A 114,530-nucleotide genomic window follows, 5' to 3' on the forward strand; every position below is an offset into this window, starting at 1 on the left:
CACCGCATCCGGGCGCAGATGGGCCAGGAAGCGGTACATCAGCTCGCGCCAGCTCCAGAAGCTGTCGCCGTCACCGCCGCCGATCTCGGTCAGGCCGGCCATGCCGCGCTGGAAGGCGTGGCTGTGCAGGTTGGGCAGGCCCGGCACCAGGATGCCGACGCGGGTGTCACCGCCCTGCGCGGCCTGCCCCTTGCTGATTGCCGTGATGCGGCCGTCCCGCACCTGCAGGCGGACATCGCGGGCCCAGCCCTCGGCCAGCAGGGCGTGGGTAGCATGGAAACTGAGCAGGGAACGCGAATCGGACATGGCTGGACAACCCGAAATGGACGCCTATATTGTATAGACATATAAGCACAGCCGCGTTGTGGATGCCATGCACGTCGATACCCTCTGGTCCAACGTCCACCTGATCACCCTCGATGGCGAGGGCCTGGGTGTCATCCGCGATGGCGTACTGGCCTGCGCCGAGGGCCGCATCGTCCACGTCGGCGCTGCCGGCAGCGATGCGCACCTGCAGCCGACCACCCGCATCGACGGTGAAGGCCGCTGGATCTCGCCGGGCCTGATCGACTGCCACACCCACCTGGTCTACGCCGGCAACCGCGCCAACGAATTCGAGCAGCGCCTGCAGGGCGTCAGCTATGCCGAGATCGCCCGTGCCGGCGGCGGCATCGTCTCCACCGTGCGCGCCACCCGCGCTGCCACCCCGGAACAGCTGGCCGCCGAAAGCCGGCCGCGCCTGCTGGCGATGCGCGCCGAAGGCGTGACCACGATCGAAATCAAGTCCGGCTACGGCCTCACCCTGCCCGACGAGCGCAAGCAGCTGCAGGTGGCGAGTGCACTGGGCGAGGAATGCCGGGTCAACGTGGTGACCACCTTCCTCGGCGCACACGCGACTCCGCCGGGCCGCGAGGCACAGGAATACGTCGACGAGGTGTGCGAGGTAATGATTCCGGCCATTGCTGCCGAAGGCCTGGCCGAAGCGGTGGACGTGTTCTGCGAGAACATCGCGTTCTCGCCCGCGCAGGCGCGGCAGGTGTTCGAGGCCGCCCGCGCGAACGGGCTGGCGGTGAAGATCCACGCCGAGCAGCTGAGCAACCAGCACGGTGCCGAACTGGCGGCCAGCTTCGGTGCACTGTCGGCCGACCATATCGAACATCTGGACGATGCCGGCATCGCCGCGATGGCCGCCGCCGGTACCGTCGCCGTGCTGCTGCCTGGTGCTTTCTATTTCACCCGCGATACCACCCTGCCGCCGATCGCCGCGCTGCGTGCGGCCGGCGTGCCACTGGCGCTGGCCACCGACAGCAACCCGGGCACCTCGCCGCTGACCAGCCCACTGCTGGCGATGAACATGGGCGCCACCCTGTTCCGCCTGACCGTGGATGAGTGCATCGCCGGCTTCACCCGTGAAGCGGCGCGCGCACTGGGCCACGGCGAGCGCATCGGTCGCCTGGCCGCGGGCATGGACTGCGACCTGGCGATCTGGGACATCGATGCGCCCGCTGACCTGGTCTATCGCATTGGATTCAACCCGCTGCACGCGCGCGTGGTGCGCGGGCAGCCCGACCTGCCTGCCTCCTGGAGCAACACATGAGCAACACCCTGGTTCTTCGCCCCGGCCATGTCACTCTCGCCCAGTGGCGGCAGGTCTATCGCGGTGCGCCGCTCGCACTGGACCCGGCCGCCCTGCCGGTGGTACGCGCCAGCGCTGCGGCGGTGGCCGCCATCGTCGCCAAGGGCGCACCGGTGTATGGCATCAACACCGGCTTCGGCAAGCTGGCCAGCGTGCGCATCGAGCGCGAAGACCTGGCCACCCTGCAGCGGAACATCGTGCTCTCGCATGCCGCCGGCGTGGGCGAGCCGATGCCGGCCAGCGTGGTGCGGTTGATGATGGCGCTGAAGCTGGTCAGCCTGGCGCAGGGTGCATCGGGCATCCGCGAGGAAACCCTGCTGCTGCTCGAAGGGATGCTGGTCAAGGGCGTATTGCCCGTGGTGCCGGCACAAGGCTCGGTGGGTGCCTCGGGTGACCTGGCGCCGCTCTCGCACCTGGCCAGCGTGATGCTGGGCGTCGGTGAAGCCTTCATCGGTGACGAGCGCCTGCCGGCGGTCGATGCACTGGCACGTGCCGGCCTGCAGCCGATCGAACTGGGAGCGAAGGAAGGCCTGGCGCTGCTCAACGGCACCCAGTTCTCCACCGCCTACGCGCTGGCCGGCCTGTTCGAGATCGAGACCGTGTTCCAGGCGGCACTGGTCGCCGGCGCGCTGTCGGTGGAAGCGGCCAAGGGCTCGGACACGCCGTTCGACCCGCGCATCCACGCCATCCGCGGCCAGCGCGGACAGATCGCCACCGCCGCGACGCTGCGCGCGCTGATGCACGGCTCGGAGATCCGCGAATCGCACCGTGACAACGACGTGCGCGTGCAGGACCCGTACTGCCTGCGCTGCCAGCCGCAGGTGATGGGCGCGGCGCTGGACATCCTGCGCCAGGCTGCGACCACGCTGGAAATCGAAGCCAATGGGGTGTCCGACAATCCGCTGGTGTTCACGGATACCGGCGAAGCGTTGTCCGGTGGCAACTTCCACGCCGAGCCGGTGGCCTTCGCGGCCGACATGCTGGCGATGGCGGTGTGCGAGATCGGCTCGATCAGCGAGCGCCGCCTGGCGATGCTGGTCGACCCTGCGCTGTCCGGCCTGCCTGCATTCCTGACCCCGCGCCCCGGCCTGAATTCCGGCTTCATGATTCCGCAGGTGACCGCCGCCGCGCTGGTCTCGGAGAACAAGCAGCGCGCCTACCCCGCCAGCGTTGATTCGATCCCGACCTCGGCCAACCAGGAAGACCATGTGTCGATGGCCGCGCATGGCGCGCGCCGGCTGATGCAGATGGCCGAGAACGCCGCCAACGTGATCGGCATCGAGCTGCTGGCCGCTGCGCAGGGCTGCGACTTCCACGCCCCGCTGCGCTCCAGCGCCGCGCTGGAAACCGTGCGCGCCACCCTGCGTGCGCAGGTGCCGACGCTGGAAGAAGACCGCTACTTCCATCCGGACATGGTGACCGCCACGAATCTGGTGCGCAGTGGCGCGCTGGCGCAGGGCCTGACCGACCTGCTGCCAACCGTGGAGCCGCAGGCATGAATACCCATCCCGAATGGCTGACCGTGCACGAGGGCGACGCCCCCCTCATCGTCAGCTTCCCGCATACCGGCAGCGAGCTGCCGCACGATCTGATCGGCGACTACCACTCGCCGTGGCTGGCCCGTCGCGATGCCGACTGGTGGGTGCACGAGCTGTACGACTTTGTGCGTGGCATGGGCGCGACCACGGTGCGCTCGGCGATCTCGCGCTCGGTGATCGACCTCAACCGAGACCCCAGCGGGGTCTCGCTGTACCCGGGCCAGAACACCACCGGCCTGTGCCCGCTGACCACCTTCGACAACCAGCCGCTGTACCACGCCGGACACGAACCGGATGATGCAGAAATCGCCCGTCGCCGCGACACCTATTTCCTGCCTTACCACGATGCGCTGGCTGCGCAGATCACTCGCCTGCGCGCGAAGTTCGGCACGGTGGTGGTGTACGACGCACATTCGATCCGCTCACATATTCCGCACCTGTTCGACGGCGAACTGCCGCAGTTCAACCTGGGTACCGCTGGCCCGTCCGGCGCGCCGGACACGTCCTGCGACAACGCGTTGAGCGACGTGGTGGAGAACCTGCTGAAGATCAGTGGCATGAGCCAGGTGCGCAACGGCCGCTTCAAAGGTGGCTGGATCACCCGCCACTACAGCAACATCGCCGGCGGTGTGCACAGCCTGCAGATGGAGCTGGCCTGCCGCGGCTACATGCACGAACCCCTGCCAGATCAGGTGGACGAGCACAGCTGGCCCACCCCGCTCGACCCCGACCACGCCGCACCGCTGCGCCACACCCTGGCGCAGGTGCTCAACGCCTGCCTCGAATTCGCTACGAACCGGAGCGCCGCATGACCCGCAACGACCCGTCCCGCACCCTCGCCGCGCCGACCGGCACCACGCTGAACGCCAAGAGCTGGCTGACCGAAGCGCCGCTGCGCATGCTGATGAACAACCTGCACCCCGATGTGGCCGAGCGCCCGCAGGAACTGGTGGTGTACGGCGGCATCGGCCGCGCCGCACGCGACTGGGAGAGCTTCGATGCCATCGTCGAAACGCTCAAGCGCCTGGACGATGACCAGACCCTGCTGGTGCAGTCGGGCAAGCCGGTGGGCGTGTTCCGCACCCACGCTGATGCGCCGCGCGTGCTGATCGCCAATTCCAACCTGGTACCGCGCTGGGCCAACTGGGACCACTTCAACGAGCTGGATAGGAAGGGCCTGGCCATGTACGGCCAGATGACCGCAGGCAGCTGGATCTACATCGGCGCGCAGGGCATCGTGCAGGGCACCTACGAAACCTTCGTGGAAATGGGCCGCCAGCATTTCGGTGGTGACCTGACCGGCAAGTGGCTGTTCACCGGTGGCCTCGGCGGCATGGGCGGCGCACAGCCGCTGGCCGCGGTGATGGCGGGCGCCTCCTGCCTGGCCGTGGAGTGCCGCAAGAGCAGCATCGACATGCGCCTGCGCACCGGCTACCTGGACACCTGGACCGACAATCTGGATGAAGCGCTGCGCCTGATCGACGAATCGTGCAAGGCCGGTACGCCGAAGTCCGTGGGCCTGCTCGGCAACGTCGCCGACGTGCTGGCCGAACTGCTCAAGCGCGGCGTGAAGCCGGACCTGCTGACCGACCAGACCTCCGCGCACGACCCGGTAAACGGCTACCTGCCGCAGGGCTGGACCGTCGAGCAGTGGGACGAAAAGCGTGTTTCCGCCCCCAAGGAAGTGGAAAAGGCTGCGCGCGCGTCGATGGCCAACCATATCCGCGCCATGCTCGGCTTCCACGCACTCGGCGTACCGACCGTGGACTACGGCAACAACCTGCGGCAGATGGCGCTGGAAGAAGGCGTGGGGAACGCGTTCGACTTCCCCGGGTTCGTGCCGGCCTACATCCGCCCGCTGTTCTGCCGCGGCATCGGCCCGTTCCGTTGGGCCGCACTGAGCGGCGATCCGGAAGACATCGCCAAGACCGATGCCAAGGTGAAGGAACTGATTCCGGACAACCCGCACCTGCACCGCTGGCTGGACATGGCTGCCGAGAAGATCAAGTTCCAGGGCCTGCCGGCGCGCATCTGCTGGGTCGGCCTGGGTGATCGTGATCGACTCGGCCTGGCGTTCAACGAGATGGTCGCCAACGGCGAACTGAAGGCGCCGGTGGTGATCGGACGTGACCACCTGGACAGCGGCAGCGTGGCCTCGCCGAACCGCGAAACCGAAGCAATGGCCGATGGCTCCGACGCGGTGTCCGACTGGCCGCTGCTGAACGCCCTGCTCAACACCGCCAGCGGCGCGACCTGGGTCTCGCTGCACCACGGCGGCGGCGTCGGCATGGGCTTCTCGCAGCACGCCGGCATGGTGATCGTCTGCGACGGTACCGAGGCAGCGGCGAAGCGGATTGCCCGCGTGCTGTGGAACGACCCGGCGACCGGCGTCATGCGCCACGCCGATGCGGGGTATGACATCGCGATCGACTGTGCGAAGGAAAAGGGACTGGATCTGCCTGCGATCCTGGGCTGATCGCAGGGGTGCCGGCCCGCGGCCGGCTCTCCCTGATGCGGGAATCGGTGCCCTTGACCCGCTCTTCCGTCGTGACCACCATGCGCCATCACCGCTGATGGATCACCGCGATGTACCGCACCTTTGCTGCTGCATTGCTCTGCGTCCTGTTCGCTGCTCCGCCCGCATCAGCGAATGATCTCTCCGCCGGCCTCTCTACCCAGCTCGACGCCCAACTGCAGGTCAACCGCGAGCGCTACGGCATTGCCGGCCAGGCGGTACTGGTCGCCCACAACGGCCAGGTGCTGTACCAGGGCGCCAGCGGCGAATGTGATCGCGCTACGCACACACCTGCCACCGTCGATTCCATCTTCGCCGCACAGTCGATGGCCAAGCTGCTGACCAGCACACTGGTGATGCAACTGGTCGATCAGAGCAAGGTGGATCTGGATACACCGGCCAGCCGCTATGTGCCGGACCTGCCTGCAGCATGGCAGGCAATCCACGTGCGTGATTTCCTCAACCACAGCTCCGGCATCGGCGAGTACTACGACCGGGTGGATAACCGCTGGGTGAGCACGGGCTACCCCGGTGTAGCGCCTGACCTTGGCACTGCGCTGAAGGTGGCCGGCGCTGCACCGATGCAGTTCGCCACCGGCAGCCGCGTGCAGTACACCCAGGCCAACTACCTGGTGCTGACGGCGTTGCTGGAAGCGCACTACCGCAAGCCCTACCCGGCCATCGCGCGCGAACGCATCCTGCAGCCATTGAAGATGGCCAGCACCTCGTGGGGCGTTGCCAGCGTGCCGGCCCGGCGCGCGGCGGTGCCGTACATCGGCAAGGATGGCCAACTGCAGCCTGCCAATGAAGATCCCTGGCCGGACTACGGCTGGGGCCATGCCGATCTGCAGACCACCGTGGGCGACATGAACCGCTTCCTGCAGGCGCTGGCGACCAGCAAGCTGGTGCGCACGGCGACCCTGGAAAAGTTCTGGCAGCCGCAGAAACTGAGCGGTGGCGGCAGCAATTTCTTCTCCACTGGCTGGGACACCACCCGCAGCGACGGCTATACCCAGGTCGGCCATGATGGCGGCACCCGTGTACGTGCGCGGCTGGCCTACAAGGGCACGCTGGCCGACGGCTACTGGGTGTTCGTGTACCTGACCAGCGGCAGCGCCCGCAATGTCTGGTCCAGTACCTTGGTGGAGAGCACGATGGCGATGGCCGCGCCGCAGGAGTTTCCGCACGCGGTGCTGTCCGAGCGGCTGGTTGCGTATGCGCTGGATGATGATGCAGGCGCCGCCCAGGCGATACGCAGCTGGTTGCGCGATAACAACCGGGTGACGGGCAGCGAGCTGGAACGTGCGATCAACGCCAGCGGCTATGCCATCCGCCAGAGCCTGGGTGCACGCAGGGCGTTGAAGGTATTCGCCCTCAACACCGAGCTGTATCCGGATTCGGCCAATGTGTGGGACAGCCTGGCCGAGTGTCATGCGGCATTGGGCGAGAAGGAAGCAGCTGATCAGCTCTACGCAAAGTTGAAGACGCTGGCGAAACCCTCGCCATAAACCCTGCTGTAGAGGCAAGCCCATGCTCGGCTGCTCTTCTCCGCGATGGCAGACAACCCGCGCTGCACGCGATTAGCCGAGCGTGGGCTCGGCTCTACAGGAACACCGCGGGCGGCCATACGCCGCCGGTGGGTGACGTGGCGCCACCGACCTGTTAACTTTCGCGCCACCTTACCGGTTTACAGCATTTCCGCATGTCGCTTTCGTCGTACCGCCCCACCCCGTCGCTGTTGTTCCTGGCCGTTTCCCTCGGCCTCGCCTCCACCGCCGCTGCAGCCCCGCAGGCCACCACGCTGGATGCGGTGCAGGTCACCGCTGCTGGCGATGCCAGCGCGCAGGCGCGCGAGACGCTGAAGCGGGTGCCCGGCGCCAGCAACGTCATCGACGTGGCCAATGCCGACAGCCGACTGTCCTCCAGTGCGGATGTGCTGGCCTATCAGCCGGGCATCAGCGCGCAATCGCCGGGCAACGAGGGCACCAGGATCTCGATCCGTGGCTCGGGCATCAACCGCGGGCCGGGCGCGCATGCCTCAGGCATTGCGGTATCGATCGACGGCCTGCCACTGACCGGCCCGGGTGGCACGCCTTACGAACTGCTGGAACCCCTGTGGCTGTCGCGCGTGGAAGTCCTGCGCGGCGCCAACGGCTTCGAGCGCGGCGCGCTCGCGCTGGGCGGTGCCATCGACTACGTCAGCCGCAGCGGCCGTGATTCGGCGGGCGTGCAGCTGCACTACGAAGCCGGCAGCCGTGGCTACCAGAAGCGCGGCCTCAGCTGGGGCGGCGTCAACGGCGATGTTGACTACTTCCTGGCCTACACCGATACCGAGTTCGACGGTTACCAGCGCCATGCGCACGGCGACGGCAAGGGCGCGATGGCCAACATCGGCTGGCAGATCACGCCCGATCTGCAGACGCGCTTCTTCGTGCGCTACCGCGAAACCAATCACGAAACACCCGGTCGCTTGACCCGCGACCAGATCCGCAACGATCCACATGCCGCGAATGCGGCCAACCTGGCCATCGATGCGCGCCGCCCGCAGCCGGGCAGCACCTGGGTGGGCAATGTCACCACGCTGCAGATCGATGAGGACTCGTCGCTGCAGGCCGGGCTGGTCTACCACACCTACCCGATGGACTTGAACGAGAGCCTGTATCGCCAGCAGCTGGACTACGCCAACCTCAACGCCACACTGGACTACCGCCGCCGCCACCGGCTGTTCGGCCTGGACAGCGAGACCACGGTCGGCCTGCGCGTCACCCATGACCTGGACGCCGATGTGCGCGAGTCGCTGCGCTTTGCCAGCAACGGCTATGCCGCCGGCACGCGCACGCGTGACTTCCGCCACCACGGCACCGACAGCACGCTGCACGTCAGCAACACCCTCGCCTTCAATGATCGCCTGCGCATGCAGGCTGGGCTGGCACTGATCAACACCCGCCGCGATGTGCAGGTGACCTGGCCGAGCAGCGGCGGCCGCCTGCGCGAGCAGGACTGGGACTACGCACCGCGACTGGGCTTCACCTGGCAGCACAGCGCGCAGACCCAGTGGTTCGGCAACCTCAGCCGTTCAGTGGAGGCACCGCATCCGTGGTCGATGATCTGGGGCTCGAACCAGTACTTCGGGCCGGGCAATGGCCCGTCTACCGGCCGCCAGCGCGCGCCGGTGCCGATGCAGAACCAGACCGCCACCACGCTGGAACTGGGCGCGCGCGGTGACGCGGCGCTGGGCCGCTGGGAACTGACCGGCTACTACGCCCACGTGAACCACGAACTGCTGAGCGTCGAACTGCAACCGCTGCCGAACCTGTTCATCGCCGAGAACAATGCCAGCCCCACCGTGCACCGCGGTATCGAGGCCGGATTGGACAGCACGCTGTGGCAGGCTGCACCGGGCCGCCTGTCGCTGCGCCAGGCGTATACCTTCAGCGACTTCCGCTACCGCCACGATGCACGTTTCGGCAGCAACCGCCTGCCCGGCCTGCCGCGCCACGCCTACCAGGCCGAGCTGCGCTTCGATCATGCATCCGGCCTGTACGCGGCACTGAACACCGAATACGCCTCGCGCATCGCGGTGGACTATGCCAACAGCTACTGGGCCGACAGCCATGTGATCTTCGGCAGCCGCATCGGCTACGACGCCCCCGGCGGTCGCTGGCAGGCCTGGGCGGAGATGCGCAACATCGGCAACCGCCACTATGCCGCCACGGTCACACCGGGCTACGACGATGCCGGCAGGGATGTCGCCCGCTCGACACCGGGCGAAGGTCGTGGCGTCTACGCAGGTGTGCGCTGGCGCTTTGATTGATGGCAGAAGGCGGCGCCGGGCGTGATCCGGCGCCGCCGTTCCTGGGTCAGCCGATACGCCACGCTGGCAGGCGCTCACTGCGTTTCCAGATGGAAGGCGCGAAGCCGACCAGCACCAGTGCCGCCAGCCACTTCGGCGACGTACTCAGCAGCGTCGAACCGAGCGAGCCGCCGCCGGGTGCGAGCGGCTCCTGCCACGGGTTGTAGCCCAGGTAGACGACGCTGCCAGCCCACCACAACAACGCCAGGCCGATGCCCACCAACAGCAGGGCCAGGGTGCGGCAGGTCCAGCGCTGCGAGGTGGTTCCCCACTCGCGGGACACCGCTACCAGCAGACCCACCACCAACAGCGACACCAGTGCCACCAGGCCGATATCGACCTTCGGTCCAATGCGCTCATAGGCGCAGGCACGGCATTGCGTCTCTTCCGCGGCAGTGGCGGCTTCAGCGCCATCGCCCTGCCCGGCTGCCGGCTGCGCCAGTGCTGCAAACGGCAACAACACCGCCAGCAGCGTCACCATGATCCAACGAAACAACGTCCTGTTCCTGCGTGCAGCGACATCCATGCGCTCTTCCTCGTCAGTGGTTGTGTGTCTCAGTGGGCGTTCGGCCATCCAGCGCCCCGGTTCCCGAAGCAGTATGACAAGCTCCCGATAGGTGAAACCGCCAGGACACGAATCCTCGGCGACCGCGATCATAGCCCACTGTTCATTGCGGCTGAAAACCGGTCGGGACCGGGCCATATGAAGGGAGCAACCGCATTACAGCCCCTGGATGACCTGCAGCAGATGGCTTGCACCTGGCACGAGTTCCTGAGCAAGCCAGCCCAGCACCGCGAAGAACAGCAACAGGCCGATCAGCGGCCAGACCGTGTGCGACACGCATACCCGCCACCATCCCTGCTCGTGCATGCCCTGCATGCGTCGGTACAGGCCGCCGGCGATGGCCGCGTCCACCAGCAGTTCGGCCATCAGCACCGGCGCCGACCACACCACCCATACGCTGGCCAGCAGGACGGTCGCCACCAGCGCGACGATGCCGAGGATGGCCAGCAGCGGCAGGCCCGCTTCGTCTTCAGCCAGCCCGGTCAACGGCAGCTCTCCGGCATCGCCACTGCTCACCGATGCCGGCCCGTTCCACGAGGCCGACGCACCGCCACCGCCGGAACGGCCGCCGGCGCCGCTCCACGGTGATTCCACGGCACTGCCGCGAGGGGTTGGGCTGCCACCGCCCACATCCGGCGACAGGCCATCCAGCACGTTGTCCCAACGCCAGCGGATCCAGATCCACATCAGCAGCAGGAACACGCCGTAGGCCAGCACTACGGCCATCGGGTAGCGAAACCACATCGCGTCGATACCGGCCAGGCGCAGCAGGTGCGAGGCAAGAAAACCTGCAGCGCCGGTCAGGGCGACGATCAGCGCCATCTGCAGGCGTGGCCAACCGCGCTGCTGCAAGTGCCTGCGCGCACGCACGACTTCGCTGCCGCGGTTCATCGGCAATGTCAGTGGGCTGCGTGAAAAATGGCGCGAGCGCTTCATGCCGCCGCCAGGGGGCGGGAGGCATCGCGGCCAGGGACCTCGGGAACCTGATGCTGCATGCGGACATCCTTGCCGGGCACGCGTAGGCGGTGTTGGGCGGATTCTACCGCGGGCAGCTCCGCTGTCCAGACGGCGGTTCCAAGCGGCCGATCCTCAGCTGCGATCAATGATCCGTTCGATGCGGCCTCACGCGAACACGAACTCGCTCTGGCCCTGCAGTTCCAGCTCGGTGCCCGCACGCGGTCCATCGGGAACATCCTGCGCGAACACGCCGCGCCAGCCAATCGTCGCCGTCGCCCGATCACCATCGAACACCAGCGCCAGCAAGCGCTGTTCGCGCTCCCGGAACAGGCGCGCAGACTGGCGTGCCAGCTCGCCAAAGGCATCGACGCCTTCGGTGGCCATCGTCAGCTGGCCGCCACTGTGATTCTCGAAGCGTACGTTGTGCGCCAGCACGGCCAGCATGGCGTCGATATCGAAGCGGTTGTAGGCCTGCAGGTAGTGCTCGATCAACTGACGATGGTGCAATTCGTCCATGGCGGCATCCAGTCGCGGGCTGCTGGCGAGTCTGGCCTGCCCGCACCGGCCGATCAAGGCCGCGTGGCCGCCTTCAGCAGCTGCACTGCCACCTGGTCGAACGGGGCGATGTCCTGCAGCGCACGGCACATCGCTACCGCGCCCTCCACGCTGGCGATCACCAGGCTGGCCAGCTCAGCCGCTGCTGGCGGGGCGTGTCCTTCGGCGACGAATGCCGAGGCGAGGTGGCCGTGCCAGCGTGCGAACACCTCGGCGGCCGCCGCGCGGGGTTGGCTGGGTGTCGCCTCCACCGGCTCCTCCACGGCAGCGGCCAGCACCGGGCAGCCAGCGCGGAGCCCGGAGCGCAGCAGACGCTCGCGCCACATCGCCAGGAACTGCTGCAGGCCCTGCACCGCCCCATCCTTCAGCAGCTCCATCAGCAGCACCTCCACCTTGTCGCCGGCCATGTGGGTAGCGCGCGCCAGCAGCTCCTGCTTGCCGCCGGGAAAGTGATGGTAGGTGGAGCCCAATGGCGCCTCGGCCAGCTTGGTCACTTCGCGGATGCTGGTGGCATTGAGGCCCACCCGCGCCAGCATCTGCGCCGCGGCATCGATCACGCGCTGTGGGGCATCGGACGGTCGCGGGCTCACGGCGGTCTCCTTGCTAAGACAGTCGTCATAGATTAGCGTACCGGCGATTCTATAACAGTCGTCATAGCCATGAATCTCTGGTTCCGCCTGCTCCACCTGCTGCTGTGCAGCCTGTTCCGGCCGAAGCTGGAGGCCCCGTTCGGGGTCTCGCGGCTGCAGTTCCGGGTGCTGCCCAACGACCTGGACAGCAACCTGCACATGACCAACGGCCGCTACTGGAACATCTTCGACCTGGGCCGGCTGGACCTGATCCTGCGCATGGGTCTGGGCCGGGTGGCGCTGCGCGAGAAATGGGCGCCGATCGTCGGCGCCGGCACCATCCAGTTCCGCCGCGAATTGAAGCCGTTCCAGCGCTTCACCCTGGAAACACGACTGGTGGGCTGGGTCGGCTCGCGCGGCATCATGGAGCAGCGCGTGCTGATCGGTGCCGAGCAGAAGATCGCCACGCGCGCGCTGCTGGTCACCGGCATCTACGACCGTCGCGCGCGCCAGTTCCTGGGCATGCCGAAGATGATGGAAGCGATCGGTGTGGTTGCCCCGCCCTCGCCGCCGCTCGGTGCGGCCGCCGAAGCGTTGCTGGCGGCCGATGCAGCGTTGAAGCAGGACGATGCCTGAGCTTCAGGGGGCGGCCAGCGGCACCGCGTGCAGTTTGCGCGATACGACCTGGGTGCGCCCTCCCACATGCAGCACGTACTCGAAGGACTGCCGCATGCGGCTGTACGCGCCACCCTCCGGCACGCCGTAGTTGGCGCCCACGCTGAGGGTATGCCGGCCTGGCGGCAACGGCTTGAGCATCACCCAGTAGCCGTCGGCGGCGGCCAGCCGTGAGTCTGCGTCATCGTCATCCATGCGGAAGCAGCCTTCACTGCGCACCCGATGCATGCGCATGTCGCCCAGGGGTTGGCCATCCAGCAGCACTACTGCACTGATCAGATAATCGTTGTTGACCGCCGCCCCCGCCTGCAGCTCCTTGCAGGACACAGACTCATCCACCTGGTAGTGCGCCATGTTGATGATCGGCAGCAACAGGTACTTGCCCGCCGGCACCACGCATTCGCGATGTGGCCGGAAACGGCCATTGGTGCCGGCCAGGTTCCAGACCGGGCCTTCCTGGCCCACATCGCATACACGGCCATCCGGGTCGAGATAGGGCGCGCCGCCCTGGGCGTCGGCCCAGCGCCACCAGCGGGCGGTCCATTCGGCCAGTGAAACTCCGGCCACCGGCTCACGCGTCAGCGGCGAAGGCGCCGCCGTGTCTGCACTGAACGCCGGTACGGCCGCCAGCAGCAGTGCCATCGTTGCGCCGCTGCGGCGCAGCCATCCCTGGATTCCCTTCCGCATCACCCACCCCATCGTCCCTGGCGGCCACGCTGCGTGGCCAGCTCCAGGGCCATTTTACCTCGACGGGCTGGACGCTGTGCATTGCGGGTGCTGTGCCTAGTCCGGCGCCATTGCGCGCCTGATTGCAGCCTCCGCCAGCGGCGCCATCACCGCATAGCCCTTCGCCGTGGGATGCACGCCATCCTCGGCCAGCTGCGGATCCAGCCCTCCGGCGGCATTGGTCATCGGCGTGTAGTAGTCCAGATAGACCAGCTGCTTCGCATCGGCATAGCGCTTCAATGCCGCGTTCAATGCGCGCACCTTGGGAGCAGGTGCCGTGCCCGGCAACCACGGGTAATCGCTGACCGGCAGCACCGATGCCAGTACCACGGCGATGCCATGTGCGCGTGCCAGGTCCACCATCGCGTGCAGGTTGTCTTCAATCATCGCCTGCGTGGACGGACCGGTGTTGCCGGCAATGTCGTTGGTGCCGGCCAGGATCACCACCACCTGCGGCTTCAGTGCCAGCACGTCCTGCGGGAACCGCACCAGCATCTGCGCGGTGGTCTGGCCACTGATGCCGCGGTTGAGCCAGCCCTTGCCGGGAAAGAACGATGCACTGCCTTCCCTGCCCCAGCCTTCGGTGATGGAGTCGCCGAAGAAGACCACGCGTGGCTGGCCCAGCACCGCCGCAGGCAGTCGCGCGTTGGCATCACGATAGTGCTGCAGCTGCGGCCAATCAGCCAGGCGCTGCTGCATGAAGCGCACTTCGTCCGCGCGCAGGCTTTCGACAGGCTCCAGCAGTAACGGGTTGATTGCGGGCATCTCGGCCGCCCCCCCGTGGGCGCTCAGCGCGATACCGAGGGCAACTGCGGCCAGGCCGCCGGACAAGGAACGCATGGGGTCTCTCCCTTGAATGTCCGGGCCAGTCTAGCGCGCGGCCTCGCGCTTACCGCGCCGCAGACCGCGCGGCCACGCCGGTCACCTTGGCCGGCATCCACATGCCGGGCGTCCAGCCGCTGGCGGCCAGGATCGCCTTCGGGTTGTCTTGCTGGATCAGCGCACGCACCGCATCGCGCTTGTCCCTGGCTTGCAGGTAATAGGCCTTGGCGATGCGGTAGCCCACCCAGTACCCGAGGTCATAGGGCTCCTGCGAACCGGGCTTGTAGTTGTACAGCCACGGCGACAGATCGGTACTGTCCACATCCAGCGCAAAGGCGCTTTCAATGTGGACCTCGCGGCCGCGCGTCCACGCCGCATGGCGACTGTTGCCGACGTTGCCGGAAATCAATTCGGCGATGAATTCGGCGATACCTTCGCCCAGCGAAACACGCAGCACCGTCGCATGCGGGTCGCCGGGCTCGAAATCGTTCAGGCCGGTCTGCTGGATGTGCACGTACTCGTGCGCGATCACGTGCACGAAGCGGTCCTGCACGTTGGGATTCATGAAATCGGCTGCACACAGCGCTTCCAGGCCGATGATCACCCCACTCTTCGAGGTCAACCCGACCGGCCGACCACGGCCGACCGCGAGGGTCACCGGAGGAAACGCGGCCTGCGGATAGATCGCCTGCAGCTTGCCGAACACCTGCACCAGGCGCTGCTTCACCGCCGGCAGCTCCGCCAGGCAGCTGCGGCCCTGCGCATACACCCCGGGCTGGCTGGCAATGGCTTCGGCCATGCGTTCGGGCGTGACCCGGCGCGCCTTCGCCAGTTCACCCAGGCCCGTACTGCCTTCGGCCAGGTAACCGGCCAGCTGGGCGACGCTGGGCTTGCCGCCGGTGCTGTCGTAGAGCGCGTAGAAGCGGCTGGCATCGGTGGTGAGGATCTGCGGCCCCGGCGGGGTACCCGCCTGTGCCACGCCGACCGCCCCGGCACAGGCAAGGGCAAGCAGGCAACGCAGGAAACTGGACATCGCTCCGTCCTTGGTGGAGTGCATGCGAAGCGCGCAATCTATCACTCCGCCCCGGCCACCGCAGCGGGCACATGCAGGCCCTTCGGGGCTGTGCCAGACTCACTCAGGCACCTGCCATGGATGATGGAGCACCGCACGATGATGATCGTTCCCGCGTACTGGGCCGAAGCCCGCCTGCAGGCCCGTTTCCGTGGCCGGCCGGTGGTCGTGCGCCGCTTCGGCTGGTCCGATGAGGGACCTGCCGAGGCCCAGGCCCACGCCGACCGCCGCGCCAACGAAGCCCTCAATGCCATCCTCGCCGGGCAGGTGCTGCCGCGTCGCGAAGTGCGCAGCAACTATGGCGTGGAGGGTGTGCCAATCCGCGAGCAGATCGTGCAGCGCGACGGCGATGTCATCATCACCCGCAACAGCTATGGCGCATTGTGTCTCAACAGCCCCGACGTGCTGTTTGCCGACATCGATCATGCGCAGCCACCGGCCGGATGCGTGATACCGGCCATCGTCGCTGCGATCGTGCTGCTTGCCGGCGCCATCATCGGCACCCTGCTCTGGCACTGGCTGGTGGGCCTGGTACTGGGCGTGGCGGCAGTGCTGCTGGTCAACGCGGCACTGCTGATGCGGCGGAAGCAGCGCCTGGCCGCCGCCGGCGGTGCTGAAGGGCTTGCGCTGAAACGCGTGGACGCCTTCAGCGAACAGCATCCCGATTGGCACCTGCGTGCCTACCGCACACCCGCCGGGCTGCGCGTGCTGGCGATGCATGCCACGTTCTCACCGGAGGACGAGCAGCTCCAGGCATTCTTCAAGGCACTGGGCACCGACACCCTGTACGCGCGCATGTGCCGGCTGCAGCATTGTTTCCGTGCGCGACTGACACCGAAGCCATGGCGCGTCGGCCTGAAGTACCGCATCCGGCCGCCTGTGGCCGCGTGGTCAGCCGAACAGGCCAACAATCCGGATCGACTGGCCTGGATTGCCGAGTACGAAAAGAAGAGTGCCGGCTTTGCCGCGTGCACCTACCTGCGCAGCTTCGGCGACACCTCCCGGGTGCATGCCAAGGCCGAGCATGTGCGCGAGCTGCACGATCGGCTGTCGCACGCTCAGGACCGGTTACCGCTGGCCTGAACGCAGTGAGCGCTCAGTCCACGCCCTGCACGAACGGCTGCCCTGCCAGGGTAACGCCCAGCCGCACCGCGATCTGCTGACCTTCCTTTTCGAAGGTCGTGGCGCATTGCTTGGCGCCCTTCTGGCATCCAACTTCCGGAAAGCCCTCGAGTGACTCAGGCGCGCGCTGGACCGGACTCGCCTGCCACCCTGCCGCATCCATGAGGCGCTTGGCCTTGGCATAAGGCATGCCGGCGACAATGCCCAGCTGCGCCAGTTCGGAGGGGAGTGATTGGCCATGCAGGCTCGGCGTCATCACCAGCGCCAACACTGCGACAACACGTTTGGACTTCATAGGTGAAACCCGTGGCAGACAGCAACAGGCCTGCAGCGTATCGCAGCGTCCGCACGCCATGGCACCCGCATCACATATGGTTACGCAATCGCAACGGCCAATGACACGAGGTCACCCTCCGGATCCATCCGGTACTGTTGAGAACCGCCACGGGCGCCTCGCGCGCCGCCCGCCGCGCCGGTACCCAGGCAGCCAGCTGCCCCAGGGTGAACACCAGCCCGACGCCCAGCACCAGGTACCCGGGATCGATGCGAGGTACCTCGTAGTAGCGCGAAACCCAGACATTCAACGCCAATGCCAGCACACTGCCAGCGAGCGCGCCGACGAAGGTCAGCATCAGATGGCTTCACTGACCTCGTAGAGACCGGCGTAATCCTGCAGCGCCTGCATGTCCGCCTTCACCGCAGCTGCGGCGTTGGCAGCTGCGCTGCTGACAAACTCGGTTTCGATGATGCCGAGCCCCTGCTCCTGCAGTCCGGTGTCGTAGGCGAGTGTTCCAATTGCTGCGCAAGCAGGAAGGTATATCAGTGATGCAGGCGGTCGCGGTGAGCACCTGCAGCAACAGGATGCCGGCCACCAGCCGGTTCTTGTTCATCGCAGGGGCAAAACGCAGACGCATCGCCGCCTGCGAGGCCTGCGTTCCCCGTTGCCTGTTCAGCGACTGCGCTGGCGCTCGATTTCCGCGTGCAGTCCCTGCAGCTGCGCCAGGTACTGCTGGAAAACGTCCAGATCCTCCTCGACCAGGCGTGACCAGTCGGGCTTCACATTCAGCAACTGCTCGACCTGCCGCTGCGGCGGGCGATCAAACCCCTCGCCCAGGACGGCCAGGTAGCGCTCCCTGAATCCCTCCGGATCCTGCCGGTCCTGTGCGAAGAGCTGCACCGCAATCAGTCCTGCATACAGGTAATTGGCCAGGTAAAGCGGATCCTCATACATCAGCCGCTTGGATACCCAGGTGCTGCGCAGCTCGGGATACTGCTCCGATGCGCCCCCATACCTGCCCAGTACCTTCATCGTCAGCGTATCAAGCGCGTCTGCGTTGCCAACCTCATCGGCGGCCACCTCCTGATAGATGGACTGCTCCAGATCGGCCTCTTCAGACGATACGAACAGCTGCAGGATGATGTCATCGAGCAACGACTTCAGGTAATACGCCTTGGCACGTGGATCACTGGCCTGCCGGTAGAGCTGATCGCGGAACTTCAGTTCGTTGTAGATGGCGAAGGCCTCGGTCAACCACTTGTTGCCGTTGCGCTGGAATGATGATGCGCCGCCGCGCTGCATCCACTGGCCATGCATGGCATGGCCGGCTTCGTGAGCGATCTGGACATCCCCCTCCAGATCGCCCTGGCGATGGCCAACGAACAGCAACGAAGGCACACCGGGGGCGCTGATCGAAAACGCATCCATCGCGCGCCGCCCTGCCGATCCGCCCAGATCCATGCGTCCGCCCGCAGGATCGAGCAGCCCGCGCAGCCCTGTCACGTAATCCGGCCCCAGCACCTGCATTGATGCCGCCGCCGCATCACGCAACTGCGCCAGGTCAAGCGGCGGAGGAATATAGCCCGCATCAGGCAGGTCCATGTCCCAGATCTGTGGAGACGCCTGGCCCATGCGCTCAAGATGGGTCAACTGCATCTGCTGGTAGTTCCGCCGCAGCAGCGCGTGGCGCGCTACCGCCGCCAGTGTCGCGGCGACGGCGGCCTGATCCAGGCCCATGTGCCGGTAGCTGCGGTCAGGCGCAGTTCCATCGCCCTGCAGTTCCGACGCATGCTCGTTGAGGCGGACCAGGCCCAGCAGCACCGTTGCCATTTCGCTGCGCCGCGACGCCATTCCCTGCCAGTAGGCACGCCATGCCGCTTCGCGTAGTGAACGGTCCGGCAGGCGGGAAAGGGCTCGCGCGTCGGTGCGGCTGTCGAGTGTGCGGCCTTCATGTTCGAAACGCGCAAAGGGGGCCGACTGCAGCAGCTGCCGGTGCAGGCGCCCGAAGCTATCCAGCGCCGGGTCAGCCAACGTGTCGACCGCATCCACCAGCGCTGCATTGGCCGGCTGCACATCCTCCCGCAACGCCCGTTCACGCAGGTCGGCATGCGGCCCGATCCAGGCAGCGTGCGCGGGCGCATCACGCAATGCCTGCTTGGCAATCGCCGCGATGCGTCCACATGTGCTGGCGACTTCGCCCTGGGTGTTGGCCAGCCGGGCATCGTCGGCATTGCGCGCTGCCTGAAGATGCAGGTAGCCATGGTGCCGGAGGCACTCGCCATACAGCTGTTCGGCCCGCTGGAACCTCACGTCTGGCGGCGCATGAAGTGCCTTGAGGGCATGGGTCCTCCGCTCGAGGTTCTGCCACGCCTCACGTTCCTGGGAGGCGCTGCCAAAGTAGCTGCGGTCATCTGCCCGCAAAGCCTGCGCTTTCACTCCGTGTGTCATCCCGGCCAACAGCGTCGCGATGACAAAAGTGATGGCGCGCATCCCATTGCGATGCATCGCTGTCTCCTGGTTTGTTTCCACTCCCAGCTTAGCAGCCCGGGTGGACCCGGATGCCGCATGGCAGGTGGCTTCCCGATTCCCGATTGCGCATCCGGATCCAGGCCGTCTACCCACTCACATCCCGATACAGCAAGGCCGCCCTGGGGCGGCCTTCCCGTCTCATTACTTGGCGTTCTTCACGTAGGTGTCGAACCAGCTCAGCATTTCCGCTACCAGCTGCTCGTTCGATTCCAGCGCGGTGTACCAGTGCGGTTCGTTCGGCAGCATCACCAGCCGCGTGATGCCGCCGTTGCCTCGGATCGCCTGGTAGAGCTTGCGCGACTGGAACGGCTCAGTGCCCGGGTTGGCGTCGTCCTCGCCGTGGACCAGCAGCAGCGGCAGCTTGATCTTGTCGGCATAGAAGAACGGAGAGGCCTTCAGGTACACGTCCTGCGCCTGCCACACCGAGCGACGCTCGTTCTGGAAGCCGAACGGGGTAAAGGTCTTGTTATACGAACCGCTGGTCGCCACGCCAGCCTTGAACAGGTTGGTATGGGCGATCAGGTTGGCGGTCATCAGGCCGCCATGGCTGTGGCCGGTCACGCCGATGCGGTTGCGATCGACCACGCCCATGTCCACCGCCTTGTCCACCGCCGCCCTGGCGTCAGCTTCCAGCTGCTCCAGGTAGGTGTCGTAGGCGTTCTTCGGGTCACCCACGATCGGGAACGAGGCGTTGTCGATGATCGCGTAGCCGGCCAGCAGCATCAGGCGGTACGGCTGCAGGCGGGTGAAGGTCTGCTGCGAACCGGACACCTGCCCCGCCTGCGCGGCGTTGGCGAAGTCGGCCGGGTAGGCGTACAGGATCGCCGGCACGCGCTGGCCTTCCTTGTAGCCCGGCGGCGTGTACAGGGTGAACGACAGGTCCACGCCATCGGCACGCTTGTAGGTCACCAGCTGCTTCTTGATCTGGCGCACTTCCGGAGTCGGGTCGACCAGCTTGGTCAGCGCGGTCGCGGTGGACGCGAACTGCGCCTCGCCGGTCTTCGCATCGGCCACCGCCTCACCCTGCTGACGGATGAAGGCGTTCGGCGGATCGATCACCGACTGGTGCCAGGTCAGGTAGCGCCCAGGCGTATTGCTGAAACCAAGGAACTGCTCGTAGGCATCGGCGCTGCTGCGGAACAGGCGCTCGCTCTTCAGCGTGCCGAGGTCGAGGCGGTCGAGGAACGGACGGTCGCCCTGCGGCGAGGCACCACGGCCGCTGAGGAAAACATGGTTGCCCTCCCGGCGCACGACCTGCGCACCATTCGGCAGGCGGGTGAAGACCAGGTTGCCGGGGTTGCCGTACAGCTCATCGCTGGACATGTCCCACAGCAGGCGGCCTTCCTTCTTCGGCTGGTCCACATCGACGATGCGGGTCTGCATCCAGTGGCGGTTCTCGTCGTTCTCGAACTGGAACGCCACGGCCGGATCGGCAGTCCATGCGAAGCCTTCGAAGCGCTGTGCGGTGCGGGTGATCTCGACCGGCTTGCCGTTGAACGGCGCCTTCAGCATCAGTACCCGATCGCGATGCGGCACGGTGACCTTCCAGTCGCCCTTGTCCAGCGCTTCGGCATAGACCAGGGTAGCCGGATCGGTGGCACGCCAGTCGAAACCACGCGGGCCTTCCGGTACGCCGTGCACCGGCACGCGGTCGGCCAGCGGCAGGCTGGCGATCGGCGTGGACTTGCCGCTGGCGATATCCAGCACGGCCACGTCGTTGGCGAAGCGCTGGTAGGTCACCGCATGCGAGTACGGCGCCTTGATCGACTCGGTCAGCACGTGCACGCCATCGGGCGCGGCGCTGACTTCGTTGAACAGCGCCGGCTGCCCGACCGGACGCACGCTGTTGGCGGCAGTATCGACCACGGCCAGCTGCGAGGCGCCGTAATAAGCGAACAGCTTCTCGTCATGCACGCTGGTCAGCGTATCGCGGGCTTCGTAGGTGCTGCTCTCGCCACTGCTGCCCAGCGACTCCTGTGCATCCGGGCCGGTCGGTACGCCACCGTTGGACGGTGCTGGGCCCTGGTTGGCCGGCACCAGCTTCACCAGCAGGTTCTGGCTGCCGCCCAGCCACTGCAAGGTGTAGCCGAAAATCGGGTTCAGCTGAACGTTCGGCACCTGCTTCACCTGGCCGGTAGCGGCATCGCCCACCCACAGCTGCACGCTGGTATCGACCGCGTTCTGGAACGCAAAGTGGCTGCCATCGGCCGACCACAGCGCGCCGGTGGCACAGCCCTGCGGCAGGTTGACCTTGGTCTGCTGGCCACTGCCGATGTCGACCAGGGTGAAGTCGGCCACGCAGGCCGGGATGCCATAGCCACCGGGGGTGTCATGGCGGCTGCGGTTCTTCGGTTCCAGGCGCACGCCAGCCAGCTTCAGGTACGGCTGGGCGACACGGCTGATCGACGGGTAGGTCTGCGCAGTGGTCAGCAGCAGGCGCTGGCCACCCGGGGCCACGTTCGGCGCCGGCGGCGGCGGTGCCTTCAACACCTTGAGCAGGTGCTCCGGCGGCTTCGCGTAGTCTGCAAGCGCCGGGCCAGCGGCCAGCAGGCCGAGGGTGGCAACGGCAACGGCCGCCGCCAGAGAGGTTCGACGGATGAGCATCCTTATCCCCTGGGTGTGAATGGGTACCCGGAATCGGGCAAGGTCCCGAATCTAGCACCGCAGGGGCTGTCGTGAATGGGCCGGAAGGGCTAGTGGCCGGATGGGGCAAAGTGGAACACGCCCGGAGAGGCCGGCAATGGACCGGCATCTGCCAGGCGTGGTCTGTCGTCACTGCTGGGCGTGCAGGTCCCAGGCAGTCAGGTAATCGGGGTCGACCACGATCATGCCACTGTTCCGCATGCGGTACTCGCCGGGCTCGGCGGGCAGGTACTGGTCGAGCATCGGCGGCAGATAGCGCTCATGGCCGTCATTCTCGTCCGCCAGCACCACGCCTTCGTCGGCGCTGATGCGCAGCACCGTACCGGCGTATTGTTCCAGCCCCTGCACCTGGCCGTCACCGCCATAGCGGGTGACGCCCACCAGCACCACCTTGCCGATCATTTCCTCGACCTTGGCATCGTCCAAGGGCGGCAGCATGGGAGTGAATTCATCGCTCATCGGTGCACCTCCGTAGCCTGCTGGACATCGTGGATGAGGTTTCCGCTTCGCAGTGCGCGTCGCTGGCAGCCGAGCAGGTGCCCAGCCCGAAGCCTCGGCATCGAGAGTGCCAGTGCGCCCATGAACCCAAGGGTTCCTGGAGCACGATGCTGCCATCGCAGGCGGAAGGGACAGGTGAAGGCCGAAATCGGTCCTCGCCGATCAGAGGGTTGTACCTGCACCCACGCTAGAATGCGCCCATGCGCACCGTACATGCCCTCCGCTACATCACCCCGTTACGGGAAGGCGGCTCCCTGCCCGCCGTGGTCGAGACCGACGACGACGGCATGGCCGTGCTGAAGTTCCGCGGCGCCGGCCAAGGCCCGAAGGCGTTGATCGCCGAGCTGATTGCCGGTGAGATGGCACGCACGCTGGGCCTGCCGATTCCGGAAATCCTGTTCGTCGAGCTGGATCGCGAGTTCGCCCGAACCGAGCCCGACCCGGAGATCCAGGAGCTGATCCGCGCCAGCGAGGGCCTGAACCTGGGCCTGGACTACCTGCCGGGTGCGATCAATTACGATCCGGCGGCGATGCCGGTGGACGCCGACCTGGCCTCGCGCATCGTCTGGTTCGATGCGTTCACCAGCAATGTCGATCGCACCACCCGCAACCCCAACCTGATGGTGTGGCACCGCAAGCTGTACCTGATCGACCACGGCGCGGCGATGTACTTCCACCACGACTGGGCCAATGCCGGCGATGCCTGCGAAAAGCCGTTCGTGCTGATCCGCGACCATGTGCTGCTGTCGTTCGCCAGCCGCATCGCCGAGGTGGATACCGAACTGGCCGCGCGCCTGAGCGATGCCGAGATCGAGCGCATCGTCGGCCTGGTGCCGGACAGCTGGCTGGTCAAGGAGCCGGCATTCGACAGTCCGCAGGCCTATCGCCAAGGCTACATCGACTATCTCAAGCACCGCCTGAAAGTGCGTGCGGTGTTCGTGCAGGAGGCCGTCCGTGCCCACGCTGCACACGTATGACTATGCGGTCATCCGCGTGGTACCGCGGGTGGAACGCGAGGAGTTCATCAACGTCGGAGTGATCGTCTCCTGCCCCGGCGCGCGCCATCTGGAAGCGGCCATCGAGATCGATCCGGCACGCCTGCACGCGTTCGCTCCAGCGCTTGATCAGGAGGCGTTGCAACCGTGGTTGGATGCGATCGTGGCCATTTGCCGTGGCGACGCCAGCGCCGGACCGATCGCACAGCTGCCCGCGCGTGCGCGCTTCCACTTCCTCACCGCCAAGCGCAGCTCGGTTGTGCAGATGTCGAGCACGCATGTCGGCCGCACTGCGGACCCGGCGGGTGTGGTGGAACACTTAATGACGAAGATGGTGCGGGTACCGGCACCAACCGAGCAACGTTGATTGGGTAGAGTCGACCGCTGGTCGACTGCCGTTCGCGGCAAGCAGGCGCACCGTCTTCGTGGCCGTACCGGTGCTCCCTACCCTCGCCCTGCACCACGAAACCAAGCCATACCAGCCCTTGTGGTTCTGCGTCGTGGTGGCCTGCTGCAGCAATGCAGGTGAGACCAGCGCTCCGCTTTGCAGGCCTGGGCGAGCTTCATCTTGTCCGGCGTTTCAGCGCCCACGATCTGGAACCGCTTCACCTGCTGCAGATTGGCCAGGTCCATGACGGTCGTCACCCCAGCTGCATCCACGCTAGGGACGCTGCCGCAACACCTCGACCGTGACGGCGAACGCCTCGATGCGATGCCATTCGCTCCGCTCCTGCGGCAGCGATTCCACGCCCATGCCGATCTGGTACCGCACCGCTTCCTCGGGCGCGGCGAAATCACGCGATTCGTGCTGCGCTGTGGCCAGCACATAGGCAATCTGCCGATGGACAGTAATGCCGTTGTCGATGCAGCTACGCACGATCATCTCGACCGACTGGTCCCGGGTCAGGCCGAAGCCCACCCCACCTTTTCCATAGCCTTCGCTCATCCTTCAGCTCTCCAGTTCCGGAACGCATCCGTTCGTCGGGGAAAGACCTACTTCAGCAGGTCCGATTCGGTAGGGGCCTCGCCCCTGCAGGTGTCATAGCGGCGCTGCAGCAGCGTGCGCGGCCCGGTTCCGCGCAGCTGGATGACCTTGTCCTCGTGCGCGCACGGGCTGACCTTCGCGCGCAGCACGAACCGCCCATTGTCGATACGGTCGATGTCGCGCCCGCCGATGGCCGCTTCCAATGCCTTGGCACGCACATAGCGGTTGACCTTGGCGTCGAACAGGTAGAACGCATGCACCGGAACGTTGTAGACACCGTTGTTGTCCTGCCACACCTGCAGGTCCGGCACGCCATCGCCATTGAAATCCGAAACGGTCAGCAGCACGGCCACCGCACCCTGGGCATCGGCGCCAGCGCGGGTCAGGCGCGGCTGCACGTCCGTGACCGCCACGTTGCGCCCGCCACGGGTCACGCCCATGCTCCTCACCCGGCAGGTCGTCACGTTGTCGGCGCCGCCGCAGTCGGCCACCTGGAAGACCACCTGCAATGCAGGCGTGATCCTGCCCTCGCCGGGCCGCAGGACGATCCAGCCCTGTTTGTCAGGCGCGGCACATGTGCGTGCGGCACTGCTGTGAATCCAGCTGGGCAACGGCCGTGCCGCCTTCCGGGCAACGACTGTCGCGCTGGCGCAGCCATTGCCGCTGCAGATCGCGCAGCACCTGCTGATCACTGACGGTCAGCGTGGAGCGCGCCGCACTGTAGGCGGCGTTGAGCGCATCGTCGCGCACCTTGAATTCAGCGTCGACACAACGACGACGGGCCTCCAGTGCGGTGCCCGCGGCCCCCATGCAGGGCGCATACGCAGGGCTCAGAAAGCGTGCATCGCCGGCAATCAGTTCGGCACCACTGGGCAGCGACATCGGTCACGGCCCCCGTCGCCCATGTTCAGGCCGGCAACCGCTATTTCGGCAGCGCAAACGCCATCACGTAATCGCCGTTCGGGGTTTCCATGAAATGATGGCCGCCGGCCATGATCACCACGAACTGGCGTCCGTCCTGTTCATACACCATCGGCGTAGCCTGCCCGCCCGCGGGCAGCTTGGCATGCCAAAGCTCCTTGCCGGTCTTCAGGTCGATGGCGCGCAGCAGGTCATCGGTGGCGGCCGCGATGAAGATCAGCCCGCTGGCGGTCACCACCGAACCGCCGTTGTTCGGCGTGCCGATCTCGATCGGCAGGCCGGAACGGATGCCGAACGGCCCATTGCCGCGCGCACTGCCAAACGGACGATCCCACAACAGCTTGCCGGTGCGCAGGTCGATGGCGCGGATGCCGCCGTAGGGAGGCTGCTTGCACAGCAGACCCGTGAACGGCAGCCGCCAGCCAGCGTTGACCTGGATGCCATACGGCGTTCCCACCTGCGGATCGCCGGCGCCCTCGCCACCGCCCCTGTCGGCACGGATCTTTTCGCGCGGCAGCCAGCCCAGGCGGTCGGCTTCGGCACGTGGCACCAGCCGGTTGTAGTTGGGCATGTCGTTGTAGTTGGCCACGATCACGCCGCGGCGCGTGTCGATGGACACACTGCCCCAATCCGAACCGCCGTTGTAGCCGGGGTATTCGATGGAATGGCGATCACTGCTCGGCGGCGTGTAGAAGCCTTCGTAATAGGCCTTGCGGAACTGGATGCGGCAGATCAGCTGGTCGATCGGGGTGATGCCCCACATGTCGCGCTCGGTCAGATCATGCTCGCGGCGCAGCGTGTGGTACAGCGAGAACAGCTGGGTGGGTGAACGCTGTTCCGGTTCGACACCGCCGACCGGCACCTTGCGCTCTTCGGCAGCGGTCAGCAGCTGGCCGTTGCGGCGGTCGAGAATGTAGATGTCACCCTGCTTGGTCGGCAGCAGGATCGCCGGCACCTTGCCTGCCGCCGTCGGGTAGTCGATCAGGCTGGCCTGCGAACCGAGGTCGTAGTCCCACACATCCTTGCGCACGGCCTGGAAATGCCAGGCCGGCTTGCCAGTGGCCACATCGATCGCCACCAGCGACGTCGCATAGCGGTTCTGGTTTTCCGTACGCGAGCCACTCCAGTAGTCGCCCGCAGAATTGCCCAGCGGCAGATAGACCAGCCCCAGCGCCTCATCACCGGTCGCGGTGGTCCACATGTTCGGCGTGCCGCGGGTGTAGGTCTGCCCATGCGGCGGCAGGCCGCTGCGCTCGGGCTGGTCCATGTCCCACGCCCAGCGCAGCTTGCCGGTGATCGCGTCGTACGCCTGGATCACGCCCGATGGCGCGTCGCGGCGCTGACCATCCAGCACCTGGTGGCCGGTGACGATCACGCCGCGCACGATGGCCGGGGGCGAGGTGATCGACACGTAGCCGGGTGGCACCTCACCCATCCCGAGGGTGATGTCGACCTGGCCGTTGTTGCCGAAATTCGCGCAGGGACGGCCGCTATCTGCATCCACTGCAATGATGCGCCCGTCCAGCGTGCCTTCGATGATGCGCGCCCAGCACGCCGGACGACTGCCCGGTGCAGCGCTGCGGCTCACGCTGGGCGGCGGTTCGGGCAACGCCAGATCGGCCGCGGCATCGGCCAGGGTGGCATCGGCCAGGATCGGCGTTGCCGGTTGCTCGTAGTAGCTCACACCACGGCAGGCGGCGGTGTACGGGATCGAGGCGTCCTTCACCTTCGGATCGAAGCGCCACACTTCCTTGCCACTGGCGGCGTCGAGCGCGATCAGGCGGTTACGGGCAGTGCACAGGTACAGGCGGTCGCCGATCTTCAGCGGCGTGGTTTCCGCACCCCAGCGCTTCTTCGGCATATCGCCGGTGCGGAACTGCCAGGCGGGCTGCAGCGTGGCCACGTTGGCCGGGGTGATCTGCTGCAGTGGCGAATAGCGGGTGCCTGCATTGCTGCGCCCCCACGCCGGCCAGTCTCCCTCGGCAGGCTGGTCGGCCGGTTGCAGGCCGGTGGTATCCCGCGTGGGTTCCAGTCCGGCGCTGGCCGCGCCTTCCGGGAACGGCTGGTGCCCGTCCACTTCACCATGCGGTGCGAACGCCAACCCGAAGGCAGCGACGAACACCAGCATCAGGACGCCCGCCACGCTGCGCGACAGGCGCTTTGAAACCGGTTCGCGAAGGGTCGGCGCGAGCAGCGCCAGCACGATGCCGAGCGCGGTCACCAGGCCCAGCCGCGGCACCCAGCGCCAGTAGTCGTTGCCCGACTCCCACCAGGTCCACAGCAGCGTGCCGACGAACACCAGCGCGTACAGCAGCGCGCCGCTGCGGCGATTGCCGAACAACAACAGGCCACTGGCCAGAAGGCCGGCCCCGGCGATGGCGTAGTACGCCGACCCGCCCAGGCTGAGCAGCCACGCGCCGAGCCCGCCGATGACCAGGCCGAGTACGACCAGCAGTAGCGACAGCACGGTAACGAGAGGGTGCCGTGAGGCGCGGACGGGAGCAGGAACGGACTGCGGCGTGGCGGACATCGTCGATCTCCGGGGGCAGCATGCGCCGTTATCCCACCGCCTGTGTGAAGCGCGCGCGTATGCGTGGCATCCGGATACGACGACGCCGGCACAGGGCCGGCGTCGTCGGGTACCCAGGCTCGCGGCAGGATCACTCCTGCGCGGCGTCCTCGCTGCTGGCAGCAGCCGGTGCGCCGTCGGTCGTGGCCGGGGCGGCGACTGCCACCTCGTCCTCGTCCTCGTCGATCGAGGCATCCATGCGCTCCACCGCCTGCAGCTTCTCGTCCTTGGACAGGCGGATCAGGGTCACGCCCTGGGTGTTGCGGCCGACGCGGCTGATTTCCGAGCCACGCGTACGCACCAGCGTACCGCCGTCGGAGATCAGCAGGACTTCGTCGCGGGAGCCCATCAGCACTGCGGCGACCAGCTTGCCGTTGCGCTCGGTGGTCTGGATGCCGATCACGCCCTGCGTGCCACGGCCCTTGCGCGGGTAGTCCGGCAGCGGGGTGCGCTTGCCGTAGCCGTTCTCAGTGGCGGTGAGGATGTACTGCACGCTGGCATCGTCGGCACTATCGATCACCGCATCGCCATTGGCGGTGGCTTCCTCGACACCGTTGTCGTCCTCGTTCTCGTCCTCGATGCCACCGGCACTTTCGGCCACGATCAGGCTGACCACCTCCTCGCCGGCCGGCATCCTGATGCCACGCACGCCGGTGGCGGTACGGCCCATCGAGCGGACTTTGTCCTCGCCGAAGCGCACGGTCTTGCCATTGGAGGCGAACAGCAGGATGTCGCGCTGGCCGTCGGTCAGGCCGACGCCGACCAGGGCATCACCCTCATCGAGGTTGATCGCGATCTTGCCGCGGGCCAGGCGGAAGGCGAACTCGCCCAGCGGGGTCTTCTTGACCGTACCGTTCTTCGTGGCGAAGAACACGAACTGGCCATCGGCGTACTCGCGCACCGGCAGCACGGCCTGCACGCGTTCGCCGGGTTCCAGCGGAATCCAGTTGATGATCGGACGGCCGCGGGCGTTGGAGCCCGCTTCCGGCAGCTGGTAGACCGGCAACCAGAACACCTTGCCCGAACTGGTGAACGTCAGCAGCGTATCGTGCGTGTTGACCAGCCACAGCTGTTCGATGAAATCCTCTTCCTTGGTCGCCGCCGCACTGCGACCACGGCCGCCGCGGCGCTGCGCGCGGTACACGCTGACCGGCTGGCGCTTCACGTAGCCGGCATGCGACACGGTGACTACCACGTCTTCCGGTGCGATCAGGTCGAGGATGTCCAGGTCTTCTTCGCTGTGGCGGATTTCGGTGCGACGTTCGTCACCGAACTCGGCCTTGACGTTGACCAGCTCCTCGCGGATCACCTGCAGCAGGCGGTCGGGATCTTCCAGGATGTGGATCAGCCCGGCGATCACTTCCAGCAGCTGCTTGTACTCGTCAGTCAGGCGGTCCTGCTCCAGCCCGGTCAGGCGGTGCAGGCGCATTTCCAGGATCTGGGTGGCCTGGATCTCGGTCAGCTGGTAGCCGCCCTCGATCAGGCCCACGCCCTTGGGCAGGTCTTCCGGGCGCGAGGCTTCGGCACCGGCGGCACCCAGCATCGCACCGACCAGGCCCGGCTCCCACACGCGCGCCAGCATGCGCTCGCGTGCTTCGTTCGGGTTCGGCGAGGTCTTGATCAGTTCGATCATCTCGTCGATGTTGGCCAGCGCGACGGTCAGGCCTTCCAGCACGTGGGCACGGGCGCGCGCCTTGCGCAGCTCGAACACGGTGCGGCGGGTGACCACTTCGCGACGGTGGCGGACGAACGCCTCCAGCATCTGCTTCAGATTCATCAACTGCGGGCGGCCGTCGACCAGCGCCACCATGTTGATGCCGAACACCGATTCCATCTGCGTCTGCTGGTACAGGTTGTTCAGCACAACCTCGGCAGATTCGCCGCGCTTGATCTCGATGTAGATGCGCATGCCGTCCTTGTCGGACTCATCGCGCAGCTCGCTGATGCCTTCGATCTTCTTTTCCTTGACCAGCTCGGCGATCTTCTCGATCAGACGCGCCTTGTTCACCTGGTAAGGAATTTCAGTGACGATGATCGACTCGCGGCCGTTATCGGCCACTTCGATGTCGGCCTTGGCACGGATACGCACGCGGCCACGGCCGGTGCGGTAGCCGGCGACGATGCCGGCGGTGCCGTTGATGATGCCGGCAGTCGGGAAATCCGGGCCCGGGATGTACTCCATCAGGCCGTCGACGTCGATCTCCGGGTTGTCGATCAGCGCAATGCAGGCGTTGATCGATTCGCTCAGGTTGTGCGGCGGGATGTTGGTCGCCATGCCCACCGCGATACCGGCCGAGCCGTTGACCAGCAGGTTCGGGAACCGGGTCGGCATGACCGTCGGCTCCAGTTCCTTTTCGTCGTAGTTGGGCTGGAAATCGACGGTTTCCTTGTCGATATCGGCCATCAGCTCATGCGCCAGGCGCGACATGCGCGCCTCGGTGTATCGCATCGCCGCGGCGGAGTCGCCGTCGATCGAACCAAAGTTACCCTGGCCGTCGACCAGCATGTAGCGCAGCGAGAACGGCTGTGCCAGGCGCACCAGCGTGTCGTACACCGACTGATCGCCATGCGGGTGGTACTTACCGATGACGTCACCGACGATACGCGCCGACTTGAAGTAGGGCTTGTTGCTGTGCGCGTTGAGTTCATTCATCGCGTACAGCACGCGACGATGCACCGGCTTGAGGCCGTCGCGCGCATCCGGCAGCGCGCGGCCCACGATCACGCTCATGGCGTAATCGAGGTAGCTCTTGCGCATCTCGTCTTCCAGGTTGACCTGGATGATTTCCTTGGCGGTTTCTGCCATTCGGGTTCCGTTGTCTGGTAGCGGTCCAGTCCGGCGCAGCCCTCTGCGGGAGGGGGTCGCGCCGGAACCTCGATTCAACCTGTGGATACTACCACAACGGGCTGTTTTCCGCCTGCCTTTACGGGGATTTTACCGGCACAAATCAGGAACTTAGGGTTGCCGGCCAGCGGCCGGCACTACCGGGGGCGTCGGTCGCGCCGCCCCTCCCCTGCGCCTCAGCCGCCGAAGGCGGCGCGCATGTTCTCGGCGGTCGGGTTCAGGATCACCCCGCGCTCGGTCACGATGGCGTCGATCAGCTCGCCCGGGGTGACGTCGAACACCGGGTTCCAGGCGGCAATGCCTTCGGCCACGGTGCGGGTGCCGCCCACGCCATACAGCTCACCCGGGTCGCGCTGCTCGATCTCGATCTGGCTGCCGTCCACGGTCTCCATGTCCACGGTCGAGGACGGCGCCACCACCATGAACTTCACGCCATGGTGGCGCGCGGCAATGGCCAGTTGGTAGGTGCCGATCTTGTTGGCGGTATCACCATTGGCGCAGATGCGGTCTGCGCCCACGATCACCCACTGCACGGCACCGGTCTTCATCAGGTGCGAGGCCGCCGAGTCGGCGATCAGGGTGGCATCGATACCGTCCTGCTGCAGCTCCCACACGGTCAGGCGTGCACCCTGCAGCCACGGCCGGGTCTCGCCGGCGAACACGCGCGCGATGCGGTGCTGGGCCATGCCGGCGCGGATGACGCCCAGCGCGGTACCGAAGCCGGCGGTGGCCAGCGAGCCGGTATTGCAGTGGGTCAGCACACCGCTGCCGGCCTCGATCAAGCCAGCGCCCAGCGCGCCCATGTGGCGGTTGGCGGCCAGGTCTTCCTCGGCGATGGCCTGCGCTTCGGCCTCCAGCAGTGCCTTCCAGTCGGCGCCGGCGGCGTGCAGGCAACGGCGCATGCGTGCCAGCGCCCAGGCCAGATTGACCGCAGTGGGGCGCGATGCGTTCAGGCGCTGCAGTGCCGGTTCCAGCTGCTGCAGCGCGTGCGCACCGTCTGCGGCCTGCACCTCGCGCGCGGCCAGCACCACGCCCCAGGCGGCGGCAATGCCGATCGCCGGCGCGCCACGCACGGTCAACGCATGGATGGCGCTGGCAACCTCGTCGCTGTCGTGGCAGACCACATGCTCGACCACGAACGGCAGCTTGCGCTGGTCCAGCAGTTGCAGGGCATCGCCGGTCCACAGGATCGGGCGGATGTGGTCATAACGGGCGTAGTCGATGTCGGAGGCAGTGTTCATGGGCCCATTGTAGGGCCACGCCCGGCAGCGTTGGAGCCCGCCCGGGCTCAATTCACCGAGAATTCGGCGCGGCAGCCGCCGTCCACCCAGATGCCGTTGCGGCTCCAGCCCCAGGTACTGCCTTCCTCGCAGGGCGTGCTCGACAGCTGCTCGGAAACGACCGCGCCAACGGAGATGCTGGCGCCGCAGAAACGCCGCTTCTTCGACTTCGATTCGCAGGTCAGGCGACGCGGCACATCGACGAAGCGGCCATCCTCGTCGGCCACCTCGAAATCGCCCTGGCAACCACGGCTGGTCCAGATCTCATTGCGCTTGTAGCCCCAGCCCTGCCCCTCGCGGCATGGCAGCACCGACAGCTGGCGCAGCAGGCGCACGGGGGCGCCATCCAGGCGCACCGGGCAGCTCTGCGGACGGCCATTGGATTCGCAGCGCACCACGCGGCGCACCAAGCGCTTGCCTTCCGTTGCCGCAGGTGCCGCACCCTGCGCACGGCGCGCACGGAACTCGGCGCGGCAGCCAAGGGTGACCCACACGCCGCTGCGGTCGGTGCCCCACTCGCTACCGCGGATGCAGCTGTTGCTCGACAGCTGGCGCACCAGATCGACGCCGTTGGCCACATCGATGTCGCAGTGCACCCAGCCCATGTCGTGGGACTCGCAGGTCACCACTTCATCGTCGTAGCCCACCTGCTGGGCCGACGCCGGCGACGGCAGCCAGGCACCCCAGAGCGCGATGGAGTACACCGGTGCAGCGACAACCGCAAACCACTTGACCAAAGCCTTCCCCAGCAGGAATGGATGAACTGCATGCCAGTGTCCGGCATTGGCCGTGATAAAAGCATCATCCCGCTTGCCGACGCAAGCGCGCAGAACCCGCGTTTCGTTCAGCCTGGGATGTTCAGCAACGCGTGATGGTCACGCGTGGGCGAAGTCGTAGGCCAACACATCTGCAATGCGGGGTGTGCGGTTCATCGCCATCAGCAGGCGGTCGATCCCCAGCGCAACGCCGGCACAGGCCGGCAACGCTGGCAACGCCGCCAGCAGCGCCTCATCCAGTGGCGGCTGCACCTGCCCACGTTCGTGGCGGCGCTGCTGGTCGCGCTGGAAGCGGGCGCGCTGCTCGTCGGCGTCGTTCAGTTCGTGATAGCCGTTGGCCAGCTCCACTGCACCCAGGTACAGCTCGAAACGCTCGGCCAGCGGCGGTGTGCCGGCGCGGATGCGTGCCAGCGCGGCCTGGCTGGCTGGCCAGTCATGCACCACGATCATGACCGCGTCATCGAAATGCGGCTGGATACGATGGGTCATCAACAGGTCGAGCCAGTCATCACGGGTCAATCCGACCGGGTCAATGTGCACCTCGCCCAACGCGGCACGCAGCGTGGACTCATCCGCCTCGAACGGATCCACGCCAAGGTGCTGCTGGAACAGCTCGCGGTAACTCAGCACGCGCAGGGTCGCACGGCGTCCCACCAGGGCCAGCGCCTGGCCGACCAGCTCGGCGGTTTCCTGCACCAACCGATGGTGGTCCCAGCCGACCCGATACCACTCCAGCATGGTGAATTCCGGGTTGTGGCGACCACCGGCCTCACCGTTGCGGAATACCCGACCCAGTTCGTAGCAGTCGCCCACGCCGGCCGCGAGCAGGCGCTTGAGCGGATACTCCGGCGAGGTGCGCAGCCAGCGGCGGCGTCCGCCGGCATCGACATGGCCGGTGAAGTCGGTATGGAAGCTGTCGATGTTCGGCTCGGTGTTGCCCGCGACCGACAGGATCGGCGTCTCCACCTCGAGCACATCGCGCTCTGCAAAGAAGCGGCGCACCAGCGCGTTGAGCGCAGCGCGCTGCTGCAGCGCGCGCAGCAGGGCCTCGCTCACAGGATGCCCTCCGGGCGCGGATGGTCGAGCGGCAGGGTCAGCAGATCGCGCGTATCGTCGATGTAGCCGCTGGCCAGGTACAGGCGTCGGGCCAGTTCGTTGTGGTGGTTCACTTCCAGGCGAAGGCGGCTGACGCCACGAGCACGAGCGCGCTGTTCGCAGATGGCCAGCGCCTGCTTGCCGCGGCCACGACCGCGCGCGCGATGGCTCAGGTACAGTTCGTCCAGCAGCATGAAGTGGCCGCCCTGCTCCAGGCTGAAGCCCATCGCGATCACCGCGTAGCCGACCACCTCGCCCGCCTCGTCCATCCACAACAGCACTTCGCCATTGCGCGGATCGGCCAGCAGCGCGTCCACGCCGCGACGCACGCGCGCGTCATCGAAGTCGATCCTGTCTTCGGCGTAGAACTCGCGCATCAGCGCGATCAACAGCTCCTCGTCGGCACGGGTGGCCAGGCGGAAATCCAGCGGGGCGGTCTGCATCGGTGTTCCTTTGTGTTTCATGCCGGGCGCCATGCACCCGGCGGGGTCATCATTCGTGTTCGGCCAGATAAGCCAGCAGGCGGTCTTCGTCCCATACCGGCACGCCCAGCGATTGCGCCTTATCCAACTTGGAGCCGGCCTCGGTACCGGCGACCACGAAGCTGGTCTTCTTCGAGACGCTGCCGGAGACCTTTGCACCGAGGGCTTCCAGGCGCTCCTTGGCGGCATCGCGGGTGAGCTGGGCCAGGGTGCCGGTCAGCACCACGGTCTGCCCATCCAGCGGGCCGGCCACGATCTCGGCCAGCGCCGGTGCCTTGGCCAGGATCTGCTGCATCGCCTTCTCGGCTGCCAGCAGCATCGCGCCATGGCCCTCGCTGTCCAGCCACTGGGCCAGGCCACGCGCGGTGTCGTCGGGCAACCCGGCGTTGACGAACTGCCCATGCTCGGCGTCGAGCACCGCCTGGGCACCGGGCAACACGGCCACCAGTTTTTCCGCGCGCAGGCGGGTGATGCCGGGAATCTCTGATTCGACCAACAGCTGCGCCAGGTCCAGCCCCTCGCGCAGCCTCGCGCTGGGCGCGTGCACATCGCTGATGCGAACCTGGCCGACCTGCAGCAGGTCATCGATGGCCTGCTGGTTGCCCTGCTGTTCGAAGAAGTGGCCGAGCGAGCGCGCCACTTCGCCACCAATGTCCGGCACGCGCTTGAACAATGGCCACGGCAGGTGGCGGATCAGTTCCAGGTCACCGAACCACTGCGCCAGCGCCTTGGCCGTGCTCTCGCCCACGTGCTCGATGCCCAGCGCGAACAGCAGCCGTTCCAGCGTGGCGGCACGACTGGCGTCGATGGCCGCGATCAGGTTGTCGGCCCACTTGGTCGCGATCTTCTTCGTGTTCCATTCGAAGCGGGCCGGCTGCGCCAGCGCCTGCGCGCGCCAGCCCGGATCGTTGCCGTCCAGCCTGAGCACCGCATTGAGCACCGCGCCACTGCCTTCGGCCGGCAGGTGCAGCTTCAGTGCGGCGGCCAGCGCCGAGGGATCTTCAGCGTCCAGCACCAGCTTCAGGTGCAGCAGCTGGTCACGACTGAGCCGGTACAGGTCGGCCACGCTCTTGACGATGCCAGCGTCGACCAGGGTTTCAATGTATTTGTCGCCCAGGCCGTCGATGTCCATCGCGCGGCGAGAGGCGAAATGGGCGATGGCTTCCTTGCGCTGCGCCGGGCAGGACAGCTCGCCCGAGCAGCGCCATGCGGCCGCCCCTTCCTCGCGCACGATCTCCGAGCCGCACACCGGGCAGCGCGTCGGCATCTGCCAGGGCGTGGTGCCCTGCGGGCGGCGATCGAGGATGACGCTGACCACTTCCGGGATCACGTCGCCGGCGCGGCGCACGATCACGCTGTCGCCGACGCGCACGTCGAGGCGTGCGATCTGGTCGGCGTTGTGCAGGGTGGCGTTGGACACGATCACGCCGGCCACGGCCACCGGCGCCAGGCGCGCGACCGGCGTGGCCGCACCGGTACGGCCGATCTGGATCTCGATCGCCTCCACGGTAGTGCTCTGTTCCTGCGCCGGGAACTTGTGCGCGATGGCCCAGCGTGGCGCGCGCGAGACGAAGCCCATCGCCTGCTGGCCGGCACGGTCATCGAGCTTGTAGACCACGCCATCGATATCGAACGGCAGGCTGTCGCGGCGCTCGCCGATATCGCGGTAGTAGCCGAGCAGGCCGTCGGTGCCTTCCACCACCTTGCACAGCGCGCTGACCGGGAAACCCCAGGCGCCGAGCTGCGCCAGCGTGCCCGAATGGGTATCGGGCAGCTCGCCGCCCTGCACTTCACCGGTACCGTAGGCGAAGAAGCTCAACCTGCGCTGCGCACTGATCTTCGGGTCGAGCTGGCGCAGCGATCCAGCCGCCGCATTGCGTGGGTTGGCCAGCACCTTGCCGCCGTGCAGGCGCGCACGTTCGTTGTAGGCCTCGAAATCGGCACGCGCCATGTAGACCTCGCCGCGCACCTCGAGCACGTCCGGCCAGTCCTTGCCGTGCAGCCGCTTGGGAACATCGCCGATCTCGCGCAGGTTGGCGGTCACGTCCTCGCCGGTGCTGCCATCGCCGCGGGTCGCGCCGAGCACGAAATGACCATCCTCGTAGCGCAGGCTGATCGCCAGGCCGTCCATCTTCGGCTCGGCCGAGAACTGCAGGCTGCGGCGGCCCAGGCGTTCGTCAATGCGGCGCACGAAATCCGCCACTTCCTCATCGCTGAAGGCGTTGGACAGCGACAACATCGGCACCGCATGGCGGACTTCGGGGAAACGGCCGGAGGGACGCGCGCCGACCTGCTGGGTCGGGCTGTCGGCCCGGGCCAGTTCCGGATGTTCGCGCTCCAGTGCTTCCAGCTCGCGCACCATCCGGTCGTAGTCGATGTCGGGGATCTCCGGGGCGTCCAGCTCATGGTAGGCGCGGTTGGCCTGGGCGATCTGCCGGCGGAGATCTTCGGCGCGTTCGGCGGGGCTGGAGCTCATCGGAATCCGGTGGTTCTGGGATGGCCGGGGATTCTACCGCGCCCGGCCGTCAGGCCCTGTAATGCCCCCCTTCGCAGCGCCGAGCCATGCTCGACGGGCGCTCCCCTGCCCTGGTGGATGCCGACCTTCTCCCCACCCCGGCAGGTGCCAACCTTGGTTGGCACACCTGCAGCCGAGCATGGCTCGGTACTACAAAAAGCGGGCTTGCCGCCCACCGCAACCAGCGCTAGCGTGCGACGGTCTGCCCTTCGGAATCGTGCCCGTGACCCTGCCTGCTTCCCGTCGACGCTTCCTGCAACTGGCCGGTGCCGGCCTCGCCGTCGCTGGCAGCGGGCTGCCGCAGCTTGGCCATACCCAACCCGCGACGGCCGCCGCTCCTGCCCCCACCGAAGGCGTGGTACTGCTGAACTTCAACGAGTGCCCCTACGGCCCCTCGCCGGCGGCCCAGCAGGCCGCGCGCGACAGTATCGCCAGCTGCGGCCGCTACCGCTTCGCCCTGGCTGCACAGGTGCGCGATGCCTTCATCAAGCAGGCACGCATTCCGGCCGACCACGTGCGCCTCTATCCCGGCTCAAGCGAGCCGTTGAACCGCGCCGCCATGGTGTGGACCGGCCCGCAGGCAGGACTGGTAGTCGCCGATCCGACCTTCGAGACGCTGGGCGAGGTCGCCGCCGCACACGGTGCGCACGTGCAGAAAGTGCCGCTGCGCGACGACGGCGCGCATGACCTGCGTGCAATGGTCGCCGCCGCGCACGCACGCCCGACCGGGCTGCTGTACGTGTGCAATCCGAACAACCCGACCGGTTCGATCAGCCCACCGGATGAGCTCGCCTGGCTGCTGGCCCACAAGCCCGCATCGACCCGCGTGCTGGTCGACGAGGCCTACCTGCAGTACAGCGAGCAGCCGAGCCTGATCACCCGGGTGACGCAGCGCGATGACCTGATCGTGCTGCGCACGTTCTCCAAGCTGTACGGCATGGCCGGCCTGCGCCTGGGCGTGGCGGCCGCACACCCCGACCGCCTGCGCGAACTGGCCAGCCTGGGCGACAACCCGCTGCCCGTGCCAGCACTGGCCGCGGCACTGGCCAGCCTGCAGGATCCGCAGTTGATCGCGCAGCGGCGCCTGCAGAATGCCCAGGTGCGGCAGGCCACCATCACGTGGCTGGGCAAGCGTGGTTTCAGCTGCGTGCCGTCGGAAGCGAACTGCTTCGTGGTGGATGTGCAGCGCGACGGTGCCGCCTTTGCCAAGGCGATGGCAGACCACGGCGTGATCATTGGCCGCAGCTGGCCGATCTGGCCACAGCGCGTGCGCGTGACCGTCGGCACCGAAGACGAGATGGCCGCATTCCGCCGTGCGTTCGCCAAGGTGGCCGGCGTACCGGCCTGACCCTGTTGGCGGGGGCGAACCTTGGTTCGCTCCATCCATGCATGGCGTGGATCTACCGGCGTGGGTGCCGACCGTTGGCCGGCACAACAGGCTTTACCAGCGCGGGGTCTTGGTCAGCGGCGGTGCCTGGTGCTGGCGGTCGTAGGCACGCAGCTCGTCGCGAATGTGCGCGATGCGCTGGCGGCCCAAGGCATTGCGGCTGTCATCCAGCACCACGCCATCGAGCAGCTCGGCCATGCGCTGCACGGTCGGCAGCATCTTCTCCCAGGCATCAAGCGCGGTCAGCGGCGCCGGCAGGGTCAGGAAGAAGGCGATGGCCGGGGTTTCCATGGCACGGATGTTGGCCATGTCGAAGCTGCCCGGCTTCATGATGCTGGCCATCGAGAAGATCGGGCCGCGCTCGGGGTGGCCTTCCACCAGGCGGTGGAACACGTTCATGTGGCCGAATACCAGGCCGGTCTTCTCGGCCGCCACCACGATGTCTTCGCCGCGCAGCTGCTCGCCGGCACGGGCGGCCACGAACAGCGAGACGATCTTGTCGAAATCCTGGGTAGTGCGCTTGCCGAGGTCGTTGGCCGCGCCCGGGTCAGTGTCGGCCAGGCCAAGTTCGGCCTGCTCGCCTTCCCCGCGCATGCCCGGTTCGACGCGGCCCTCAGCCACCACGACGCCGTCCTCGCCCAGGACCGGTTCGCGGCGCTCGCCACTGGCCGGTTCCGTGTTCTCCACGCGACGGCCCTGGGGCTTCTTCTTCGGACGGCCAAACAGGAAGATCGCGGCGATCAACAGCAGGCCGGCGGCCAGGATGCCGATGCGCAACAGTGCCGTGTCGGACATTCGATAGGTTCTCCGGCTAATTCATTCAGGTAACTAGGATGGCACGTCAGGCCGCGCCCGCCAATCGCGCCGCTTCTTCCAGGTCCACGCTGACCAGGCGGCTGACGCCCGGCTCACGCATGGTCACGCCCGACAGCTGGTGCGCGGCCTCCATCGTCGCCTTGTTATGGCTGACGAACAGGAACTGCACCTTCTCGCTCATTTCCTTGACCATGTTGGCCAGGCGGCCGACGTTGGCTTCGTCCAGCGGGGCGTCCACCTCGTCCAGCAGGCAGAACGGGGCGGGATTCAACTGGAAGATGGCGAACACCAGCGCCACCGCGGTCATCGCCTTCTCGCCGCCGGACAGCAGCGAAATGCTGGACACGCGCTTGCCCGGCGGGCGCGCCATGATGGTCACACCCGTGTCGAGCAGGTCTTCTCCGGTCAGTTCCAGGTAGGCGTGGCCACCACCGAACAGGCGCGGATACAGCGCCTGGACGCCGGCATTGACGCGGTCGAAGGTGTCCTTGAAGCGCCCGCGGGTCTCGCGATCAATCTTGCGGATGGCATCCTCAAGTGTTTCCAGCGCCGTGGTCAGGTCGGCGTGCTGCGAATCCAGGTAGTCCGAACGCTGCGAAGCCTCGCCGTACTCGTGGATGGCGGCCAGGTTGACCGGCTCCAGCCGGCGCATGCGTGCGTCGATCTGGTGCACGGCCTGCTCCCAGTCGCCCAGGCGGGCGTCCTCGGGTAGTGCATTGAGCACGTCCTGCAGCACGAAGCCGGCCTTTTCCACCGCCGCCTGCAGGGTGTCGGCGCTGAGCACCAAGGCCTGCTGGTCGAGCTTGCGCTGCGAAATGCGCTCGCGCTGGGCCAACGCCTGTTCGTCGCGCTGGTGGCGGGTCTGCTCGTAGTTGCGCAGCTCGGCGTCGATGCCGTCCAGCAGCGTCCGCGCCTCGGTCAGCACGCGGTCGGCGCGCACGCGCTCTTCCAGCGCGTTCTGGTGTTCGGCCTGCAGCGCTTCGACCGGCGAATCCCCTTCGTCCAGCTGCGAATGCAGCTCGCCCAGCCGCGCATCCAGCTGCCCGCGCTGGGTGCCCATGCGCTCCAGCGCCTGGCTCAACGAGGCCAGCTGCGCACGCTGCGATTCCAGGGTCAGGGCCAGCGAATGCGCGCGCTCGCGCACCGCACGGGCGGCATCGCGGGCCAGGTCGCGGGCCTCGGTCAGCTGGCGGCGCTCGCCCTCCAGCCGCTGCCGGGTCGACTCCAGGTCACCCATGCTGCTGACCGCGTTCTCCAACCGCGAGCGCGCTTCGCGCGCCTGCTCGTTGTTGGCTTCAATCGTTTCCTGCAGCTGCTTCAGCTCGCCTTCGATGCGGTCGATGCGCGTGCGTGCAGCCTCCACCTTGCCCTGCTGGCCCTGCAACTGGCCGGCCAGTTCGGACACCGCGCGATGGGCCTGGTACAGCGCGCGCTGCGCGTCCTCGCGCTGCTGTTCGGCCGCCTGCAGCTGCTCGCGGAAACCGGCCAGCTGGTCTTCCAGTTCGGCCTCGCGGTCCTGCAGCTGTTCGATCTGCTCGCGCAGTTCCTGGATCTCACGTTCGCGCAGCAGCGCGCCCTGCTCGGCGGCACCGGAGCGCGACACGCGCAGCCAGCCCCGGCCCAGGCGCTCGCCGCTCTGGGTGATGATCGAATCGCCTTCGGGCAGGCTGGCCTGCAGCGCCTTGGCTTCGGCCAGATCCCTGGCACCGTGCAGGTGCGCCAGCAGGCGCCGGATCGCTGCCGGGCCACGCACGCGTGCAGCCAGCGAGGTCGGCGCGACCTTCAGGTCCGCGCCATCGTTGGCGACCAGTGCAATGTGGCCCTCGCCCAGTTCGCCCAGCGCGTCGACCAGGCTGGCCGGGTCATCGACCAGCACGCCTTCGATCAACTGGCCAAGCGCGCTTTCCACCGCGTTTTCCCAACCGGCATCGACATCCAGGCGTTCGCCAACACGCGCCGCCGAATCCAGCCCGCGCGCCTTCAGCCAGGCGACTGCCGCGCCCTGCTCCTGGCCCAGCGCGGCCTGCTGCAGGGTTTCCAGCGAGGCCAGGCGACCGCGCAGGCCGTTGGCCTGCTTGCGCAGTTCGGCCAGTTCGTTCTGGCCATTGCGCTGCTGTTCCTGCACCGCCGCCACGCCCTGCTTGCGCAGCTCGACGTCTTCGCTCAGTTCATCCAGCGCGGCCTTCTGCGTGTCGTGCTGCAGGTGCAGCTGCTCGAAGGCTTCTTCCAGCGCGTCCACGTCCAGCCCGGCACGCTCGGCGGCCAGGGCTTCACGACGCCGGTCGGCATCGAGGATCTGCTTGTCCAGGTAGTCCACGCGCGTGCGCTCGACATCGCCGGCGCGCGAGGCCTCCGAACTCTGCGAGGTGTGCTGTTCCCAGCGCTGCTGCCAGCTGGCCAGCCGTTCTTCAGCCTCGCGCAGGCTTTCCTGCTTGATCTCGTTCTCTTCCTGCAGTGCTTCCAGCTGCGGGGCGGCGGCCTCCACCGCCTCGCGCAGCACGCTCAGCCTGGCCTCGTCGCCGCTGATGTGCTGGCCCAGTTCGGCCAGCGCCTGCTGCGTTTCATCGCGCGCCTTGTGCAGGCGCTGCGACAGCTCGCGCTGGTGCTGGATCTGCTGCTCCAGGCGCGCCAGCGTACTGCCGACCTGGTAGACCGCCGCCTGCGCGGTGTTGAGCGCGTCGGCAGCCTCTTCGCGCCGCGCACGCGAGGTTTCGATGCGGGCTTCGGCATCACGCTGGTCGGCAATCAGCTGCTGCAGCCGCGTTTCTTCCTGCGACAACCCTTCGCGCAGCTTGGACAGGCGTCCGTCGAGGCCGCGGAATTCCAGCGCCTTCCACTCGGCGTCCTTGACCCGGCGCTCTTCCTGCAAGGCCTGGTACTGCTCGGCCTGCTTGGCCTGGCGCTTGAGGTGCTCCAGCTGCTTGCTGATCTCGTCGCGCAGGTCGCCCAGCCGGTCCAGGTTCTCGCGGGTGTGGCGGATGCGGGTCTCGGTTTCCTTGCGGCGCTCCTTGTACTTGGAGATGCCGGCCGCCTCTTCCAGGTACACGCGCAGGTCTTCCGGGCGCGCCTCGATGATCTGGCTGATCATGCCCTGCTCGATGATCGAGTAGCTGCGCGGGCCCAGGCCGGTGCCGAGGAACAGGTCGGTGATGTCGCGGCGGCGGCACTTGGTGCCGTTGAGGTAGTAGTTGCTGGTACCGTCGCGGCTGACCGTGCGCTTGACCGAGATTTCGTTGAACGCGGCGTACTCGCCGGAGATCGTGTGGTCGGAGTTGTCGAAGATCAGCTCGACCGTGGCCTGCGACACCGGCTTGCGGGCGTTGGAACCGGAGAAGATCACGTCGGTCAGCGAGTCGCCGCGCAGGCGGCTGGCCGAGCTCTCGCCCATGACCCAGCGCACGGCGTCGATGATGTTCGACTTGCCGCAGCCATTGGGGCCCACCACGCCGGTCATGTTGGTCGGCAGGTGCAGGGTGGTCGGATCGACGAACGACTTGAAGCCGGACAGCTTGATCGTGGAAAGACGCATAGGGGTTCCGGACTGGGGCCGGCAAGCGGCCTGCGTTTACCCTCCAAGTCATTGATCCTGTTGGGATCGATGCCCGTGGAACGGGTGTGACGCCCTGAGTATACCGATGTGGCCGTGTTCTACGAATGGGCGTGGAACATTGCCCGGCCCTGCCCCGCCGGCCGCACGTGGCCCGAGCTGGCGAAACGGAACCATAAAACAAAACGGGCACCCTTGCGGGCGCCCGTTCTGCGGTGATGCCAGGCCTTGCGGCGGGGGATCAGGCTTCGGCGACGACGACGACCTTGACGGTGGTCTCGACGTCGGCGTGCAGGTGGATCAGCACGTCGTATTCGCCGATGTTGCGGAAGGCGCCTTCACCCAGGATGACTTCGCTCTTTTCCAGCGGCAGGCCGGCGGCAGTGAAGGCTTCGGCGATGTCGCGCGGGCCGACCGAGCCGTACAGCTTGCCTTCGGTCGAAGCGTTGGCGGCGATGGTCACGCTCGCGCCTTCCAGCTTGGCCTTGCGGCCTTCAGCTTCTGCGTGGATGGCCTGGGCCTTGGCTTCGTACTCGGCGCGCTTGGCTTCGAACTCGGCCTTGTTGCTCTCGGTGGCCGGCACGGCCTTGCCCTGCGGCACGAGGAAGTTACGGCCGTAGCCCGGCTTCACGTCGACCAGGTCGCCCAGGTTGCCGAGGTTGGTGACTTTCTGCAGGAGGATCAGCTGCATGGTATTGCTCCAGATGAGTTATTCGTTAGCGAGGCGATGCCCCGCAACAAAGGCTGTCCGAATAGCTGGCACAGCGAGGGCGGCACCGGGCCGCCCCGCCGGCATCAGACGTCGTGGTTGTCGGTGTACGGGATCAGGGCCAGGAAGCGAGCGCGCTTGACGGCGGTCGCCAGCTGGCGCTGGTACTTCGACTTGGTACCGGTCACGCGGCTCGGCACGATCTTGCCGTTCTCGGTCAGGTACTGGCGCAGGGTGTTGAGATCCTTGTAGTCGATCTCCTTCACACCTTCAGCAGTGAACTTGCAGAACTTGCGGCGACGGAAGAACTTGGACATGGGAAGGCTCCTTAGGCGGCGGAAGCGGCGTCGTCGCCGGCTTCGTTGTCAGCGGTGTTGTTGGACTCGCCTTCTTCGTCGTCACGACGACGGCGCTCACCGCGCTCCGGCTTGTCACCCTTCTCGTCCTTGCTCTTCATGATCAGCGACTGCTCGGTGTCAGCCTCGTCACGCTTGATGACCAGGTTGCGCAGCACGGCGTCGTTGAAGCGGAAGCTCTCGGTCAGTTCGTTCAGAACGGCCTGGTCGGCTTCGATGTTCATCAGCACGTAGTGGGCCTTCACCAGGTTCTGGATCGGGTACGCCAGCTGGCGGCGGCCCCAGTCTTCCAGACGGTGGATGGTGCCGTTGCCGTTCTCGACCAGCGACTTGTAGCGCTCGATCATGGCCGGGACCTGCTCGCTCTGGTCCGGGTGGACCATGAACACGATTTCGTAATGACGACTCATGTTTTTCTACCTTTCGGATGTGGCCTCGCGGCCGGACAGCCCCCCGCCGTTGAGACCGCGGTGGGGCAAGGATTCCCGCCAGGAAGGCAGGAAGCCGCGCATTATGGCGCAGATGAGGGTGCCGGGCAACCGGCCCGCGGCGGCTGAACCTGCCCCCCAGCGCCCGGCCATGCCCGGCGGGCGCCAGAACCGGCCTCAGGCCTTGTCGGCGTCGGTGGTGAAGCTCTCGCCGCAGCCACACTCGGCGGTGGCGTTCGGGTTGCTGAACGTGAACGTCTCGCTCAGGCCTTGCTTGCCAAAGTCGATCACGGTGCCGTCCACCAGCGCCAGGCTCTTGGCGTCGACGTAGATCTTCACGCCGTCCTGCTCGAACACGGTATCGCCCTCGCGCTCGTCGCGGGCCAGGTCGGTCACGTGGCCCCAACCGGAGCAGCCGGTCCTGGTCACGCCGAAACGCAGGCCCAGCGCGCCGGGGGTCTGGGCGACAAAGCGCTGCACGCGCTCGAAGGCAATGGGGGTCAGGCTGACGGCCATGGGGCTACTCCAGAGGTACGGGAACATTATAAGGAGCCGTTGCCGCGAAAAATGCCTCGCAAGCAGAACGCTGCAACCGGTAAACTCCCGTGTTCACAGATCGAGTCGATCAGCAGAGGATTCAAGTCATGACGGTGGTCAGCGTTGAACATGCGCTTGCCGGGAAGATCCCGGAAGGCGGCGAAGTCACGGTACGCGGATGGGTGCGCACGGTGCGCGGTTCAGCGAATCTGGCCTTCGTGAATGTGAGCGACGGCTCCTGCTTCGCCCCGATCCAGGTCGTGGCCAACGACACCCTGGCCAACTTCGACGAGATCAAGCGCCTGACCAGCGGCTGCTCGGTCATCGGCACCGGCACCCTGGTGAAGTCGCAGGGCAAGGGCCAGTCGTTCGAGATCCAGGCCAGCGCCCTGGAAGTGGTCGGCTGGGTCGAAGATCCGCTCACCTACCCGATCCAGCCCAAGCCGATGTCGCCGGAGTTCCTGCGCGAAGTGGCGCACCTGCGCCCACGCACCAACCTGTTCGGCGCAGTCACCCGCATCCGCAACTGCCTGGCCCAGGCCGTGCACCGCTTCTTCCACGAGAACGGCTTCAACTGGATCAGCACCCCGATCATCACCACCTCCGACGCCGAAGGCGCCGGCCAGATGTTCCGCGTGTCCACCCTGGACATGGTGAACCTGCCGCGTGACGAGAAGGGCGCGATCGACTTCAGCCGCGACTTCTTCGGCAAGGAAACGTTCCTGACCGTGTCCGGCCAGCTGAACGTCGAGGCCTACTGCCTGGCGCTGAGCAAGGTCTACACCTTCGGCCCGACCTTCCGCGCCGAGAACAGCCACACCACCCGCCATCTGGCGGAGTTCTGGATGATCGAGCCGGAAATCGCCTTCGCCGACCTGGCCGAAGACGCACGCCTGGCCGAAGAGTTCCTGAAGTACCTGTTCCGCGCCGTGCTGAACGAGCGCAGCGACGACCTGGCCTTCATCGCCGAGCGCGTGGACAAGAACGCGATCACCAAGCTGGAAGATTTCATCAACGCACCGTTCGAGCGCATCGACTACACCGATGCGGTCAGCCTGCTGCAGAAGTCCGGCAGGAAGTTCGACTTCCCGGTGGAATGGGGCCTGGACCTGCAGACCGAGCACGAGCGCTGGCTGACCGAGGAGCATGTCGGCCGTCCGGTGGTGGTGACCAACTATCCGGAGCACATCAAGGCCTTCTACATGCGCCTGAACGACGACGGCAAGACCGTTGCCGCGATGGACGTGCTGGCCCCAGGCATCGGTGAGATCATCGGTGGCAGCCAGCGTGAGGAGCGCCTGGACGTGCTGGACGCGCGCATGGCCCAGTTCGGCCTGGATCGCGAGCACTACAGCTGGTACCGCGACTTCCGCCGCTATGGCTCGGTGCCGCACGCCGGCTTCGGCCTGGGCTTCGAACGCCTGGTGGTGTACGTCTGCGGGCTGTCCAACATCCGCGACGCGATCCCCTACCCGCGCGCCCCGGGCAGCGCGGACTTCTAAGCCCCACACGACCACGGAGGTACGGCTCCCATGACCCTGTTCTTCGCCCTGTGTTTCGTCGGCGTTGCAGTGGCCGGGTTCAGTGCCTTCGTGATCTTCTGGCCGCTGACCCTGGTGCACGTGCGCGACCGCCATCCGGCGCTCGCCGAGCGCTTCGGCAGCGGCGCCTTCCTCAAGCCCGATGCCCTGGCCTGGCTGCTGCGCCGCGACTATCGCCAGCAGCCGGACCGCTCGCTGTCCGGGCTGGCGACGCCGGCCTGGGTATCGCTGCTGACCCTGCTGGCCGGACTGGGCATGGCCGCCCTGCTCTGGCTGGCCTCGCTCTGGTAACCCCCATGAATGACATTTCTGCCTCGCGCGACAGCTGGTGGCTGGCCAGCCTCGGCAACACCCTGATCTGGGCGCGCCTGCGCGTTCGCCCGGCCGGCACCGCCGAAGTGCTCGACAGCGATGGCAACACGCTGAGCTACGACAGCGAAGACACCGCCCGTTCGCAGTTGTTCGACGCCGAATTCGTCGAGTATGACGGCCTGGACGAGGAAGACGCGCTGGTGCGCGGCTTCAGCCTGCACGAAGTGCAGCCGCCGCAGGCCGACAACGACGAGGGCCTGCGCGGCCGCATGATCCAGTCGCTGGGCGCGCGCGCCTGATCCAGGCATGTTCACTCCACGCGCCTTCGCCGAGACCGACCTGCTCTGGCTGGACCGCCTGCTGGCGCGCGATCCGTTCGTCACCGTGCTCACCCCCGGCAGCGATGGCCTGCCGGAGCTGACCCGGATGCCGGTACTGTACCGGCGCGAGGGCGAGCGCATCGAGCTGCGCGGGCACTGGGCCCGCGCCAACCCGCAGTCACGCCACGGCGGTGCGGCCAAGGTGCTGGTCGACGGACCACACGGCTACCTCTCGGCCAGCTGGTATCCGGACAAGGAGCCTGCCGCACGGGTGCCAACCTGGAACTACGCCGCCGCCGAGCTGCGTGGCCAGTTGCACACCTTCGACGACACCGATGCGCTGGCCGAACTGGTCGGCGCGATCAGCGATCACTTCGAAGCCAGTGTCGGCCAGGCCTGGCAGTTCGATGCCACGCGCGCCGAACATGGCCCGGAACTGCGTGCCATCGTCGGCTTCCGTTTCCAGGTCGAACACGTGCAGCTGAAGCTGAAGCTGAGCCAGAACCATCCCGACGCCAACCAGCGCGCCGTGATCGCCGAACTGGAACAGCTGGGCACCCCTTCCTCCACCGAGTTGGCGCAGTGGATGCGCTGGCACCGCGAACAGGCCGCCCGCAGCGGCTGAACACCCCAGATTCCCGCGACGTCGCAGCCGGATGGCTGCGATGCGCCCCCACCCGACGCCAGGGACCGAACATGAAAGACATCCACAAGCTGCTGCAGAACAACCGCGACTGGGCCGACCGCATCGAGAAGGAGGACCCCGACTTCTTCCACCAGCTGGCCAAGCAGCAGCACCCGGAGTACCTGTGGATCGGCTGCTCCGACTCGCGGGTGCCGGCCAACCAGATCATCGGCATGGCGCCGGGCGAAGTGTTCGTGCATCGCAACGTCGCCAACGTGGTCGCCCACACCGACCTCAACTGCCTGAGCGTGGTGCAGTACGCGGTGGACCAGCTGAAGGTCAAGCACATCCTGATCGTCGGCCACTACGGCTGCGGCGGCGTGCATGCCTGCCTGCACAACACCCGCGTCGGCCTGGCCGACAACTGGCTGCGCCATGTCGGTGACGTGGTGCAGAAGCACCAGGGCATCCTCGACGCCATCGAAGACGACGAACTCAAGCACGCCCGGCTGTGCGAGCTGAACGTGATCGAGCAGGTCGCCAACCTCTGCCGCTCAACCATCGTGCTGGATGCCTGGGCCCGCGGCCAGAAGCTGATGGTGCACGGCTGGGTCTACAGCCTGAAGGACGGCCGCGTGCGTGAAATGGGCATCGACGTCGGTTCGCTGGAGGAGCTGCAGCCGGCGTATGAAAAAGCGCTGTCCTTCGTGCCGCGCAAGGGCCGTCGCGACTGATCCCCACACGGATGACCACCATGCTCGCTCCGCCGATCAACCTGCACGCCTGGATCGAAGAGAACCGCCACCTGCTGAAGCCGCCGGTGGGCAACAAGATGATCGACAACGGCGATTTCATCGTGATGGTGGTCGGCGGGCCGAACTCGCGTACCGACTACCACTACGACGAAGGCCCCGAGTGGTTCTACCAGCTCGAAGGGGAGATGGTGCTGAAGGTGCAGGAGGACGGCGCGGTACGCGACATTCCGATCCGCGCCGGCGAGATCTTCCTGTTGCCGGCGAAGGTGCCGCACTCGCCGCGCCGCCCGCCCGGGGGCATCGGCCTGGTGGTCGAGCGCAAGCGGCTGCCGCATGAGACGGACGGCGTGATCTGGCACTGCGAGCGCTGCAACCACAAGCTGCACGAAGAGTATTTCCCGCTGCAGAACATCGAGACCGACCTGCCCAAGGTGTTTGCGCGCTACCACGCCAGCCTGGAACTGCGTACCTGCAGCCAGTGCGGGCACGTGGATCCGCTGCCGGTGCCGGCGGCGGGCTGAGCACCTGCCCCTGTAGAGCCGAGCCCATGCTCGGCTTCGTGGCCCGGCAGCCGAGCATGGGCTCGACTCTACAGGTTCGGCGGCAGGCACGCCGCCAGGCGCTACACTGGCGGTCCCGTTGCAGCCTGTTGCCCGACCATGTCCGACCTGCTCAGCCGCACCCACGCCATCGCCCTGGACGCCGCCGATCCGCTGCGCCCGCTGCGTGGCGAATTCCTGATTCCGCGCCATGGTGGCGGCGAGCAGACCTACTTCGTCGGCAACTCGCTGGGCCTGCAGCCGCGCGGTGCGCAGGCAGCGGTGCAGGAAGTGATGAAACAATGGGGCGAACTGGCGGTGGAAGGCCACTTCACCGGCCCGACGCAGTGGCTGTCCTACCACCGCCTGGTGAGCGCGCAGCTGGCCCGAGTGGTCGGCGCACTGCCCAGCGAGGTGGTAGCGATGAACACGCTGAGCGTGAACCTGCACCTGATGATGGTCAGCTTCTACCGGCCGACCACGCAGCGCCCGGTGATCCTGATGGAAGCCGGCGCATTCCCGACCGACCGCCACGCGGTGGAAGCTCAGATCCGCTTCCATGGTTTCGACCCGGCCGAGTGCCTGGTGGAAGTGCAGCCGGACGAAGCCAACGGCACGATTTCGCTGACCGCGATCGAACGCGCCATCGCCGAGCACGGCCCGCGCCTGGCGCTGGTGCTGTGGCCCGGCGTGCAGTACCGCACCGGCCAGGCCTTCGACCTCGATGCGATCACCCGCGCCGCACGCCTGCAGGGCGCACGCATCGGCTTCGATCTGGCGCACTCGGTTGGCAACCTGCCGCTGCGCCTGCATGACGTGGCGCCCGATTTCGCCGTGTGGTGCCACTACAAATACCTCAACAGCGGCCCCGGCGCGGTGGCTGGCGCGTTCGTGCACGAGCGCCACCACCGCGACACCACCCTGCCGCGCTTTGCCGGCTGGTGGGGCCATGAGGAATCGACCCGCTTCCAGATGGCGCCCCAGTTCACCCCCGCCATCGGTGCCGAAGGCTGGCAGCTCAGCAATCCACCGATCCTTGGCCTGGCACCACTGCGTGCCTCGCTGGACCTGTTCGAGCGTGCCGGCATGGAGGCGCTGCGCAGCAAATCGCTGGCGCTGACCGGCCTGCTCGAAGCACTGGTCCGCGCACGCCTGCCGCAGGTGCTGGACATCATTACCCCGGCCGATCCGCAGCGCCGCGGCTGCCAGTTGTCGCTGCGCGTGATCGGTGGCCGCGAGCGTGGCCGTGCACTGTTCGAGCACCTGCGCGGCATCGGCGTGCTCGGCGACTGGCGCGAGCCTGACGTGATCCGCATCTCGCCCACCCCGCTCTACAACCGCTACCTGGACGTGCACCATTTCGTCGAGGAAGTGGAAGCCTGGGCCGGCCTGTAAGCCGGCCCCTCCCCCTGCTGCTGGACAGTTCGTTGATCGCACACGCCTCCCGCTCGTTGAGCATTATCGGTGCCGGCCTTGCCGGGTCCCTGCTGGCCATCCTGCTGTCACGGCAAGGCTGGCGCATCACCCTGTACGAACGCCGTGGCGATCCCCGCATTGCCGACTACGAGAGCGGTCGTTCGATCAACCTGGCGTTGGCCGAGCGCGGGCGCAATGCACTGCGCCAGGCCGGTGTGGAAGACGAGGTGATGGCGCGCGCGGTGATGATGCGCGGGCGCATGGTGCATCCACGCGACGGCGAACCGCAGCTGCAGCGCTATGGCCGCGACGACAGCGAGGTGATCTGGTCGATCCATCGCAGCGATCTGAACACCACGCTGCTGGAACTGGCCGAACAGGCCGGTGCCACCGTGCATTTCCATCGTCGCCTGCATACCGTGGATTTCGATGCGGGCTACGCGCGTTTCATCGATGACCGTGACGACAGCCCGCACGACATCCGCTTTGACACCCTGATCGGCGCCGACGGCGCGGGCTCGGCACTGCGCGCGGCGATGAACCGTCGTGCGCCGCTGGGCGAGGACATCGCCTTCCTTGACCATTCGTACAAGGAACTGGAGATCCCGCCGGCTGCCGATGGCGGCTTCCGCATCGAGCGCAATGCGCTGCACATCTGGCCGCGCGGCCACTACATGTGCATCGCGTTGCCCAATCACGAAGGCACTTTCACGGTCACCCTGTTCCTGCCCAACCAGGGCGATCCCAGCTTCGCCACGGTCAATACCGGTGCGCAGGCCGAGGCCCTGTTTGCACGCGAGTTCGCCGACGCGCTGCCGTTGATCCCGAACCTGCGCGTGGACTGGGAACAGCACCCGCCGGGCCTGCTCGGCACGCTCACCCTCGACCGCTGGCATCAGCAGGGCCGCGCCGTGCTGATCGGTGACGCTGCGCATGCGATGGTGCCGTTCCACGGCCAGGGCATGAACTGCGCGTTCGAGGATTGCGTGGCTCTGGCCCGCCATCTGATGGAAGCGGATGATCTGGAAGGTGCGTTCGCCGCGTTCGAGGCCGAGCGCAAACCGAATGCACGTGCCATCCAGCAGATGGCGCTTGAGAACTACCTGGAGATGCGCGACCGCGTGGCCGACCCTGCATTCCTGCTGCAACGCGAGCTGGAGCAGGAACTGCAGCGGCGCTGGCCGACCCGCTTCGTGCCGCATTACACGATGGTCACCTTCCTGCACACGCCCTACGCCGAGGCGCTGCGCCGCACCGAACTGCAGCGCGACCTGCTGGCTGCAGCCACCGCCGGTCACGATTCACTGGACAACATCGACTGGGCCGCACTGGAAGCGCAGGTCCACGCGCAGTTGCCGGTCCTGGAGGGCGCGCACTGATGGCCGACAGCTTCCTGTTCTACGACCTGGAAACCTTCGGCCAGGACCCGCGGCGCACGCGCATCTCGCAGTTCGCCGCGGTCCGCACCGATGCCGACCTCAACGAGATCGACACGCCGGTCAGCTTCTTCGTGCGCCCGGCCGATGACCTGCTGCCCTCGCCGATGGCCACCCTGGTCACCGGCATCACCCCGCAGCAGGCCCTGGCCGAGGGCATCAGCGAGGCAGAAGCCTTCGACCGCATCAACGAACTGATGTCGCGATCCGGCACCTGCGCACTGGGCTACAACACGCTGCGCTTCGACGATGAGTTCGTCCGCTACGGGTTGTTCCGCAACTTCCACGATCCCTACGAACGCGAGTGGCGCAACGGCAATTCGCGCTGGGACCTGCTGGACATGCTGCGGCTGATGCGCGCGATGCGCCCGGACGGCATCCGGTGGCCGCTGCGCGAGGACGGCGCCACCTCGTTCAAGCTCGAGCACCTGGCCGAGGCCAACAACGTGCGCGAAGGCGATGCGCACGAAGCGCTGTCAGACGTGCGCGCCACCATCGGCATGGCACGGCTGTTCAAGCAGTCGCAGCCGCGGCTGTGGGAGTACGCGCTGAAGCTGCGCGACAAGCGCTTCGTCGGCGGCTTGCTGGACGTGGCGGCGATGAAGCCGGTTCTGCACATTTCCATGCGCTACCCTGCCAGCCGCCTGTGCGCCGCACCGGTTCTGCCCTTGGCCGTGCACCCGACCATCAACAACCGGGTGATCGTGTTCGACCTGGAGGGCGAGATCGACGACCTGCTCGACCTGCCGGCCGAGGTGATCGCACAGCGCCTGTACATGCGGGCCAGCGAGCTGCCCGAAGGCGTGGCACGCGTGCCGCTGAAGGAAGTGCACCTGAACAAGGTGCCGGCACTGATCGCATGGAACCACCTGCGCGCCGATGACCATGCGCGCCTCGGCCTGGACGTGGCCGCGATCGAAGCCAAGGTGGAACGGCTGCGCGCGTTCGCTCCACAGCTGGCCGAGAAGGCACGCCAGGCCTACAACCAGCCCCGCGTCGCGACCGTGGCCGATGTCGATGCCTCGCTGTATGACGGCTTCCTCGGCAATGGCGACAAGCCGCTGCTGGCGCTGGCACGCACCACCGCGCCGGAGCAGCTGGCCGCGCTGGAAGGCCGCTTCCGCGACCCGCGCCTGCCGGAGCTGCTGTTCCGCTACCGTGCGCGCAATCATCCCGACAGCCTCGCGCCGGCTGAACGCCAGCGCTGGCAGGATTACCGGCGCCAGCGCCTGCTCGGCGACGGCGGCCTGGGCGAACTCAACCTGCCCCAGTACCAGCAACAGCTCGATGCGCTGGCCGCCGAGTCGCCCGCCGACGCGCGGCGCCAGGCCCTGCTGCAATCGCTGCGCGACTGGGGCCAGCACCTGCAGGAGACCTTGTGAGTACCTATTTCTCGGACGCCAGCTTCAAGTTCCTGCGCAGCCTGGCGCGGCACAACGACAAGACCTGGTTCAACGACCACCGCCAGCAGTATGAAGACCACGTTCGGCAGCCGTTCCTGCGCCTGCTGGGCGACCTGCAGCCGGCATTGGCCGAGGTCAGCGAGCACTTCCGCGCCGATACCCGCGGCGTCGGCGGCTCCCTGTTCCGCATCCACCGTGACGCGCGCTTTTCCAACGACAAGTCACCGTACAAGACCTGGCAGGGTGCGCGCCTGTTCCACGAGCGGCGCCGCGAGGTGGCCGCGCCGTCCTTCTATGTGCACCTGCAACCCGGCGAGAGCTTCGTCGGCGCCGGCCTGTGGCATCCAGAACCGGAAACCCAGCGCCGCGTGCGCCACTTCATCCTCGACAACCCGGGCAGCTGGAAGGCCGCCGCGCACGCGCCGGCCCTGCGCAAGCGCTTCGATTTCGAGGAGAGCGAGAAGCTGGTGCGGCCCCCGCGTGGCTTCCCGGCCGACTTCGAGTTCATCGACGACCTCAAGCACCGCAACTGGGTGATGTGGCGCTCGCTGGACGACGCCACCATGACCGGCCCACGCCTGCTGTCCACGCTGGGCAAGGACCTGGCCGCGCTCGGCCCGTTCGTCGACTACCTGTGCGCTGCGCTGGACCTGGAATTCTGATGTCGCAGAATCTTCCGCTGGCCCGCCAGCGGCGCGTGCTCGGCCGCACCGGCCTGGCCGTTTCACCGATCGGATTGGGCTGTTCCGGCTTCTGGGGTCATCGCCGCTTCCCCGAGCATGAGGCAGCTGCCGTGGTCGAGCATGTGCTTGCCCACGGGGTGAACCTACTCGATACCGGTCACAACTATTCCGGCTTCCATGCCGAGCCGCGCCTGGGCCGCATCCTGCGCCCGTTGCTGAAGCAGTACCCGCGCGATTCACTGGTGATCTCAAGCAAGGGCGGCACGCTGACCGGCCAGGCCGGCATCAGCGGCGCCGAGCAACGCAATTTCTCGCCCGCGGCCATCACCGCCAGCTGCGAGGCGTCGCTGCGCAACCTCGGCCTGGGCCATCTTGATGTCTACCAGCTGCATGACGCCAGCGAACACGACATCAGTGACGACCTGCTGGCGGCACTGCAGCGCCTGCGCGAACGTGGGTTGATCCGATTCACCGGCATCAACACCCACTCGGCCTCGACCCTGCGCTGGATGATCGCCCATCCAGATGCCTTCGATGTGGTGCTGCTGGACTACAACGCCCTACAGCAGGACCGCGAACCGCTTATCGATCAGCTGCAGGCAGTGGGCATCGGCGTGCTGGCCGGCACCGTGCTGGCGCAGGGCCATCTGCTGCCCGCACGCCCGCGCCTGCCACGGCTGGCCGATGGCTGGTACCTGGCGCGCGCCTGGCTGAAACCCAGCAGCCGCCATCTGATGCGCAGTGCCCGCCAGATGCGGCGCGCGGTGGCCACGATCCACAGCCAGCGTCCGGCCCAGACCGCCTTCGCCTACGCATTGGGGCATCCCGGTGTGGCCAGCGGCATCCTCGGCACCACCCGCATCCGCAGCCTGGACGAGGTCTTGGCAACGCGCGTGGAGGCGCTGAGCCCGGCGGAACGGCAACAGCTGGTCGATGCCTTCGGTGATGGCCGTGGTTCGCCCAGTCAGTGAGTCTTCACCCGGCACTGCCGCCGTTGCGGCAGTCTGTCCGGCATGAAGAAGCTCACCGCACTGCTTGTGCTGCTGGTCCTGGCCTTGGCGGCCTGGTGGTTCGGCGGCCCGTACCTGACTGTCAATGGCTTGTCCAAGGCCATCGAACAGCGCGACACCGCGCGCCTGGAGCGTTACGTCGATTTCCCGCGCGTGCGCAGCAGCCTGCGTGCGCAGCTCAATGATTACCTGGTGCGCCAGGCGGGCCCGGACGTGGCGGCCAGCCCGTTCGGAGCCCTGCTCTACGGCCTGGGCGACCAGCTCGGGGGGGCCGCGGTGGAAACCATGGTGACCCCGACCGGGATCGGCGCGATGCTGCAGGGCCACGTGCTGTGGAAGCGTGGCCGCAATGAACTGCAGGGTGGCGACGCCTTCGGCGCGACCGAACCTGCGCGGCCGTTGAAACACGCCGAGCACCATTTCGAGGCGTTCGATCGCTTCGTGATCAATGTGGATCGCGGCCCCGGCCAGCCACCGACGAAGGTGGTGCTGGAGCCGCAGGGCCTGCGCTGGAAAGTGGTGGACCTGCAGTTGGGGATGTCGGGCAGCCCTTGATCAGACCCGTGGCCTGACGGCAGCGCCAACCAAGATTGGCACCTACCGGTCAAATCCGCCCTATCCCTCGTTGGCGACGCCGTGCGGTACGTGGCCGGCAGCCACATGCTCGCGGGCGCTGTCGATGTTGTGCTGCGAATCATCGAAGAAGATGTCGGCACCGAAGGCCTGCAGGAACGGCCCCTTGTGCCGGCCGCCGAGGAACAGCGCTTCGTCCAGGCGCACGCCCCACTCCCGCAGGGTGCGGATCACCCGCTCGTGCGCCGGGGCCGACCGCGCGGTCACCAATGCGGTACGGATCGGCGCGCTGTCGCCAGCCGGGAACACTTCCTGCAGCGTGTGCAGGGCCGACAGGAAGCCGCGGAAGGGGCCGCCACTGAGTGGCTCGCGGGCGCGTTCGCGTTCGTGGCGGCCAAAGGCTTCCACGCCCTGCTCGCGCGAAATGCGCTCACTCTCGTCACCGAAGATCACTGCGTCACCGTCGAAGGCAATGCGCAGCTGGCCGGCCGGGCGACCGGTATCGATCTGGTCGGCCGCTGCCGCAGCGGTCTCGCCCGGTGGTTTGGGCAGGATGGTCGCCGCCGCGATGCCATGGCGCAGCGCACTGCGCACCGATTCCGGGTTGGCCGACAGGAACAGGTCGGTGCCGAACGGCTTCACATACGGCCAGGTCGGCTCGCCAGCGGTGAACGTCGCACGGATGATGCCCAGGCCGTAATGCTGGATCGAGTTGAAGATGCGCAGGCCGGTATCGGCCGAGTTGCGCGACAGCAGGATCACCTCGACCCGCGGGTTCTCCGGGCTGGCACCCTGGTTCAGTGCCAGCAGCTTGCGCACCACGGGAAAGGCCACGCCGGGGCCGAGGATGTCGTCCTCATGCTGGCGCTGGAACTCGGCATAGGCCGCCACGCCATCGCTCTCGAACAGCGCATGGCTTTCCTCGAGGTCGAACAGCGCGCGCGAGGTGACCGCGACGGTCAGCAAACGGGGGGAGTTGTCGCCCATCGGTGGGGGTCCTTCAAGCGGTCGGCGGGGCCGGCCGCCCATTGTCCTCAAAAAACGAACTGTTCGCTCAGGATCCGGTCTTCCAGGTTGTGCTCCGGGTCGAACAGCAGGGTCACACGACGGTCCCTCGACTCACGGATGGTCACCTCGACCACATCGCGGGTCTCGTGCGAATCAGCGGTGACGCTGACCGGACGCTTGTAGGGATCGAGCACGCGGAAGCGCACTTCGGTGTCGGCCTTGAGGATCGCCCCGCGCCAGCGTCGCGGCCGATACGGAGCCAGCGGCGTCAGCGCGATGGTATGCGACCCCAGCGGCAACACCGGGCCGTGCGCGGAATAATTGTAGGCGGTACTGCCGGCCGGGGTGGCCACCAGCACGCCGTCACCGATCAGCTCGGCCACCCGCTCCTGGCCGTTGAGGTCGATGCCGATATGGGCCGCCTGCCGGGTCTGCCGAAGCAGCGAGACATCGTTGTAGGCCAGCGACCCGGTGCTGGTGCCGGACTCGGTCAGCGCCACCATTTCCAGCGGGCGCAGGTTGGCCGGCTCGGCACGCGCAATGCGGGCCTGCACGTCATCGTCACCGCGGTACTGGTTCATCAGGAAGCCAACGGTGCCCAGCTTCATGCCGAACACCGGCTTGCCCAGGTGCCCGTGCCGGTGCAGGGTCTGCAGCATGAAACCGTCGCCACCCAGCGGGCACAGCACGTCGGCCTGCTCGGGCGCGTGATCGCCATAACGCGAGATCATCGCCGCGCGGGCCATCTGTGCAGGTTCGGTGCTGCTGGCCAGGAAAGCGATGCGGGGGGTGTCGCTCATCGGTGGATCCGGGTGGGTGTGCCAGCAAGAGCATACCCGGTCGTGCCGGCCGCTGGCCGGCTGCTGCACCCGGTTGCGATTCATGAGGTTGCCGGCCAGCGGCCGGCACTACCAGACAATGCAGAACGGACCCGCTTTCGCGGGGCCGTTCCTCCAACTGCTGCAGATCAGGAGCCCCCCTGAGTCAGGGGGGGCGCGCCAACGGCGCGGGGGTCTGGGAGCATGGTTGGCATGGGGCCCACGGTTTGCAGAGCAATCCGTGGGGCGTCAGCGCGAATGCGCTTACGCACCATGCGCGGCCAGCTGGCCCAGGCGCTGCACCGCGACCGAGACGGTCGGGTAGTCCAGGGTCTTCTGCTCGGCCAGTTCGGCCAGCATCGCCAGGGTGAAGCGCAGGCTGTTGTCGTCGCGGCCCATCCAGGCAGCGACCTTGGCCTCGGCACTGCTGCCCTTGGTGCCCAGCACCTGCCCGGCCAGGTTGCGGTGGTTGGCTGCAAGCTCATCACGCAGCACGCCACGCGCCACCGCGTGCCAACGACCGTTGACTTCCAGCGCGTCGACCTGCTCGAACAGCCACGGCAGCTGCAGGGCATCGCCCAGGCGGAAGTGGACCTTGGACACGTCCACCGGCTTCAGCTTGCGGGTGCGGGCCAGTTCGATGATGTCGAACGCCGGTTCCAGGAAGTGCAGTTCGGCCAGCTGTTGTGCCAGTGCAGACGGCAGGCCCTTTTCCTTCCACTCGGCCACCAGGGCTTCGTAGGTCGGACGCTGCGAATCCGGCAGCACGCCCGAAGCGACGCGGATGTCGTTGAACGGTCCCTGGTAGCGGTTGACCGCTTCGGTGATGCCCGGCATCGCGCCCGGGCGCGACAGCAGCCAACGCACGAACGAGCGCTGCAGCTTCCAGATCACTTCCAGGGCGTCGATCTGCACCGACTCCGGCACCTTGCCGTCGAGGGCATCGATCTGTGCCCACAACGCGCGCGCATCCAGCGTTTCGCGACTGATGGTGTAGGCCTTGGCGACCTCGGCGATGGAACGGCCGGTGTCTTCCTGCATGCGCATCAGGAAGGTGGCGCCCATGCGGTTGATGGTCTGGTTGGTCACGGCCGTGGCGATGATTTCGCGCTTCAGGCGGTGACGCTCCATCGCGTCGGCGTACTTCTTCTGCAGCGGGGTCGGGAAGTAGCGCTGCAGTTCCTTGGACAGGTACGGATCTTCCGGGATGTCCGAATCCAGAAGCTGGTTGAACGCCACCAGCTTGGAATAGGACAGCAGCACCGACAGCTCCGGACGGGTCAGGCCCTGGCCGCGTGCCTTGCGCTGCGAGAGCTCGGCATCGGACGGCAGGAACTCGATCTGGCGGTCGAGCAGGCCCTGCTGTTCCAGGGTGCGGATGAAGTGCTGCTTGGACCCCAGGCGCTTGACTGCCATCCGCTCCATCAGGCTCAGTGCCTGGTTCTGGCGATAGTTGTCGTTGAGCACCAGCTCGGCGACTTCATCGGTCATCGAGGCCAGCAGCTTGTTGCGCTGCTCGACGGTCAGCTTCTTGGCCCGCACCACATCGTTGAGCAGGATCTTGATGTTGACTTCATGGTCGGAGGTGTCGACACCGGCCGAGTTGTCGATGAAGTCGGTGTTGAGCAGCACGCCGGCCTGGGCAGCTTCGATGCGGCCCAGCTGGGTCATGCCCAGGTTGCCGCCCTCGCCCACCACCTTGCAGCGCAGCTCGCCACCGTTCACACGCAGTGCGTTGTTGGCGCGGTCGCCGACATCACTGTGCTGCTCGCTGGCAGCCTTGACGTAGGTACCGATGCCGCCGTTCCACAGCAGGTCGACCGGTGCCTTCAGGATCGCGCTCATCAGATCGTTCGGCGACAGCGCCTTGACGTTCTCGTCCAGACCCAGCGCCTCACGCACCTGCGGGGTGATCTCGATCGACTTCAGGCTGCGCGGATACACGCCGCCGCCCTTGCTGATCAGCTTGGTGTCGTAGTCCGCCCAGCTCGAACGCGGCAGGGTGAACAGGCGCTCACGCTCGATGAACGACGTGGCCGCATCCGGATTCGGGTCCAGGAAGATGTGGCGGTGGTCGAACGCAGCGACCAGGCGGATATGGCGCGACAGCAGCATGCCATTGCCGAACACGTCGCCGGACATGTCGCCGACGCCGACCGCAGTGAAGTCCTGGCTCTGGCTGTCACGGCCCAGCGCACGGAAGTGGCGCTTGACCGACTCCCACGCACCGCGCGCGGTGATGCCCATGCCCTTGTGGTCGTAGCCGACCGAACCACCGGAGGCGAACGCATCGCCCATCCAGAAGCCGTGCGCGATGGCCAGGCCGTTGGCGATGTCGGAGAAGGTCGCGGTGCCCTTGTCGGCGGCCACCACCAGGTACGGATCGTCCATGTCGTGGCGCACGACATCCACCGGCGGCACGATCTTGTTGTTGACGATGTTGTCGGTGATGTCCAGCAGGCCCTGGATGAACAGCTTGTAGCAGGCCACGCCATTGGCGAAGATCGCGTCGCGATCGCCGTTCACCGGCGGGGTCTTGGCGAAGAAGCCACCCTTCGCGCCGACCGGCACGATGACGGTGTTCTTGACCATCTGTGCCTTGACCAGGCCCAGCACTTCGGTACGGAAGTCTTCGCGACGGTCCGACCAGCGCAGGCCGCCACGCGCAACCGCGCCGAAGCGCAGGTGGGTACCTTCCACGCGCGGGCCGTACACGAAGATCTCGCGGTACGGGCGCGGCTTCGGCAGGTCCGGCACCAGCGCCGAATCGAACTTGAAGCTGATGACATGGCCGTGCTGGCCGTTGGCATCGGTCTGGTAGTAGCTGGTACGCAGGGTCGCGTCGATCACGCCCATGAACGAGCGCAGGATGCGGTCCTCGTCCAGGCTGGACACGCGATCCATCAGCTTCAGCAGCGCATCGCGCGCGGCCTGCATCTGCGCGTCGCGGTCACCCTTGCGGGCATCGACCACGCTCTTGAGCACCTTCAGGGTGGCGTCGTCGCCAGCGGCCAGCACATCGAAGTGGGCCTTCAGCTGGGCCTGGCCGGCCGAGATGTCGTCCTTGCTCTCATGGCCGGTGGCCGGATCGAAGCGGGCCTCGAACAGTTCGACCAGCAGGCGGGCCAGCAGCGGGTAACGCGCGAAGGTGCCTTCCACGTAGGCCTGCGAGAACGGCACGCCGGTCTGCAGCAGGTACTTGCAGTAGCCACGCAGCATGGCGACCTGGCGCCAGTGCAGGCCAGCTGCCAGCACCAGGCGGTTGAAGCCGTCGTTCTCGGCGTCGCCGTGCCAGACGCGGGCGAAGGTCTCGCCGAAGGCTTCATCGACACTGGCGGCATCGATCGCGCCAGCGGTCGACTCGACCTCGAAGTCCTGCACGTACACCGGCGCGTTGTCGACCGACAGGCGGTACGGACGTTCGGCGATCACGCGCAGGCCCATGTTTTCCATCATCGGCAGCGCGTCCGACAGCGGGATGTCATCCAGCTGGCGATACAGCTTCAGGCGCAGGCCATCGCCGCTTTCGCGCGGCACGGCCTGCAGGCTCAGGCGCAGGTCGTCCGGGCCGGTCAGCGCGTCGAGCTGGCTGACATCGTTGGCGGCAACGGCGGTGCTGTTGTCTTCGATGTAGCCGGCCGGCAGCGCCTTGCCGATGCGGGCGGCGATGCGCAGGCCTTCGGTCTCGCCGTGGCGGCTCACCAGCGCTTCGCGCAGGTCGTCCTGCCAGTTACGCAGCACCTGGGCCAGCTTCTGCTCCAGTTCGGCGGTATCAACGTCGAGCATTTCACCCGGCTTCGGGCGCACGATCAGGTGCACCTGCGCCAGCGGCGATTCGCCCAGCACCACCGAGCTGTCGACGAACTCGCCGTGCAGCGCGTCCTTGAGCATTGCTTCGATGCGCAGGCGCACGTCGGTGTTGAAGCGCTCGCGCGGCAGGTAGACCAGCGCGGAGATGAAACGGCTGTACTTGTCGCGGCGCAGGAACAGGCGGCTGCGCACGCGTTCCTGCAGGCCCAGCACGCCCATCGCGGTGCGGAACAGTTCGTCCTCGCTGGACTGGAACAGTTCTTCGCGCGGCAGGGTTTCCAGGATATGGCGCAGGGCCTTGCCACTGTGGCTGGCGGGGGCCAGCCCGGACTGCTTCATCACGTGCTCGTGGCGCTGGCGCACCAGCGGGATTTCCCACGGGCGACGGTTGTAGGCGCTGGAGGTGAACAGCCCGAGGAAACGCTGCTCGCCGATGATCTTGCCCTTGGCGTCGAACTCCAGCACGCCGATGTAGTCCATGTAGCCGGCGCGGTGCACGCGCGAACGGGCATTGGTCTTGGTCAGGATCAGCGCATCCTTCAAACCGGACGTGGTGTTCAGGCCCTGCGCGGCCAGCGTCTTGACCGGACGGGCGGCGGACTTGTCCTTGCCACGCATCAGGCCCAGGCCGGTGTCGTTCAGCGGCGCCAGCACCTCTTCCTTGCCCTGCTTCTCGACGCGGTACTCGCGGTAGCCGAAGAAGGTGAAGTGGTTGTCAGCGGCCCAGCGCAGGAACTCCTGTGCTTCCTTGCGCGACGCGTCGTCGACCGGCAGCTGGCGGCTGCCCAGGTCGTCGGCCAGCGCCAGCGCCTTGTCCTTCATCGGCTGCCAGTCGCGCACGATCGCACGCACTTCATCCAGCGCCTTGTTGATGGCCTGCTCGATGGCAGCCATCGCATCGGCCGGCTGGCGGTCGATTTCCAGCAGCATCACCGACTCGGCATCACCTTCGCCGACCTTGACCAGCTTGCCGGCCTTGTCGCGGGTGAAACGCAGTACCGGGTGGCCCAGCACGTGGACGCCCACGCCCTGCTCGGCCAGCGACATGGTGACGGTATCGACCAGGAACGGCATGTCGTCGTTGACGATCTGCAGCACGGTATGCGGCGATTCCCAACCGTTGGCCTTCGCGGTCGGATTGAACACGCGGACGTTGGCCTTGCCAGCCTTGCGGGCCCGGGCGAATTCCAGCGTCTCAGCCGCGAGAGCGGCCCACTCTTCAGCGCTGTGGTGCGGGAACTCGTCCGACTCCATGCGCTTGTAGAAGTCAGTGGCGAAGGCCACTGCTTCGGCCTGTGCGGCCGCGGGGTAGCGCTTGCGCAAGGCCGTGTACACCGGCTCCAGGGAGAAACCAGCGGTCACTGCGACCTCCGACTCTGCTGGTTTCGTCTTGTTTTTCACGGTCTTGGCTGCGGTTTTTTGCGGTTTCATGGCAGAGCGATGCGCTTGCTCAGTTGGGAAAATGAAATTGTAGCCCTACCGCACGAAAAGGCCTTGCTGCAGGACGGAATAAGCAGATCCGGGTTTGCTGCGGTTTAGACGCCTATTCAGTTCGCTCCGGTATGGAGCGGGCGCCTGCTTGAGCACTGCCGACAGGATCGGCAAAGCGTGTTACCGGAAGACACACGCGGCGACACCGATTCGATTCCACAATCCTGAACTGGACGGTATAGTCCACCGCGTGAACCCGGCCTACCTTCCCGTTGCCCTCGACGCACGCGATGAGCGCGTGTTCGATGCCGTGCGCGAACTGCTGGCCCAGCAGGGCATGCAGATGAGCATGGACGCGGTGGCCCAGCATGCCGGCTGTTCCAAGCAGACCCTCTACTCGCGCTACGGCAGCAAGCAGCAACTGCTGCGCCGGGTAATGCAGCGCCACGTCGGCCACGCTACCGGCGCCATGGTTCGTGCACTCCGTACTGACGACCTGCGTGCCAGCCTGCTCCAGTTCGCCACCGACTTCCTGGAGCACTTCAACCAACCGCACGTGGGCCAGGCCTGCCGGCTGATCGCCGCCGACGCGGCCCAGTTTCCCGAAGAGGCGCGTACCCTGTACCGGCATGGCGCCGGCGCACTGGCGCTTCATCTTGCTGAATGGATTGAAACCGTTTGCATGCAGGGCCAGCTCCGGCATGACGACCCGCACTTCATGGCCGAACTGCTGCTGAGCATGATCGCCGGTCAGGATTTCGACAAACAGCGCTTCCATACCCCCCACCGTGATGACGCGCTCTTGCGTCGGCGCTGGGCAGAGTTCTCCGTCGACAGCTTCCTGCGCGCCTTCGCGCCTCAGCCGTCGCCGGCCCCGTCTACAAACCAACCCCGGAGTTCCTCCTGATGACCGCCCCACTCCGCACCCTTGCCTTGACGTGCGCCGTTGCTGTCGCGCTGGCTGCCTGCAAGAAGCCGGAACAGCAGACGCCCCCGCCGCCGGAGGTGGGCGTGATCGACGCCAAGCCGCAGACCCTGCCGCTGCAGCGCGAGCTGGTCGGCCGCCTGTCGCCGTTCCGCAGCGCCGACGTCCGCGCACGCGTGCCCGGCGTGCTGCTCAAGCGGGTCTACCAGGAAGGCTCGCAGGTCAAGCAGGGCCAGACCCTGTTCCTGATCGACCCGGCGCCGCTGCGTGCCTCGCTCAACGCCTCCGAGGCCCAGCTGGCCTCGGCCCGCGCGACCTACGCCAACGCCAAGGTCGCCGCCGATCGCGCACGCTCGCTGGCCCCGCAGCAGTTCGTCTCCAAGTCCGACCTGGACAACGCCGAATCGGCCGAGCGCACCGCGCTGGCCGCGGTCAAGCAGGCCGAAGCGGCAGTGACCTCCTCGCGGATCAACCTGGGCTATGCCGAAGTGACCGCGCCGATCAGTGGCGTGGCCAACAAGCAGCAGGTCACCGAGGGTGCGCTGGTGGGCCAGGGCGATGTGACCCTGCTGACCACCGTCGACCAGCTCGACCCGCTGTACGTCAACTTCTCGTTGAGCGTGGACGAGCTGACCCAGCTGCGCGCGCAGCAGGCCAAGGGTGCGCTGGCGCTGTCCGGCGACGGCAAGGCCACGGTCAACGTCAAGCTGGCCGACGGCACCACCTATGGTGAGCCGGGCACGCTGGACTTCTCCTCGACCACGGTCGACCCGGCCACCGGCGCCGTGTCGTTGCGCGCGCTGCTGCCGAACCCGCAGCAGATCCTGCTGCCGGGCGCGTTCGTCAGCTTCCAGGCCAACCTGGGCGAGCGCAACAACGCCTTCCTGGTGCCGCAGCAGGCCCTGCTGCGCGATACCACCGGCGGCTACGTGATGGTGATCGGCGCCGACGGCAAGGTCGTGCGCAAGAACGTGAAGACCGATGGCGCGCAGGGCGGCAACTGGCTGGTCAGCGACGGCCTGGCCGCCGGTGACAAGGTGATCGTGGCCGGCGTGCAGAAGGTCAAGGAAGGTGCACCGGCGGTGGCCAAGCCGTGGACCCCGGGCCAGGACGCCAACGGCAAGCCGGCCGCAGGCGGCGCCGCAGCGGCGGGCGCTGCACCGGCTGCAGGCAAGGCACCGGCCGACGCGGCCAAGCCCGAGCAGGCCGATGCGGCCAAGCCGGCCGCCACCGATTCGAACAAGCAGTAACGGGAACCTTCCGTCATGCCTAAATTTTTCATCGAACATCCAGTCTTCGCCTGGGTGGTTGCGATCCTGATCTCGCTCAGCGGCGTGATCGCGATCCTCAACCTGGGCGTGGAGTCCTATCCCAACATCGCCCCGCCGCAGGTCACCGTCTCGGCGACCTACCCGGGCGCCAGCGCCGATACCACGGAAAAGTCCGTCACCCAGGTGATCGAGCAGCAGCTGACCGGCATCGATCACCTGCTGTACTTCAGCTCCTCGTCCGCCTCCAACGGCCGTGCGCAGATCACCCTGACCTTCGAGACCGGTACCGATCCGGACATCGCCCAGGTGCAGGTGCAGAACAAGGTCTCGCTGGCCACGCCACGCCTGCCTTCGGAAGTGACCCAGCAGGGCGTGGTGGTGGCCAAGGCCAACGCCGGCTTCCTGATGGTGGTGGCGCTGCAGTCCGATACCCCGACCATTAACCGTGACGCCCTGAACGACATCGTCGGCTCGCGCGTGCTCGACCAGGTCTCGCGCATCCCCGGCGTCGGCAGCACCCAGCAGTTCGGTTCCGAGTACGCCATGAACATCTGGCTGAACCCGGAGAAGATGCAGGGCTATGGCCTGTCGGCCAGCCAGGTACTGGCCGCGGTGCGCGCGCAGAACGTGCAGTTCGCCGCCGGTGCGCTGGGTTCGGACCCGTCGCCGGAAGGCCAGCACTTCACCGCCACGGTCTCGGCCGAAGGCCGCTTCAGCTCGCCGCAGGAATTCGAGAACATCATCCTGCGCGCCAACGCTGATGGCTCGCGCGTGCTGTTGAAGGACATCGCCCGCGTCGCCTTCGGTGCCAACAACTACGGTTTCGACACCCAGTACAACGGCAAGCCGACCGGTGCCTTCGCCATCCAGCTGCTGCCGGGCGCCAACGCCCTGAACGTGGCCGAAGCGGTGCGCGCCAAGATGGACGAGCTGCAGCCCAGCTTCCCGGCCGGGGTCACCTGGTTCTCGCCGTACGACAGCACCACCTTCGTCAAGATCTCGATCCAGGAAGTGGTCAAGACCCTGTTTGAAGCGGTCTTGCTGGTGTTCCTGGTGATGCTGATCTTCCTGCAGAACTTCCGTGCCACCCTGATCCCGACCCTGGTGATCCCGGTCGCCCTGCTCGGTACCTTCCTGGGCATGTGGATGATCGGCTTCACGATCAACCAGCTGACGCTGTTCGCGATGGTGCTGGCGATCGGCATCGTGGTCGACGACGCGATCGTGGTGATCGAGAACGTCGAACGCATCATGACCGAGGAGGGCCTGGCGCCGAAGCCGGCCACGCAGAAGGCGATGACCCAGATCACCGGTGCGGTGGTGGCGATCACCGTCGTGCTGGCCGCGGTGTTCATCCCCTCCGCCCTGCAGGGCGGTGCCGCCGGTGAGATCTACAAGCAGTTCGCGCTGACCATCGCCATCTCGATGGCATTCTCGGCGTTCCTGGCCCTGGGCTTCACCCCGGCGCTGTGCGCGACGTTCCTCAAGCCGACGCACAACGACAACCCGAACATCGTCTACCGCACCTTCAACAAGTACTACGACAAGATCAGCCACACCTACGTGGGGCACATCACCTCGGCGGTGCGCCATGCGCCGCGCTGGATGATCCTGTTCGTGGTGCTGACCGCGCTGTGCGGCTTCCTGTTCACCCGCATGCCGGGCAGCTTCCTGCCGGAAGAAGACCAGGGCTATGCGCTGGCGATCGTGCAGCTGCCGCCGGGCTCGACCAAGGGCCAGACCAACGAAGTGTTCGCGCAGATGCGTGGCATCCTGGAAAAGCAGGATGGCTATGAAGGCATGCTGCAGGTGGCCGGCTTCAGCTTCGTCGGTTCCGGCGAGAACGTGGGCATGGGCTTCATCCGCCTGAAGCCGTGGGAGGAACGCAAGTTCACCGCGCCCGAGTTCATCCAGAACATGAACGGCGCGTTCTACGGCATCAAGGAAGCGCAGATCTTCGTGGTCAACCTGCCCACCGTGCAGGGCCTCGGCCAGTTCGGTGGCTTTGACATGTGGCTGCAGGACCGTAGCGGTGCCGGCTACGAACAGTTGACCCAGGCCCGCAACATCCTGCTCGGCCAGGCCGCGCAGAAGCCGGACCACCTGGTCGGCGTGCGCCCCAACGGCCTGGAAAACGCGCCGCAGCTGCAGCTGCACGTGGACCGCGTGCAGGCGCAGTCGATGGGCATGTCGGTGTCGGACGTGTACAGCACCATCCAGCTGATGCTGGCCCCGGTGTACGTCAACGACTTCTTCTACGAAGGCCGCATCAAGCGCGTGACCATGCAGGCCGATGGTCCGTACCGCACTGGCCAGGAATCGCTGAAGAGCTTCTACAGCCCGTCCAGCCTGACCCAGAACGCCGATGGCACCAACGCGATGATCCCGTTGAACACGGTGGTCAAGTCCGAATGGGTGTCGGCGCCGCCGTCGCTGAGCCGCTACAACGGCTACTCGGCGATCAACATCGTCGGTTCGCAGGCACCGGGCACCAGCTCGGGTGAGGCGATGCAGACCATGGAAGGCATCGTCAACGACGACCTGCCGGCCGGCTTCGGCTACGACTGGTCGGGCATGTCCTACCAGGAAATCCTGGCCGGCAACGCTGCGACCCTGCTGCTGGTGCTGTCCATCGTGGTGGTGTTCCTGTGCCTTGCCGCGCTGTATGAAAGCTGGTCGATCCCGGTGGCGGTGCTGCTGGTGGTGCCGCTGGGCGTGCTGGGTGCCCTCGGCCTGTCGATGCTGCGCGGCCTGCCCAACGATCTGTTCTTCAAGATCGGCCTGATCACCGTGATCGGCCTGGCGGCGAAGAACGCGATCCTGATCGTGGAGTTCGCGGTGGAGCAGCGCGCAGCAGGCAAGAACCTGCGTGATGCCACCATCGAAGCGGCGCGCCTGCGGTTCCGCCCGATCCTGATGACGTCGTTCGCGTTCATCATGGGCGTGATCCCGATGGCGATCTCCACCGGTGCCGGCGCCAACTCCCGCCACGCCATCGGTACCGGCGTGATCGGCGGCATGCTGTTCGCCACCCTGCTCGGCCTGCTGATGATCCCGGTGTTCTTCGTGGTCGTGCGCCGCATGCTGGGCGACAAGCTGGACGAACCGTCCAAGGAGTTCATGGAACGCCAGCGCGATGCGGATGCCGCACATCGTCCGGATCGTTGATCCGGTGCTGCGCTGAAAACGAAAAGGCCCCGGAGCGATCCGGGGCCTTTTTATTGCCACAATTGAATTCATGCCAATCCAGGTTGGCATCTGCCGGAACAACGGCATTGCCGGTAGCCGCCAACCTGGGTTGGCGCTGTTCGGGCAACGCCTCAGCGCAGCAGCGCAACCACCGCGCACACCGCCACCAGAATCAGCGAGGCCCACTGCATGGGTACGAAGAAGAAATGGTGGGGCGCGGCCTCCCCCTTCTGCCGCGGCGCACGGTTGAGCCACAGGCCCAGCACCACGTTCACCGCCGCGCCGAGGCCTGCGCCCAACAGAACCTGTGACAGCGGGATACTGCCCCTGGGGCCGTCATGCGGAAAGAAGTACGCCAGCAGCAGGATCGCTGCAATCGGCGTCACCAGCGTCATGATTCCCCAACCGCGATAGATCATCGTGCAGACCCATGAAAAAAACGGCCTGCATTGTAGCGGGGCTTTAAGGGCGCCGCAGAATGAAATGCATGGCGATGCGCAGGTTGCCGCTCTGTAGAGCCGAGCCCATGCTCGGCTGCTTGTACCGGAGCCGAGCATGGGCTCGGCTCTACAGACGGCCAGAGAACAGCGCATCCACGCGTGGCGTGGGCCTACCTACCGCCGCGCCGCCATTGCGGCGGCGCGGCCATGCGACTCAGCGCAGCCCGGTTTCGTTGCGGGCGATCACCAGGCGCTGGATCTCCGAAGTACCTTCGTAGATCTCGGTGATCTTGGCATCACGGAAGTAGCGCTCCAGCGGCATTTCCTTGGAATACCCCATGCCGCCGTGGATCTGCACGGCCTGGTGGGTAATCCACATCGCCGCCTCAGAGGCGGTCAGCTTGGCGATGGCAGCCTCATTGCTGAAGCGCTTGCCTTGGCCCTTCACCCACGCCGCGCGCAGGGTCAGCAGCAGCGCTGCGTCCAGCTTGCACTTCATGTCGGCAATCTTGGCCTGGGTCATCTGGAAGGTACCGATGGCCGCGCCGAATGCCTTGCGCTCCTTGACGTATTCAATCGTCGCTTCATAGGCGGCTCGGGCGATGCCGACGGCCTGCGAAGCGATGCCGATGCGACCGGCATCGAGCACGCTCATGGCGATCTTGAAGCCCTCACCTTCCTGGCCCAGCACGTCTTCGGCCTGCGCCACGTAATCGTTGAACTCGATCTCGCAGGTGGCCGAGGCGCGGATGCCCAGCTTGGGCTCGGTCTTGCCACGACCGAAACCGGCCTTGTCGGTATCGATGATGAAGGCGGTGATGCCGCGCGCGCCCTTGTCCGGCTCGCTCATCGCGAACAGCACGATGTACTTGGCCACCGGACCGGAGGTGATCCAGCTCTTCTTGCCATTGATGACGAAGGTGCCGTCGGCCTGCTTCACCGCGCGGCAGCGCATGGCGGTGGCATCGGAACCGGACTGCGGCTCGGTCAGCGCGAACGCGCCGATGGCCGTGCCTTCGGCGATGGCACGTACGTAGGTCTGCTTCTGCTGCTCGGTACCGTGGGTCAGGATGCCGTTGCAGAACAGCGAATTGTTGACCGACATGATGGTCGAATGGGCTGCGTCGGCGGCGGCGACCTCCACCATCGCCAGCACGTACGCAACCGGGTCCATGCCCGCACCGCCGTATTCGGTCGGCACTTCAATGCCCATCAGGCCGTTCTCGCCCAGCAGGCGGATGTTGTCCAGCGGGAACTCGCCGGTGCGGTCATGGTGCTCCGCACTGGGGCCGATCTTTTCCTGCGCGATGCGCCGCGCAACGTCCTGCAGCATCAACTGCTCTTCGGTAAAGCTGAAATCCACAACACCCTCCCGGGTACATGAAGTTATGGGCCGCATACGGCGCGCCAAGGTGCTGCGATTGTACCGGGGCCCGGCAGTTTCCGTACGCTGGCGACTTGACCGCGCCAGGCCCCTTCAGCGAATATATCTCTATATCGCGATAGGTAGATGTTTATGGATCTGGAAGACTGGTCGACCCGCCTGAAGGTGTTCGCCGATGCCACTCGCGTGCGCCTGCTGGCGCTGCTGGAGCAGGAGGAACTGACCGTGGCCGAACTGTCGGCGATCACCCGGCTGGCGCAGCCACGCGTGTCCACCCACCTGGCACGCCTGAAGGAAGCCGGGCTGGTCCGCGACCGCCGTGCCGGCGTGTCGGCCTATTACCGCTTCGACGAGGCCCAGCTGGACCCGGCGCAGCGTGCATTGTGGCATGCCTTGAGCAACGGAAGCGATGATCCGCTGCTGCGCCAGGACGCTGAACGCGTGGCCGCCGTGCTGGCCCACCGCGCCTCCGACCAGAACTGGGCCGACAGCGTGGCCGGCGACATGGAACGCCACTACTCGCCGGGCCGTACCTGGGAGGCGCTGGCCCGCACCGCGCTGCCGCTGCTTGAGACCGGCGACGTGCTGGATATCGCCTCTGGTGATGGCGTGCTGGCCGAACTGGTTGCCCCGCATTCCAAGCGCTACATCTGCATCGATACCAGCGCGCGCGTGGTCGCCGCCGCCAGCGAGCGCCTGCGGCGGCTGCCCAATGTGGAAGTGCGCGAGGGCGACATGCATGCCCTGCCGTTCAAGGATGCCAGCTTCGACCTGGTCGTGCTGATGCATGCGCTCACCTACGCCAGCAAACCGGCGCAGGCGGTGACCGAAGCTGCACGCGTACTGCGCCCGGGCGGCCGCCTGCTGCTGTGCAGCCTGGCCCGCCACGAGCACAAGGCAGCGGTGGAGGCCTATGGCCACGTCAACCTCGGCTTCAGCGACAAGGAGCTGCGCAGGTTCGTCGACAAGGCCGGCCTGCAGGTGTCCAGCCTGGAGACGGTCACCCGCGAGAAACGGCCGCCGCACTTCGAAGTGATTTCGCTGATCGCCAACAAGCCCTGAGCCCGAGACCGCCATGCCCGCCCTGCCCTGGTTGCATCCTGATCGTGCCAACGCCCTGCTCGACGCCCTGCGCGAGCGGATCCTGATCATCGATGGTGCGATGGGCACGATGATCCAGCGCCACGGCTTGCAGGAAGACGATTACCGTGGCGAACGCTTCGCCGGTGGCTATGACCATCTGCATGGCTCCGGCTGCGATCACGCCACACCGGAAGGCCATGACCTGAAGGGCAACAACGATCTGCTGCTGCTGACCCGGCCGCAGATCGTCGCCGACATCCACACCGCCTACCTCGAGGCCGGTGCGGACCTGATCGAAACCAACACCTTCAATGCAACCTCGGTCAGCCAGGCCGACTACCACCTCGAGCACCTGGTGTACGAGTTGAACAAGGCCGGCGCTGCGGTCGCGCGCACGTGCTGTGATGCAGTGGCCGCAACCACACCGGGCAAGCCGCGCTTCGTGATCGGGGTGATCGGCCCGACCAGCCGCACCGCGTCGATCAGCCCCGACGTCAACGATCCCGGCTTCCGCAATACCAGCTTCGACGAGCTGCGCGACACCTACCGCGAAGCCATCGAGGGCCTGATCGACGGCGGCGCCGATACCCTGATGGTCGAGACCATCTTCGACACGCTCAACGCCAAGGCCGCGCTGTATGCGCTGGAGGAAGCGTTCGATGCGCGCGGCGGGCGGCTGCCGGTGATGATCTCCGGCACCATCACCGACGCTTCCGGTCGCACCCTGTCCGGGCAGACCGCCGAGGCCTTCCACGCATCGCTCGCCCACGCCCGACCGTTGTCAATCGGCTTGAACTGCGCGCTGGGCGCCGATGCGATGCGCCCGCATGTGGAAACCCTCTCGCAGGTCGCCGACTGCTATGTCAGCGCCCACCCCAACGCCGGCCTGCCCAACGCGTTCGGCGAGTACGACGAAACTCCTGAAGAGATGGCCACCACGCTGCGCGGCTTCGCCGAGGATGGCCTGTTGAACCTGGTCGGCGGCTGCTGTGGCTCCACCCCCGAGCATATCCGTGCGATTGCCAATGCCGTGGCCGGACTGCCGCCGCGCGCACTGCCCGGCACCCGGGAGCAGGCCGCATGAACGTTGCCGCCACCGTCCCGCACTTCCCGCCCTACTGCTGTTGAGCCGACGCCTGCCATGACGCCTGTCCGCCCTACCTGCCTGTCCGGCCTGGAACCTCTGGTCATCACCCCGGACCTGCTGTTCATCAATGTCGGCGAACGCACCAACGTCACCGGCAGCGCGCAGTTCCGCAAGCTGATCAAGGAAGGCCGCTACGAGGAGGCGGTGGACGTGGCCCGCCAGCAGGTGGCCAGCGGCGCCCAGATCCTCGACGTCAACATGGACGAGGGCCTGATCGATTCGGAAGCGGCGATGACGCGCTACCTCAACCTGATCATGTCCGAGCCGGACATCGCGCGCATCCCGGTGATGGTCGACTCCTCCAAGTGGAGCGTGATCGAGGCCGGCCTGAAATGCCTGCAGGGCAAGAGCGTGGTCAACTCGATCTCGCTGAAGGAAGGCGAAGCGCTGTTCCGCGAGCACGCGCGCAAGGTGCTGCGCTATGGCGCCGCGGCAGTAGTGATGGCGTTCGACGAGGCCGGGCAGGCAGACACCTGTGCGCGCAAGGTCGAGATCTGCACACGCGCCTACCGCATCCTGGTCGACGAGATCGGCTTCCCGCCGCAGGACATCATCTTCGACCCGAACATCTTCGCCGTCGCTACGGGCATCGAAGAGCACGACAACTACGCGGTGGACTTCATCGAAGCCACCCGCATCATCAAGCAGACCCTGCCGCACTGCCATGTCTCCGGCGGCGTCTCCAACGTCTCGTTTTCGTTCCGCGGCAACGAAACCGTGCGCCAGGCCATCCATTCGGTGTTCCTGTACCACGCGATCGCCGCCGGCATGGACATGGGCATCGTCAACGCCGGCGCGATGCCGATCTACGACGAACTGGAGCCGGACCTGCGCGAGCGTGTCGAGGACGTGATCCTCAACCGCCGAAGCGATGCCACCGAGCGCCTGCTGGAGATCGCCGAGCGCTACAAGGGCAGGAAGGGCGCGGCGAAGACCGAAGACCTGGCCTGGCGCGAAAAGCCGGTGGCACAGCGATTGGCGCATGCCCTGGTACACGGCCTGGATGCCTTCGTCGAGGAAGACACCGAACTGGCCCGGCAGGCCTCCAGCCGCCCGCTGGACGTGATCGAAGGACCGCTTATGGACGGCATGAACATCGTCGGCGACCTGTTCGGCGCCGGCAAGATGTTCCTGCCACAGGTGGTGAAATCCGCGCGCGTGATGAAGAAGGCCGTGGCCTACCTGCTGCCTTACATCGAAGCGGAAAAAGCGCGCAGCGGTGACACCGCCAAGAGCAACGGCAAGATCATCATGGCCACGGTGAAGGGCGATGTGCATGACATCGGCAAGAACATCGTCGGCGTCGTACTGGCCTGCAACAACTTCGACGTGGTCGACCTCGGCGTGATGGTGCCGGCGCAGATGATCCTCGATGCCGCCCGCGAGCACAACGCCGACCTGATCGGCCTGTCCGGGCTGATCACCCCGTCCCTGGAGGAGATGAGCCACGTCGCCCGCGAGATGGAGCGCCAGGGCTTCGACCTGCCGCTGCTGATCGGGGGCGCGACCACTTCGCGTGCGCATACCGCGCTGAAGATCGACCCGCACTACAAGGCGCCGACGGTGTGGGTGAAGGATGCATCGCGCGCAGTTGGCGTGGCGCAGTCGCTGATCTCGCGTGATCTGCGCGAGGCCTTCGTTGCCGCCAACGAAGCCGACTATGCCGAAATCCGCGCGCGCCACCGCAACCGGGGCGACGCCAAGCGCCTGGTCACACTGGAACATGCGCGCGCGCAGAAATTCCAGGGCGGCTGGGACAGTTACACGCCACCGGCACCGAATCAGCCCGGCCTGCACGTGTTCGACGACTATCCGCTGGACGAACTGGTCGACTACATCGATTGGACGCCGTTCTTCCAGGCCTGGGAGCTGGCCGGCAAGTTCCCGGCGATCCTCACCGATGAGATCGTCGGTACCCAGGCCAGCGAGCTGTACAAGGATGCCCGTGCGATGCTCGAGCGCATCGTCGGCGAGAAGTGGCTGACGGCCAAGGCCGTGTTCGGCCTGTGGCCGGCCAACAGCATCGGCGACGATGTCCGCGTGCAGCACGCACAGGGCGAAACTACTCTGCACTTCCTACGCCAGCAGGTGGACAAGCCAGCCGAACGTCCGGATTTCTGCCTGGCTGATTTCATTGCCCCGGCCGACAGCGGAAAGCAGGACTGGATCGGCGCGTTCGCGGTCACCGCCGGCATCGGCATCGACGCCCACGTCGCGCGCTTCGAGGCCGAGCACGACGATTACAACGCGATCCTGCTGAAAGCACTGGCCGACCGCTTCGCCGAGGCGCTGGCCGAGCGCCTGCACCAGCGCGTGCGTACCGAATTCTGGGGCTACGACCGCGCCGAGACGCTGGACAACGAGGCCCTGATCGACGAGCAGTACCGCGGCATCCGTCCGGCCCCGGGCTACCCGGCCTGCCCCGAGCACAGCGAGAAGCGCCGCCTGTTCGACCTGCTGCAGGCTGAGAAGAACGCGGGCATGGAATTGACCGAGAGCTTCGCGATGCTGCCCACGGCCGCTGTCTCGGGCTACTACTTCAGCCATCCGCAGAGCCAGTACTTCGTGGTCGGGCGGCTCAGCCGCGAACAGGTCACCGACTATGCCCGGCGCAAGGGCGTGGACCGCGCCCAGGCCGAACGCTGGCTGGCCTCCAACCTCGACTACGACCCCGAATGACACAAAAAGGGGACGGAGGGGATTAAGTCGTTTGTGCATTAGCGACTTGATCCCCTCCGTCCCCTTTTTTTGCTTCATCATTCGGCGATGACCGTTCCCGTTGCCCGCCTCTCAAGTTTCTACCTGTTCTACTACGCGGCGCTCGGCGCGTTCACGCCGTACTGGAGCCTGTTCCTGACCGCGCGCGGGATGAGCGTGACCGCGATCAGCGTGATGATGGGCCTGTGGTACGCCACCCGCGTGATCGCACCCAGTACCTGGACCTCGCTGGCGGCCGCATCACCGCGACCGATCCGCCTGCTGCGCGTCGGCTGCGTGCTGACCCTGCTCAGCTTCGCTGCCTTTCTGCTGCCACTGCCGCAGCCGTGGATGTACCCGGCGATGATCGTGTTCTGCTTCTTCTACAACGCGGTGATGCCGCAGTTCGAGTCGATCACCCTCACCCACCTGGGCAACGACAGCCATCGCTACGGGTTGATCCGGGTCTGGGGCTCGCTCGGTTTCATCGCCGTGGTCACCCTGTTCGGCTGGCTGATCGAGGGCGATGGCGCCGGCAACCACGCCGGATTGTTGCCGTGGATGATGCTGCCCCTGTTCGTGCTGCTGGTTGCCTCGGCCTTCAGCAATCACTACGCGCGCGACATCGGCAGGACGGCGGGTGACACCAGCGGCTTCTGGCAGATCGTGCGCCGACCGCCAGTGCTGGCGTTCTTCCTGGCCGCCTTCATGGAACAGCTGTCGTTCGGCCCGTACTACACGTTCTTTTCGGTCTACATGGACCACCACGGTTACCGCACCACCACCCTCGGCCTGCTGTGGACCATCGGCGTGGTCTTCGAAGTGGGCGTGTTCTTCACCATCGGCCGCTTCTTCCGCCGCTACGACGCCAGCTGGATGCTGCTGATCGCGCTGGTCAGTTCCTGCCTGCGCTGGGCCGTGACCGCACTGTTCCCGGAGAACCTGCCGGTGATGCTGCTGGCGCAGACCGCGCACGCGCTGGGCTTTGCCGCGTTCTTCGCTGCAGCGATGCAGATGCTGGCGACCTACTTCCCCGGTCGTCTAAACGGCCACGGCCAAGGACTGCTGTACGGCTTTTCGTCCGGTGTCGGCGGTGTGCTGGGCGCGCTCATTGCCGGCCAACTGTGGAAGATCGACGACGGCCGCACCGCGTTCCTGGCCGGCAGCGGCTTCGCCCTGATTGGCGCCCTGCTCTGCTTTTTCGCGCTGAGCCTGCCGCTGATCCGTGCGCGGCGCAGCACTGCGTGCACCCAGTAACGAAAACGCCGGGCAATGCCCGGCGTTTTCATCATGCGGCAGATGCAGTTACCAGACCAGGTCGTCCGGCACCTGGTACTGCGGATCCGCGTACGGATCTTCCTCGGCCGGCGCATTCGGATCGACCTTCAGCGCCACCGACGGGGCGAACACCGCCTCGGACTGTGCCAGCACTTCAGCGGTCACCAGCAGGTAGCGCCCGTTGAGCTGGACCACTCCAAGCTCGCCGGCATTGAGCGCGGTCAGCTGTTCGGCGGTCACATAGATGCGCTTGATCTTGCCGCCATACGGGAAGTGGCGGGCGATGTCGGCCGCTTCCGAGTTCAGGCTCTTGTCCTTCAGCAGTTCTTCCAGCTTGGCCTTGGCCTCGCGGCGTACGCGCGCCTCTTCCTGTTTCAGACGCTCGGCCTCGATGCGCTCTTCCTTTTCCTTCTGCGCTCGGATGGCATAGGCCTTGGCCAGATCCATCTCTTCGGCGCTGCGCGGCGTGCGCGGGCCCTGCTGGCCCGGGCCACGCGACTGGCCGGGCTTGCCCGGGCGACCGTGGCCATGCCCACGACGCTCGCCGGGCTTGTGCTCGCCCTTGCCAGCGCCCTGCGGCTTTCCATTGCCGTTGCCACCCTTGCCCTGCGGGCGACCGTCACGGCGGGGGCCATCATTCTTGCGCTCGGGCTTGGGCGCGGGCTTGAAGCCCAGGCCCATCAGCTGGTCGCGGAGGGTATCGCTCATAGGATTCGGATCAGTAGTGCGGCGGCGGCGGTTCGCTCGCCGGATCGGAAGAATTCAGCGCGTTGCGGACCTTGCCCAGGTCTTCCAGCAGCACGCGCAGCACGTCGGCGTTGCGCATGCCCTGCATGCGGGCATCGGCCAGCGCATCGCTCAGTTCGGCCAGCGCCTGTTCCTGGAAGGACACGCGCATTTCCAGTTCGACCAGGCGCGCTTCCAGCGCCTGCTCGCGTTCGGTTGGCAGCAGATCAGACATGCAGCGAGCGCCCCCGGCCAATGCCGTAGTACGCCAGGCCCGCCGCTTCCATATCCGCCGGCTCGTACAGGTTGCGGCCGTCGAACACCACCGCGTCCTTCAACTGCTCGCGCAGCGTCTGGAAATCAGGGCTGCGGAACTGCTTCCACTCGGTCACCACGACCAGTGCATCGGCCCCCTGCAGCGCCTCGTCGGCACTGCTGCAGAACACCAGATCATCGCGCTCGCCGAAGATGCGCTGCGACTCGTGCATCGCTTCCGGATCGTAGGCACGTACCGTCGCGCCGCCTTCCCACAGCTGCGCCAGCAGGCGACGGCTGGAAGCTTCGCGCATGTCATCGGTGTTCGGCTTGAACGCCAGGCCCCACACGGCAAAGGTCTTGCCACGCACACCTTCGTCTTCACCCTTGTCGTAATGACGCTGGATGAGGGCGAACAGATGGCCCTTCTGCGCATCGTTGACCGCTTCCACGGCGTTCAGCAGCTTCGGCTCCAGGCCGGCCTGCTGCGCGGTGCGGGCCAGCGCCTGCACATCCTTGGGGAAGCACGAGCCGCCGTAACCGGCGCCCGGGTAGATGAAATGCCAGCCGATGCGCGGATCCGAGCCGATGCCCTGGCGGACCTGCTCGACATCGGCGCCGACACGTTCGGCGATGTTGGCGATTTCGTTCATGAACGAGATCTTGGTCGCCAGCATCGCGTTGGCGGCGTACTTGGTCAGCTCCGCCGAACGTACGTCCATTTCCACCACGCGGTCGTGGTTGCGGTTGAACGGCGCGTACAGGCGCCGCATTACCGCCACCGACTCGGCGCTGGTCGCGCCGATGATGATGCGATCCGGTCGCATGCAGTCGGCGACAGCATCGCCTTCCTTCAGGAATTCCGGGTTGGACACCACATCGAAGGCGATGTCCGCGCCACGTGCCGCCAACTCTGCGGCAATGGCGGCACGCACCTTGTCGGCGGTGCCCACCGGCACCGTCGACTTGTTGACCACCACGGTCGGCACGCTCATGTGCCGGCCGATGGTGCGGGCCACAGCCAGCACGTACTGCAGATCGGCACTGCCATCCTCGTCCGGCGGCGTGCCAACGGCGATGAACACGACCTGGCCGTGGCCGATCGCGGCCGCGGCATCGGTGGTGAACGCCAGCCGCGACGCGGCGTGGTTGGCCTTCACCATCGGCTCCAGGCCCGGCTCATAGATCGGGATGATGCCCTGGTTGAGGCCATCGACCTTGGCCTGGTCGATATCGACGCAGACCACCTGGTGGCCGACGTCGGCCAGGCAGGTACCGGTCACCAGCCCTACATAACCGGTACCGAAAATCGCAACGCGCATGTCCGTGCAGGCTCCGTGGTCGCTTACGGCAGGACGCCCAGCAGCTCGACGTCGAAGGTCAGAGTCGCATTCGGGCCGATCGGGCCACCAGGGGTGCCGTTCTCACCGTAAGCCAGCTCACCCGGGATCCAGAAGCGGTACTTCGACCCGACCGGCATCAGCGCGACGCCTTCGGTCCAGCCCTTGATCACCTGGTCCAGGCCGAACTCGGCCGGCTGGCGACCATAGGAGCTGTCAAACACGGTGCCGTTGAGCAGCTTGCCTTCGTAGTTCACGCGCACCTTGCTGCTCGGCAGCGGGCGCTCGCCGCTACCCGGGCGGATGATCTGGTACTGCAGGCCAGACGGGGTGGTGACGACGCCCGGCTGGGTCTTGTTCTTGGCCAGGAACGCGTTGCCTTCCTCGCGGTTGGTCTGTGCGGCTGCGGCGGCCTTGGCCTGCATCTCGGCCTGCTTGCTGCCCATGAAGGCCTGGATGGTGGCGGTCGCGTCAGCTTCCGTCATCTTCGGCTGGCCCTTGCTCAGGCCTGTGCTGATCGCGTCAAACAGCGAGGCGACATCAATGTCGTCCTTCAGCTGTGCCAGCGACGGGCCGACCGAGTACGAACCGATCATCTGCGACACTTTGACGCGATCGACCTTCGGCGGCTGCGAACCCGGCGCCATGCCCGGCACCTGCTGGCCACTGCGGGCCATCACCACCTGGCGCAACGCGGCATCGGTGGCCTTGGCCTGTTCCTGGGTGATCTGCGGCTGCAGGCCTTCGAACGAACGCTCCACGGCAGTGCGCAGCGCGGCCACATCGATCTCATCGGCGATCGGGGTGAACGACTTGGCGACATCAAGGCCGATGGCGTAGCCGAGCTTCTGCTTGGGGGAATTCAAGGTTGCGGTCTCCTTGGCGGCTGCGGGGGCAGCCGGTTGTTGCGACAGAGCGACACCCGAAGTGCCCATCGCCAGAATCAGAACCGACGCCGCGGCGCCGCGCATTCCCATCTTCATTCGCTGCATTCCTGGAAGTGTCTGGGCGCCGACGTCGGCGCGAAAAGAAACATTGTCGCACGCATGCCGTCGATGTCGAGGCATCCGTGCCGGATATCAATGCGTGGCGGCTGCGGCCAGCGCCTTGTCGATGGCGGCGGTCAGCTGCGGATCGTCCGGCGTTACCTTGCTGGCGAACTGGGCAATGACCTTGCCATCGCGGCCGACCAGGTACTTGTGGAAGTTCCAGCCCGGCGCCACGCCGGTGGCCGCGGTCAGCCTCTGATACAGCGGCGTCGCCTGTGCACCGACGACATGCACCTTCTCGAACATCGGGAACCTGACGCCATAGGTGAGCGTGCAGAAATCCTGGATCTGCTTTTCGTCACCGGGCTCTTGGCCCTTGAAATCGTTGGACGGGAAACCGAGCACGGCAAAGCCGCGGCCGGCATATCGCTTCTGCAGCGCCTCCAGGCCTTCGTACTGAGGGGTATAGCCGCACTTGCTTGCGGTATTGACCACCAGCAGTACCTGCCCGTGGTAGCGCTGCTGCAGGTTGACCTGCTGCTTGCTCGCGAGTGGGCGGTACTCCAGGTCCAGCAGATCGGCCGCCAGCACATGGGCGGAACCGGCCAGGCCGGCCACCAGCAGGGTCAGCAGGGACAGGCCGCGCAGGCGGCGCGGGATAACGGTCGGCAGGTGCATCGAGAGCGGTCCGCGGTAGCCATTCACAGGGCCGGCCGGTAGCGGCCGGGAATCGGCCGAACTATAGCACCGCCCCGCCCCCCCCCCCTTGTTGCGGCAAGCGCCTGCGGCTTTGCGCAGCGTGGCGTCTTTCCGCTGGCCTTACCAGCGACGGCGCAGTGATGACATAGCATGGACAACACTGAATGGAAGGCGGAACTGGATCAGCCCCTACATCAAATTTATTTCCCTTTCCAATCAAATGGATAAGTGAATATTTCAGCAATTTGACCACCCCTGCCATCAGTTGGGGACGGCAGGGGCTTGCACCCAGGCGTGCCGGTGTTATAGTTGCATACAACACCAGTCACCTGAGACAGGGGGAAGCCATGAACGCCCGCATCCGTCGCAACCTCACCGCCCCCGCGGCCGCTGCTGTTTCGACCCTGATCGTGCTGGCCTGGCTGGCCACGCCCACCACCCCCGCCTCTCCCGACAGTGCGCAGGATGCAAACGCTGCACCGGCCGGGAACGCCGCTTCCTCCCCCTCTCCCCCGCGTCGGCTGCACAGCTCCCTGTCCATGCCGTATTTCTCGTTCGCCCAGCCGCTGACCCCACGGAGCTGAATATGAGCGACATCCAGTGGAGCGACGGCGCTCCCATCTACCGTCAATTGAAGGAGCGCGTGATCGCCATGATGCTCGACGGAATCCTGAAGCCGGGCGATGCCCTGCCTTCGGTGCGCCAGGTGGCCGCCGACTATCAACTCAATCCCATCACCGTTTCGCGCGCCTACCAGGAACTGGCCGATGAAGGCCTGGTCGAGAAGCGCCGCGGCCTGGGCATGTTCATGACCGAGCAGGCGGCCACGCAGCTGCGCAGCAGCGAGCGCGAGCGCTTCCTCAACGAAGAATGGCCCGCGGTGCTGGAGCGCATCCAGCGCCTGGGCCTGAGCCTCGACGAATTGCTGCCCCAGGGGAACGTCTGATGAACAGCACTGCAAGCGAACCCGTCATCACCGCGCGAGGCCTGCGCAAGGCCTACAGGACCACGGTAGCCCTCGACAACGCCAGCTTCAGCATTCCGAGCGGGCGCATCGTCGGCCTGATCGGTCCCAACGGCGCCGGCAAGACCACCGCACTGAAGGCCATCCTCGGCCTCACCTCGGTGGAAGGCGACCTGAGCGTGCTCGGCCGCGATCCGCGACTGCATCGCGACGAGCTGATGAATGACATCTGCTTCATCGCCGACGTCGCCGTGCTGCCGCGCTGGCTGAAGGTGCGCGAGGCGATCGACTTCGTCGCCGGCGTCCACCCGCGCTTCGACCGCGCCCGCTGCGAGCGCTTCCTGGCCAATACCAAGCTGCAACCGAAGCAGCGCGTGCGCGAACTGTCCAAGGGCATGATCGTGCAGCTGCACCTGGCGCTGGTGATGGCCATCGACGCCCGCATCCTGGTCCTGGACGAGCCCACTCTCGGCCTGGACATCCTCTATCGCAAGGAGTTCTACCAGCGCCTGCTGGAGGACTATTTCGACGAACAGAAGACCATCATCGTCACCACCCATCAGGTGGAAGAGATCGAGCACATCCTCAGCGACGTCATGTTCATCCGTGATGGCCGCATCGTGCTCGACGCGGACATGGACGATGTCGGCCAGCGCTACACCGAGCTGCTGGTCAACGCCGACCAGCTGGAGACCGCGCGTGCGCTGAAGCCGATCGACGAGCGCAGCCTGGCGTTCGGCAAGACCGTGATGCTGTTCGATGGTGTGCCGCGCACCCAGCTCTCCACCCTTGGCGAGACCCGCAGCCCGGGCCTGGCCGATCTGTTCGTCGCCATCATGAAGGGGACCTACGCATGAATGCCGTCAACCACCCCGTCAGCCCGATGGGCACCCTGCGCTGGCTGCTCAAGCGCGAGTACTGGGAGAACCGTGGCGGTTTCCTGTATGCACCGCTGATCGCCGGCCTGATCTCGCTGGTGATGAGCACCATCGGCATCGCCTTCGGCCTGTTCGCCCTGCACCGGGCCGCACGTGATGGTGGCCTGCACATCGACGGCGAAGACGTGAACATCAACGGCCTGGACCTGGCCCTGCTGACCCGCGACATCAGTGCCAAGGACCTGGCTGACCTTGGCAACGGCCTCGACCTGACCCTGGTGCTCAGCTCGGCCTGGCCGTTCCTGGTACTGGCCTTCGTGGTGTTTTTCTACTGCCTGGGTGCCCTGTACGACGACCGCCGCGACCGCAGCATCCTGTTCTGGAAGTCACTGCCGCTGTCGGATACCCAGACCGTGTTGTCCAAGGTGATCAGCGCACTGATCGTGGCCCCACTGATCGCGGTGATCGCCGGCATCATCACCATGTTCGGCTTCATGCTGGTGATCAGCATCGTCGCGCTGATGCACGGCGGCAGCCCGATGACCCTGATCTGGGGCCCGGCCAGCCCGCTGACCCTGGCCGCCGGCCACCTGGCCTGGATCCCGGTCTACGCCCTGTGGGCCCTGCCCACCGCCGGCTGGTTGCTGCTGTGCTCGGCCTGGGCCCGCAGCAAGCCGTTCCTGTGGGCGGTGATGCTGCCGCTGTTCGCCGGCGTCATCGTCAGCACCACCAAGGTGATGCCGCTGATCGGCCTGACCACGGGCTGGTTCTGGCAGAACATCGTTGGCCGGCTGCTGCTGGGCGGCGTACCGGGCACGGACCTGGTGTATCGCCTCAGCGCCGAGGAAGGCACGCGCCGCGACCTCGAATCGGTGGTCAGCCTGATGTCGCCGGCCTCGCAGCTGAAATCACTGGCGATGCCGGAACTGTGGATCGGTGCTGCCGTCGGCGCCGTGTTCATTGTCCTTGCCATCCGTCTGCGCAAGCGCGCCGGCGAGATCTGATTCCATCCACCCGGAGGCACCCCCCATGCGTTCCCTGCTCGCCTGTTCTGCATTGTTGCTGTTGCCGCTGTCGGCGCTGGCCGCCGATGCTCCGAACTGCAAGTTCGCCGCTGCCCGCGCGCTGAAGCTGGACGTGGCCGGTGCCAAAGCGGTGGTGTTCGAGGTCAACCAGCATGACCTGAAGGTGGTCGCCAGCCCCGGCGGTGGCCAGTTGGATGGCCGTGCCTGTGCGTCCAGCCAGGAATGGCTGGAGCAGCTGGTACTGGACCAGCGCAAGGTGGGCGACAAGCTGGTGGTGAGTCTGCGCCGCGAGGGCCGTGACAGCGGCATCAGCCTGGGCAGCAGTTATGCCTGGCTGGACATCCGTGGCAGCGTGCCGGACAACCTTCCGCTGCAGTTCAAGGTCGGCTCCGGCGATGCCAGCGTGGACAACGCGCAGTCGCTGAGCGTGGATGTCGGCTCCGGTGATGCCATCGTGCGTGGCACCCGCGGCAGCATCCATGCAGCGGTGGGTTCGGGCGACCTGGACATTGACGGCGGCAGTTCGCTGAACCTGCTCTCGCTGGGTTCCGGCGACGTCAAGGTGCGCAACATCGGTGGCGATGCGGTCACCGGCACTGTCGGTTCGGGTGACCTGAAGATCAGCGATGTCCGCGGCAACGCACGACTGGACACGGTCGGTTCCGGCGACATCGGGTTCAAGCGCGTGCAAGGCAACGTCGAGGTCGGTGTGGTCGGCTCGGGCGATGTTGATCTGTCCGACATCGGCGGCAATGTGCATGTGCGCAGTCACGGCTCGGGGGACATCCAGGTCGATGGCGTGCGCGGCAGCCTGACCGTCGACCACAGCGGCAGCGGCGATGTCGGCCACCGCAACGTCAGCGGCACCGTCACCCTGCCCCCTAAAAAGTAACCGCTACGGACCGATCGAGGAAACTGCCATGAATCTGCTGCGCGTGCTGCCTGCCACCCTGCTGTGCCTGCCGCTGATCGCCTGCGGCGGCACGTCCTCCACGCCTGATACCACCGTCGGCAAAAGCGTGGCCGACGCGACCAGCGGGGTCGGCCAGACTGTCAAGAAGGCCATGGACGATGCCCGCAAGGACATCACTCAGGGCAACATCAAGATCTCGGCCGACAAGCAGCCGCGTGCCGAGATCACCCCGGATGGCCACCTGCTGATCGACGGCAAGGACGTGCCGGCCAACGAAACCCAGCGCCAACGGCTGCTGGAATATCGCGGCCACGTCGTCGCCATTGCAATGGACGGCATGGATGTCGGCCTGGCTGGCGCCAAGCTCGGCGCCAGCGCTGCCGGCGAAGCGCTGAAGGGCATTTTCAGCGGCGACAGCGAAGGCATCGAGAAGCGGATCAACGCCGAGGCCGAGAAGATCGAGGCCCAGGCCAAGCGCATCTGCAACCGCATGCCGGCGATGCTGGCCAGCCAGCAGGCACTGGCGCGCGAGCTGCCGGCGTTCAAGCCCTACGCAACGATGGACCAGAGTGACGTCGACGACTGCGGCAAGGACACCGTGGTCCGGCGCTAGGCCTGTGACAGATCAGCGCACCCGGCCGGCAGCGGCGCCCCGCTGCCGGCCGTAGCGTGCCGACCGGCTTACAATGGCGGCCCCGGACGCCCCCGAACCGAATGCCATGAAGAAGTTGTTCCTGCTGCTGGCCGCCCTGCTCTGCCTGGGCCTGGTCGGCTGTGACAAGGATTACCGCAACCACCGCGCCGAGCGCGGCAAGCCCAAGATTTCCGTCAGCGAAGGCATGGTGACCGTGCGTCGCCCGCCGGCACCGAACATCATCATCCTCGGCGATGGCACGATGAAGGTGGACGAGATCCAGATCCCGCTGGACCAAGGGCAGAAGCAGATGCTGCAGACGATGTTCGGCAGGCTGCAGGTGCTGCGCCAGAACACCCTGGTCGCCGCCCCGGCCGATCCCAACATGCAACCGGTGAAGATCCAGCCGCCGGAGAGCATGGAAGTGATTCCGGCGGACCTGATCCAGCGCATCCCCGAGTTCAAGGATTACACCGACACGTTCGGCAACATCGTCGCCGACCGTCGCTGAAGCAGAAACGCCGCCCCAGGGCGGCGTTCCTGCGTGTGGTGGGTGCGGACCTTGGTCCGCACGCCGTTCGATCAACCGCCCCCGCCACCGCCCCCCGCCTGGATGCCACCGGCAGTCAGCGCGGCCGGGTCCAGCAGGCGGCGCAGCTCGGCTTCGTCCAGGCCGCTGTCCTCCAGCGCGACGTCCAACACCGGGCGCTGTTCCTTGTAGGCACGCTTGGCAATGGCCGCGGCCTTCTCGTAGCCGATGATCGGGTTCAGTGCAGTAACCAGGATCGGATTGCGCGCCAGCGCTTCGGCCACGCGGTCCTCGCGCACCTTCAGCCCGGCGATCGCGCTGTCGGCCAGCAGCCGCGACACATTCGCGAGCAGGCCGATGCCATCGAGCAGGTTCACCGCGATCAGTGGCAGGGTGACGTTGAGCTGGAAGTTGCCGGTCTGTCCGGCCACGGTGATTGCCGTGTGGTGGCCGATCACCTGCGCGCAGGCCATCACGGTCGCTTCCGGAATCACCGGGTTGACCTTGCCCGGCATGATCGAGCTGCCCGGCTGCAGTGCCGGCAGTTCGATCTCGCCCAGCCCGGCCAGCGGACCGGCATTCATCCAGCGAAGATCATTGGCGATCTTGATCAACGCCACCGCCAGTGCATTGAGCTGGCCGGACAACTCCACTGCATCGTCCTGCGCGGCCAGGCCTTCGAACTTGTTCTCGGCGCTGTCGAACTTGAAACCGGTCTGTTGCTTCAGTGCCTTGGCTACCTGCGCGCCAAAACGCGGGTCGGCGTTGATGCCGGTGCCGATGGCGGTGCCACCCAGCGGCAGGCGGCGCACGCGCTTGAGGCTGTCTTCGATGCGCTCCTGCGCCGAGGCCAGCTGCGCCGACCATGCGCCGAACTCCTGCTCGAAGGTCAGTGGCATCGCGTCCATCAGGTGGGTACGGCCGGTCTTGACCACCTTGCGCAGGCTGCGGCCCTTCTTGTCGAGGGTCTTGCGCAGGTGCACCAGCGCCGGCAGCAGCTGTTCGTGCGTCGCCAGCACCGCCGACACGCGCAGCGCGGTCGGGATCACGTCGTTGGAGCTCTGCCCCTGGTTGACGTGGTCATTGGGATGCACGGTGGTCTTGCCCGCCTTGCCGGCACGGTTGGCCAAGGTGGCGATGACCTCATTGGCATTCATGTTCGACGACGTGCCCGAACCGGTCTGGTAGACGTCGATCGGGAAGTGCGCGTCCCAGTTGCCGGCGGCCACTTCGGCAGCAGCGGTCTGGATGGCCTTGGCCACGTTCTTCGGCAGGTGGCCCAGCTCGGCGTTGACGCCGGCGGCAGCGCCCTTGACCAGGCCCAGGGCACGGATGAAACCGCGCGGCATGCGCTGGCCCGACACCGGGAAATTCTGCACGGCACGCTGGGTCTGGGCGCCCCACAGGGCGTCCGCAGGCACCTGCAGCTCGCCCATGCTGTCGTGTTCGATTCTGAAACCCTTGCTTGCAGCTTTGCTCATTGCTTCAACTCCGCACTACTTCAGTTGGGGAAAGGGAAGCGGCGGCTGGCAGGGTGTCGCTTCCCGGGCTGGCGGCTGCGCCAACGATACTCCCTTGCCCGCAGCGTGGGATGACGAGGACGGGCCAGAACGTTCCGTCCGCAGGGCCGTGTTGTAGAGCCGAGCCCATGCTCGGCTTCCCGCAGGGCGCCGGATTCTCCGAAGCAGCCGAGCGTGGGCTCGGCTCTACAGGGCACGCCCCGCCGGCACGTCGTAGAATATCGGCCCCGCCGCTCGTCCCAGCCCTGCCGACATGTCCGATTCCGCCCTGCTCGCCCTGTCCCCGCTCGATGGCCGCTATGCCGGCAAGGTCGACGCGCTGCGCCCGATCTTCTCCGAATACGGCCTGATCAAGGCCCGCATCACGGTCGAGGTGGAATGGCTGCTGGCGCTGGCCGCCGAACCGGGCATCGTCGAACTGGCGCCGTTCTCCGACGCCGCCGTCGCCCGCCTGCGCGACCTGGCCGCCCGCTTCAGCCCGGCCCAGGCCGCGCGCGTGAAGGAGATCGAGCGCACCACCAACCATGACGTCAAGGCGGTGGAGTACTTCATCAAGGAACAGCTGAAGGACGACGCCGAGCTGGCTCCGGCGCTGGAATTCGTGCATTTCGCCTGCACCAGCGAAGACATCAACAACCTCAGCTACGGACTGATGCTGGAACAGGCCCGCCGCGAGGTGCTGCTGCCGACCCTGGACGGGATCGCCAGCACCCTGCGCACCCTGGCCCACGCCCAGGCCGGCCAGCCGATGCTGTCGCGCACCCACGGCCAGACCGCCTCGCCGACCACGCTGGGCAAGGAGCTGGCCAACGTGGTCGCACGCCTGGAGCGCCAGCGCCGGCAGATCGCCGCGGTCGAACTGACCGGCAAGATCAACGGTGCGGTCGGCAACTACAACGCCCACATCGCCAGCTACCCGGACGTGGAATGGCCGGCCTTCGCCGAGCGCTTCGTGACCGGCCTGGGCCTGGTATTCAACCCGTACACCACGCAGATCGAGCCGCACGACAACATCGCCGAGATCGGCGATGCGGCGCGTCGCGCCAATATCATCCTGATCGACCTGGCCCGCGACATCTGGGGCTACATCTCGCTGGGCTACTTCAAGCAGCGCCTGAAGGAAGGCGAAGTCGGCTCGTCGACGATGCCGCACAAGGTCAATCCGATCGATTTCGAGAACGCGGAAGGCAACTTCGGTATCGCCAACGCGCTGTTCGAGCACTTCAGCGCGAAGCTGCCGATCAGCCGCTGGCAGCGTGACCTGACCGATTCCACCGTGCTGCGTGCACTGGGCACCGCGTTCGGCCACAGCCAGGTGGCGCTGGATTCGCTGGCCAAGGGCCTGGGCAAGCTGGAAGTGAACCCGCAGCGCCTGGATGCCGATCTGGACGCGGCCTGGGAAGTGCTGGCCGAGGCCGTGCAGACGGTGATGCGCCGCCATGGCCTGCCGAACCCGTACGAGCAGCTGAAGGCGCTGACCCGCGGCCAGGGCATCACGGCCGAGTCGATGCGTGCGTTCGTGCAGGGGCTGGAGCTGCCGGCGGATGCGAAGCAGCGTCTGCTGGACATGACCCCCGGCAGCTACACCGGTCTGGCCGAGGCGCTGGCGAAGAAGATCTAAGGGGTTTGCTTGCGGCGGCGGCCGCGTGCGCTGCCTGCGGCAGGCAACATCAACGTCAAGAGCGGCTCTGGATTGCTGCTGGCTGGGCGGGGCAGGTTGGGTTCGCGGGGGACGCCGTGAATCCGTCCGTGGAGGCTTAGCCGCGCCATCCATGGCGCGGATACCCCCGCGAACCCAACCCGCCCCACCTCTGACAGTTGTCCGGTGACGGATCGAAGAGCGTTGGGTTGTCGGGACGGAATTTGAGAGAGGGACGCGGCTTCGCCGCGTCCCTCCTTGTTTGTGGGGGTTTTGTAGAGCCGAGCCCATGCTCGGCTGATTTTCGCGTGGGCAAAAGCAAGCCGAGCGTGGGCTCGGCTCTACAAGGGCATGAGCAAGCGCAGCGCGCGACCCGCTCTTGCCTTTGATTTTCTTCTTCCATTCCGTGGCGGGCCCCGCAGGAAACTGTCAGGGGCCGGGCGGGTGGACCGTGCAGGGGCGTTGGCGCCATGGATGGCGCCATCGAGCTTACAGGGACGTACTTGCAGCGTCCCCTGCATGGCCCACCCGCCCGGCCAAGCCCATGAAGCCGGTCGACTAACAGTCGACCCTACCAAGATGTCGCCACGAGGGGCTCCGCCGTTGGCCGGACACCCCGCGACAAACCACCGCACGTGCGCAATCCCCACGAACGTCGGACAATGCAACCCATGGCGGCCCGCCACGCCGCCCCTCCCGCTTTCCGCTGCAAGGATTCCCCCATGGCCGCCCGCAAGTCCTCCGCCCCCCTCATCGAAGTCACCGCCCGCCCCGGCCAGCCGCTGGGCATGGCGCCGGCCACCTTCCTGCGCGACTTCTGGCAGAAACGCCCGCTGCTGATCCGCAACGCCTTCCCCAACTTCCAGACCCCGGTGCAGCCGGAAGACCTGGCCGGGCTGGCCTGCGAGGAAGGCGTGCTGGCGCGCCTGATCGAGCACGACAAGACCCGGGACGGCTGGCGCGTGCGCACCGGCCCGTTCCAGGAAGACGTGTTCCCCGCCCTGCCCGACCACGACTGGACCCTGCTTGTGCAGGACGTGGACAAGTGGGATCCGGACGTGCGCGCCCTGATCGAGCACTTCAGCTTCCTGCCGCGTTGGCGCATGGATGACGTGATGATCAGCTTCGCCGCCACCGGCGGCTCGGTCGGCGCCCATGTCGACCAGTACGACGTGTTCCTGCTGCAGGCCCACGGCCACCGCCGCTGGCAGATCGACGCCAGCGAATCGATCAAGGGCAAGCAGCCACCGCTGGGCTTCCGCCCGGACGTGGAACTGAAGCTGCTGAAGGTATTCAAGCCGACCCACGACTGGGTGCTGGCGCCGGGCGACATGCTGTACCTGCCGCCGAACGTGCCGCACCACGGCGTCGCCGAGGATCCCTGCCTGACGTTCTCCTTCGGCATGCGCGCGCCGTCCTCGGCCGAACTGATCAGCGACTACCTCGACACCCTGATCGCCGATGCCGACGAGAACATCCGTTACCAGGATGCCGACCTCAAGGTGCCAGCCGACCCGAACGAAATCGACACGGTAGCGATGGCGCGGGTGATCACCGCGCTCAACGCCATCCGCATGAACGACCCGGACAAGCTGGGTGACTGGTTCGGTCGCTTCATCACCACCTACCGCGCCGCCGGCGAAGTGATGGCCCACCAGGCCGCGCCGGCTCCGGAGGAAGTGGTCCAGGCACTGGCCTCCGGCCTGCTGCTGCAGCGCCACCCGTGGGCACGCCTGGCCTGGCGCCGGGCCAAGCGCGGCGCCAGCCTGTACGTCAGCGGCCAGGACTTCGCGCTGCCGGTGAAGGACGCCCAGCGCCTGGCCGGCGCCGAGCAGCTCGACGCCGCCGCCTATCGCGGCCTGTCCGACAAGGGCCGGGCCGTGCTCCAGCAGCTGCTGGTCGGCGGCGTGTTCCAGCTGATCGATCCCAGCGAAATGTATGACGCTGAAGACGAGGACGACGGCGAAGACGCCGTGGTCCTCGGCGAAGTGGTCGAAGGCCGTGACCGCGTCGACGCGATCGACGCCGACGCGGTGTCCGACGATGTCCACTCCGTGACCGTGCACGACGACGGTATCGAGGTCATCGTCAACTTCGAGGACGACGACGAAGACGACAGCACGGGCCGGGCCTGAGCCCTCACCATGGTCCGGGTCCAGCAGGTCAGCCACGCCGACGCCCACGTTGCCATCCACGACGTGCGCCAACGCGTGTTCGTGCAGGAACAGGGCATCGCCGCGGAACTGGAACGCGATGCGCTGGACCCGGTCAGCGTCCATGTGCTGGCACTGGACAGTGACAACCAGCCGGTCGGCACCGGTCGGCTGGCCCCGGACGGCCGCATCGGCCGTATGGCCGTGCTGGCCAGCCATCGCAGCCACGGGGTCGGTGAGGCCCTGCTGGAGGCACTGGTCGAGGCCGGGCGCAGGCTCGGCCTGGCCGAGCTGCACCTGCACGCCCAACTGCCCGCCCGCGAATTCTATGCCCGCCAGGGCTTCCTGCCTGAAGGCGAGGTGTTCGAGGAGGCCGGCATCGGCCACCAGCAGATGCGCCGCCGGCTGGGCGCGACCAGCGCGATCGTCCGCCGCGCCGAGGCGGTGGCCATCACCACGGCCATCGTCCACCGCGCCCGCCGCCAGCTGTGGCTGCACAGCCGCCAGCTGGACCCGGGACTGCTCGACGCGGCGCCGGTGCAGGCCGCCCTGCGCCGCTTCGTCACCGCCCGCCACGACAAGCAGCTGCGGGTGATCGTGCACGATGCCGCTGCGATCGCCTCTGCCGGGGCACCGCTGCTGGCGCTGGCCCAGCGTCTGCCAAGCGTGATCCAGTTCCGCGAGGTCAGCGATCCGGTCGACCGCGCGCTGGTCTCGGCCTGCCTGCTCAACGATGCGGGCGACTTCTACTTTCGTCTGATCGGCCATCGCCTCGACGGCGAGGCCGGCGTCGCGCTGCCGGCACGTTCGCAGCCGTTCGGGCAGCAATTGCAGCGGGTCTGGGACCGTTCGCGCGATTGCAGCGAACTGCGCGCGCTCGGCATCTGAGCCGGCACCGCTGACCCAACCTGTCTGGAACCGGCACCAGCGGACGCGGGATACCTGTGGTGGTGCCCCTTCGTGTCCCGTTGGGGGTACAATTTGGCTGTTTGAACGCGCCCGCGCAGGGCTATTCATCTTCCTGCCGGGTCCTTCTGAAGCCATACCCCACAAAGCGAATCAACACCCTCCATCGTGGACAATCAACTGAAGCAGTTTGCGCAATCTTCGCAACTCGCCGGCGGCAACGCCTCCTATGTCGAGGACCTGTACGAGCAGTACCTGGTCTCCCCGGATAGTGTCGATCCCAAATGGAAAACCTACTTCGACGGCTTCAAGGGCCGGGAAGCAGGTGACATTCCGCACTCGGCCGTCATCTCCCACATCGCGGACGCGGCCAAGGATGCGCTGAAAGCTGGCACCGGCACCGGTGCGGGCGACGAGCGCGAGCGCAATGTCGGTCGTCTGATCACCGCCTACCGCTCGCGCGGCCACCTGGACGCCCGCCTCGATCCGCTGGGCTTGGCCGCGCCGGTCAACACCCCGGACCTGGGCCTGCCGTTCCACAGCCTGTCCGATGCCGATCTCAACAGTGAGTTCAGCACCGGCGGCGTCGGCGGCCAGCCGCGCATGAAGCTGCGCGACCTGCTCGCACGCCTGAAGGCGACCTACACCGGCTCGATCGGCGCGGAGTTCATGCACATCTCCGAGGTCGAGCAGCGCCAGTGGATCTACAAGAAGCTGGAAGCGGCCGGTGGCAACTACCAGCTGGACGCTGACACCCAGCGCCGCACCCTGGAGCGCCTGACCGCGGCCGAAGGCCTGGAGCGCTACCTGCACACCAAGTACGTCGGCCAGAAGCGCTTCTCGCTGGAAGGCGGCGACTCGCTGATCCCGATGATGGACACCATCATCCGCAGCGCCGGCAAGGATGGCGTCAAGGACGTGGTGATCGGCATGGCCCACCGCGGCCGCCTGAACGTGCTGGTCAACACCCTGGGCAAGAACCCCCGCAAGCTGTTCGACGAATTCGAAGGCAAGTTCGAACACGACGAGCACGCTTCGGCCGGCGACGTGAAGTACCACATGGGCTTCTCCGCCGACGTGGCCACCGACGGTGGCCCGGTGCACCTGGCACTGGCGTTCAACCCGTCGCACCTGGAAATCGCCGACCCGGTCGTGGCCGGTTCCGTGCGTTCGCGCCAGGAGCGCCGCAAGGACACCGCACGCAAGCAGGTCATGCCGATCCTGATCCACGGCGACGCGGCCTTCTCCGGCCAGGGCGTGGTCATGGAGCTGTTCCAGATGTCGCAGGCCCGCGGCTTCGCCGTCGGCGGCACCGTGCACATCGTGGTCAACAACCAGGTCGGCTTCACCACTTCCAACCCGCTGGATACGCGCTCCACGCGCTATGCCACCGACGTGGCGAAGATGATCGCCGCCCCGGTGCTGCACGTGAACGGCGATGATCCGGAAGCCGTCGTGTTCGCCGCGCAGCTGGCCTTCGAGTTCCGCCAGAAGTTCGCCAAGGACGTGGTCATCGACCTGATGTGCTACCGCCGTTGGGGCCACAACGAGGCCGACGAGCCGGCGATCACCCAGCCGCTGATGTACCAGGTGATCCGCAAGCACCCGACCACCCGCGAGATGTATGCCGAGCAGCTGGAAAAGGCGGGCGTGATCGCCGCCGGTGCCGGCAAGGCCATGGTCGATGCCTACCGCGAGAAGCTGGACGCGGGTGAAGTGACCACCGAGCTGGCCAAGGTCGAGAAGACCCCGCCGAGCAGCCCGCTGTTCGTCGATTGGCCGAAGCTGCTGGAAGGCAAGCTGTCCGACCCGGTCTCGACCAAGGTCGAGAAGAATAAGCTGGTCGAGCTGGCCAAGCTGATCAACACCATCCCGGACGAAGTGCAGCTGCACTCGCGCGTGGCCAAGGTCTACGACGACCGCCGCAAGATGGCCGCCGGCGAGATTCCGGGCGACTGGGGCTTTGCCGAGAACCTGGCCTACGCCACCCTGCTCGACGAAGGTCACGCACTGCGCCTGGTCGGCCAGGACGTCGGCCGCGGTACGTTCACGCACCGCCACGCGATCCTGCACGACCAGAAGACCGACAACTACTACATGCCGCTGCGGCAGCTGGTGGATTCGCCGGAGAAGGCCACCGTCATCGACTCGCTGCTGAGCGAAGAAGCGGTGATGGCCTACGAGTACGGTTTCTCCACCACCGATCCGAACACGCTGTGCATCTGGGAAGGCCAGTTCGGCGACTTCGCCAACGGTGCCCAGGTGGTGATCGACCAGTTCATCGCCGCCGGTGAAGCCAAGTGGGGCCGCATTTCCGGCCTGACCCTGCTGCTGCCGCATGGCTATGAAGGACAAGGCCCGGAACACAGCTCGGCGCGCCTGGAGCGCTTCCTGCAGCTGTGCGCCCTGGAGAACATGCTGGTTGTCGTGCCGTCGACCCCGGCGCAGGCCTTCCACATGCTGCGTCGCCAGCTGCACATGACCACCCGCAAGCCGCTGGTGGTGATGTCGCCGAAGTCGCTGCTGCGCCACAAGCTGGCCGTGTCGACCCTGGACGAACTGGCCAATGGCGAGTTCCAGCACCTGATCGGCGACGCCAATGCCGATGCCAAGAAGGTCAAGCGCGTGGTGCTGTGCTCGGGCAAGGTCTACTACGACCTGCTGGAAGACCAGACCAAGCGTGGCCAGGACGACGTGGCGATCATCCGCGTGGAGCAGCTGTATCCGTTCCCGCGTGCGCTGCTGGCTGCCGAGCTGAAGAAGTACGGCAAGGCCACCGACGTGGTGTGGACGCAGGAAGAACCGCAGAACCAGGGCGCGTGGTACCAGATCCGCCACCACCTGCAGTTCTGCCTGGCCGATGGCCAGAACCTGCACTACGCCGGTCGCGCACGTTCGGCGTCGCCGGCTGCCGGTCACATGGCTGACCACGTCCGCGAGCAGCAGCAGCTGATTGCCGACGCACTGGTCAACCCGTTCAACGACACGTTCGCTGAATAATCCTCCCCCTATTTAGAAGACAAACCAGGAAGCTCCCGCAATGGCCACCGAAGTCAAAGCCCCGGTACTGCCCGAATCCGTCGCCGACGGCACCATCGCCACCTGGCACAAGAAGGTGGGCGACGCCGTCAAGCGCGACGAAAACCTGCTTGACCTGGAGACCGACAAGGTCGTGCTGGAAGTGCCGTCGCCGGTTGACGGCGTGCTGAAGGAAATCAAGTTCAAGGAAGGCGATACCGTGACCTCCAGCCAGGTCGTGGCGATCATCGAAGAAGGCGCCGTGGCTGCGGCTCCGGCCCCGGCCGCTGAAGAGAAGAAGGCTGAAGCCGCACCGGCCGCCGCTGCTCCGGCCGCTGCCGCCGCTCCGGCTCCGGCTGCCAAGTCGGCCGCCGACACCCTGCCGCCGGGCGCCCGCTTCACCGCCATCACCGAAGGCGTGAACCCGGCCGACGTCGACGGCACCGGCCGTCGTGGTGCAGTGACCAAGGAAGACATCGTCAACTTCGCCCGCAACGGCGGCGCCGGCAAGGCCGGTGGTGCACGTCCGGAAGAGCGCGTGCCGATGACCCGCATCCGCAAGCGCATCGCCGAGCGCCTGATGGAGTCGAAGAACTCCACCGCCATGCTGACCACCTTCAACGAAGTCGACCTGTCCAAGGTGTCGGCGGCGCGCAAGGAGCTGCAGGACGAGTTCGTCAAGGCCCACGGCATCAAGCTGGGCTTCATGAGCTTCTTCGTGAAGGCCGCTGCCAACGCGCTGCAGCGCTTCCCGCTGGTCAACGCCTCGATCGACGGCGACGACATCATCTACCACGGCTACTCGGACATCTCGATCGCCGTGTCGACCGAGAAGGGCCTGGTCACGCCGGTCCTGCGCAACGTCGAGCGCATGTCGTTCGCCGACATCGAGAAGACCATCGCCGACTACGCCAAGAAGGCACGTGACGGCAAGCTGGGCCTGGAAGAGCTGCAGGGCGGCACCTTCACCGTGACCAACGGCGGCACCTTCGGTTCGCTGCTGTCGACCCCGATCATCAACCCGCCGCAGAGCGCCATCCTGGGCATGCACGCCATCAAGGAGCGTCCGATCGCCCAGAACGGCCAGGTCGTGATCGCGCCGATGATGTACCTGGCGCTGTCCTACGACCACCGCATCATCGACGGCAAGGACTCGGTGCAGTTCCTGGTGGACATCAAGAACCAGCTGGAAAACCCGGGCCGCATGCTGTTCGGCCTGTAAGAAACCTCCCGCCCCTCCGCGCCTGCGCGGAGGGGTTCTGGTAATGCATCAAGGAATAATTCAATGGCTGAACAATTCGACGTCGTCGTCATCGGTGCCGGCCCGGCCGGTTACCACGCTGCCATCCGCGCGGCCCAGCTGGGCCTGAAGACCGCCTGCATCGACGCAGCCCTGGGCAAGGACGGCAAGCCGGCCCTCGGCGGCACCTGCCTGCGCGTGGGCTGCATCCCGTCCAAGGCGCTGCTGGATTCCTCGCGCCAGTTCTGGAACATGGGCCACATCTTTGGCGACCACGGCATCAGCTTCAAGGATGCCAAGATCGACGTCGAGGCGATGATTGGCCGCAAGGACAAGATCGTCAAGCAGTTCACCGGCGGCATCGGCATGCTGTTCAAGGCCAACAAGGTCGCCGCCTACTACGGCTTCGGCCAGCTGCAGCCGGGCAACGTGGTCAAGGTGAAGCAGCACGACGGTTCGGAAGTCGAGCTGAAGGGCACCAACGTCATCATCGCGGCCGGTTCGGATTCGATCGAACTGCCGTTCGCCAAGTTCGACGGCGAGACCATCGTCGACAACGTCGGCGGCCTGGACTTCACCGAAGTGCCGAACCGCCTGGCGGTGATCGGTGCCGGCGTGATCGGCCTGGAACTGGGCAGCGTGTGGAAGCGCCTGGGCGCTGAAGTCACCATCCTTGAGGCCATGCCGGAGTTCCTGGCGGCTGCCGACGCCGAAGTGGCCAAGGCCGCTGCCAAGGAATTCAAGAAGCAGGGCCTGGACATCAAGCTCAATGCCAAGGTTTCCAAGACCGAGATCACCGGCAAGGGCAAGAAGAAGGAAGTCATCGTCACCTACACCGACGCGGAAGGCGAAAAGACCCTGACCGTGGACAAGCTGCTGGTGGCCGTTGGCCGTCGCGCCGCCACCAAGGGCCTGCTGGCCGAAGGCACCGGCGTCAAGATCAACGAGCGCGGTCAGATCGAAGTCGATGCGCACTGCCACACCGGCGTCAACGGCGTGTGGGCGGTCGGCGACTGCGTGCGCGGCCCGATGCTGGCGCACAAGGGCTTCGAGGAAGGCATCGCGGTGGCTGAGCTGATCGCCGGCCTGCCGGGCCACGTCAACTTCGACACCATCCCGTGGGTCATCTACACCGAGCCGGAACTGGCGTGGGTCGGCAAGACCGAAGCCCAGCTGAAGGCCGAAGGCATTCCGTACAAGGCCGGCAGCTTCCCGTTCGCCGCCAACGGCCGTGCCGTGGCGATGATCGAGCCGGCCGGCTTCGTGAAGATCCTGGCCCATGCCGAAACCGATCGCATCCTCGGCATGCACCTGGTTGGCGCCAACGTCTCCGAACTGGTGCACGAAGGCGTGCTGACCATGGAGTTCAGCGGCTCGGCCGATGACCTGGCCCGCATCTGCCACGCCCACCCGTCGCTGTCGGAAGTGATCCACGACGCCGCGATGGCGGTCAGCAAGCGCGCCATCCACAAAGCGAACTGATCGTCCGGTAGTGCCGGCCGCTGGCCAGCATCACCCGGATATGAAAAACCCCGCCTCGGCGGGGTTTTTTGTTGCCCGTTTCCCTGTAGCGCCGAGCCCACGCTCGGCTGCCCTGCAGAGGCCGCCGAGCATTGGGTTCAGCGTTACACCTTTCCAGCCGGCTTCTTCGGTGGATCCTCACAGACCCGATGCTGCACCACCGTCTCGCCGACCTTCCATTCCTTGGTGACCCGGCAGCGCTCCCTGGCCTCGGGCCTCGTCGAAGCCTTCGCCCCCGCAGCATTCGCTTCGTCGGCACCGGCTGCCTGCTGGCGCTCCAGCCACGCCGAAGGCGGTGCTGGAGGAGCGGCCAGTACCGGGCCGGCCAACAGGGCCAGACCGACCAGCGCCACTGCCCTCATGCGGGCACCGCCCGGCCACCGAGCATGCGCGCCGGCAGCATGAACAGCGCGCGCAGGAAGGCGAACAGCGCCGAGAAGGTGATGCCGACCAGTCGGAACGGCAGGCTCAGCAGCCACACGAACGGCCAGGCGATCAGGGCGAGGATCGCCAGCGGCCAGCAGAGTACGAACAGCAGGCACCACACACCGAGCGCGAACAGGGTCTTCATCACGGCCTCCTTGGGGCGGCACCCTGCCGCCTGCGGACACCTTGGCGCCCTGCCCTTGCGCCGGCAAACGGTTTGCGACGAAACCGGGCTGGCGGCGATGAAACCGATCCAGCGCAGTGCAACGCCACGCCCACGCCCACGCCCGGCTGCGCTTCGTGGCGACCGCATGGAACCCGCGCTGACAGCGGCTCCTGCCGTTGCCTTGGCTCTGCAGCGCCCGGTGGTGGTTGCCGGCCAGCGACCGGCATGACCGTTACTCGAACGAACCGACCGAATCGTGGGCCAGGTTGTCGAAGCGGGTGTACTCACCGAAGAACTTCAGCTTGCACGAGCCAGTCGGGCCACCACGGTGCTTGCCGATGATGATTTCGGCCAGCCCCTTGTCCGGCGAGTTTTCCTTGTTGTAGTAGTCGTCGCGGTAGATGAACACGATCATGTCCGCGTCCTGCTCGATTGCGCCCGATTCACGAAGGTCGGCCATCACCGGGCGCTTGTCGGTACGCGTTTCCAGCGAGCGGTTGAGCTGCGACAGCGCGATCACCGGCACGTTCAGTTCCTTGGCCAGTCCCTTCAGCGAACGCGAGATTTCCGAGATTTCGGTCGCGCGGTTCTCGCTGTTGCCCGGCACGCTCATCAGCTGCAGGTAGTCGATCACCACCAGGCCCAGGTCATGCTCGCGCTTGAGGCGGCGGCACTTGGAACGCAGCACTTCAGGCGACACGCCCGGCGTGTCGTCGATGAAGATCTTGGTCTCCTTCAGCATCTTGATCGCGCTGGTGACGCGGCTCCAGTCCTCGTCTTCCAGCTGGCCGGTACGCAGGCGCTGCGCGTTGATGCGTCCATTGGAGGAAATCAGGCGCATCGCCAGCTGCGATGCCGACATTTCCATCGAGAACACCGCCACGCCCTTCTTCGACTTGATCGCCGCGTACTCAGCGATGTTCAGCGCGAAGGTCGTCTTGCCCATTGCCGGGCGCGCCGCGAGGATGATCAGGTCGGTCGGCTGCAGGCCGGCGGTCATCGCATCGAACTCGTTGTAACCGGTCGGCAGGCCGGTGATGTTGCCGCCGTTCTCGAAGCGGTTGCGCAGCTCCTCGAAGGCATCCTTCAGTGCACCGGGCATGGCCACGAAATCGGTACGGCCACGCGCACCCTGTTCGGCGATTGCAAACACGCTCTTTTCCGCCGAGGCCAGCAGCTCGCTGCTGTCACGCCCCTCCGGCTGGAAACCGTCGTTGACGATGTCGGTGCCGACCTGGATCAGCTGCCGCAGCACTGCCTTGTCGCGCACGATCTCGGCGTAGGCCACGATGTTGGCAGCTGACGGCGTGGTACTGGCCAGTTCGATCAGGTAGGCGCCGTCCCCCACCAGTTCCATCTTGCCCTGCGATTCAAACCACTCGCCCAGCGTTACCGCATCAAACGGCCGTTCGCGCTCGGACAGCTCGCGGATCGCACGATAGATCATCTGGTGATCGCGACGATAGAAGTCGCTTTCGGTCAGCTGGTCGTTGACACGGTCATACGCCTCGGGCGCCAGCATCAGGCCACCCAGCACCGCCTGCTCGGCTTCCACCGAATGGGGCGGTACCCGCAACTGGTCGATGCGCGACTCGTCGCGATCGCGATCGAAGCCATCACCGCGCTCTCTGCGGTTGGAACGGAAGCCGGGACGAGCGGACATGCTGCGGTGTTTCCTGCAAAAGTGGGCCAGACGAGTGTAGGCATGTGCCGACCCCGGCAGCCATGGACAAACCTGTGGATAAGCCGTGGGAAAACGGGGGATATCCGCCGGTACCTGGCCAGACTGGCGTGAGAGCGTCGCACTGCCTGCGACGGACGCCGTTGCGGCGCCCGAGCGGGACATTATCGCAGATCAACGCCCCGGGGTCGGATCCCCTTCGACGCAGGGGACTCTGACCCCGCAGGCGTCAATCGCCCTTGACGTGCACTGCGATCAACGCCAGGAACCGGTCCACGTAGCCCTGCAGGAACTTCTGCGTGCCTTCGTTGTGGATCGTGCCGTCGGCATCGATCAGGCCGTCCTTGAAGTGGATGAATGCCTCGGGCTGGCCCAGCACATGCATGTCCAGGAAGGCCAGGCTGTTGCGCAGGTGCTGCTGGGCCACGGCGGTACCGATCTGGCCGATGGAGGCGCCGATCACCGCCGCCGGCTTGCCGGCAAACGCACTGTCACCGTACGGGCGCGATCCGATATCGATGGCGTTCTTGAGCACGCCAGGCACCGACCGGTTGTACTCGGGTGTCACGAACAGCACCGCGTCGGCGGCGCGCACCTGGTCCTTCAGCCGGGTGCCCTGCGGCGGATAATCGGCGTCGAAATCCTGGTCGTACAACGGCAGATCGCCGATCTGCACGTACTGGAAGCGCGCGCGATCACCGGCGAGCTTCTCCAGCGCATGGGCCAGCTTGCGGTTGCAGGAATCCTTGCGCAGGCTGCCAACGAACACGGCGATGGTGGGGACGGACATCGGGACATACTCCTCACGGTGCGAGAGGCCCAGCCTAGTCGCCAGGCCCGTGCCATCCAGTGAAGATCAGCCGCCGGTCACGCCGGTCCGCGCCTGCCGCCAATGCGCCTGCCAAGCCTGGAACATCAGCACGTTCCACAGGTGGGTATGCCACTTGCGCTGCCCCCCCAGGAACTGCTGCCACAGCGGCTGCACCGCCGCCGCCGACAGCACGCCCTCACGCTCCAGCCGCGCCGGCTGCAGCAGGTCCTCGGCCCAGGGCCGCAGGTCGCCCTTCAACCAGTCACCGACCGGTGCGCCAAAACCGCGCTTGGGACGGTGCACCATTGAATGCGGCACGTAACGGCCCAGCACGCGCTTGAGCAGCACCTTGCTGGTCGTCTCACTGCGCTTGAAGCCCAGCGGCAGCGACCAGGCGAACTCGGCCACGCGCCAGTCCAGCAATGGCGCGCGTGCCTCCAGGCTGACCGCCATCGAGGTCCGGTCGACCTTGCATAACAGGTCGTCCGGCAGGTAGGTCACGAAATCGGCCAGCATCATCGCGTCGGCCGATGTGCCCGCGCCATGCAGCGGATCGGCCAGGTCGTAGAAGCTGCCGGCGGCCTGCGCGCCGGGCACCGCTGCGGCCGGGTCGCGCCAGCGCGAGATGCGGTTGCGGTAGACGTCGCCGATGCCACGTGCGCCGGTCTCGGCCAGCAGCGCGGCCAGGCCACCGGTCCGCGAGGCCTCGCCCTGCTGCTGCGAGCGTGCGCCCATCCAGCGCCGCAGCGGCCCCGGCACGCGTCCGAGCATCTGCCAGTTGCGCAGCGCGCGTACATACCGGGTGTAGCCGAAGAACAGCTCGTCGCCACCGTCGCCGGACAGCGCGACGGTCACGCCCTGCCGCGCCAGCCGTGCCACCAGCGCGGTCGGCACCTGCGACGCATCGGCAAAAGGTTCATCGAACATCGCCGGCAACTGCGGCACCACCGCCAGCGCGTCGGCGCCACTGACGTACAACTCGGTGTGATCACAGCCGAGGTGAGCCGCCAGCTCCCTGGCCAGCGGTGCTTCGTCATGTCCCGAGTCGGTGAAGCCGATACTGAAACTATGCACCGGCTGTCCGCTCTGCGCCTGCATCAGCGCCGCCACCAGCGATGAGTCCGTGCCGCCGGACAGGAATACGCCGACCGGCACATCGGCCACCATGCGCAGCGCCACCGCATCACGCAGCAGCGTGTCCAGCTGTTCCTCGGCCTCCTCGATGCGGCCCTGGAACGGGGCGGCCAACGCCGCCTGCATGCGTGCGCGCGCATCCCAGTACGGGCGCTGCGCCTGCTCAGGGCGGTGTGCCGCGGCGCCTGCGGCCACAGCCGCTGCATCCAGCCGCAGCACCCGGCCCGGCATCAGCTTGTAGCAGCGCTGGTGGATGCTGTGCGGCGCCGGGATGTAATCCAGCCGCAGCAGCAAGGTGAGCGCATCGCGGTCGATGTAGTTGTCGAACGCCGGGTGTTGCCAGAGCGCCTTCAGTTCCGAACCGAACACCAGCGTGTCGCCGGCCCAGCCGTAGTACAGCGGCTTCTTGCCGACGCGGTCGCGGGCCAGCCACAGGCAACGATCCTGGCGGTCCCACAGCGCGATGGCGAACATACCGTTGCAGCGCTGCAGGGTATCTTCCACGCCCCACTGCAGGATCGCCGCCAGCAGTACTTCGGTGTCGGAATGGCCGCGGAAGGTGTGCCCCAGCGGCTCCAGCTGTTCACGCAGGGCCGCGAAATTGTAGACCTCGCCGTTGTAGGCCATCACGTAGCGGCCGTCCGCCGAGGCCATCGGCTGGTGGCCCAGCGGGGACAGGTCAAGGATGCTCAGGCGCCGATGCGCCAGCGCGATGCCCGCCTCGGCATCGACCCAGCTGCCGCCATCATCCGGCCCGCGATGGTGCAGCGCCTGGCCCATGGCCAGCGCCTGCGCCTGCAGCGCCTCGGCCGACGCCAGCGGCGCCGGCAACAACATTCCCGCCAATCCACACATGCATCAGGGTTCCTGCGCCAGGTCGAGGGCGGCGCCAATCACCGCATTGTCGCTTGGAAGCCCGAACATTGCTGCCCCTGCCAGTGGCGTGTAGGTGTCGGCGCCACAGACGCGGCGCAGCGGCAGGTGACCAAAGCCGGCCTCGACCAGCGCCGTGACCACGCCCTCACCCACTCCGCCGCTGTGGCGGCCTTCGTCCAGCACCAGCACCCGCCGCGCGCTCGCGGCCTGGGCCGCGATGAAGCCGGCGTCCAACGGTACCAGCCAGCGCAGGTCGACCACCCGCACCTGCCAGCCCAGCTGCTGCTCGATCGCCCGCGCCGCGCGCAACGCCATCGGCACGCCATTGCCATAGGTGTAGATCACCAGGTCTCCGGCCTCCGGTGCATAGACCCGGCCCTCGCCCGGCACCAGCGCCTGGCCCTGTGCCGGGTAGTCGAACAGCCACTGGCCATCCCCCGCTTCGTGCAGGTCCTTGCTCATGTACAGCGCGATCGGCTCCAGGAACACCGCCACGCGCCCATCCACCCGCGCCAGTGCAGCCAGCGTGCGCAGCATCATCACCGCATCGTCGCCGCGCGAGGGGCAGCCGACCACCAGCCCGGGGATGTCGCGCAACGCGGTGATCGAGTTGTCGTTGTGGAAGTGCCCGCCGAAACCCTTCTGGTAGCCCAGCCCGGCCACCCGTACCAGCATCGGGTTGCGGTACTGGTCGTTGGAGAAGAACTGCAGCGAACAGGCTTCACCACGCAGCTGGTCGATGGCGTTGTGCAGGTAGGCCAGGTACTGGATCTCCGGAACCGGCAGCATGCCCAGGTTGGCCAGGCCCTGCGCCATGCCCAGGATCATGGTTTCATCCAGCAGCGTGTTGAACACCCGGCGTGGGCCGAAGCGGCGCAGCAGATCCTTGGTGACGGTGTACACACCGCCCTTCTGAGCCACGTCCTCGCCGAACAGCAGGCTCTGCGGATACTTCGCAAGCAGTTCCTGCAGGCCGTGGTTGATCTGGATCGCAAGATGCCGTGGCGCCTGTCGTTCCGGCAAGGCCTCGGCACCGCCATAGAGTGCCTCGCGCGCTCCGTCGGCGACCTCGCGCCGGGCTTCGGCCTGCACCGCCGCGGGCGTATAGGGTGCCAATGGCGCCATGACCTCCTGCAGCGACTGCAGCTTCGCACGGCCTTCGGCATCGGCAGCGGCGGCCATGCAGCGCGCGCGCATCGTCTCGTAGGCCACTTCGATGGCGGCTGCATCCATCCAGCCCGATTCCAGCGCGATCTGCGCCGAGCGCAACAGCGGATCCTGCGCCTCGGCCGCGCACAATTCCGGCAATGCACGCCATTCCACCTCGAAGTCGGTGCCGGCGTGGCCCATCAGGCGCGTGGTGTGCAGATGCAGGAAGGTCGGTCGCCGCGTCCGCCGGCAGTGGTCCGCTGCGGCCTGCACCTGGGCGTGCCCGGTGGCCAGGTCGAGGCCATCGGCAAAGAAGTAGTCCAGCCCTGGCTGGTGGCTGAAGCGCTCGGCAATCCAGCCGTCCGGCGTCTTCACCGAGATGCCCAGCCCGTTGTCCTCGCAGACGAACAGGATTGGCGCCGGCAGTTTCTGGTAGGCCGCCCACATCGCGGTGTTGAATGCGGTCTGCGCAGTGGCATGGTTGGCCGAGGCGTCGCCGAACGAGCACAGCACGATGCTGTCGGCCGGAATGGGAAGCGCATGGCCCAGCCGCTTGCCACTCTCGATGGCCAGCGCGGTGCCCAGCGCTTTCGGCAGGTGCGAAGCGATCGTCGAGGTCTGCGGCAATACCCACAATGGCTTGCTGCCCCACACCTTGTGCCGGCCGCCACTGGCCGGGTCATCGGCGCTGGCCGCGAATGAAAGCGCCGCATCGCGCAACGGGTCGATGCCCGGCACCTGGCGCGAGCGCTCGACCATGAAGGCGCCGGAGCGATAGTGCAGGAATGCGGGGTCGGTATGTCGGCAGGCCCGCGCCAGCAGCGCGTTGCCTTCATGGCCGGACGACCCGATGGTATAGAAGACCTTGTTCTGCACGCGCAATACGCGCGCCATCAGGTCCAGCTGGCGGCTGGCCAGCTGGGAATCGAACAGCTCACCGAAGGCCGCAGCGCTGAGCGTGCTGCCCGGCAGGATCGGCGCGTCCGGCGCAGGACGTGCGCGCGGTGCGCCTCGCCAGCCACGCACCGCGTCGAGGAAATTGGCGTCGCACACTTCGGCGCGGTTGAGCACGCGCATGCGCGCAGGAATCGGATCTGGAACCACAGCAAACATCGAACACCCTCCGTGTCGTTGTTGCATTCCACCCGGCAACGCCGGGCGCTACCCTGTGGGATCAGGCAGCCTCGAAGCGCGCGCGCACCTCGGCGGTCACCGCTGGCATCGCCACGAAGCGCGGCTGCGCGCGCACGCGCTGCAGCCAGGCGCGCACTTCCGGGAAGGGCGCCAGGCTGATGCCGCCCTCGCCTGCCACGTCGGTATAGGCGAACAGCGCAATGTCGGCGATACCGTATGCGCTGCCGGTGAACCACTGCGCTTCGCGCAGGTGCTGCTCCATCACTGCCAGCGCGTTGGCGGCACGCTCGTGCAGGCGTGGCAGTTCAGCACGGCGCGGTGAATCGGGCGGTGTCCAGCCGCGGATGAAGCGCGCTACCGCCACGCATGGCTCGTGCGTGTACTGCTCGAAGAACATCCAGCTCAATGCCTGCGCGCGTTCCCAACCGTCGGTAGGCAGGTAGGGCGTCCCTTCGGCCAACCAGAACAGGATCGCATTGGATTCAGTCAACACGCGGCCATCGTCGCGGACGATCAACGGCACCTTGGCGTTGGGATTGAGCGCGAGGAACTCGGCGGTGTGGGTCTGGCCATGGGCACTGTCCACTTCCACCCAGCGGTAGCGGCTGCCGAGCTGCTCCAGCAGCAGGCGGGCCTTGTGGCAATTGCCGGACACCGACATGCCATGCACCGTCAACGGGACGCGCTCTTCCACCATTGCCTGATTCCTCGGATCCGGCCGGCGGCCAGCTGCACGCAGTCTGGCAAGCCCGCCGGTGAATGCCAAGCGCGGATGCAGCATGCGGACAATCTGTAGCCGAGCCCATGCTCGGCTGCTGTGCGCCAAATGCAGCCGAGCATGGGCTCGGCTCTACAACGGCGAACGGCGCTGGCGCCATTGTTCGCGCGACTGGCCCCAGATCTGCATCGGCTTGTCGTTGTACGGCGGTGGCAATTCACCCATGCGCAGCAGCGTGCTGCCGAGCTTGCGCGCGACCGCCCTCGAGTTGTCGTTGTTCTCGGCGATGGTGTGGATCACCTCGTCCCAGCCCAGCGTGTCGAATGCCCAGTCGATGGCAGCAACCGCCGCTTCCGGTGCATAGCCCCGGCCCCAGCTGGCATGCCGAATACCCCAACCGACCTCGGTTCCAGGCCAGTCCTGCGGCTGCCACGGTCCCATCCGGCCGATCCAGTCACCGCTGGATTTCTCGATCACACTGAACATCGAGAAGCCGAACAGCTGCCAGGCGCCGGCCAGGCTGCAGAAGCCGCGCCATGCCACCGAGGGCGGTTGAACACCCCCCAGGGTGCGCATCGTTTCCTCGTCGGCACAGAATGCCAGGTACGGTTCGTAGTCCTCGCGCAGCAGCGGGCGCAGGATCAGCCGCTCGGTTTCCAGGCGCAGGTCGAAGATGCTCATGCCGACTCCTTGTCGAAGGGGGGCATCCATCATGGTCGATTCCCTTTCCCCACGGATGAATGCCCGTGCGCACAACGAAACGGGCCGGCATGAGCCGGCCCGTCGGGTGCAGCAGGGTGTTCTGGATTACTGGCGCGTGGCCGCAGTGGCGCCGGCAGCAGCGGTCTGCGTGACCAGCTGGCCATCGACCACCGGCAGGCGATCGCTGGCCGGCTTGTTGTCCATGCGCACGGTCTTCTCGGCGCCATCATAGCGATAGGTCACGTTGTAGCCCTTCACCACATCATTGGTACCCATGGCGATGCGGCTGCCCGGCTTGCTGGCCATGCGCATGGTGCCGGTGGTGCCGTCTTCGTTGCGATAGGTCACGTTGTAACCGGTGACGCGGCTCGACTCGGACGTTGCGGTTTCGGTGTGGCACTGGCGCTCGGTACGATTGACCACGCGGCCGCCCACATGGCGCTTGTCGATCTGGTTGCCGATGAAGCCACCGGCCACCGCACCGGCTGCGGTCGCGGCCTTTTTGCCGTTGCCGCCACCGACCTGGTTGCCGAGCAGGCCACCCACCACCGCGCCGACCACGGTACCGCCGACGTTGCCATCACGCTCCGGCAGGCGCTCCTGCACCGTCACGTCCTGGCAGACCTCGTGCGGGGTCTGGGTCGTGGAGGTCTCGCGCACCGGATCGGTGCCGATCACGGTGGCATAGGCCTTCTGCTTCTCGGTGATCGGGTCGACCTTCAGCACATCGGCATATTCCAGCCCGCGCGGCGCCGACGGGTCGAGCTTGTCACCACGTACGCCATCGTCGGTGGCGTTGCCATCGACCAGGCGCGACTCGCCATTGGGGGTTGCGGCGCTGATGGAGTCGGGCGATTTGTCGCCACTCTTCATGAAGGCGGCGGTGGCGATGCCACCAACCAGCAGCGCGCCCGCTGCGACCAGGACAGTTGTAGTTGTGCTTTTCATGACCTGCTCCTTGCGGACCATCCGCAACGTTCTCGGGACAGATTGCAGCATGCGCTGCCTGAACGGAATCTCCACATTTCGTGCTCATTCCTGTAACCCATTCAGCATCGGGAAATGCAGGGCCCGTGATAGCGTTTGCATATTCCCCACGAGGATCCCCGCCATGGCCAACCCGATGCTGCTGCCAGTACTGCAGTGGGCGCGCCGGCTGCGCTACCCCACCCTGTTCAAGCTCACCGCCGGTCTGTTCGTGCTGACGCTGTTCATCCCGGACCCGATCCCGTTCATCGATGAGCTGGTGCTGGGCTTCGGCACGCTGCTGCTGGCCAACTGGAAGAGCCGCAATGCCACCACGCCACCGCCGCTGGAACAGCGTTGAGCGTGCTGATCGACAGCCACTGTCATCTCGACGCGAGCGCGTTCGACCCTGACCGTGCCGCGGTGATCGAGCGGGCGCAGGCCGTGGGTGTACGCCAACAGGTGGTGCCAGCGGTCACCGCTGCCAGCTGGCCGAAACTGCGCGAGGTCTGCCAGCAGGCGCCCGGGCTGTACCCGGCCTTCGGCCTGCACCCGATGTTCCTGGCCGATCACCAGCCTGGGCACCTGCCACTGCTGCGCCAGTGGATCGAGCGCGAACGCCCTTGCGCGATCGGCGAATGCGGGCTGGACTTCTTCGTCGAAGGACTGGATGCCGAGGCTCAACAGGCATATTTCATCGGCCAATTGGAACTGGCCCGTGAGTTCGAGCTGCCGGTGATCGTGCACGCGCGACGCGCGGTGGATGCGGTGATCGCCGCGATCCGCCGCATCGGCGGCCTGCGCGGCGTGGTGCACAGTTTTTCCGGCAGCCCCCAACAGGCCGCGCAACTGCACAGGCACGGCTTCCTGCTGGGTCTTGGCGGTCCGCTGACCTACGAGCGGGCGCAGCGCCTGCAACGGCTGGTACGCGGGATGCCGCTGGAGCAGCTGCTGCTGGAAACCGACGCGCCCGACCAGCCCGACGCAGGGGTCCGCGGCCAGCGCAACGAACCGGCACGGTTGGCAACCATTGCCAGGCACGTGGCCGCGCTGCGCGGAATGGAGCTGGAGGCCCTGGCACAGGCCACGACAGAGAATGCGCGGCGGCTGTTCGCGCTGCCGGCAACGTAAAGGCGGGGGCCAACCTTGGCCGGCACGCTGTAACGACCGCGACGAACCCGATGCCGGCCAGCGGCCGGCACTACCGTCACGCGTCGGCGTAGGCCTCTGTCACCTCGGTTTTCGCCTTCTTCGGCTCCAGCAGCATCTCCAGCGCCTTGCCCACCGCCGCAAAGGCGAACGCGCCGGTGATGTGGGTCGCCGCGCCCAGACCGGCGCCGCAGTCCAGCTTCAACGCCGCATCGGCACCCAGGTTCGGACGAATGCCGCAGACGCTGCCATCGGCCTGCGGGTACTTCACATTCTCCAACGAATACACCGCCGGCACGCCGAAATAGCGCTTGGCGTTCTTCGGGAAGTTGAACTCGCTGCGCAGCTTCTTGCGGATCAGCGCCAGCATGGCGTCGTGCTCGGTGCGCGAGACATCGCGGATACGTACCAGGGTCGGGTCGGTGCGGCCACCGGCAGCGCCGACGGTCAGCAGCGGCAGCTTGCGGCGACGACACCAGGCGATCGTCTCGACCTTGACCCGGAAGCTGTCGCAGGCGTCGATCACCAGATCGAACCCGCGGTCCAGCAGCTGAGCCATGTTGGACATCGTCAGGAATGCCTGCACGGCGTCGACGTCGATCCCCGGGTTGATCGCACGGCAGCGCTCGGCCATCGCCTCGGCCTTGTTGCGCCCGTAATTGCCTTCCATCGCCGGCAGCTGCCGGTTGGTGTTGGACACGCAGATGTCGTCGGCATCGATCAGGGTCAGATGACCGACCGCCGAACGGGCCAGCGCCTCCACCACCCACGAGCCGACGCCGCCCATGCCGACCACCACCACGCGACTGCCCTGCAGGCGCTCGAGCGCACCCACGCCATACAGCCGTTCGATGCCGGCGAAGCGTTGTTTGACCTGTTCGTTCATCGGGCTATTTTAACGTGCAGCTGCCAGCGCCCAAAGCACGCCGGCGTTGAACCCACCGTTGCACGCCCGGAGGCCGCATGAACGCCAGCCCGCCCCGCCGCCTGTCCCCTGCCCATCGCTACCTGTTCGTACTGTGCCTGGGCCTGCTGATCGGCCTGGTCGCCACGGTAATGGTGGGACGCGCCCTGCAGGCGCGTCGCGACACGTTCCCGGACAGCCTGATGCAGGTGATGCAGCGGCAGTCGCAGCTGCTGCAGCAGGCTCAGCAGCAGAACCGCTGCAGCCTGGCCGACAGCGTGCCGCGGCTGCAGGCACTACGCCTGTTGTCCAATGACCTGGACCTGGCGTTCCCCGGGCTGAAGGACAGCACGCAGTTCCAGCAGCACGCCAGCCGACTTCGCGGCAACCTCAACACTGCGCTGGCTGCACCGCCAGGCGACTGCAGGGCCTTGGCCCAGCTCGTGGAAACGCTGCAGGCCGATTGCCGGGCCTGCCACCAGGATTTCCGCTGAGGCGCGTTCATCCTGCAGCCGGGCATCGGGTGCGTGGTTGGCGCGTTGTTCACGTTCAAAGGGAGAGGATTCGTCCACCCTGCTGCATGACGCAGTACCACCCAACATACCCGCCTTCACGGCCAGGAGACGCCCCATGAAGATCCAGCTCATCGCCGCCAGCGCCATCGCTACCCTCGCGCTGGCCGGTTGTGCCACCTCGCCCGGTTACAGTGGCGGTGGTTACAACAACGGCTACAACAACGGCGGCTACGGCAACAACGGCGGCTACAACCAGGGCCGCTGCGCGGACTGTGGCATCGTCACCCGCATCAACACCGTGCCCTCGGGCCGCACCGCGCCCAGCGCGACCGGCGCGATCCTCGGCGGCATCGTTGGCGCCGTGGCCGGCCATGAAATCTCCGACCACACCGGTGGCAGCCGTGGCAACAAGAACATTGCCGCCGCTGCAGGCGCAGTCGGTGGCGCCCTGGCCGGCAACCAGATCCAGAAGAATGTGACCAGCGATACCTACGACATCAGCGTGCGCATGGATGATGGTCGCACCATCGTGGTCAACCAGCGTGACCTGGGTGGCATCCGTGAGAACACCTATGTGCGCGTGGTCAACGGCAAGGTCATCCTGCGCTGACCTGCAGCGGGCCAAAGGCAAAGAAAAAGGCCCGCTTGCGCGGGCCTTTTTTCATGCCGACGGACGGCAAGTGTTACATCGGCTGGACCTTGTCGGCCTGCAGGCCCTTCTGGCCCTGCACGACTTCAAAGCTCACACTCTGGCCTTCCTTGAGGCTCTTGAAGCCCTGGGTCTCGATGGCGCGGAAGTGCACGAACACGTCCTCGCCATTCTGCCGGCTGATGAAGCCGAAGCCCTTCGCATCATTGAACCACTTTACGGTACCGGTCTCGCGATCAGCCATCTCACTAACTCCCTTTGACTCTCTCTTGTTGTTGGAAACGCCTGGTGGGCGGCTGACAAGCAAGGGGGAAGCGAGGTGCATCGATGCAGCGGATCGGGAAGATCTTGCTTCATCAGGCCACGATCCACGGTGACCTTGCCAAGCTCAGCGACTGCAACTTAACCCGGCCAAAACGAAAAAGCAACTGGCAAAATCTTTCACTGTCAACCCCAAAACGGACTCCATACGGGACAGCATGGGACTCTCATTCATCTTGTATCTGCTAGCGGTCATTTTTGTCCTGATAGGCATCGCCGGCATCATCCTGCCGGCCCTCCCGGGCATCCCGCTGGTGTTCATCGGACTGCTGCTGGCCGCCTGGGCCGACGGCTTCGCCCACGTCGGCTGGCCCACCCTGGTCGCGCTCGGGGTACTGACCCTGCTTTCGCTGCTGGTGGACGTGCTGGCCACGGTTGTCGGCGCGCAGCGTGTCGGCGCCAGCCGCAAGGCGCTGTGGGGAACCTTCGTCGGCAGCATCGTCGGCCTGTTCTTCATGCCCATCGGCCTGTTCGCGGGACCGCTGGTCGGTGCCCTGCTCGGCGAGTACTGGCACACCCGCGAACTCGGCCGCTCAACCAAGGTCGGCCTGGCCACCTGGCTCGGCATCCTGCTTGGCCTGGCACTGAAACTGGCGGTTGTGATCGCGATGCTGGGCCTGTTCGCGTTCGCCTGGTTCTTCTGAGCCACCTGGCCTTCACGCCACGCGCACGCTGTGACCGTGCATAAACCATGGGGCTGGCCGCGATCCGGCACAGCCGCCACACTGTGTGATTCCCGAATTCATCGAAGGGCCTGCTGCAATGACCCTCCCCACGCTGTTTCCCCGTCTGGCGCCGCTGGCGCTTGCCCTGGCCAGTGCACCGCTGGCTGCGCAGGAGTTCGCGCCTACCGCCGATGCCTCACCGGCCGCCTGCGCGGCAATTACCACCGACGCGGCCCGGCTGGCCTGCTATGACCGCCTGTTCGGGCATACCCCGGAGGCTACCGCCGCCGCTGATGCTGCCGCCGAAGCGGCTGCGCAGGCCCGCCGCGAAGAACGGCAGACCGCGCGCGTGAGCCAGGGCGAGGAAAAGCTGCGCGAGCGGGTGAGCGACCTGTTCCGCCCGGCGACGCCGGACAGCGCGCTGGCCAACGCCGGCCGCGGTTCGCTGCTGGACAGCCGCTGGGAACTGGCCGAGGACTCCAAGCTGGGGCCGTTCCAACTGCGCGCCTACAAGCCGGTGTACCTGCTGCCCGCCTTCTGGACCAGCGATCGCAACACCATGCCGCACTCGCCGAACCCGGCCAACAGCGTGACCACTCCGCAGGTACTCGACAGTGCCGAGCTGAAGTTCCAGATCAGCTTCAAGACCAAGATCGTCGAGAACCTGTTCGGCGACAACGGCGACATCTGGGCCGGCTACACCCAGAGTTCGCGCTGGCAGGCTTACAACGGCGAGGATTCGCGCCCGTTCCGCGAAACCAATTACGAGCCGGAAGTGATGATGGTGTTCCGCAACGGCTACTCGATCGGTGGCTGGCGCGGGCGCATGACCGGCATCGCGCTGAACCACCAGTCCAATGGCCGCGCCGACCCGCTGTCACGCAGCTGGAACCGGGTCATGCTCAACATCGGCCTGGACCGCGAGAACTGGGCGCTGGTGCTGCGTCCCTGGTACCGCATTCCCGAAAGCCGCAGCGAAGACAACAATCCGGACATCGAGGATTACATGGGTCGCGGCGACGCCACCCTGACCTGGAACCGCAATGGGCATGAGGTCTCGCTGATGGCGCGCCATTCACTGCGCACCGGAAGCCGTTCGCACGGTGCGCTGCAGCTGGACTACGGCTTCCCGATCAGCAACCTGCTGCGTGGCCATGTGCAGGTCTTCGACGGCTACGGCGAAAGCCTGATCGACTACAACCACAAGGCCACCTATGTGGGTGTGGGCGTGTCTCTGCTGGAGTGGTTCTGATGGACGTGACGATCTGGCACAACCCGGCCTGCAGCAACTCGCGCGGCGCACTGAAGCTGATCCGCGATGCGGGCTTCGAGCCGGTGGTGATCGACTACCTGGGCAACCCGCCGGACGCAGCCACGCTGCGCCAGGTACTGGCCGAATCCCGGCTGCACGCACAGGAACTGGTACGCAGCAAGGAGGCGCTGTTCGCCGAACTGGGCCTGGACGGCGCCGACGACGCCACGCTGCTGGCGGCGATGAGCGAACACCCCCGTTTGATCAATCGCCCCGTGGTGCGCACGGCCAAGGGCACGCGGCTGTGCCGCCCACCGGAAACAGTGCTGGAGATCCTGTAACCCGAAAAAGGGGACGGAGGGAATTAAGTCGTTTGTGCACAAACGACTTAATTCCCTCCGTCCCCTTTTTTGGTTACCGCCAGTCGGTGATGCCTTCGCGGCGGTAGACCTCGGCGAACGCCGGACGCGCCTTCATCGAGGTGGCATGCGCCTTGAGCACCGGCCAGGTGTCACTGGGCCTGGGCATGTTGCGCGACCAGCGCATCAGCATCACCAGCATGTAGTCGACCACGCAGGGCGTGGCGCCCAGCAGGTACGGGCCGTGCGCCTGCAGGTGAGCGGCAACGTGCTGCCAGGCCGCTTCGAGCCGCTGACGCGCCCTCTCGCGGCTGGCCTCGACGTTCGCCTGGCCGGCCATTTCATGCGGATAGAACCAGGCCCGATAGGCCGGCTGCAGCGTATTGGCACACCAGAACATCCAGCGGTAGGCATCGCCACGCTGCGGCGTGCCCGGCACCGGGAGCAGGCCGGCCTCCGGGTGGCGATCGGCCAGGTACAGGGCGATGGCCGCCGCTTCGGTCAGTACCAGGCCATCGATCAACAGTGTCGGCACCACACCGGCCGGATTGAGCGCCAGGTACTGCGCCGACTTGTGCTCGCGCGCGTCGAAATCCAGCAGCACCAGTTCATGCTCGATGCCGAGCTCGATCAGCAGCCAGTGCACGACCAGCGCGGCGGTACTGGTCGAACCATACAGCGTGGTGCTCATGCGGAAGATCCTGTGCGGGTGGATCAGCCGATTATGCGCCCACGCGCGCGATCATTGCTCAGCCGCAGCTGCTCATGCAGGAATCCCGGCGCTCGCCACAGGACATCATCGGCGCGCGCATCGCGCAGTCGTGCGTCTTCAGTTCGCAGGCACGGCGCAGGTCCGGATTGTCCACGTCCTTGCAGCGCTTGTCCGGCGCCGGCACCACCTGCTGCTCGCAGTTGCTCTGGCGGCTGCCGAGGGAGTCATTCTGCGCCATGCAGCTGCGATAGCCGGCCTGGCACTGCACGCGGCATTGCGCCGATGCCGGGAAATCCGCGCCTTCGTACGACGCCGGGGTGCTGCAACCGGCCAGGGCCAGCAGCACGCCTACCACGATGAACCGATGCAGGGCCATGGACACGTCCTGTGCGAGGGTGTTCCGACCGTAGCAGAACAACCGCTACCGGAACATCAATATTTTTGCCCACACAACAACGGCGCCACAGGGGCGCCGTTGTCTGGTCCGGGATGGAGGGCTTACTCCACAACCACCGGAATCTTGCCGATGCGGGCCTGCCATTCGCGCGGGCCGGTCTTGTGCACCGATTCGCCGGTGGAATCCACCGCCACGGTCACGGGCATGTCCTGCACGGTGAACTCGTAGATCGCTTCCATGCCCAGGTCGGCGAAACCAACGACCTTGGCCGCCTTGATCGCCTTGGACACCAGGTAGGCCGAACCACCAACGGCCATCAGGTAGGCCGACTTGTGCTTCCTGATCGCCTCGATGGCGGCCGGGCCGCGCTCGGCCTTGCCGACCATGCCCAGCAGGCCGGTCTGCGCCAGCACCTGCTCGGTGAACTTGTCCATGCGGGTCGCCGTGGTCGGGCCGGCCGGGCCCACCACTTCGTCGCGCACCGGATCGACCGGGCCGACGTAATAGATGAAGCGGCCCTTCAGGTCGACCGGCAGTTCCTCGCCCTTGTTGAGCATGTCGACCATGCGCTTGTGCGCGGCATCGCGGCCGGTCAGCAGCTTGCCGTTGAGCAGCAGGGTCTGGCCCGGCTTCCAGCTGGCCACGTCTTCCGGGGTGATCGTGTCCAGGTCCACCCGGGTGCCCTTGGACGCGTCATAGGTCAGCTTCGGCCAGTCTTCCAGCGACGGCGGGTCCAGCATCACCGGGCCACTGCCATCCAGGGTGAAGTGCGCATGGCGGGTTGCGGCGCAGTTCGGGATCATCGCCACCGGCAGGTTGGCCGCATGGGTCGGATAGTCGTTGATCTTGATGTCCAGCACAGTGGTCAGGCCGCCCAGGCCCTGCGCGCCGATGCCCAGCGCATTGACCTTCTCATACAACTCCAGGCGCAGCTCCTCGATGCGGTTGGAGGCACCACGGGCCTGCAGCTCGGTGATGTCGATCGGTTCCATCAGCGCCTCCTTGG

The 114,530-nt window shown here is 66.6% G+C and carries 104 protein-coding genes (2 of these 104 only partly in view); 50 read left to right on the plus strand and 54 right to left on the minus strand.

Annotated features, from left to right (window positions below):
- Positions 1–306, minus strand: the 5' end (the start) of a protein-coding gene (locus AC5P8U_RS00280; RefSeq protein ID WP_072168120.1) for a formimidoylglutamate deiminase. It extends 1,065 nt beyond the left edge of the window; the window shows 306 of its 1,371 coding nt (coding positions 1–306); the start codon lies at positions 304–306; its stop codon lies beyond the left edge, outside the window.
- Positions 307–373: 67 nt separating this feature from the next.
- On the opposite strand from AC5P8U_RS00280, the gene hutI reads away from it, so the two are divergent.
- The 6 genes from hutI to AC5P8U_RS00310 all read left to right on the plus strand — a co-directional run bounded on the left by hutI (position 374) and on the right by AC5P8U_RS00310 (position 9,503).
- Positions 374–1,597, plus strand: coding sequence for an imidazolonepropionase (hutI, locus tag AC5P8U_RS00285; RefSeq protein WP_072168180.1), 1,224 nt, complete (start codon positions 374–376; stop codon positions 1,595–1,597).
- Positions 1,594–3,135: a histidine ammonia-lyase gene (hutH, locus tag AC5P8U_RS00290; RefSeq protein ID WP_072168121.1), complete on the plus strand. Its 1,542-nt coding sequence runs from the start codon at positions 1,594–1,596 to the stop codon at positions 3,133–3,135. Before hutI ends, hutH begins: the two co-directional genes overlap by 4 nt.
- Positions 3,132–3,986 carry an N-formylglutamate deformylase gene (gene hutG / locus AC5P8U_RS00295; RefSeq protein WP_447897188.1) on the plus strand — a complete coding sequence of 285 codons (855 nt, stop codon included), beginning with the start codon at positions 3,132–3,134 and terminating at the stop codon, positions 3,984–3,986. The genes hutH and hutG overlap by 4 nt, the downstream gene beginning before the upstream one ends.
- Positions 3,983–5,650 carry a urocanate hydratase gene (hutU, locus tag AC5P8U_RS00300; RefSeq protein WP_438914489.1) on the plus strand — a complete coding sequence of 556 codons (1,668 nt, stop codon included), beginning with the start codon at positions 3,983–3,985 and terminating at the stop codon, positions 5,648–5,650. The genes hutG and hutU overlap by 4 nt, the downstream gene beginning before the upstream one ends.
- 110 nt (positions 5,651–5,760) lie before the next feature.
- The gene (locus AC5P8U_RS00305) at positions 5,761–7,197 is read left to right on the plus strand and encodes a serine hydrolase domain-containing protein (RefSeq protein WP_334271427.1); all 1,437 of its coding nucleotides are present in this window, start codon (positions 5,761–5,763) and stop codon (positions 7,195–7,197) included.
- A gap of 194 nt (positions 7,198–7,391) precedes the next feature.
- Positions 7,392–9,503, plus strand: a complete 2,112-nt coding sequence (locus AC5P8U_RS00310) for a TonB-dependent receptor family protein (RefSeq protein WP_447897189.1) — start codon at positions 7,392–7,394, stop codon at positions 9,501–9,503.
- A 46-nt stretch (positions 9,504–9,549) separates the two neighbouring features.
- Here AC5P8U_RS00310 and AC5P8U_RS00315 read toward each other — a convergent pair whose 3' ends face one another.
- The 4 genes from AC5P8U_RS00315 to AC5P8U_RS00330 form a co-directional block, all read right to left on the minus strand.
- Positions 9,550–10,068, minus strand: coding sequence for a hypothetical protein (locus AC5P8U_RS00315; RefSeq protein WP_188240834.1), 519 nt, complete (start codon positions 10,066–10,068; stop codon positions 9,550–9,552).
- A gap of 195 nt (positions 10,069–10,263) precedes the next feature.
- Positions 10,264–11,043: a hypothetical protein gene (locus AC5P8U_RS00320; protein ID WP_088497072.1), complete on the minus strand. Its 780-nt coding sequence runs from the start codon at positions 11,041–11,043 to the stop codon at positions 10,264–10,266.
- A gap of 186 nt (positions 11,044–11,229) precedes the next feature.
- The gene (locus tag AC5P8U_RS00325) at positions 11,230–11,580 is read right to left on the minus strand and encodes a nuclear transport factor 2 family protein (RefSeq protein WP_151354646.1); all 351 of its coding nucleotides are present in this window, start codon (positions 11,578–11,580) and stop codon (positions 11,230–11,232) included.
- A gap of 53 nt (positions 11,581–11,633) precedes the next feature.
- Entirely contained in the window at positions 11,634–12,209 is a 576-nt protein-coding gene (locus AC5P8U_RS00330; protein WP_447897190.1) for a TetR/AcrR family transcriptional regulator, read from the minus strand.
- Between the two features lie 69 nt (positions 12,210–12,278).
- On the opposite strand from AC5P8U_RS00330, the gene AC5P8U_RS00335 reads away from it, so the two are divergent.
- Complete coding sequence (locus AC5P8U_RS00335) at positions 12,279–12,824, plus strand: thioesterase family protein (RefSeq protein WP_053497299.1); 546 nt, start codon at positions 12,279–12,281, stop codon at positions 12,822–12,824.
- Between the two features lie 3 nt (positions 12,825–12,827).
- On the opposite strand, the gene AC5P8U_RS00340 is transcribed toward AC5P8U_RS00335, so the two are convergent.
- The 3 genes from AC5P8U_RS00340 to AC5P8U_RS00350 all read right to left on the minus strand — a co-directional run bounded on the left by AC5P8U_RS00340 (position 12,828) and on the right by AC5P8U_RS00350 (position 15,444).
- The gene (locus tag AC5P8U_RS00340; protein ID WP_005417335.1) at positions 12,828–13,505 is read right to left on the minus strand and encodes a hypothetical protein; all 678 of its coding nucleotides are present in this window, start codon (positions 13,503–13,505) and stop codon (positions 12,828–12,830) included.
- 141 nt (positions 13,506–13,646) lie between these two features.
- Positions 13,647–14,429 (minus strand): SGNH/GDSL hydrolase family protein, encoded by a 783-nt coding sequence (locus AC5P8U_RS00345; RefSeq protein ID WP_447897191.1) that lies wholly within the window; start codon positions 14,427–14,429, stop codon positions 13,647–13,649.
- Positions 14,430–14,478: 49 nt separating this feature from the next.
- On the minus strand, positions 14,479–15,444 hold the full coding sequence (locus tag AC5P8U_RS00350; RefSeq protein ID WP_227836989.1) for a DUF2268 domain-containing putative Zn-dependent protease: 966 nt from the start codon (positions 15,442–15,444) through the stop codon (positions 14,479–14,481).
- 138 nt (positions 15,445–15,582) lie between these two features.
- Between AC5P8U_RS00350 and AC5P8U_RS00355 the strand changes: the two genes are divergently transcribed.
- On the plus strand, positions 15,583–16,566 hold the full coding sequence (locus AC5P8U_RS00355) for a hypothetical protein (RefSeq protein ID WP_088497076.1): 984 nt from the start codon (positions 15,583–15,585) through the stop codon (positions 16,564–16,566).
- A gap of 13 nt (positions 16,567–16,579) precedes the next feature.
- On the opposite strand, the gene AC5P8U_RS00360 is transcribed toward AC5P8U_RS00355, so the two are convergent.
- From AC5P8U_RS00360 to AC5P8U_RS00380, 5 genes are all read right to left on the minus strand, one after another.
- Positions 16,580–16,900: a hypothetical protein gene (locus tag AC5P8U_RS00360; protein WP_072168131.1), complete on the minus strand. Its 321-nt coding sequence runs from the start codon at positions 16,898–16,900 to the stop codon at positions 16,580–16,582.
- Between the two features lie 70 nt (positions 16,901–16,970).
- The gene (locus tag AC5P8U_RS00365) at positions 16,971–17,237 is read right to left on the minus strand and encodes an ABC transporter permease (RefSeq protein ID WP_188240829.1); all 267 of its coding nucleotides are present in this window, start codon (positions 17,235–17,237) and stop codon (positions 16,971–16,973) included.
- Positions 17,238–17,554: 317 nt separating this feature from the next.
- Positions 17,555–19,387, minus strand: a complete 1,833-nt coding sequence (locus AC5P8U_RS00370; RefSeq protein WP_439426979.1) for a M3 family metallopeptidase — start codon at positions 19,385–19,387, stop codon at positions 17,555–17,557.
- Between the two features lie 165 nt (positions 19,388–19,552).
- Positions 19,553–22,015, minus strand: a complete 2,463-nt coding sequence (locus AC5P8U_RS00375; protein ID WP_447897192.1) for a S9 family peptidase — start codon at positions 22,013–22,015, stop codon at positions 19,553–19,555.
- A gap of 168 nt (positions 22,016–22,183) precedes the next feature.
- Positions 22,184–22,513 carry a hypothetical protein gene (locus tag AC5P8U_RS00380; protein ID WP_061480047.1) on the minus strand — a complete coding sequence of 110 codons (330 nt, stop codon included), beginning with the start codon at positions 22,511–22,513 and terminating at the stop codon, positions 22,184–22,186.
- Positions 22,514–22,752: 239 nt separating this feature from the next.
- Between AC5P8U_RS00380 and AC5P8U_RS00385 the strand changes: the two genes are divergently transcribed.
- Positions 22,753–23,529: a HipA family kinase gene (locus AC5P8U_RS00385; RefSeq protein ID WP_353762252.1), complete on the plus strand. Its 777-nt coding sequence runs from the start codon at positions 22,753–22,755 to the stop codon at positions 23,527–23,529.
- Entirely contained in the window at positions 23,507–23,914 is a 408-nt protein-coding gene (locus AC5P8U_RS00390) for a DUF3037 domain-containing protein (protein WP_151354651.1), read from the plus strand. Before AC5P8U_RS00385 ends, AC5P8U_RS00390 begins: the two co-directional genes overlap by 23 nt.
- Positions 23,915–24,208: 294 nt before the next feature.
- Here AC5P8U_RS00390 and AC5P8U_RS00395 read toward each other — a convergent pair whose 3' ends face one another.
- The 10 genes from AC5P8U_RS00395 to ligA all read right to left on the minus strand — a co-directional run bounded on the left by AC5P8U_RS00395 (position 24,209) and on the right by ligA (position 36,982).
- A complete protein-coding gene (locus tag AC5P8U_RS00395; protein ID WP_495213828.1) occupies positions 24,209–24,493 on the minus strand; it encodes a hypothetical protein in 285 nt (94 codons plus the stop codon).
- A gap of 47 nt (positions 24,494–24,540) precedes the next feature.
- Entirely contained in the window at positions 24,541–25,035 is a 495-nt protein-coding gene (locus AC5P8U_RS00400) for an XAC2610-related protein (protein ID WP_409349625.1), read from the minus strand.
- A gap of 58 nt (positions 25,036–25,093) precedes the next feature.
- Positions 25,094–25,414 carry a lysozyme inhibitor LprI family protein gene (locus AC5P8U_RS00405; protein ID WP_227836985.1) on the minus strand — a complete coding sequence of 107 codons (321 nt, stop codon included), beginning with the start codon at positions 25,412–25,414 and terminating at the stop codon, positions 25,094–25,096.
- A gap of 40 nt (positions 25,415–25,454) precedes the next feature.
- Positions 25,455–27,983 (minus strand): membrane-bound PQQ-dependent dehydrogenase, glucose/quinate/shikimate family, encoded by a 2,529-nt coding sequence (locus AC5P8U_RS00410; protein ID WP_088497060.1) that lies wholly within the window; start codon positions 27,981–27,983, stop codon positions 25,455–25,457.
- Positions 27,984–28,113: 130 nt separating this feature from the next.
- The gene (gyrA, locus tag AC5P8U_RS00415) at positions 28,114–30,828 is read right to left on the minus strand and encodes a DNA gyrase subunit A (protein ID WP_088497059.1); all 2,715 of its coding nucleotides are present in this window, start codon (positions 30,826–30,828) and stop codon (positions 28,114–28,116) included.
- 215 nt (positions 30,829–31,043) lie between these two features.
- Positions 31,044–32,108 carry an S-methyl-5-thioribose-1-phosphate isomerase gene (gene mtnA, locus AC5P8U_RS00420; protein ID WP_111201551.1) on the minus strand — a complete coding sequence of 355 codons (1,065 nt, stop codon included), beginning with the start codon at positions 32,106–32,108 and terminating at the stop codon, positions 31,044–31,046.
- A 47-nt stretch (positions 32,109–32,155) separates the two neighbouring features.
- A complete protein-coding gene (locus AC5P8U_RS00425; RefSeq protein WP_072168143.1) occupies positions 32,156–32,884 on the minus strand; it encodes a DUF3011 domain-containing protein in 729 nt (242 codons plus the stop codon).
- Between the two features lie 138 nt (positions 32,885–33,022).
- Positions 33,023–33,979 (minus strand): EF-P lysine aminoacylase EpmA, encoded by a 957-nt coding sequence (epmA, locus tag AC5P8U_RS00430; RefSeq protein WP_072168144.1) that lies wholly within the window; start codon positions 33,977–33,979, stop codon positions 33,023–33,025.
- Entirely contained in the window at positions 33,976–34,461 is a 486-nt protein-coding gene (locus AC5P8U_RS00435; RefSeq protein ID WP_151355339.1) for a GNAT family N-acetyltransferase, read from the minus strand. The genes epmA and AC5P8U_RS00435 overlap by 4 nt, the downstream gene beginning before the upstream one ends.
- Positions 34,462–34,510: 49 nt before the next feature.
- Positions 34,511–36,982, minus strand: coding sequence for an NAD-dependent DNA ligase LigA (gene ligA, locus AC5P8U_RS00440; protein ID WP_404830524.1), 2,472 nt, complete (start codon positions 36,980–36,982; stop codon positions 34,511–34,513).
- A gap of 256 nt (positions 36,983–37,238) precedes the next feature.
- Between ligA and AC5P8U_RS00445 the strand changes: the two genes are divergently transcribed.
- Positions 37,239–38,363 (plus strand): pyridoxal phosphate-dependent aminotransferase, encoded by a 1,125-nt coding sequence (locus AC5P8U_RS00445; protein WP_353080291.1) that lies wholly within the window; start codon positions 37,239–37,241, stop codon positions 38,361–38,363.
- 93 nt (positions 38,364–38,456) lie between these two features.
- Here the strand turns inward: AC5P8U_RS00445 and zipA are convergent, their stop codons facing one another.
- The 6 genes from zipA to AC5P8U_RS00475 form a co-directional block, all read right to left on the minus strand.
- Positions 38,457–39,197 (minus strand): cell division protein ZipA, encoded by a 741-nt coding sequence (gene zipA, locus AC5P8U_RS00450; RefSeq protein ID WP_061480035.1) that lies wholly within the window; start codon positions 39,195–39,197, stop codon positions 38,457–38,459.
- 46 nt (positions 39,198–39,243) lie between these two features.
- Positions 39,244–42,747, minus strand: a complete 3,504-nt coding sequence (gene smc / locus AC5P8U_RS00455) for a chromosome segregation protein SMC (RefSeq protein WP_447897194.1) — start codon at positions 42,745–42,747, stop codon at positions 39,244–39,246.
- Positions 42,748–43,006: 259 nt separating this feature from the next.
- Positions 43,007–43,456, minus strand: coding sequence for a 50S ribosomal protein L9 (gene rplI, locus AC5P8U_RS00460; RefSeq protein WP_065178618.1), 450 nt, complete (start codon positions 43,454–43,456; stop codon positions 43,007–43,009).
- 104 nt (positions 43,457–43,560) lie between these two features.
- Positions 43,561–43,791 carry a 30S ribosomal protein S18 gene (rpsR, locus tag AC5P8U_RS00465; RefSeq protein WP_002804494.1) on the minus strand — a complete coding sequence of 77 codons (231 nt, stop codon included), beginning with the start codon at positions 43,789–43,791 and terminating at the stop codon, positions 43,561–43,563.
- Between the two features lie 11 nt (positions 43,792–43,802).
- On the minus strand, positions 43,803–44,240 hold the full coding sequence (gene rpsF, locus AC5P8U_RS00470; RefSeq protein WP_005410228.1) for a 30S ribosomal protein S6: 438 nt from the start codon (positions 44,238–44,240) through the stop codon (positions 43,803–43,805).
- A 195-nt stretch (positions 44,241–44,435) separates the two neighbouring features.
- Positions 44,436–44,774: a HesB/IscA family protein gene (locus tag AC5P8U_RS00475; RefSeq protein WP_072168148.1), complete on the minus strand. Its 339-nt coding sequence runs from the start codon at positions 44,772–44,774 to the stop codon at positions 44,436–44,438.
- 128 nt (positions 44,775–44,902) lie between these two features.
- Here AC5P8U_RS00475 and asnS point away from each other — a divergent pair, with 128 nt between their 5' ends.
- The 12 genes from asnS to AC5P8U_RS00535 all read left to right on the plus strand — a co-directional run bounded on the left by asnS (position 44,903) and on the right by AC5P8U_RS00535 (position 55,390).
- Entirely contained in the window at positions 44,903–46,297 is a 1,395-nt protein-coding gene (gene asnS / locus AC5P8U_RS00480; protein WP_049415614.1) for an asparagine--tRNA ligase, read from the plus strand.
- A 30-nt stretch (positions 46,298–46,327) separates the two neighbouring features.
- Positions 46,328–46,627, plus strand: coding sequence for a hypothetical protein (locus AC5P8U_RS00485; RefSeq protein WP_005417403.1), 300 nt, complete (start codon positions 46,328–46,330; stop codon positions 46,625–46,627).
- Positions 46,628–46,632: 5 nt separating this feature from the next.
- Positions 46,633–46,947, plus strand: coding sequence for a hypothetical protein (locus AC5P8U_RS00490; RefSeq protein WP_005417404.1), 315 nt, complete (start codon positions 46,633–46,635; stop codon positions 46,945–46,947).
- 7 nt (positions 46,948–46,954) lie between these two features.
- Positions 46,955–47,593, plus strand: coding sequence for an FMN-binding negative transcriptional regulator (locus tag AC5P8U_RS00495; protein WP_088497052.1), 639 nt, complete (start codon positions 46,955–46,957; stop codon positions 47,591–47,593).
- A gap of 71 nt (positions 47,594–47,664) precedes the next feature.
- Positions 47,665–48,327 carry a carbonate dehydratase gene (gene can / locus AC5P8U_RS00500; protein ID WP_005417406.1) on the plus strand — a complete coding sequence of 221 codons (663 nt, stop codon included), beginning with the start codon at positions 47,665–47,667 and terminating at the stop codon, positions 48,325–48,327.
- A gap of 20 nt (positions 48,328–48,347) precedes the next feature.
- Entirely contained in the window at positions 48,348–48,869 is a 522-nt protein-coding gene (locus AC5P8U_RS00505) for a 3-hydroxyanthranilate 3,4-dioxygenase (protein ID WP_151355025.1), read from the plus strand.
- Between the two features lie 138 nt (positions 48,870–49,007).
- A complete protein-coding gene (gene kynU, locus AC5P8U_RS00510) occupies positions 49,008–50,282 on the plus strand; it encodes a kynureninase (protein WP_088497051.1) in 1,275 nt (424 codons plus the stop codon).
- Positions 50,283–50,314: 32 nt separating this feature from the next.
- Positions 50,315–51,682, plus strand: coding sequence for an FAD-dependent oxidoreductase (locus tag AC5P8U_RS00515; protein ID WP_072168152.1), 1,368 nt, complete (start codon positions 50,315–50,317; stop codon positions 51,680–51,682).
- Complete coding sequence (gene sbcB, locus AC5P8U_RS00520; protein ID WP_439426286.1) at positions 51,682–53,121, plus strand: exodeoxyribonuclease I; 1,440 nt, start codon at positions 51,682–51,684, stop codon at positions 53,119–53,121. Before AC5P8U_RS00515 ends, sbcB begins: the two co-directional genes overlap by 1 nt.
- The gene (locus tag AC5P8U_RS00525; protein ID WP_053500718.1) at positions 53,118–53,804 is read left to right on the plus strand and encodes a DUF2461 domain-containing protein; all 687 of its coding nucleotides are present in this window, start codon (positions 53,118–53,120) and stop codon (positions 53,802–53,804) included. Before sbcB ends, AC5P8U_RS00525 begins: the two co-directional genes overlap by 4 nt.
- A complete protein-coding gene (locus tag AC5P8U_RS00530; protein ID WP_334271414.1) occupies positions 53,804–54,796 on the plus strand; it encodes an aldo/keto reductase in 993 nt (330 codons plus the stop codon). Before AC5P8U_RS00525 ends, AC5P8U_RS00530 begins: the two co-directional genes overlap by 1 nt.
- 42 nt (positions 54,797–54,838) lie before the next feature.
- On the plus strand, positions 54,839–55,390 hold the full coding sequence (locus AC5P8U_RS00535) for a DUF2939 domain-containing protein (protein ID WP_072168155.1): 552 nt from the start codon (positions 54,839–54,841) through the stop codon (positions 55,388–55,390).
- A gap of 60 nt (positions 55,391–55,450) precedes the next feature.
- On the opposite strand, the gene AC5P8U_RS00540 is transcribed toward AC5P8U_RS00535, so the two are convergent.
- From AC5P8U_RS00540 to AC5P8U_RS00550, 3 genes are all read right to left on the minus strand, one after another.
- Positions 55,451–56,395, minus strand: a complete 945-nt coding sequence (locus AC5P8U_RS00540; protein ID WP_005417414.1) for a 5'-nucleotidase — start codon at positions 56,393–56,395, stop codon at positions 55,451–55,453.
- Between the two features lie 47 nt (positions 56,396–56,442).
- Positions 56,443–57,216 carry an NAD kinase gene (locus AC5P8U_RS00545; protein WP_069139728.1) on the minus strand — a complete coding sequence of 258 codons (774 nt, stop codon included), beginning with the start codon at positions 57,214–57,216 and terminating at the stop codon, positions 56,443–56,445.
- Positions 57,217–57,498: 282 nt separating this feature from the next.
- Entirely contained in the window at positions 57,499–62,475 is a 4,977-nt protein-coding gene (locus tag AC5P8U_RS00550) for an NAD-glutamate dehydrogenase (protein WP_088496855.1), read from the minus strand.
- 250 nt (positions 62,476–62,725) lie between these two features.
- Here AC5P8U_RS00550 and AC5P8U_RS00555 point away from each other — a divergent pair, with 250 nt between their 5' ends.
- From AC5P8U_RS00555 to AC5P8U_RS00565, 3 genes are read left to right on the plus strand one after another with little or no spacing between them, the layout of a single operon-like run.
- A complete protein-coding gene (locus AC5P8U_RS00555) occupies positions 62,726–63,382 on the plus strand; it encodes a TetR/AcrR family transcriptional regulator (RefSeq protein ID WP_072168157.1) in 657 nt (218 codons plus the stop codon).
- Positions 63,382–64,650 (plus strand): efflux RND transporter periplasmic adaptor subunit, encoded by a 1,269-nt coding sequence (locus AC5P8U_RS00560; protein ID WP_447897579.1) that lies wholly within the window; start codon positions 63,382–63,384, stop codon positions 64,648–64,650. The genes AC5P8U_RS00555 and AC5P8U_RS00560 overlap by 1 nt, the downstream gene beginning before the upstream one ends.
- Positions 64,651–64,665: 15 nt before the next feature.
- Entirely contained in the window at positions 64,666–67,839 is a 3,174-nt protein-coding gene (locus AC5P8U_RS00565; protein WP_005417430.1) for a multidrug efflux RND transporter permease subunit, read from the plus strand.
- A gap of 152 nt (positions 67,840–67,991) precedes the next feature.
- Here the strand turns inward: AC5P8U_RS00565 and AC5P8U_RS00570 are convergent, their stop codons facing one another.
- Both AC5P8U_RS00570 and AC5P8U_RS00575 read right to left on the minus strand, forming a co-directional pair.
- The gene (locus tag AC5P8U_RS00570) at positions 67,992–68,279 is read right to left on the minus strand and encodes a hypothetical protein (protein ID WP_138951979.1); all 288 of its coding nucleotides are present in this window, start codon (positions 68,277–68,279) and stop codon (positions 67,992–67,994) included.
- A gap of 235 nt (positions 68,280–68,514) precedes the next feature.
- Positions 68,515–69,663, minus strand: a complete 1,149-nt coding sequence (locus tag AC5P8U_RS00575; RefSeq protein WP_111201568.1) for an acyl-CoA dehydrogenase family protein — start codon at positions 69,661–69,663, stop codon at positions 68,515–68,517.
- A 153-nt stretch (positions 69,664–69,816) separates the two neighbouring features.
- On the opposite strand from AC5P8U_RS00575, the gene AC5P8U_RS00580 reads away from it, so the two are divergent.
- The 4 genes from AC5P8U_RS00580 to AC5P8U_RS00595 all read left to right on the plus strand — a co-directional run bounded on the left by AC5P8U_RS00580 (position 69,817) and on the right by AC5P8U_RS00595 (position 75,868).
- Entirely contained in the window at positions 69,817–70,746 is a 930-nt protein-coding gene (locus AC5P8U_RS00580) for an ArsR/SmtB family transcription factor (RefSeq protein ID WP_049412993.1), read from the plus strand.
- Positions 70,747–70,759: 13 nt separating this feature from the next.
- Positions 70,760–71,851: a homocysteine S-methyltransferase family protein gene (locus AC5P8U_RS00585; RefSeq protein WP_198422622.1), complete on the plus strand. Its 1,092-nt coding sequence runs from the start codon at positions 70,760–70,762 to the stop codon at positions 71,849–71,851.
- Positions 71,852–71,908: 57 nt separating this feature from the next.
- A complete protein-coding gene (gene metH, locus AC5P8U_RS00590; protein WP_447897324.1) occupies positions 71,909–74,593 on the plus strand; it encodes a methionine synthase in 2,685 nt (894 codons plus the stop codon).
- Between the two features lie 87 nt (positions 74,594–74,680).
- Positions 74,681–75,868, plus strand: a complete 1,188-nt coding sequence (locus tag AC5P8U_RS00595) for an MFS transporter (protein WP_088496860.1) — start codon at positions 74,681–74,683, stop codon at positions 75,866–75,868.
- Positions 75,869–75,916: 48 nt separating this feature from the next.
- Here AC5P8U_RS00595 and AC5P8U_RS00600 read toward each other — a convergent pair whose 3' ends face one another.
- The 5 genes from AC5P8U_RS00600 to AC5P8U_RS00620 all read right to left on the minus strand — a co-directional run bounded on the left by AC5P8U_RS00600 (position 75,917) and on the right by AC5P8U_RS00620 (position 79,877).
- Entirely contained in the window at positions 75,917–76,597 is a 681-nt protein-coding gene (locus AC5P8U_RS00600; RefSeq protein WP_088496861.1) for a DUF2058 domain-containing protein, read from the minus strand.
- A gap of 10 nt (positions 76,598–76,607) precedes the next feature.
- Complete coding sequence (locus AC5P8U_RS00605) at positions 76,608–76,850, minus strand: SlyX family protein (protein WP_005410256.1); 243 nt, start codon at positions 76,848–76,850, stop codon at positions 76,608–76,610.
- Entirely contained in the window at positions 76,843–78,192 is a 1,350-nt protein-coding gene (locus tag AC5P8U_RS00610; protein WP_072168167.1) for a UDP-glucose dehydrogenase family protein, read from the minus strand. The genes AC5P8U_RS00605 and AC5P8U_RS00610 overlap by 8 nt, the downstream gene beginning before the upstream one ends.
- 23 nt (positions 78,193–78,215) lie before the next feature.
- A complete protein-coding gene (locus AC5P8U_RS00615) occupies positions 78,216–79,193 on the minus strand; it encodes an FKBP-type peptidyl-prolyl cis-trans isomerase (RefSeq protein WP_014037761.1) in 978 nt (325 codons plus the stop codon).
- A 96-nt stretch (positions 79,194–79,289) separates the two neighbouring features.
- Complete coding sequence (locus tag AC5P8U_RS00620; RefSeq protein WP_072168168.1) at positions 79,290–79,877, minus strand: glutathione peroxidase; 588 nt, start codon at positions 79,875–79,877, stop codon at positions 79,290–79,292.
- A 368-nt stretch (positions 79,878–80,245) separates the two neighbouring features.
- Between AC5P8U_RS00620 and AC5P8U_RS00625 the strand changes: the two genes are divergently transcribed.
- The 7 genes from AC5P8U_RS00625 to AC5P8U_RS00655 all read left to right on the plus strand — a co-directional run bounded on the left by AC5P8U_RS00625 (position 80,246) and on the right by AC5P8U_RS00655 (position 84,823).
- A complete protein-coding gene (locus AC5P8U_RS00625) occupies positions 80,246–80,482 on the plus strand; it encodes a hypothetical protein (RefSeq protein ID WP_072168169.1) in 237 nt (78 codons plus the stop codon).
- A 2-nt stretch (positions 80,483–80,484) separates the two neighbouring features.
- Entirely contained in the window at positions 80,485–80,844 is a 360-nt protein-coding gene (locus tag AC5P8U_RS00630) for a GntR family transcriptional regulator (RefSeq protein WP_005417481.1), read from the plus strand.
- Positions 80,844–81,719, plus strand: a complete 876-nt coding sequence (locus AC5P8U_RS00635) for an ABC transporter ATP-binding protein (protein ID WP_005417484.1) — start codon at positions 80,844–80,846, stop codon at positions 81,717–81,719. The genes AC5P8U_RS00630 and AC5P8U_RS00635 overlap by 1 nt, the downstream gene beginning before the upstream one ends.
- A complete protein-coding gene (locus tag AC5P8U_RS00640; RefSeq protein ID WP_065178601.1) occupies positions 81,716–82,744 on the plus strand; it encodes an ABC-2 transporter permease in 1,029 nt (342 codons plus the stop codon). The genes AC5P8U_RS00635 and AC5P8U_RS00640 overlap by 4 nt, the downstream gene beginning before the upstream one ends.
- A 25-nt stretch (positions 82,745–82,769) precedes the next feature.
- Positions 82,770–83,657, plus strand: coding sequence for a GIN domain-containing protein (locus AC5P8U_RS00645; protein WP_334271538.1), 888 nt, complete (start codon positions 82,770–82,772; stop codon positions 83,655–83,657).
- A gap of 28 nt (positions 83,658–83,685) precedes the next feature.
- Positions 83,686–84,291 (plus strand): YggN family protein, encoded by a 606-nt coding sequence (locus tag AC5P8U_RS00650; protein WP_447897325.1) that lies wholly within the window; start codon positions 83,686–83,688, stop codon positions 84,289–84,291.
- Positions 84,292–84,397: 106 nt separating this feature from the next.
- Positions 84,398–84,823: a hypothetical protein gene (locus tag AC5P8U_RS00655; RefSeq protein WP_072168172.1), complete on the plus strand. Its 426-nt coding sequence runs from the start codon at positions 84,398–84,400 to the stop codon at positions 84,821–84,823.
- 71 nt (positions 84,824–84,894) lie between these two features.
- On the opposite strand, the gene AC5P8U_RS00660 is transcribed toward AC5P8U_RS00655, so the two are convergent.
- Positions 84,895–86,322, minus strand: a complete 1,428-nt coding sequence (locus AC5P8U_RS00660) for a class II fumarate hydratase (protein ID WP_334271536.1) — start codon at positions 86,320–86,322, stop codon at positions 84,895–84,897.
- A 292-nt stretch (positions 86,323–86,614) separates the two neighbouring features.
- Here AC5P8U_RS00660 and purB point away from each other — a divergent pair, with 292 nt between their 5' ends.
- The 6 genes from purB to lpdA all read left to right on the plus strand — a co-directional run bounded on the left by purB (position 86,615) and on the right by lpdA (position 96,799).
- Entirely contained in the window at positions 86,615–87,982 is a 1,368-nt protein-coding gene (purB, locus tag AC5P8U_RS00665) for an adenylosuccinate lyase (RefSeq protein WP_447897326.1), read from the plus strand.
- Between the two features lie 740 nt (positions 87,983–88,722).
- Positions 88,723–90,135, plus strand: coding sequence for a ribosomal protein uL16 3-hydroxylase (locus AC5P8U_RS00670; RefSeq protein WP_072168348.1), 1,413 nt, complete (start codon positions 88,723–88,725; stop codon positions 90,133–90,135).
- Between the two features lie 9 nt (positions 90,136–90,144).
- The gene (locus tag AC5P8U_RS00675) at positions 90,145–91,041 is read left to right on the plus strand and encodes a GNAT family N-acetyltransferase (RefSeq protein ID WP_439426291.1); all 897 of its coding nucleotides are present in this window, start codon (positions 90,145–90,147) and stop codon (positions 91,039–91,041) included.
- Between the two features lie 186 nt (positions 91,042–91,227).
- A complete protein-coding gene (locus AC5P8U_RS00680; protein ID WP_005417518.1) occupies positions 91,228–94,059 on the plus strand; it encodes a 2-oxoglutarate dehydrogenase E1 component in 2,832 nt (943 codons plus the stop codon).
- Between the two features lie 40 nt (positions 94,060–94,099).
- The gene (gene sucB, locus AC5P8U_RS00685) at positions 94,100–95,299 is read left to right on the plus strand and encodes a dihydrolipoyllysine-residue succinyltransferase (RefSeq protein ID WP_053499860.1); all 1,200 of its coding nucleotides are present in this window, start codon (positions 94,100–94,102) and stop codon (positions 95,297–95,299) included.
- 63 nt (positions 95,300–95,362) lie between these two features.
- Positions 95,363–96,799: a dihydrolipoyl dehydrogenase gene (gene lpdA / locus AC5P8U_RS00690; RefSeq protein WP_061477976.1), complete on the plus strand. Its 1,437-nt coding sequence runs from the start codon at positions 95,363–95,365 to the stop codon at positions 96,797–96,799.
- A gap of 143 nt (positions 96,800–96,942) precedes the next feature.
- On the opposite strand, the gene AC5P8U_RS00695 is transcribed toward lpdA, so the two are convergent.
- The 9 genes from AC5P8U_RS00695 to AC5P8U_RS00735 all read right to left on the minus strand — a co-directional run bounded on the left by AC5P8U_RS00695 (position 96,943) and on the right by AC5P8U_RS00735 (position 106,583).
- Complete coding sequence (locus tag AC5P8U_RS00695; protein WP_188240817.1) at positions 96,943–97,200, minus strand: hypothetical protein; 258 nt, start codon at positions 97,198–97,200, stop codon at positions 96,943–96,945.
- Entirely contained in the window at positions 97,197–97,409 is a 213-nt protein-coding gene (locus AC5P8U_RS00700; protein ID WP_005417525.1) for a hypothetical protein, read from the minus strand. The genes AC5P8U_RS00695 and AC5P8U_RS00700 overlap by 4 nt, the downstream gene beginning before the upstream one ends.
- Before the next feature lie 253 nt (positions 97,410–97,662).
- Positions 97,663–99,093, minus strand: a complete 1,431-nt coding sequence (locus tag AC5P8U_RS00705) for a replicative DNA helicase (RefSeq protein WP_049410515.1) — start codon at positions 99,091–99,093, stop codon at positions 97,663–97,665.
- Positions 99,094–99,340: 247 nt separating this feature from the next.
- Positions 99,341–99,901: an NADPH-dependent FMN reductase gene (locus AC5P8U_RS00710; protein WP_049410520.1), complete on the minus strand. Its 561-nt coding sequence runs from the start codon at positions 99,899–99,901 to the stop codon at positions 99,341–99,343.
- A gap of 66 nt (positions 99,902–99,967) precedes the next feature.
- Positions 99,968–101,911 (minus strand): asparagine synthase (glutamine-hydrolyzing), encoded by a 1,944-nt coding sequence (asnB, locus tag AC5P8U_RS00715; protein WP_447897327.1) that lies wholly within the window; start codon positions 101,909–101,911, stop codon positions 99,968–99,970.
- Positions 101,912–101,914: 3 nt separating this feature from the next.
- Positions 101,915–104,194 carry a transketolase C-terminal domain-containing protein gene (locus AC5P8U_RS00720; protein ID WP_072168351.1) on the minus strand — a complete coding sequence of 760 codons (2,280 nt, stop codon included), beginning with the start codon at positions 104,192–104,194 and terminating at the stop codon, positions 101,915–101,917.
- A gap of 61 nt (positions 104,195–104,255) precedes the next feature.
- The gene (locus AC5P8U_RS00725; RefSeq protein WP_495213831.1) at positions 104,256–104,912 is read right to left on the minus strand and encodes a glutathione S-transferase family protein; all 657 of its coding nucleotides are present in this window, start codon (positions 104,910–104,912) and stop codon (positions 104,256–104,258) included.
- Between the two features lie 153 nt (positions 104,913–105,065).
- The gene (locus AC5P8U_RS00730; RefSeq protein ID WP_061477983.1) at positions 105,066–105,614 is read right to left on the minus strand and encodes a GNAT family N-acetyltransferase; all 549 of its coding nucleotides are present in this window, start codon (positions 105,612–105,614) and stop codon (positions 105,066–105,068) included.
- 126 nt (positions 105,615–105,740) lie between these two features.
- Positions 105,741–106,583 carry a glycine zipper 2TM domain-containing protein gene (locus tag AC5P8U_RS00735; protein ID WP_061478099.1) on the minus strand — a complete coding sequence of 281 codons (843 nt, stop codon included), beginning with the start codon at positions 106,581–106,583 and terminating at the stop codon, positions 105,741–105,743.
- 163 nt (positions 106,584–106,746) lie between these two features.
- Between AC5P8U_RS00735 and AC5P8U_RS00740 the strand changes: the two genes are divergently transcribed.
- Together AC5P8U_RS00740 and AC5P8U_RS00745 are read left to right on the plus strand one after the other, a co-directional pair.
- Entirely contained in the window at positions 106,747–106,962 is a 216-nt protein-coding gene (locus AC5P8U_RS00740; protein WP_005417541.1) for a DUF6116 family protein, read from the plus strand.
- Complete coding sequence (locus AC5P8U_RS00745) at positions 106,959–107,732, plus strand: TatD family hydrolase (RefSeq protein WP_072168353.1); 774 nt, start codon at positions 106,959–106,961, stop codon at positions 107,730–107,732. The genes AC5P8U_RS00740 and AC5P8U_RS00745 overlap by 4 nt, the downstream gene beginning before the upstream one ends.
- A gap of 76 nt (positions 107,733–107,808) precedes the next feature.
- On the opposite strand, the gene AC5P8U_RS00750 is transcribed toward AC5P8U_RS00745, so the two are convergent.
- On the minus strand, positions 107,809–108,636 hold the full coding sequence (locus AC5P8U_RS00750; protein ID WP_353761171.1) for a tRNA threonylcarbamoyladenosine dehydratase: 828 nt from the start codon (positions 108,634–108,636) through the stop codon (positions 107,809–107,811).
- Between the two features lie 77 nt (positions 108,637–108,713).
- On the opposite strand from AC5P8U_RS00750, the gene AC5P8U_RS00755 reads away from it, so the two are divergent.
- Positions 108,714–109,148, plus strand: coding sequence for a hypothetical protein (locus AC5P8U_RS00755; protein WP_227836967.1), 435 nt, complete (start codon positions 108,714–108,716; stop codon positions 109,146–109,148).
- 136 nt (positions 109,149–109,284) lie between these two features.
- A complete protein-coding gene (locus AC5P8U_RS00760) occupies positions 109,285–109,779 on the plus strand; it encodes a glycine zipper 2TM domain-containing protein (RefSeq protein ID WP_005417545.1) in 495 nt (164 codons plus the stop codon).
- 73 nt (positions 109,780–109,852) lie between these two features.
- On the opposite strand, the gene AC5P8U_RS00765 is transcribed toward AC5P8U_RS00760, so the two are convergent.
- On the minus strand, positions 109,853–110,062 hold the full coding sequence (locus tag AC5P8U_RS00765) for a cold-shock protein (RefSeq protein WP_005417546.1): 210 nt from the start codon (positions 110,060–110,062) through the stop codon (positions 109,853–109,855).
- Positions 110,063–110,297: 235 nt separating this feature from the next.
- On the opposite strand from AC5P8U_RS00765, the gene AC5P8U_RS00770 reads away from it, so the two are divergent.
- From AC5P8U_RS00770 to arsC, 3 genes are all read left to right on the plus strand, one after another.
- Positions 110,298–110,783: a DUF456 domain-containing protein gene (locus AC5P8U_RS00770; protein WP_032958895.1), complete on the plus strand. Its 486-nt coding sequence runs from the start codon at positions 110,298–110,300 to the stop codon at positions 110,781–110,783.
- 118 nt (positions 110,784–110,901) lie between these two features.
- Positions 110,902–112,056, plus strand: coding sequence for a phospholipase A (locus AC5P8U_RS00775; protein WP_088496680.1), 1,155 nt, complete (start codon positions 110,902–110,904; stop codon positions 112,054–112,056).
- On the plus strand, positions 112,056–112,397 hold the full coding sequence (gene arsC, locus AC5P8U_RS00780) for an arsenate reductase (glutaredoxin) (protein WP_061477988.1): 342 nt from the start codon (positions 112,056–112,058) through the stop codon (positions 112,395–112,397). The genes AC5P8U_RS00775 and arsC overlap by 1 nt, the downstream gene beginning before the upstream one ends.
- 73 nt (positions 112,398–112,470) lie before the next feature.
- Here arsC and AC5P8U_RS00785 read toward each other — a convergent pair whose 3' ends face one another.
- The 3 genes from AC5P8U_RS00785 to AC5P8U_RS00795 all read right to left on the minus strand — a co-directional run.
- The gene (locus AC5P8U_RS00785; protein ID WP_005417555.1) at positions 112,471–113,106 is read right to left on the minus strand and encodes a glutathione S-transferase family protein; all 636 of its coding nucleotides are present in this window, start codon (positions 113,104–113,106) and stop codon (positions 112,471–112,473) included.
- Positions 113,107–113,164: 58 nt separating this feature from the next.
- Complete coding sequence (locus AC5P8U_RS00790; protein WP_005417563.1) at positions 113,165–113,503, minus strand: hypothetical protein; 339 nt, start codon at positions 113,501–113,503, stop codon at positions 113,165–113,167.
- A gap of 122 nt (positions 113,504–113,625) precedes the next feature.
- Positions 113,626–114,530: the 3' portion of a fumarate hydratase gene (locus AC5P8U_RS00795; RefSeq protein ID WP_005417564.1), read on the minus strand. Its footprint extends 613 nt past the window's final position; only the last 905 of its 1,518 coding nucleotides appear in the window; its start codon lies beyond the right edge, outside the window — the gene reads right to left on this strand; it ends in the stop codon at positions 113,626–113,628.

It is taken from the genome of Stenotrophomonas sp. YJH_SMC_81 (genome assembly GCF_059370875.1).

Coding starts and splice junctions, on each gene's coding strand:
- AC5P8U_RS00775 (WP_088496680.1), top strand. CDS start 110,902: ATGACCCTCCCCACGCTGTTTCCCCGTCTGGCGCCGCTGGCGCTTGCC.
- AC5P8U_RS00320 (WP_088497072.1), bottom strand. CDS start 11,043: ATGAAGCGCTCGCGCCATTTTTCACGCAGCCCACTGACATTGCCGATG.
- sucB (WP_053499860.1), top strand. CDS start 94,100: ATGGCCACCGAAGTCAAAGCCCCGGTACTGCCCGAATCCGTCGCCGAC.
- AC5P8U_RS00345 (WP_447897191.1), bottom strand. CDS start 14,429: ATGCGTTCCTTGTCCGGCGGCCTGGCCGCAGTTGCCCTCGGTATCGCG.
- sbcB (WP_439426286.1), top strand. CDS start 51,682: ATGGCCGACAGCTTCCTGTTCTACGACCTGGAAACCTTCGGCCAGGAC.
- AC5P8U_RS00505 (WP_151355025.1), top strand. CDS start 48,348: ATGCTCGCTCCGCCGATCAACCTGCACGCCTGGATCGAAGAGAACCGC.
- AC5P8U_RS00475 (WP_072168148.1), bottom strand. CDS start 44,774: ATGGCCGTCAGCCTGACCCCCATTGCCTTCGAGCGCGTGCAGCGCTTT.
- AC5P8U_RS00495 (WP_088497052.1), top strand. CDS start 46,955: ATGTTCACTCCACGCGCCTTCGCCGAGACCGACCTGCTCTGGCTGGAC.
- AC5P8U_RS00750 (WP_353761171.1), bottom strand. CDS start 108,636: ATGAACGAACAGGTCAAACAACGCTTCGCCGGCATCGAACGGCTGTAT.
- lpdA (WP_061477976.1), top strand. CDS start 95,363: ATGGCTGAACAATTCGACGTCGTCGTCATCGGTGCCGGCCCGGCCGGT.
- AC5P8U_RS00605 (WP_005410256.1), bottom strand. CDS start 76,850: ATGTCTGATCTGCTGCCAACCGAACGCGAGCAGGCGCTGGAAGCGCGC.
- AC5P8U_RS00560 (WP_447897579.1), top strand. CDS start 63,382: ATGACCGCCCCACTCCGCACCCTTGCCTTGACGTGCGCCGTTGCTGTC.
- AC5P8U_RS00530 (WP_334271414.1), top strand. CDS start 53,804: ATGTCGCAGAATCTTCCGCTGGCCCGCCAGCGGCGCGTGCTCGGCCGC.
- AC5P8U_RS00650 (WP_447897325.1), top strand. CDS start 83,686: ATGAATCTGCTGCGCGTGCTGCCTGCCACCCTGCTGTGCCTGCCGCTG.
- AC5P8U_RS00615 (WP_014037761.1), bottom strand. CDS start 79,193: ATGAAGATGGGAATGCGCGGCGCCGCGGCGTCGGTTCTGATTCTGGCG.
- AC5P8U_RS00360 (WP_072168131.1), bottom strand. CDS start 16,900: ATGAAGTCCAAACGTGTTGTCGCAGTGTTGGCGCTGGTGATGACGCCG.
- AC5P8U_RS00385 (WP_353762252.1), top strand. CDS start 22,753: ATGCGCACCGTACATGCCCTCCGCTACATCACCCCGTTACGGGAAGGC.
- AC5P8U_RS00405 (WP_227836985.1), bottom strand. CDS start 25,414: ATGTCGCTGCCCAGTGGTGCCGAACTGATTGCCGGCGATGCACGCTTT.
- kynU (WP_088497051.1), top strand. CDS start 49,008: ATGTCCGACCTGCTCAGCCGCACCCACGCCATCGCCCTGGACGCCGCC.
- AC5P8U_RS00600 (WP_088496861.1), bottom strand. CDS start 76,597: ATGAGCGATACCCTCCGCGACCAGCTGATGGGCCTGGGCTTCAAGCCC.
- AC5P8U_RS00610 (WP_072168167.1), bottom strand. CDS start 78,192: ATGCGCGTTGCGATTTTCGGTACCGGTTATGTAGGGCTGGTGACCGGT.
- AC5P8U_RS00765 (WP_005417546.1), bottom strand. CDS start 110,062: ATGGCTGATCGCGAGACCGGTACCGTAAAGTGGTTCAATGATGCGAAG.
- AC5P8U_RS00365 (WP_188240829.1), bottom strand. CDS start 17,237: ATGCTGACCTTCGTCGGCGCGCTCGCTGGCAGTGTGCTGGCATTGGCG.
- smc (WP_447897194.1), bottom strand. CDS start 42,747: ATGCGTCTTTCCACGATCAAGCTGTCCGGCTTCAAGTCGTTCGTCGAT.
- AC5P8U_RS00785 (WP_005417555.1), bottom strand. CDS start 113,106: ATGAGCACCACGCTGTATGGTTCGACCAGTACCGCCGCGCTGGTCGTG.
- AC5P8U_RS00770 (WP_032958895.1), top strand. CDS start 110,298: ATGGGACTCTCATTCATCTTGTATCTGCTAGCGGTCATTTTTGTCCTG.
- AC5P8U_RS00435 (WP_151355339.1), bottom strand. CDS start 34,461: ATGCAGACCGCCCCGCTGGATTTCCGCCTGGCCACCCGTGCCGACGAG.
- AC5P8U_RS00670 (WP_072168348.1), top strand. CDS start 88,723: ATGGCCGCCCGCAAGTCCTCCGCCCCCCTCATCGAAGTCACCGCCCGC.
- AC5P8U_RS00630 (WP_005417481.1), top strand. CDS start 80,485: ATGAGCGACATCCAGTGGAGCGACGGCGCTCCCATCTACCGTCAATTG.
- AC5P8U_RS00755 (WP_227836967.1), top strand. CDS start 108,714: ATGAACGCCAGCCCGCCCCGCCGCCTGTCCCCTGCCCATCGCTACCTG.
- AC5P8U_RS00570 (WP_138951979.1), bottom strand. CDS start 68,279: ATGATCTATCGCGGTTGGGGAATCATGACGCTGGTGACGCCGATTGCA.
- AC5P8U_RS00730 (WP_061477983.1), bottom strand. CDS start 105,614: ATGAGCATCTTCGACCTGCGCCTGGAAACCGAGCGGCTGATCCTGCGC.
- AC5P8U_RS00595 (WP_088496860.1), top strand. CDS start 74,681: ATGACCGTTCCCGTTGCCCGCCTCTCAAGTTTCTACCTGTTCTACTAC.
- AC5P8U_RS00705 (WP_049410515.1), bottom strand. CDS start 99,093: ATGTCCGCTCGTCCCGGCTTCCGTTCCAACCGCAGAGAGCGCGGTGAT.
- AC5P8U_RS00310 (WP_447897189.1), top strand. CDS start 7,392: ATGTCGCTTTCGTCGTACCGCCCCACCCCGTCGCTGTTGTTCCTGGCC.
- AC5P8U_RS00700 (WP_005417525.1), bottom strand. CDS start 97,409: ATGAAGACCCTGTTCGCGCTCGGTGTGTGGTGCCTGCTGTTCGTACTC.
- hutI (WP_072168180.1), top strand. CDS start 374: ATGCACGTCGATACCCTCTGGTCCAACGTCCACCTGATCACCCTCGAT.
- AC5P8U_RS00410 (WP_088497060.1), bottom strand. CDS start 27,983: ATGTCCGCCACGCCGCAGTCCGTTCCTGCTCCCGTCCGCGCCTCACGG.
- AC5P8U_RS00545 (WP_069139728.1), bottom strand. CDS start 57,216: ATGAGCGACACCCCCCGCATCGCTTTCCTGGCCAGCAGCACCGAACCT.
- AC5P8U_RS00375 (WP_447897192.1), bottom strand. CDS start 22,015: ATGCTCATCCGTCGAACCTCTCTGGCGGCGGCCGTTGCCGTTGCCACC.
- AC5P8U_RS00585 (WP_198422622.1), top strand. CDS start 70,760: ATGCCCGCCCTGCCCTGGTTGCATCCTGATCGTGCCAACGCCCTGCTC.
- zipA (WP_061480035.1), bottom strand. CDS start 39,197: ATGTCCGACACGGCACTGTTGCGCATCGGCATCCTGGCCGCCGGCCTG.
- rpsR (WP_002804494.1), bottom strand. CDS start 43,791: ATGTCCAAGTTCTTCCGTCGCCGCAAGTTCTGCAAGTTCACTGCTGAA.
- asnS (WP_049415614.1), top strand. CDS start 44,903: ATGACGGTGGTCAGCGTTGAACATGCGCTTGCCGGGAAGATCCCGGAA.
- AC5P8U_RS00340 (WP_005417335.1), bottom strand. CDS start 13,505: ATGGCACTGCTGCTGGCGGCCGTACCGGCGTTCAGTGCAGACACGGCG.
- gyrA (WP_088497059.1), bottom strand. CDS start 30,828: ATGGCAGAAACCGCCAAGGAAATCATCCAGGTCAACCTGGAAGACGAG.
- AC5P8U_RS00720 (WP_072168351.1), bottom strand. CDS start 104,194: ATGTTTGCTGTGGTTCCAGATCCGATTCCTGCGCGCATGCGCGTGCTC.
- hutH (WP_072168121.1), top strand. CDS start 1,594: ATGAGCAACACCCTGGTTCTTCGCCCCGGCCATGTCACTCTCGCCCAG.
- AC5P8U_RS00735 (WP_061478099.1), bottom strand. CDS start 106,583: ATGAAAAGCACAACTACAACTGTCCTGGTCGCAGCGGGCGCGCTGCTG.
- purB (WP_447897326.1), top strand. CDS start 86,615: ATGTCCGATTCCGCCCTGCTCGCCCTGTCCCCGCTCGATGGCCGCTAT.
- AC5P8U_RS00760 (WP_005417545.1), top strand. CDS start 109,285: ATGAAGATCCAGCTCATCGCCGCCAGCGCCATCGCTACCCTCGCGCTG.
- mtnA (WP_111201551.1), bottom strand. CDS start 32,108: ATGAACACTGCCTCCGACATCGACTACGCCCGTTATGACCACATCCGC.
- asnB (WP_447897327.1), bottom strand. CDS start 101,911: ATGTGTGGATTGGCGGGAATGTTGTTGCCGGCGCCGCTGGCGTCGGCC.
- AC5P8U_RS00540 (WP_005417414.1), bottom strand. CDS start 56,395: ATGGGCGACAACTCCCCCCGTTTGCTGACCGTCGCGGTCACCTCGCGC.
- rpsF (WP_005410228.1), bottom strand. CDS start 44,240: ATGAGTCGTCATTACGAAATCGTGTTCATGGTCCACCCGGACCAGAGC.
- AC5P8U_RS00550 (WP_088496855.1), bottom strand. CDS start 62,475: ATGAAACCGCAAAAAACCGCAGCCAAGACCGTGAAAAACAAGACGAAA.
- AC5P8U_RS00635 (WP_005417484.1), top strand. CDS start 80,844: ATGAACAGCACTGCAAGCGAACCCGTCATCACCGCGCGAGGCCTGCGC.
- AC5P8U_RS00535 (WP_072168155.1), top strand. CDS start 54,839: ATGAAGAAGCTCACCGCACTGCTTGTGCTGCTGGTCCTGGCCTTGGCG.
- AC5P8U_RS00675 (WP_439426291.1), top strand. CDS start 90,145: ATGGTCCGGGTCCAGCAGGTCAGCCACGCCGACGCCCACGTTGCCATC.
- AC5P8U_RS00580 (WP_049412993.1), top strand. CDS start 69,817: ATGGATCTGGAAGACTGGTCGACCCGCCTGAAGGTGTTCGCCGATGCC.
- rplI (WP_065178618.1), bottom strand. CDS start 43,456: ATGCAGCTGATCCTCCTGCAGAAAGTCACCAACCTCGGCAACCTGGGC.
- AC5P8U_RS00485 (WP_005417403.1), top strand. CDS start 46,328: ATGACCCTGTTCTTCGCCCTGTGTTTCGTCGGCGTTGCAGTGGCCGGG.
- AC5P8U_RS00740 (WP_005417541.1), top strand. CDS start 106,747: ATGGCCAACCCGATGCTGCTGCCAGTACTGCAGTGGGCGCGCCGGCTG.
- hutU (WP_438914489.1), top strand. CDS start 3,983: ATGACCCGCAACGACCCGTCCCGCACCCTCGCCGCGCCGACCGGCACC.
- AC5P8U_RS00395 (WP_495213828.1), bottom strand. CDS start 24,493: ATGAGCGAAGGCTATGGAAAAGGTGGGGTGGGCTTCGGCCTGACCCGG.
- AC5P8U_RS00655 (WP_072168172.1), top strand. CDS start 84,398: ATGAAGAAGTTGTTCCTGCTGCTGGCCGCCCTGCTCTGCCTGGGCCTG.
- AC5P8U_RS00625 (WP_072168169.1), top strand. CDS start 80,246: ATGAACGCCCGCATCCGTCGCAACCTCACCGCCCCCGCGGCCGCTGCT.
- AC5P8U_RS00315 (WP_188240834.1), bottom strand. CDS start 10,068: ATGGATGTCGCTGCACGCAGGAACAGGACGTTGTTTCGTTGGATCATG.
- AC5P8U_RS00790 (WP_005417563.1), bottom strand. CDS start 113,503: ATGGCCCTGCATCGGTTCATCGTGGTAGGCGTGCTGCTGGCCCTGGCC.
- AC5P8U_RS00325 (WP_151354646.1), bottom strand. CDS start 11,580: ATGGACGAATTGCACCATCGTCAGTTGATCGAGCACTACCTGCAGGCC.
- AC5P8U_RS00725 (WP_495213831.1), bottom strand. CDS start 104,912: ATGGTGGAAGAGCGCGTCCCGTTGACGGTGCATGGCATGTCGGTGTCC.
- AC5P8U_RS00660 (WP_334271536.1), bottom strand. CDS start 86,322: ATGAGCAAAGCTGCAAGCAAGGGTTTCAGAATCGAACACGACAGCATG.
- AC5P8U_RS00355 (WP_088497076.1), top strand. CDS start 15,583: ATGATGATCGTTCCCGCGTACTGGGCCGAAGCCCGCCTGCAGGCCCGT.
- AC5P8U_RS00350 (WP_227836989.1), bottom strand. CDS start 15,444: ATGTCCAGTTTCCTGCGTTGCCTGCTTGCCCTTGCCTGTGCCGGGGCG.
- can (WP_005417406.1), top strand. CDS start 47,665: ATGAAAGACATCCACAAGCTGCTGCAGAACAACCGCGACTGGGCCGAC.
- AC5P8U_RS00620 (WP_072168168.1), bottom strand. CDS start 79,877: ATGCACCTGCCGACCGTTATCCCGCGCCGCCTGCGCGGCCTGTCCCTG.
- AC5P8U_RS00565 (WP_005417430.1), top strand. CDS start 64,666: ATGCCTAAATTTTTCATCGAACATCCAGTCTTCGCCTGGGTGGTTGCG.
- metH (WP_447897324.1), top strand. CDS start 71,909: ATGACGCCTGTCCGCCCTACCTGCCTGTCCGGCCTGGAACCTCTGGTC.
- AC5P8U_RS00710 (WP_049410520.1), bottom strand. CDS start 99,901: ATGTCCGTCCCCACCATCGCCGTGTTCGTTGGCAGCCTGCGCAAGGAT.
- AC5P8U_RS00645 (WP_334271538.1), top strand. CDS start 82,770: ATGCGTTCCCTGCTCGCCTGTTCTGCATTGTTGCTGTTGCCGCTGTCG.
- AC5P8U_RS00380 (WP_061480047.1), bottom strand. CDS start 22,513: ATGAGCGATGAATTCACTCCCATGCTGCCGCCCTTGGACGATGCCAAG.
- AC5P8U_RS00695 (WP_188240817.1), bottom strand. CDS start 97,200: ATGAGGGCAGTGGCGCTGGTCGGTCTGGCCCTGTTGGCCGGCCCGGTA.
- hutG (WP_447897188.1), top strand. CDS start 3,132: ATGAATACCCATCCCGAATGGCTGACCGTGCACGAGGGCGACGCCCCC.
- AC5P8U_RS00335 (WP_053497299.1), top strand. CDS start 12,279: ATGAATCTCTGGTTCCGCCTGCTCCACCTGCTGCTGTGCAGCCTGTTC.
- AC5P8U_RS00370 (WP_439426979.1), bottom strand. CDS start 19,387: ATGCATCGCAATGGGATGCGCGCCATCACTTTTGTCATCGCGACGCTG.
- AC5P8U_RS00305 (WP_334271427.1), top strand. CDS start 5,761: ATGTACCGCACCTTTGCTGCTGCATTGCTCTGCGTCCTGTTCGCTGCT.
- arsC (WP_061477988.1), top strand. CDS start 112,056: ATGGACGTGACGATCTGGCACAACCCGGCCTGCAGCAACTCGCGCGGC.
- AC5P8U_RS00490 (WP_005417404.1), top strand. CDS start 46,633: ATGAATGACATTTCTGCCTCGCGCGACAGCTGGTGGCTGGCCAGCCTC.
- AC5P8U_RS00640 (WP_065178601.1), top strand. CDS start 81,716: ATGAATGCCGTCAACCACCCCGTCAGCCCGATGGGCACCCTGCGCTGG.